Source organism: Actinacidiphila sp. bgisy160 (genome assembly GCF_057707815.1).
The window spans coordinates 1-112,467 of the sequence record NZ_JBYIQW010000020.1 but is presented as its reverse complement, the minus strand read 5'-3'; the positions used below and the strand labels follow the sequence as shown (position 1 = coordinate 112,467).

At 72.8% G+C, this 112,467-nt stretch carries 97 protein-coding genes and 4 pseudogenes (1 of these 101 only partly in view); 58 read left to right on the top strand and 43 right to left on the bottom strand.

Annotation, left to right across the window (positions count from 1 at the left end):
* The 3 genes and pseudogenes from AC3EUJ_RS18265 to AC3EUJ_RS18255 all read left to right on the top strand — a co-directional run.
* On the top strand, nt 1-216 hold the 3' portion of the coding sequence (locus AC3EUJ_RS18265; RefSeq protein WP_431962540.1) for a universal stress protein. It extends 708 nt beyond the left edge of the window; only the last 216 of its 924 coding nucleotides appear in the window; the start codon falls outside the window, past its left edge; the stop codon is at nt 214-216.
* A 170-nt stretch (nt 217-386) separates the two neighbouring features.
* Nucleotides 387-911 (top strand): annotated as a pseudogene (locus tag AC3EUJ_RS18260) (CBS domain-containing protein); the annotation flags it as partial.
* 121 nt (nt 912-1,032) lie between these two features.
* Entirely contained in the window at nt 1,033-2,004 is a 972-nt protein-coding gene (locus AC3EUJ_RS18255) for an Acg family FMN-binding oxidoreductase (protein ID WP_431962538.1), read from the top strand.
* Between the two features lie 44 nt (nt 2,005-2,048).
* Here the strand turns inward: AC3EUJ_RS18255 and AC3EUJ_RS18250 are convergent.
* The 4 genes and pseudogenes from AC3EUJ_RS18250 to AC3EUJ_RS18235 form a co-directional block, all read right to left on the bottom strand.
* A pseudogene (locus AC3EUJ_RS18250) lies at nt 2,049-2,231 on the bottom strand (zinc ribbon domain-containing protein); the annotation flags it as partial.
* 129 nt (nt 2,232-2,360) lie between these two features.
* Complete coding sequence (locus tag AC3EUJ_RS18245) at nt 2,361-2,594, bottom strand: ubiquitin-like protein (RefSeq protein ID WP_431962536.1); 234 nt, start codon at nt 2,592-2,594, stop codon at nt 2,361-2,363.
* Between the two features lie 150 nt (nt 2,595-2,744).
* Nucleotides 2,745-2,978 (bottom strand): hypothetical protein, encoded by a 234-nt coding sequence (locus tag AC3EUJ_RS18240; RefSeq protein ID WP_431962534.1) that lies wholly within the window; start codon nt 2,976-2,978, stop codon nt 2,745-2,747.
* Nucleotides 2,979-3,512: 534 nt separating this feature from the next.
* Nucleotides 3,513-3,698, bottom strand: a pseudogene (locus AC3EUJ_RS18235) (SAM-dependent methyltransferase); the annotation flags it as partial.
* Nucleotides 3,699-4,270: 572 nt separating this feature from the next.
* Here AC3EUJ_RS18235 and AC3EUJ_RS18230 point away from each other — a divergent pair.
* Nucleotides 4,271-7,900 carry a S8 family serine peptidase gene (locus AC3EUJ_RS18230; RefSeq protein ID WP_431962532.1) on the top strand — a complete coding sequence of 1,210 codons (3,630 nt, stop codon included), beginning with the start codon at nt 4,271-4,273 and terminating at the stop codon, nt 7,898-7,900.
* 454 nt (nt 7,901-8,354) lie between these two features.
* Nucleotides 8,355-11,780, top strand: coding sequence for a CARDB domain-containing protein (locus tag AC3EUJ_RS18225; protein ID WP_431962530.1), 3,426 nt, complete (start codon nt 8,355-8,357; stop codon nt 11,778-11,780).
* A 48-nt stretch (nt 11,781-11,828) separates the two neighbouring features.
* On the opposite strand, the gene AC3EUJ_RS18220 is transcribed toward AC3EUJ_RS18225, so the two are convergent.
* On the bottom strand, nt 11,829-12,551 hold the full coding sequence (locus tag AC3EUJ_RS18220) for a class I SAM-dependent methyltransferase (RefSeq protein WP_431962528.1): 723 nt from the start codon (nt 12,549-12,551) through the stop codon (nt 11,829-11,831).
* A gap of 218 nt (nt 12,552-12,769) precedes the next feature.
* Here AC3EUJ_RS18220 and AC3EUJ_RS18215 point away from each other — a divergent pair, with 218 nt between their 5' ends.
* Together AC3EUJ_RS18215 and AC3EUJ_RS18210 are read left to right on the top strand one after the other, a co-directional pair.
* Entirely contained in the window at nt 12,770-13,987 is a 1,218-nt protein-coding gene (locus AC3EUJ_RS18215; RefSeq protein ID WP_431962526.1) for a lycopene cyclase family protein, read from the top strand.
* Nucleotides 13,978-15,546: an FAD-dependent oxidoreductase gene (locus AC3EUJ_RS18210; protein ID WP_431962524.1), complete on the top strand. Its 1,569-nt coding sequence runs from the start codon at nt 13,978-13,980 to the stop codon at nt 15,544-15,546. Before AC3EUJ_RS18215 ends, AC3EUJ_RS18210 begins: the two co-directional genes overlap by 10 nt.
* Before the next feature lie 38 nt (nt 15,547-15,584).
* On the opposite strand, the gene AC3EUJ_RS18205 is transcribed toward AC3EUJ_RS18210, so the two are convergent.
* Genes AC3EUJ_RS18205 through AC3EUJ_RS18190 form a run of 4 tightly spaced genes read right to left on the bottom strand, consistent with a single transcriptional unit; the run spans nt 15,585 to nt 20,266 of the window.
* Nucleotides 15,585-16,601: a Rieske (2Fe-2S) protein gene (locus tag AC3EUJ_RS18205; RefSeq protein ID WP_431962522.1), complete on the bottom strand. Its 1,017-nt coding sequence runs from the start codon at nt 16,599-16,601 to the stop codon at nt 15,585-15,587.
* Complete coding sequence (locus tag AC3EUJ_RS18200; RefSeq protein ID WP_431962520.1) at nt 16,598-17,605, bottom strand: phytoene/squalene synthase family protein; 1,008 nt, start codon at nt 17,603-17,605, stop codon at nt 16,598-16,600. The genes AC3EUJ_RS18205 and AC3EUJ_RS18200 overlap by 4 nt, the downstream gene beginning before the upstream one ends.
* Nucleotides 17,602-19,119 carry a phytoene desaturase family protein gene (gene crtI / locus AC3EUJ_RS18195; protein WP_431962518.1) on the bottom strand — a complete coding sequence of 506 codons (1,518 nt, stop codon included), beginning with the start codon at nt 19,117-19,119 and terminating at the stop codon, nt 17,602-17,604. The genes AC3EUJ_RS18200 and crtI overlap by 4 nt, the downstream gene beginning before the upstream one ends.
* A gap of 46 nt (nt 19,120-19,165) precedes the next feature.
* Complete coding sequence (locus AC3EUJ_RS18190; RefSeq protein ID WP_431962516.1) at nt 19,166-20,266, bottom strand: polyprenyl synthetase family protein; 1,101 nt, start codon at nt 20,264-20,266, stop codon at nt 19,166-19,168.
* A 588-nt stretch (nt 20,267-20,854) separates the two neighbouring features.
* On the opposite strand from AC3EUJ_RS18190, the gene AC3EUJ_RS18185 reads away from it, so the two are divergent.
* The 3 genes from AC3EUJ_RS18185 (at nt 20,855) to AC3EUJ_RS18175 (ending at nt 24,003) form a co-directional block, all read left to right on the top strand.
* Nucleotides 20,855-21,325: a cation:proton antiporter regulatory subunit gene (locus AC3EUJ_RS18185; protein ID WP_431962514.1), complete on the top strand. Its 471-nt coding sequence runs from the start codon at nt 20,855-20,857 to the stop codon at nt 21,323-21,325.
* Nucleotides 21,326-21,327: 2 nt separating this feature from the next.
* Nucleotides 21,328-22,566, top strand: a complete 1,239-nt coding sequence (locus tag AC3EUJ_RS18180) for a cation:proton antiporter (RefSeq protein ID WP_431962554.1) — start codon at nt 21,328-21,330, stop codon at nt 22,564-22,566.
* Nucleotides 22,567-22,749: 183 nt separating this feature from the next.
* Nucleotides 22,750-24,003, top strand: coding sequence for an MFS transporter (locus AC3EUJ_RS18175; RefSeq protein ID WP_431962512.1), 1,254 nt, complete (start codon nt 22,750-22,752; stop codon nt 24,001-24,003).
* Nucleotides 24,004-24,092: 89 nt separating this feature from the next.
* Here AC3EUJ_RS18175 and AC3EUJ_RS18170 read toward each other — a convergent pair whose 3' ends face one another.
* Entirely contained in the window at nt 24,093-24,980 is an 888-nt protein-coding gene (locus tag AC3EUJ_RS18170) for a LysR family transcriptional regulator (RefSeq protein ID WP_431962510.1), read from the bottom strand.
* 301 nt (nt 24,981-25,281) lie between these two features.
* On the opposite strand from AC3EUJ_RS18170, the gene AC3EUJ_RS18165 reads away from it, so the two are divergent.
* From AC3EUJ_RS18165 to AC3EUJ_RS18140, 6 genes and pseudogenes are all read left to right on the top strand, one after another.
* The gene (locus tag AC3EUJ_RS18165) at nt 25,282-25,818 is read left to right on the top strand and encodes an NUDIX hydrolase family protein (protein WP_431962509.1); all 537 of its coding nucleotides are present in this window, start codon (nt 25,282-25,284) and stop codon (nt 25,816-25,818) included.
* Nucleotides 25,819-26,159: 341 nt separating this feature from the next.
* Nucleotides 26,160-27,248, top strand: a complete 1,089-nt coding sequence (locus AC3EUJ_RS18160; RefSeq protein ID WP_431962507.1) for a baeRF2 domain-containing protein — start codon at nt 26,160-26,162, stop codon at nt 27,246-27,248.
* A gap of 66 nt (nt 27,249-27,314) precedes the next feature.
* Nucleotides 27,315-27,944: an ATP-binding protein gene (locus AC3EUJ_RS18155; RefSeq protein ID WP_431962505.1), complete on the top strand. Its 630-nt coding sequence runs from the start codon at nt 27,315-27,317 to the stop codon at nt 27,942-27,944.
* Between the two features lie 87 nt (nt 27,945-28,031).
* Nucleotides 28,032-28,415: a hypothetical protein gene (locus AC3EUJ_RS18150; protein WP_431962503.1), complete on the top strand. Its 384-nt coding sequence runs from the start codon at nt 28,032-28,034 to the stop codon at nt 28,413-28,415.
* A gap of 178 nt (nt 28,416-28,593) precedes the next feature.
* Nucleotides 28,594-28,920, top strand: a pseudogene (locus AC3EUJ_RS18145) (DUF6766 family protein); the annotation flags it as partial.
* Nucleotides 28,863-29,075, top strand: a complete 213-nt coding sequence (locus AC3EUJ_RS18140) for a hypothetical protein (RefSeq protein ID WP_431962558.1) — start codon at nt 28,863-28,865, stop codon at nt 29,073-29,075. The pseudogene AC3EUJ_RS18145 and the gene AC3EUJ_RS18140, both read left to right, overlap by 58 nt.
* Before the next feature lie 149 nt (nt 29,076-29,224).
* Here the strand turns inward: AC3EUJ_RS18140 and AC3EUJ_RS18135 are convergent, their stop codons facing one another.
* From AC3EUJ_RS18135 to mmsA, 3 genes are all read right to left on the bottom strand, one after another.
* The gene (locus AC3EUJ_RS18135) at nt 29,225-30,337 is read right to left on the bottom strand and encodes a substrate-binding domain-containing protein (RefSeq protein WP_431962501.1); all 1,113 of its coding nucleotides are present in this window, start codon (nt 30,335-30,337) and stop codon (nt 29,225-29,227) included.
* Between the two features lie 79 nt (nt 30,338-30,416).
* Nucleotides 30,417-31,715 carry a multiple monosaccharide ABC transporter permease gene (gene mmsB, locus AC3EUJ_RS18130; protein ID WP_431962499.1) on the bottom strand — a complete coding sequence of 433 codons (1,299 nt, stop codon included), beginning with the start codon at nt 31,713-31,715 and terminating at the stop codon, nt 30,417-30,419.
* The gene (gene mmsA / locus AC3EUJ_RS18125; RefSeq protein ID WP_431962497.1) at nt 31,712-33,259 is read right to left on the bottom strand and encodes a multiple monosaccharide ABC transporter ATP-binding protein; all 1,548 of its coding nucleotides are present in this window, start codon (nt 33,257-33,259) and stop codon (nt 31,712-31,714) included. Before mmsA ends, mmsB begins: the two co-directional genes overlap by 4 nt.
* Nucleotides 33,260-33,524: 265 nt before the next feature.
* Between mmsA and AC3EUJ_RS18120 the strand changes: the two genes are divergently transcribed.
* Nucleotides 33,525-34,715 (top strand): ROK family transcriptional regulator, encoded by a 1,191-nt coding sequence (locus tag AC3EUJ_RS18120; RefSeq protein WP_431962495.1) that lies wholly within the window; start codon nt 33,525-33,527, stop codon nt 34,713-34,715.
* A gap of 163 nt (nt 34,716-34,878) precedes the next feature.
* Here AC3EUJ_RS18120 and AC3EUJ_RS18115 read toward each other — a convergent pair whose 3' ends face one another.
* Together AC3EUJ_RS18115 and AC3EUJ_RS18110 are read right to left on the bottom strand one after the other, a co-directional pair.
* Nucleotides 34,879-35,022, bottom strand: a complete 144-nt coding sequence (locus AC3EUJ_RS18115; protein WP_431962556.1) for a hypothetical protein — start codon at nt 35,020-35,022, stop codon at nt 34,879-34,881.
* Between the two features lie 86 nt (nt 35,023-35,108).
* Nucleotides 35,109-36,107, bottom strand: a complete 999-nt coding sequence (locus tag AC3EUJ_RS18110; RefSeq protein WP_431962493.1) for a LuxR family transcriptional regulator — start codon at nt 36,105-36,107, stop codon at nt 35,109-35,111.
* Nucleotides 36,108-36,350: 243 nt separating this feature from the next.
* Here AC3EUJ_RS18110 and AC3EUJ_RS18105 point away from each other — a divergent pair, with 243 nt between their 5' ends.
* Nucleotides 36,351-40,100 (top strand): S8 family serine peptidase, encoded by a 3,750-nt coding sequence (locus tag AC3EUJ_RS18105; protein ID WP_431962491.1) that lies wholly within the window; start codon nt 36,351-36,353, stop codon nt 40,098-40,100.
* Here AC3EUJ_RS18105 and AC3EUJ_RS18100 read toward each other — a convergent pair.
* Nucleotides 40,093-40,584: an ATP-binding cassette domain-containing protein gene (locus AC3EUJ_RS18100; protein WP_431962489.1), complete on the bottom strand. Its 492-nt coding sequence runs from the start codon at nt 40,582-40,584 to the stop codon at nt 40,093-40,095. The two genes, AC3EUJ_RS18105 and AC3EUJ_RS18100, sit on opposite strands and share 8 nt — an antisense overlap.
* 97 nt (nt 40,585-40,681) lie before the next feature.
* The gene (locus tag AC3EUJ_RS18095; protein ID WP_431962487.1) at nt 40,682-43,960 is read right to left on the bottom strand and encodes a GH92 family glycosyl hydrolase; all 3,279 of its coding nucleotides are present in this window, start codon (nt 43,958-43,960) and stop codon (nt 40,682-40,684) included.
* Nucleotides 43,961-44,816: 856 nt separating this feature from the next.
* Between AC3EUJ_RS18095 and AC3EUJ_RS18090 the strand changes: the two genes are divergently transcribed.
* The 5 genes from AC3EUJ_RS18090 to AC3EUJ_RS18070 all read left to right on the top strand — a co-directional run bounded on the left by AC3EUJ_RS18090 (nt 44,817) and on the right by AC3EUJ_RS18070 (nt 49,248).
* A complete protein-coding gene (locus tag AC3EUJ_RS18090; RefSeq protein WP_431962485.1) occupies nt 44,817-45,926 on the top strand; it encodes a hypothetical protein in 1,110 nt (369 codons plus the stop codon).
* Between the two features lie 149 nt (nt 45,927-46,075).
* Nucleotides 46,076-46,960, top strand: coding sequence for an SCO4651 family lipoprotein (locus tag AC3EUJ_RS18085; RefSeq protein ID WP_431962483.1), 885 nt, complete (start codon nt 46,076-46,078; stop codon nt 46,958-46,960).
* A gap of 253 nt (nt 46,961-47,213) precedes the next feature.
* A complete protein-coding gene (locus AC3EUJ_RS18080) occupies nt 47,214-47,564 on the top strand; it encodes an SMI1/KNR4 family protein (protein WP_431962481.1) in 351 nt (116 codons plus the stop codon).
* 38 nt (nt 47,565-47,602) lie between these two features.
* Entirely contained in the window at nt 47,603-48,754 is a 1,152-nt protein-coding gene (locus AC3EUJ_RS18075; RefSeq protein WP_431962479.1) for a methyltransferase, read from the top strand.
* 50 nt (nt 48,755-48,804) lie between these two features.
* A complete protein-coding gene (locus AC3EUJ_RS18070) occupies nt 48,805-49,248 on the top strand; it encodes an archease (RefSeq protein WP_431962477.1) in 444 nt (147 codons plus the stop codon).
* Nucleotides 49,249-49,281: 33 nt separating this feature from the next.
* Here AC3EUJ_RS18070 and AC3EUJ_RS18065 read toward each other — a convergent pair whose 3' ends face one another.
* Nucleotides 49,282-50,694, bottom strand: coding sequence for an RtcB family protein (locus AC3EUJ_RS18065; RefSeq protein WP_431962475.1), 1,413 nt, complete (start codon nt 50,692-50,694; stop codon nt 49,282-49,284).
* 217 nt (nt 50,695-50,911) lie between these two features.
* Here AC3EUJ_RS18065 and AC3EUJ_RS18060 point away from each other — a divergent pair, with 217 nt between their 5' ends.
* The 4 genes from AC3EUJ_RS18060 to AC3EUJ_RS18045 all read left to right on the top strand — a co-directional run bounded on the left by AC3EUJ_RS18060 (nt 50,912) and on the right by AC3EUJ_RS18045 (nt 54,895).
* Nucleotides 50,912-51,268, top strand: a complete 357-nt coding sequence (locus AC3EUJ_RS18060) for a PRC-barrel domain-containing protein (protein ID WP_431962473.1) — start codon at nt 50,912-50,914, stop codon at nt 51,266-51,268.
* A 40-nt stretch (nt 51,269-51,308) separates the two neighbouring features.
* The gene (locus tag AC3EUJ_RS18055; RefSeq protein WP_431962471.1) at nt 51,309-51,476 is read left to right on the top strand and encodes a hypothetical protein; all 168 of its coding nucleotides are present in this window, start codon (nt 51,309-51,311) and stop codon (nt 51,474-51,476) included.
* A gap of 124 nt (nt 51,477-51,600) precedes the next feature.
* Nucleotides 51,601-53,481: a transketolase gene (locus tag AC3EUJ_RS18050; protein ID WP_431962469.1), complete on the top strand. Its 1,881-nt coding sequence runs from the start codon at nt 51,601-51,603 to the stop codon at nt 53,479-53,481.
* 364 nt (nt 53,482-53,845) lie between these two features.
* Complete coding sequence (locus AC3EUJ_RS18045) at nt 53,846-54,895, top strand: hypothetical protein (protein ID WP_431962467.1); 1,050 nt, start codon at nt 53,846-53,848, stop codon at nt 54,893-54,895.
* A 379-nt stretch (nt 54,896-55,274) separates the two neighbouring features.
* On the opposite strand, the gene AC3EUJ_RS18040 is transcribed toward AC3EUJ_RS18045, so the two are convergent.
* A complete protein-coding gene (locus AC3EUJ_RS18040) occupies nt 55,275-55,493 on the bottom strand; it encodes a hypothetical protein (protein WP_431962465.1) in 219 nt (72 codons plus the stop codon).
* 463 nt (nt 55,494-55,956) lie between these two features.
* On the opposite strand from AC3EUJ_RS18040, the gene AC3EUJ_RS18035 reads away from it, so the two are divergent.
* Complete coding sequence (locus AC3EUJ_RS18035; protein ID WP_431962463.1) at nt 55,957-56,493, top strand: precorrin-3B C(17)-methyltransferase; 537 nt, start codon at nt 55,957-55,959, stop codon at nt 56,491-56,493.
* Nucleotides 56,494-56,517: 24 nt separating this feature from the next.
* Here AC3EUJ_RS18035 and AC3EUJ_RS18030 read toward each other — a convergent pair whose 3' ends face one another.
* The 4 genes from AC3EUJ_RS18030 to AC3EUJ_RS18015 form a co-directional block, all read right to left on the bottom strand.
* A complete protein-coding gene (locus AC3EUJ_RS18030) occupies nt 56,518-59,376 on the bottom strand; it encodes an FAD-binding and (Fe-S)-binding domain-containing protein (protein WP_431962461.1) in 2,859 nt (952 codons plus the stop codon).
* Between the two features lie 42 nt (nt 59,377-59,418).
* Nucleotides 59,419-60,597: an anhydro-N-acetylmuramic acid kinase gene (locus AC3EUJ_RS18025; protein ID WP_431962459.1), complete on the bottom strand. Its 1,179-nt coding sequence runs from the start codon at nt 60,595-60,597 to the stop codon at nt 59,419-59,421.
* Between the two features lie 85 nt (nt 60,598-60,682).
* Nucleotides 60,683-62,260: a sodium:solute symporter gene (locus AC3EUJ_RS18020; RefSeq protein ID WP_431962457.1), complete on the bottom strand. Its 1,578-nt coding sequence runs from the start codon at nt 62,258-62,260 to the stop codon at nt 60,683-60,685.
* Nucleotides 62,261-62,268: 8 nt separating this feature from the next.
* Nucleotides 62,269-63,270, bottom strand: coding sequence for an N-acetylglucosamine kinase (locus AC3EUJ_RS18015; RefSeq protein WP_431962455.1), 1,002 nt, complete (start codon nt 63,268-63,270; stop codon nt 62,269-62,271).
* 204 nt (nt 63,271-63,474) lie between these two features.
* On the opposite strand from AC3EUJ_RS18015, the gene AC3EUJ_RS18010 reads away from it, so the two are divergent.
* From AC3EUJ_RS18010 to AC3EUJ_RS18000, 3 genes are all read left to right on the top strand, one after another.
* Nucleotides 63,475-64,425 (top strand): MurR/RpiR family transcriptional regulator, encoded by a 951-nt coding sequence (locus AC3EUJ_RS18010; protein WP_431962453.1) that lies wholly within the window; start codon nt 63,475-63,477, stop codon nt 64,423-64,425.
* A 52-nt stretch (nt 64,426-64,477) separates the two neighbouring features.
* Nucleotides 64,478-65,374: an N-acetylmuramic acid 6-phosphate etherase gene (gene murQ / locus AC3EUJ_RS18005; protein WP_431962451.1), complete on the top strand. Its 897-nt coding sequence runs from the start codon at nt 64,478-64,480 to the stop codon at nt 65,372-65,374.
* A gap of 81 nt (nt 65,375-65,455) precedes the next feature.
* Nucleotides 65,456-65,836: a thioesterase family protein gene (locus tag AC3EUJ_RS18000; protein WP_431962449.1), complete on the top strand. Its 381-nt coding sequence runs from the start codon at nt 65,456-65,458 to the stop codon at nt 65,834-65,836.
* Between the two features lie 267 nt (nt 65,837-66,103).
* Here AC3EUJ_RS18000 and AC3EUJ_RS17995 read toward each other — a convergent pair whose 3' ends face one another.
* The 3 genes from AC3EUJ_RS17995 to AC3EUJ_RS17985 form a co-directional block, all read right to left on the bottom strand.
* Entirely contained in the window at nt 66,104-66,277 is a 174-nt protein-coding gene (locus AC3EUJ_RS17995; protein ID WP_431962447.1) for a hypothetical protein, read from the bottom strand.
* A gap of 107 nt (nt 66,278-66,384) precedes the next feature.
* Nucleotides 66,385-67,095: a hypothetical protein gene (locus AC3EUJ_RS17990; RefSeq protein ID WP_431962445.1), complete on the bottom strand. Its 711-nt coding sequence runs from the start codon at nt 67,093-67,095 to the stop codon at nt 66,385-66,387.
* The gene (locus AC3EUJ_RS17985; protein WP_431962443.1) at nt 67,092-67,451 is read right to left on the bottom strand and encodes a hypothetical protein; all 360 of its coding nucleotides are present in this window, start codon (nt 67,449-67,451) and stop codon (nt 67,092-67,094) included. The genes AC3EUJ_RS17990 and AC3EUJ_RS17985 overlap by 4 nt, the downstream gene beginning before the upstream one ends.
* A gap of 193 nt (nt 67,452-67,644) precedes the next feature.
* Between AC3EUJ_RS17985 and AC3EUJ_RS17980 the strand changes: the two genes are divergently transcribed.
* The 3 genes from AC3EUJ_RS17980 (at nt 67,645) to AC3EUJ_RS17970 (ending at nt 72,455) form a co-directional block, all read left to right on the top strand.
* Nucleotides 67,645-71,364 carry a S8 family serine peptidase gene (locus AC3EUJ_RS17980; protein WP_431962441.1) on the top strand — a complete coding sequence of 1,240 codons (3,720 nt, stop codon included), beginning with the start codon at nt 67,645-67,647 and terminating at the stop codon, nt 71,362-71,364.
* Between the two features lie 393 nt (nt 71,365-71,757).
* Entirely contained in the window at nt 71,758-72,003 is a 246-nt protein-coding gene (locus AC3EUJ_RS17975; RefSeq protein ID WP_431962439.1) for an aldehyde dehydrogenase family protein, read from the top strand.
* A 248-nt stretch (nt 72,004-72,251) separates the two neighbouring features.
* On the top strand, nt 72,252-72,455 hold the full coding sequence (locus AC3EUJ_RS17970; protein ID WP_431962437.1) for a hypothetical protein: 204 nt from the start codon (nt 72,252-72,254) through the stop codon (nt 72,453-72,455).
* On the opposite strand, the gene AC3EUJ_RS17965 is transcribed toward AC3EUJ_RS17970, so the two are convergent.
* Nucleotides 72,436-72,978, bottom strand: coding sequence for a DUF2238 domain-containing protein (locus tag AC3EUJ_RS17965; RefSeq protein ID WP_431962435.1), 543 nt, complete (start codon nt 72,976-72,978; stop codon nt 72,436-72,438). The genes AC3EUJ_RS17970 and AC3EUJ_RS17965 overlap by 20 nt on opposite strands.
* 495 nt (nt 72,979-73,473) lie before the next feature.
* On the opposite strand from AC3EUJ_RS17965, the gene AC3EUJ_RS17960 reads away from it, so the two are divergent.
* Both AC3EUJ_RS17960 and AC3EUJ_RS17955 read left to right on the top strand, forming a co-directional pair.
* A complete protein-coding gene (locus AC3EUJ_RS17960; RefSeq protein WP_431962433.1) occupies nt 73,474-73,947 on the top strand; it encodes a carboxymuconolactone decarboxylase family protein in 474 nt (157 codons plus the stop codon).
* Nucleotides 73,948-73,973: 26 nt separating this feature from the next.
* Complete coding sequence (locus tag AC3EUJ_RS17955; RefSeq protein WP_431962431.1) at nt 73,974-74,897, top strand: RNA polymerase sigma-70 factor; 924 nt, start codon at nt 73,974-73,976, stop codon at nt 74,895-74,897.
* Nucleotides 74,898-74,908: 11 nt separating this feature from the next.
* Here AC3EUJ_RS17955 and AC3EUJ_RS17950 read toward each other — a convergent pair whose 3' ends face one another.
* On the bottom strand, nt 74,909-75,328 hold the full coding sequence (locus AC3EUJ_RS17950; protein ID WP_431962429.1) for a hypothetical protein: 420 nt from the start codon (nt 75,326-75,328) through the stop codon (nt 74,909-74,911).
* Nucleotides 75,329-75,389: 61 nt separating this feature from the next.
* On the opposite strand from AC3EUJ_RS17950, the gene AC3EUJ_RS17945 reads away from it, so the two are divergent.
* Together AC3EUJ_RS17945 and AC3EUJ_RS17940 are read left to right on the top strand one after the other, a co-directional pair.
* The gene (locus AC3EUJ_RS17945) at nt 75,390-75,938 is read left to right on the top strand and encodes a GNAT family N-acetyltransferase (protein ID WP_431962427.1); all 549 of its coding nucleotides are present in this window, start codon (nt 75,390-75,392) and stop codon (nt 75,936-75,938) included.
* A gap of 174 nt (nt 75,939-76,112) precedes the next feature.
* A complete protein-coding gene (locus AC3EUJ_RS17940) occupies nt 76,113-76,496 on the top strand; it encodes a VOC family protein (protein WP_431962425.1) in 384 nt (127 codons plus the stop codon).
* A gap of 3 nt (nt 76,497-76,499) precedes the next feature.
* Here AC3EUJ_RS17940 and AC3EUJ_RS17935 read toward each other — a convergent pair whose 3' ends face one another.
* Nucleotides 76,500-77,603 (bottom strand): protein kinase family protein, encoded by a 1,104-nt coding sequence (locus AC3EUJ_RS17935; RefSeq protein WP_431962423.1) that lies wholly within the window; start codon nt 77,601-77,603, stop codon nt 76,500-76,502.
* Nucleotides 77,604-77,722: 119 nt separating this feature from the next.
* Between AC3EUJ_RS17935 and AC3EUJ_RS17930 the strand changes: the two genes are divergently transcribed.
* The 3 genes from AC3EUJ_RS17930 (at nt 77,723) to AC3EUJ_RS17920 (ending at nt 79,756) form a co-directional block, all read left to right on the top strand.
* Nucleotides 77,723-78,625 (top strand): EamA family transporter, encoded by a 903-nt coding sequence (locus AC3EUJ_RS17930; RefSeq protein ID WP_431962552.1) that lies wholly within the window; start codon nt 77,723-77,725, stop codon nt 78,623-78,625.
* A 109-nt stretch (nt 78,626-78,734) separates the two neighbouring features.
* Entirely contained in the window at nt 78,735-79,133 is a 399-nt protein-coding gene (locus AC3EUJ_RS17925; protein WP_431962421.1) for a hypothetical protein, read from the top strand.
* Between the two features lie 44 nt (nt 79,134-79,177).
* Nucleotides 79,178-79,756 (top strand): hypothetical protein, encoded by a 579-nt coding sequence (locus AC3EUJ_RS17920; RefSeq protein ID WP_431962419.1) that lies wholly within the window; start codon nt 79,178-79,180, stop codon nt 79,754-79,756.
* On the opposite strand, the gene AC3EUJ_RS17915 is transcribed toward AC3EUJ_RS17920, so the two are convergent.
* On the bottom strand, nt 79,644-80,138 hold the full coding sequence (locus tag AC3EUJ_RS17915) for a PaaI family thioesterase (protein WP_431962417.1): 495 nt from the start codon (nt 80,136-80,138) through the stop codon (nt 79,644-79,646). The two genes, AC3EUJ_RS17920 and AC3EUJ_RS17915, sit on opposite strands and share 113 nt — an antisense overlap.
* Nucleotides 80,139-80,232: 94 nt before the next feature.
* Here AC3EUJ_RS17915 and AC3EUJ_RS17910 point away from each other — a divergent pair, with 94 nt between their 5' ends.
* A complete protein-coding gene (locus tag AC3EUJ_RS17910; RefSeq protein WP_431962415.1) occupies nt 80,233-80,700 on the top strand; it encodes a winged helix-turn-helix transcriptional regulator in 468 nt (155 codons plus the stop codon).
* Here AC3EUJ_RS17910 and AC3EUJ_RS17905 read toward each other — a convergent pair.
* The 5 genes from AC3EUJ_RS17905 to AC3EUJ_RS17885 all read right to left on the bottom strand — a co-directional run bounded on the left by AC3EUJ_RS17905 (nt 80,661) and on the right by AC3EUJ_RS17885 (nt 90,718).
* Complete coding sequence (locus AC3EUJ_RS17905; RefSeq protein WP_431962413.1) at nt 80,661-85,493, bottom strand: DNA repair ATPase; 4,833 nt, start codon at nt 85,491-85,493, stop codon at nt 80,661-80,663. The genes AC3EUJ_RS17910 and AC3EUJ_RS17905 overlap by 40 nt on opposite strands.
* A 35-nt stretch (nt 85,494-85,528) precedes the next feature.
* Entirely contained in the window at nt 85,529-87,541 is a 2,013-nt protein-coding gene (locus AC3EUJ_RS17900; protein WP_431962411.1) for a flotillin family protein, read from the bottom strand.
* Nucleotides 87,542-87,598: 57 nt separating this feature from the next.
* Nucleotides 87,599-88,267, bottom strand: coding sequence for a hypothetical protein (locus tag AC3EUJ_RS17895; RefSeq protein ID WP_431962409.1), 669 nt, complete (start codon nt 88,265-88,267; stop codon nt 87,599-87,601).
* A 141-nt stretch (nt 88,268-88,408) separates the two neighbouring features.
* Nucleotides 88,409-89,509: a PucR family transcriptional regulator gene (locus AC3EUJ_RS17890; RefSeq protein ID WP_431962407.1), complete on the bottom strand. Its 1,101-nt coding sequence runs from the start codon at nt 89,507-89,509 to the stop codon at nt 88,409-88,411.
* A gap of 219 nt (nt 89,510-89,728) precedes the next feature.
* Nucleotides 89,729-90,718 (bottom strand): winged helix-turn-helix domain-containing protein, encoded by a 990-nt coding sequence (locus tag AC3EUJ_RS17885; protein WP_431962405.1) that lies wholly within the window; start codon nt 90,716-90,718, stop codon nt 89,729-89,731.
* A gap of 58 nt (nt 90,719-90,776) precedes the next feature.
* Between AC3EUJ_RS17885 and AC3EUJ_RS17880 the strand changes: the two genes are divergently transcribed.
* Nucleotides 90,777-92,039, top strand: a complete 1,263-nt coding sequence (locus AC3EUJ_RS17880) for an MFS transporter (RefSeq protein WP_431962403.1) — start codon at nt 90,777-90,779, stop codon at nt 92,037-92,039.
* Nucleotides 92,040-92,071: 32 nt separating this feature from the next.
* Here the strand turns inward: AC3EUJ_RS17880 and AC3EUJ_RS17875 are convergent, their stop codons facing one another.
* Nucleotides 92,072-93,694, bottom strand: coding sequence for an FAD-binding oxidoreductase (locus tag AC3EUJ_RS17875; protein ID WP_431962401.1), 1,623 nt, complete (start codon nt 93,692-93,694; stop codon nt 92,072-92,074).
* Between the two features lie 113 nt (nt 93,695-93,807).
* On the opposite strand from AC3EUJ_RS17875, the gene AC3EUJ_RS17870 reads away from it, so the two are divergent.
* The gene (locus AC3EUJ_RS17870; protein ID WP_431962399.1) at nt 93,808-94,419 is read left to right on the top strand and encodes a TetR/AcrR family transcriptional regulator; all 612 of its coding nucleotides are present in this window, start codon (nt 93,808-93,810) and stop codon (nt 94,417-94,419) included.
* Between the two features lie 38 nt (nt 94,420-94,457).
* On the opposite strand, the gene AC3EUJ_RS17865 is transcribed toward AC3EUJ_RS17870, so the two are convergent.
* A complete protein-coding gene (locus AC3EUJ_RS17865; protein ID WP_431962397.1) occupies nt 94,458-95,198 on the bottom strand; it encodes a TSUP family transporter in 741 nt (246 codons plus the stop codon).
* A 257-nt stretch (nt 95,199-95,455) separates the two neighbouring features.
* Between AC3EUJ_RS17865 and AC3EUJ_RS17860 the strand changes: the two genes are divergently transcribed.
* The 6 genes from AC3EUJ_RS17860 to AC3EUJ_RS17835 all read left to right on the top strand — a co-directional run bounded on the left by AC3EUJ_RS17860 (nt 95,456) and on the right by AC3EUJ_RS17835 (nt 100,884).
* Entirely contained in the window at nt 95,456-97,093 is a 1,638-nt protein-coding gene (locus tag AC3EUJ_RS17860; RefSeq protein ID WP_431962395.1) for a phosphodiester glycosidase family protein, read from the top strand.
* A gap of 130 nt (nt 97,094-97,223) precedes the next feature.
* The gene (locus tag AC3EUJ_RS17855; RefSeq protein WP_431962393.1) at nt 97,224-98,339 is read left to right on the top strand and encodes a PP2C family protein-serine/threonine phosphatase; all 1,116 of its coding nucleotides are present in this window, start codon (nt 97,224-97,226) and stop codon (nt 98,337-98,339) included.
* 42 nt (nt 98,340-98,381) lie between these two features.
* Nucleotides 98,382-98,603 carry a hypothetical protein gene (locus tag AC3EUJ_RS17850; RefSeq protein WP_431962391.1) on the top strand — a complete coding sequence of 74 codons (222 nt, stop codon included), beginning with the start codon at nt 98,382-98,384 and terminating at the stop codon, nt 98,601-98,603.
* 108 nt (nt 98,604-98,711) lie between these two features.
* Nucleotides 98,712-99,365 (top strand): TetR/AcrR family transcriptional regulator, encoded by a 654-nt coding sequence (locus AC3EUJ_RS17845; RefSeq protein WP_431962389.1) that lies wholly within the window; start codon nt 98,712-98,714, stop codon nt 99,363-99,365.
* A 40-nt stretch (nt 99,366-99,405) separates the two neighbouring features.
* Nucleotides 99,406-100,611 (top strand): cytochrome P450, encoded by a 1,206-nt coding sequence (locus AC3EUJ_RS17840; protein ID WP_431962387.1) that lies wholly within the window; start codon nt 99,406-99,408, stop codon nt 100,609-100,611.
* A 51-nt stretch (nt 100,612-100,662) separates the two neighbouring features.
* Nucleotides 100,663-100,884 (top strand): ferredoxin, encoded by a 222-nt coding sequence (locus AC3EUJ_RS17835; RefSeq protein ID WP_431962385.1) that lies wholly within the window; start codon nt 100,663-100,665, stop codon nt 100,882-100,884.
* Nucleotides 100,885-100,893: 9 nt separating this feature from the next.
* On the opposite strand, the gene AC3EUJ_RS17830 is transcribed toward AC3EUJ_RS17835, so the two are convergent.
* Nucleotides 100,894-101,841 (bottom strand): glycosylasparaginase, encoded by a 948-nt coding sequence (locus AC3EUJ_RS17830; RefSeq protein ID WP_431962383.1) that lies wholly within the window; start codon nt 101,839-101,841, stop codon nt 100,894-100,896.
* A gap of 532 nt (nt 101,842-102,373) precedes the next feature.
* Here AC3EUJ_RS17830 and AC3EUJ_RS17825 point away from each other — a divergent pair.
* Nucleotides 102,374-103,249 (top strand): DivIVA domain-containing protein, encoded by an 876-nt coding sequence (locus AC3EUJ_RS17825; protein ID WP_431962381.1) that lies wholly within the window; start codon nt 102,374-102,376, stop codon nt 103,247-103,249.
* A gap of 9 nt (nt 103,250-103,258) precedes the next feature.
* Here the strand turns inward: AC3EUJ_RS17825 and AC3EUJ_RS17820 are convergent, their stop codons facing one another.
* Nucleotides 103,259-104,005 (bottom strand): class I SAM-dependent methyltransferase, encoded by a 747-nt coding sequence (locus AC3EUJ_RS17820; RefSeq protein ID WP_431962379.1) that lies wholly within the window; start codon nt 104,003-104,005, stop codon nt 103,259-103,261.
* A gap of 145 nt (nt 104,006-104,150) precedes the next feature.
* Here AC3EUJ_RS17820 and glgA point away from each other — a divergent pair, with 145 nt between their 5' ends.
* Together glgA and glgC are read left to right on the top strand one after the other, a co-directional pair.
* Entirely contained in the window at nt 104,151-105,347 is a 1,197-nt protein-coding gene (gene glgA, locus AC3EUJ_RS17815; protein ID WP_431962377.1) for a glycogen synthase, read from the top strand.
* Between the two features lie 17 nt (nt 105,348-105,364).
* Nucleotides 105,365-106,582 carry a glucose-1-phosphate adenylyltransferase gene (glgC, locus tag AC3EUJ_RS17810; RefSeq protein WP_431962375.1) on the top strand — a complete coding sequence of 406 codons (1,218 nt, stop codon included), beginning with the start codon at nt 105,365-105,367 and terminating at the stop codon, nt 106,580-106,582.
* 208 nt (nt 106,583-106,790) lie between these two features.
* On the opposite strand, the gene AC3EUJ_RS17805 is transcribed toward glgC, so the two are convergent.
* Both AC3EUJ_RS17805 and AC3EUJ_RS17800 read right to left on the bottom strand, forming a co-directional pair.
* Nucleotides 106,791-107,210, bottom strand: coding sequence for a PPOX class F420-dependent oxidoreductase (locus AC3EUJ_RS17805; RefSeq protein WP_431962373.1), 420 nt, complete (start codon nt 107,208-107,210; stop codon nt 106,791-106,793).
* 173 nt (nt 107,211-107,383) lie between these two features.
* Nucleotides 107,384-107,689: a hypothetical protein gene (locus tag AC3EUJ_RS17800; protein ID WP_431962371.1), complete on the bottom strand. Its 306-nt coding sequence runs from the start codon at nt 107,687-107,689 to the stop codon at nt 107,384-107,386.
* A 162-nt stretch (nt 107,690-107,851) separates the two neighbouring features.
* On the opposite strand from AC3EUJ_RS17800, the gene AC3EUJ_RS17795 reads away from it, so the two are divergent.
* Nucleotides 107,852-108,859 carry a zinc-binding alcohol dehydrogenase family protein gene (locus AC3EUJ_RS17795; RefSeq protein ID WP_431962369.1) on the top strand — a complete coding sequence of 336 codons (1,008 nt, stop codon included), beginning with the start codon at nt 107,852-107,854 and terminating at the stop codon, nt 108,857-108,859.
* Nucleotides 108,860-108,948: 89 nt separating this feature from the next.
* On the opposite strand, the gene AC3EUJ_RS17790 is transcribed toward AC3EUJ_RS17795, so the two are convergent.
* Complete coding sequence (locus AC3EUJ_RS17790; RefSeq protein ID WP_431962367.1) at nt 108,949-109,410, bottom strand: group III truncated hemoglobin; 462 nt, start codon at nt 109,408-109,410, stop codon at nt 108,949-108,951.
* Nucleotides 109,407-109,841: a hypothetical protein gene (locus tag AC3EUJ_RS17785; RefSeq protein ID WP_431962365.1), complete on the bottom strand. Its 435-nt coding sequence runs from the start codon at nt 109,839-109,841 to the stop codon at nt 109,407-109,409. The genes AC3EUJ_RS17790 and AC3EUJ_RS17785 overlap by 4 nt, the downstream gene beginning before the upstream one ends.
* A gap of 175 nt (nt 109,842-110,016) precedes the next feature.
* Here AC3EUJ_RS17785 and AC3EUJ_RS17780 point away from each other — a divergent pair, with 175 nt between their 5' ends.
* The 4 genes from AC3EUJ_RS17780 to AC3EUJ_RS17765 all read left to right on the top strand — a co-directional run bounded on the left by AC3EUJ_RS17780 (nt 110,017) and on the right by AC3EUJ_RS17765 (nt 112,188).
* Entirely contained in the window at nt 110,017-110,313 is a 297-nt protein-coding gene (locus AC3EUJ_RS17780; RefSeq protein WP_431962363.1) for a hypothetical protein, read from the top strand.
* Nucleotides 110,314-110,784: 471 nt separating this feature from the next.
* Nucleotides 110,785-111,129 carry a hypothetical protein gene (locus AC3EUJ_RS17775; protein ID WP_431962361.1) on the top strand — a complete coding sequence of 115 codons (345 nt, stop codon included), beginning with the start codon at nt 110,785-110,787 and terminating at the stop codon, nt 111,127-111,129.
* Between the two features lie 158 nt (nt 111,130-111,287).
* On the top strand, nt 111,288-111,812 hold the full coding sequence (locus AC3EUJ_RS17770) for a helix-turn-helix domain-containing protein (RefSeq protein WP_431962359.1): 525 nt from the start codon (nt 111,288-111,290) through the stop codon (nt 111,810-111,812).
* 139 nt (nt 111,813-111,951) lie between these two features.
* The gene (locus AC3EUJ_RS17765; protein WP_431962357.1) at nt 111,952-112,188 is read left to right on the top strand and encodes a response regulator transcription factor; all 237 of its coding nucleotides are present in this window, start codon (nt 111,952-111,954) and stop codon (nt 112,186-112,188) included.
* Nucleotides 112,189-112,467 lie beyond the last annotated feature (279 nt).

Sequence of the window (112,467 nt, the reverse complement as noted above, 5' to 3'; positions counted from 1 at the left end):
AAACTCACCGACCGCTTCCCCGACATCGCCGTCCGGGTCGACACCACCGCCGGGCACGCCGCGGCAGCCCTGGTGGAAGCGAGCCGCGCCGCCGACGTCGTCGTGATCGGCGCCCACCGCCGGGAAGGCCGGCCACTCGGAATGCGTCTGGGACCAGTCACCCACGCGGTACTGCACCACGCGCACTGCCCCGTCGTCCTGATCCCCATCGGCTGACCGCCGGACCGCATGGCCGGTTCGCACCGCCGGTTCGGCCGTCACCGCGCCGACGGACGGCCGTCAGCGGACCGGCCGGACCGCACAAGGGCCGGGAGGCCCTGCGCACGGCGGGCCCGGCTACGGAGGCTGGAGGCGAGGACCGGGCCCCAGTCACGAGGAGGACCCACATGCACGGCAACCCGCACGTCGTCGGTGACGTGATGACGCGATCCGTCGGCGCGGTCGACGTCACGACGATGGAGCGGTGGAAGGTGAGCGCCCTGCCCGTTCTGGAGGGTGAGGGCCGCGTCGTCGGTGTGGTGTCCGAGGCGGACCTGCTGCCCAAGGAGGAGTACCGCGACAGTGCCCCTTCCCGCGGCGAGCAGATGCGGCGGCTGGCGGATCTGGGCAAGGCGGGCGCCACCACCGCCGACGAGCTGATGAGCGCGCCTGCCGTGTGCGTGCACGCCGACGCCACGTTGGCTCAGGCGGCACGGGCCATGGCCTTTCGGCACGTGAAACGGCTGCCGGTCATCGACGGGGAGGGGATGCTGTGCGGGATCGTCAGCCGGGGCGACCTGCTGAAGGTCTTCCTACGCCCGGACGAGGAGATCGCCGAGGAGGTCGGCCGCGAGATCGTCGCCTACCTGTTCCCCGGTGAGCCCCCGCCGGTGCGGGCCCGCGTCGAAGAAGGCGTCGTCCACTTCTCCGGCCCGCCGGGGGACCCGTTGAGACCGCGCCACACGGCCCCCGCCGCCGGGACGACCGGCCCCTCCCCCCACTGGCGCGGCGGGGCGGAATCTGGAGTCGGGTTCCGCCCGGGAGGAGAGCGCCATGATGCCCACGACCCTCGACGGGGCGACGCTGGAGAAGCTCATTTCCGCCGCCGTCGCCGCACCGTCCTTCCACAACAGCCAGCCGTGGCGTTTCCGGCTGGAGCCGGACACCGCCACGGTCCTGGTCCGCGCCGCGGGCGAGCGCGGGCTGCGCGAGGCCGACCCGCTGGGCCGGGCGCTGCACGTGTCCGTCGGTGCCGCGGTGTTCAACCTGCGGGTCGCGGTCGCCCACTTCGGCTGGGAGCCCGTCGTCCGGCTGCTGCCGGTCCCGGCACAGCCGGACCTGCTGGCCTCGGTGCGGCTGGCCGGGCGGCCCGGCGGCGGGAAGCACCGCGCGGACCTGTACGAGGCGTTGTGGCGCCGGCACAGCAGCCGCTCGCCGTTCTCGGCGCAGCGGCCTCCGGCGCCGGTCCTCGCCGAACTGGCCGATGCCGCCCGGGCGGAGGGGGCGACGCTCCTCCTGCCGGACGCCGGGGAGACGCAGCGGGTGCTACGGCTGACCGAGGAGGCGGAGCAACGTGGCGTCGTCGACCCCGCGCGCCGCGCCGAGAGCCGGCGCTGGGTACGCGACGGCGCCCCGGACGGCCTGGCGCCGACGGCCCTGGGCCCGCGGGACGCCTCCGGGCGGCTGCCCATGCGGGACTTCTCCGCACTCCGTCCGGAGAATCAGCTCCCCTCAGCGGTCTTCGAGCGGGAGCCCCTGATCGCGGTGCTGTCGACCGCCCACGACCGGCGTGCCGACTGGCTGCGGGCCGGCCAGGCGCTGGAGCACGTCCTGCTGGTCGCCACCACGCACCGGGTGCGGACGTCACTGCTGCACCAGGCGCTGGAGTGGCCGGACCTGCGCTGGGCGCTGCGCGGCACGGACCGCGGACCGGGGCACGTCCAGATGCTCATCCGGCTCGGGTACGGCCCTGCGGGGGCGGCGAGCCCGCGGATTTCGGCTTCGGAGGTCGTGGGACGGCGTTGACACCCTCTCCGCCCTGAGGGGGAGATCCCCGCCTACCGCGCCGCCTGCGCTCCACGGGCTGCCACGGCCAGTCCGGCCGCCCTGGCGACGCTGACCGGCCCGTTGACGTCCCGGTCCAGGACCGCCCCGCACGCCCCGCACATCCACCCGCGGACGTGCAGGGGCATCGGGCCGTCCTTGACGCCGCACTGCGAGACCACCTGAGACGTGGGCTCGAAGCGGCCGATGCTGCGGGGTCATACGGCCGCCACCGGCCCGGGGACCTCCGGTCCCCGGGCCGGCGCGCGATGTGCTCTGTCCTGGGCGCCGTCAGTTCTCCGGCTGCGGGGAACGGGCTCCCTGACGTCTGCGGCGCGTCAGGCGGGCACGACGTCGATGACGTCACCGTCCACAAGCCCCAGACTGGCCGGCGTCTCGGTGGAACTGCAGGGTGCGCCGTTGACGAGGAAGCCAAGTCCTCTGCGGGACCTTCCCGTCTTGGCGCAGTACGTGTCCATCAACTGCTTGAGAGAGGTGTGCGCGCGGATCTCGAAGCTCATCTCCCCGGTGTCGTCCTTGACTCGCAGTGTGATGTCACTTTCCTCGCCCATGACCGCGCCTCCGTCGACATGTGATCTCCGTATCGAGCCATCCGGCGGACTGACCGCGCGCCGGGCAGCCAGGTCGTGAGTCGGTGTTCGTCGTCGGTCGTACGCCCACCGAGGGACCACGCGCGGAGCGAGGACGACAGCCCGTGGGGCTCAGGCGTGGTCGACGAGTTCGGCGTGACCCTTCTGGCGTGCACAGTGGGCACAGCAGAAGAACCGGCCGTCGGACTGAAGGCCGTGTCCCAGGATCCGGCACTGGCAGTTCTCGCAGACCGGGGCGATCCGTTGCGCCGCGCACTCCAGGCTGTCGAAGACGTGCAGCGCGCCTGCCGCCCGCACCTCGAAGGCCATCTCGTAGTCGTTACCGCATACTTCGCATACCGGCATCGGATGACTCCTGACACTGTGTGTAGTGGACAGCCCGGACGATCCGTGGCTGGACCGGGCCCTGCTCCGGGGCAGGGCGACCGGCGGCGCGGGCGTTCACCAGGAACATGCCGCTGCTCCCGATGAGGTGGCCACCGATGGCCGCCGCACTCACCGGCCCCCACTTGGACCAGCCGGCGCGGCGATCCGCGTGGCCGAATGCCACATCCCGCCTTCGTCCCTCGCTGCGCCGTTCAAGCCCACGGCTCCCCTCACGGAACCGCAGAACCACCACGGGGCCAATCCCACATCACGCGGGCTCCGCAGCACGGTATTTCGTTCGGACATCAGTCGGCTCCTCGTAGGACGACGGAGGGCAGCCGGCGTCCTGCCCATGCCCTCCCACCGTCGCTCTGAGTGGCGGCGTACGCCACCGCGGCTGGTACGAACGGATCAGGAACGAAGCGCTGTCCGGGCCGGGAGCCGGTGTGTCGCCGAGCGGTCGTGGCGCCTGCCCGGTCGACTGCGGCTTCGGCCATGCGCGAAGGCCCGGGGTCACGGGACGCGGGCGACCCCGCCGTCGGTGCCGCTGTCCTCGGGCGACGGCGGCGGGCACTTCCTGAACCACTCCGCGGCCGTCACCAGGCCGGGGGCGACGAGGTCCAGGCCGTCGAAGAAGCGGGCGACCTGGGAGCGGGTGCGGAAGCCGAGGCGGATGCCGCCCTTGGCGTACCCGGCGGTGGTCGACGCCCCGCGCGGCGTCGGCGGGCACGGGCGGTTGGCGACCTGGCGTGTCGCCCACGCTTCGGCGTCACATATGGCGACATCTTCGGGCGCTCCCGAATTCGCGACAAATAGGCGGGACCAGCATTTTCATGCCCACCACCCGCTCGAAACTTTCGAGGAGAGCGGGACACCGAACCGCTGCCGGCGGAATTCCCCTGTTTCCAGTGAGTAAACTTTTCGGGCGCTCTTCCACGCACTGATCAGATCGATTTCCATTCGGCATATCAGCAGGTCAGCAGGGGCCTCTGAGGTCATGTCAGGACTCACCTCGGCAACCGGCGCCACCCGGCTGGGAAATGGAATACGCTACAGTCCGTCAGTGCGAAGTTCAAGTGCTTTACACGGCCTCTTCAGAGGTGATCAGATTCGTCCGATCGTCCACTCTGGAGGGCAATGTGAGACCCCGTTTCCCCCGGCGATACGCAGCGGCGACAGCCACAGCTCTGGTCGCCGCTCTCGTGAGCCCCGGAGCCGCGCACAGCGCTTCTCCGTCCGCACCGGCCGCGGCGGCAACCCCCGCGGCGGCCGTGGCGCAGCACCCGCCCGCAAAGGTCACGCTGGTCACCGGCGACAAGGTGACGGTGACTCAAGGACCCAAGGGCACGGCCCCCGCGGTGCAGGTCGAGCGCGCACCGGGGTCCACGGGCTCGGTGCGTGTCGCCACCGAGGGCGGCGACACCTACGTGTTCCCCGACGAGGCGGTGGCGTACATAGCGAAGGGGCTTCTCGACAAGGAACTCTTCAACGTCACCCAGTTGATGGCCCAGGGTTACGACGACGCGCACCTCAGCGCGCTCCCCCTGATCATCACGCGCACCGAGGGCTCCGCCCCCCTCAAGTCCCGCTCGGCGCTGCCCGGGGCGGAAACCACGCTCAGCCTTCCCTCCGTCCGCGGTGAGGCGGTCCGCACCCGGCGGTCGAAGGCCGCGGACTTCTGGTCGGCCCTCACCGGCACCGCGCAGGCTGACGCCGACGGGCCCAAGGCGGCACCGCGCTTCTCCGCCGGCGTCGACAAGGTGTGGCTCGACGGCAAGGCGAAGGCCACGCTCGCCGACACCACGGCGCAGGTCGGGGCGCCCGCCGCCTGGGCCGCGGGAGGTACGGGTGCGGGGGTGCGGGTGGCCGTCCTGGACAGCGGGGTGGACACCACCCACCCGGACCTCGTGGACCGCATCGTGGCGTCCCGCAGCTTCGTTCCCGGCGCGAGCGTCGTCGACCGCAACGGGCACGGCACCCATACGGCGTCCACCGTGGCCGGCACGGGTGCCGCCTCCGGCGGCAAGGAGCAAGGGGTCGCCCCCGGCGCCGACCTGCTGGTGGGCAAGGTCCTCGGCGACAACGGATCCGGGACGATATCCGGGATCATCGCCGGCATGGAGTGGGCGACGCGGACCGAGCACGCCAAGGTCGTCAGCATGAGCCTCGGCGTCAGCGGCTGGCACACCCAGGACGATCCGCTGAGCCAGGCCGTGAACCGGCTGAGCGCCGAGACCGGCGCGCTCTTCGTCATCGCCGCGGGCAACGACGGCCCCGGGGCCTACAGCCTTGCCGCGCCCGGGACGGCGGACTCCGCGCTCACCGTGGGGGCGGTGGACGCGTCCGACCACCTCTCCGAGTTCTCCAGCGCCGGACCGCGCATGGACGGCGACGCTCTCAAACCCGACATGACCGCCCCCGGAGTGGACGTCCTTGCGGCACGTTCGCAGTACATGGAGTGGGGCGAGGGCTTCTACCGCGTCGACAGCGGCACCTCCATGGCCACGCCCCACGTCGCGGGGGCGGCCGTGCTCCTGGCGCAGAAGCACCCGCGGTGGACGGGGCAGCAGATCAAGGACGCCCTGATGGGCACCAGCGAGCCGACCCCCGGCTACAGCCCCTACCAGGCGGGAACCGGCCGGCTGGACGTGGCCGCCGCCTACAACCAGGACCAGGTCATCGCGACCGGATCGGTCGACGCGGGGCTCGTACGGTGGTCGCCCGGTGCGCAGCGGCAGCCCGTCAAGCGGAAGATCACCTACACCAACACCACCGACCGCCCCATCACGTTGCGGCTCTCCGTCGACCGTGGCGACTTCCCGGCTCAGGCGTTCGCGCTGTCCGCCGACAGCGTCACGGTGCCGGCGAACGGCACCACCACCGCCGAGGTCGTGGTGAGCGCCGAGGGCCTCGCAGCGGGCCGGTACGCCGCCCGGGTCACGGCACACCACGCCGGCGGTGAGGTGCACACGGCCGTGGGGCTCTCCGTCGAGTCCGAGAAGTACGACCTCACCATCCGCCTGAAGGACCGCTCCGGCCGGCCCGTGAGCGGTGAGGTCGAGATCAGGGGCGCGGACGGCGCTTCCACCTTCATGTGGGTTCCCGACGGGTCCGTCACCAGCCGCTGGGCCCCGGGTTCCTACATGGTGACGTCGCTGATGGACGTCGAGGGCCTGGCCGGACGCCACTCCCTCGGGCTTGCGATGCTGGCCGCCCCCGAGATCGGGCTCACCGCCGACCGAACCGTGGAACTCGACGCCTCCCGCGCCCGCGAGGTGAAGGTGGCGACCCCCCGGCCGACCAGCGTGGTGAGCAGCAGGATCGACCTGTACCGCTCCTTCACCTCCAGCACTCCCACCCCCGGCGACGGGAACGCCCTGCGCGAGAGGATCTGGCCCTCGGCCGCCTACGACAGCCTGTGGGCGCTGCCGACCAAGGACAAGGTGCGCAAGGGCAGCTTCGCCTTCACCACCAGGATCCGCGCCGAGCAGCGGCCCCTGCAGATCACCTACCGGGGCCACCGCCTCGACGACGCCCTCGTGCAGCCCGGTTCCCGGCCGATGCGGGACGGCACCTCGCACCTGGACGCCGTCTTCGCCGGTACCGGCACACAGGCCGAGTACGCCGGCGTGTCCGCACGCGGCCGGGCCGTGGTGGTCCGCGGCAGCGACGCCGTGCCCCCCGCCGATCAGGCGGCCGCGGCACATGCCGCCGGCGTGGCGCTGCTCGTGGTGGTCAACGACCGCGAGGGCCGCAAGAGCGACTGGTACGGCGACCCCGACAACGTCACGACCGGACAGGTCCCGGTCGCCTCGCTGACCCTGGACGAAGGGGAGGCGCTGATCAAGGCGATCGCCGGTGCGGGCGGGAAGGGGGTACGGCTGGCGGTCGAGGCGCATCCCGCGCCGAAGTACCTGTACGACCTGGTCGACCAGCACCTCGGCGGAGTGCCCGCGGATCCCTCGGCGAAGACGGAGCCCCGCGACCTCGCCCGCGTCGACGTCGACTTCACTCCGCCTCCCGGGCGGCAGGTCCTCGAATCGCGGCTGGACTTCCCGTCGTACGACTATCCGCCGTACAAGGGGTTCTCTCCCAACGCGCTTCCCGCCGAGGTGGTCGCGCCCGGCCGCCGCACCGACTGGGTCACCGCCGGAGTCCAGTGGCAGCAGAACGCCGCCCTCGACGGCTGGGGCAGTTCGCAGACCGACCTGATGACCTACCGGCCGGGCAGCGTGCAGAAGGACCGCTGGTACGGGCCCATCACCCGGCCCCGCATGATCACCTCCGATCTCCCCTACCGCGGCGAGAACGCGATGAGCGCCTACATCCAGGGATTCGGCGACGCGGGATCGGCGCACAGCGGCGGATCGGGCATGTACCAGGCGATCTCGTTCTACCAGGGCGACCGGGAACTGTCCCGGATGGAGGGCTACCCCTGGTTCGGGGCCGGTGACCTGGCGCCGGAGAAGCTCCCGTACCGGCTGGTCGTCGACACCAAGGGCGACACCCGGCTCAGCCCCTACTCCACCACCACCCGCACCGAGTGGCGCTTCACCTCCGGCGCCCCCGAGAGCGTCCAGGCCGTCCCGCTGGTGCAGTTGGACTACGGCACCGACCTGGACGCGGAGGGCCGGGCGCGGCGCAGCACGGAACTCGCCGTCACCCCGGTGGTGCTCGGCAGCTCCGCCGCCGCGGACGCGGTCTCCTCGGTCCGGCTGGAGGTCTCCTACGACGACGGGGCCACCTGGCTGCGGCAGGGGCTCAAGGAGAGGAAGGGCACCTGGCAGGCGGCACTGAACGCGCCGAACCGGGCCGGCTACGTGTCGATCCGCGTCACCGCCGAGCAGCGCAACGGCGGCGGAGTCACCCAGACCGTCACCCGGGCCTTCGGCCTGAAGTGACAGCGTGAGGGGCCGGTGCCCGGGCATGATCGTGTGCCCGGGCACCGGCCCTTTGACGTCCGTGACGCCGTTGATCTTGCGCAGAGTTACTCAATAAATTGCGCTGCATTCGATCATTCGTTGCGACGGCACCGGCTCACCCGACGACCTTTCGATAGGACCTGCCAGGCCTTTCACCGGCACGGCACGCGGCCCGGCACACGCAAGCGCTCCGCAAGTGACGCAAACACAGCTCGACGGCAACTGGCTGTGGATTACGTGCCGTTGACAAACCAGAGACGTCCGAGAAACCTAATGACGCGCTTTCCGCAAGAAGTTGACTGCATGACTCAATTGGCGTGCATGGCCGGCTCCCATGTCGGGACGGTCCCGTTCGGTCCCTGCTTCCCCTGCTCCCCCTGGTTCCTCCTCGCCCGCCTGCCGCGCGCCCCGCCCCCCACGGAATGAGGACCCCATGCGTTGGAGACCCCTCGGCCGGCGGTCGCTGTCCGCCGCCGTACTGTCCGGGCTCATGACCCTCGCGCTGTCACCGATGTCCGCCACCGCCCAGGCGGCCCCCACGGCCAACGCCGCCGCCGACGTCAACCTCGCGCTCGGCCGGCCCGCCACCGCGGGCGGCTCCCACGGCGAGTACCCGGCCGGGAACACCACCGACGGCACCCAGGCCTCCTACTGGGAGGGCCCGGCCGGCTCCTTCCCCCAGTGGGTGCAGGTCGACCTCGGCGCGACCCGCAGCGTCGACCGCGTCGTGCTCAAGCTGCCCTCCGGGTGGGAGACCCGGACGCAGACGCTCTCCCTGCAGGGCAGCACCAACGGCTCCTCGTTCGGCGCGCTGGCCGCCTCTGCCGGACGGGTGTTCAACCCTGCGCAGGCCAACACCGTCACCGTGGACCTGACCTCGCCCGCCGACGCCCGCTACGTCCGTGTCAACGTCACCGGCAATACCGGCTGGAACGCCGCGCAGTTGTCCGAGCTGGAGGTGTACGGCGAGGAGGGCGGCGGGAACGAGCCGCCGCCCACCGGAACCAACCTGGCGCGCAACAAGCCGGTCGAGGCCACCTCGTCGGTGCATACCTATGTGGCCGCCAACGCCACCGACGACTCCACTTCCACCTACTGGGAGGCGGCCGGTCACCCCGCCGACCTCACCGTCGAACTCGGCTCGGCCGCCGACGTCACCGGTGTCGTGGTCAAGCTCAACCCCGACCCGGTGTGGGCCGCCCGTACCCAGGCCATCCAGGTGCTGGGGCGTGCGCCGTCCACGACCAGCTTCACCTCGCTGCGCGACCGCGACGACTACTCCTTCAGCCCGGGCACGGGCAACTCGGTGACCATTCCGGTCAGCGGACGCTGGGAGGACGTACGGCTGCGGTTCTTCGCCAACTCCGGCGCGCCCGGCGGTCAGGTGGCGGAGTTCCAGGTCGTCGGCACCGCCGCTCCCGCCCCCGACCTCACCGTCACGGGCCTGGGCTGGTCCCCGGCCGCCCCCTCCGAGCGGGACGCGGTCACCGTGAACGCCGGGGTCCGCAACGGCGGCACCGCACGCTCCGCGGCGACGACCGTGGACGTGAGCGTCGAGGGCACGGTCGCCGGGTCCGCCCCGGTGCCCGCCCTCGAACCGGGCGAGTCGGCCACCGTCGCCGTCTCCACCGGGACCCGCGCGGCGGGCAGTTACGCCGTCTCCGCGGTCGTCGACCCGCGCGACGCCGTGGCCGAGCTGGACGACAGCAACAACAGCCGCAACGCCGCGGACCGGCTGGTCGTCAGCCAGGCTCCCGGGCCCGACCTGGAGGTCACCGGCATCACCCCCAGCCCGGCGAACCCCGCGGTGGGCGCGCCGGTCTCCTTCACCGTCGCCGTGCACAACCGCGGCACGACGGCCGCGGCCGCGGGTTCGGTGACCCGGCTGCAGGCCGGCTCCACCACGCTGAGCGGCACCACCGGCCAGGTCGCGGCCGACGCGACGGTGAACGTCGCGATCAGCGGCACCTGGACGGCGACCGCGGGCGGCGCCACCCTCACGGCCACCGCGGACGCCACCGGAGTCGTCTCCGAGACCGACGAGAACAACAACGTGCTCGCCAAGTCCCTGGTCGTCGGACGCGGCGCGGCCGTGCCGTACACCGAGTACGAGGCCGAGAACGGCCGCTACCAGGGCACCCTGCTCACAGCCGACGCCAAGCGGACCTTCGGGCACACGAACTTCGCGACCGAGTCCTCCGGCCGCAAGTCCGTCCGGCTGGACTCCGGCGGCCAGTACGTCGAGTTCACCTCCACCACGTCCACCAACTCCATCGTGGTACGCAACTCCATCCCCGACGCCCCGGGCGGCGGCGGAGCCGACGCCACGATCAGCCTCTACGCCGACGGCACGTTCGTGCAGAAGCTGAACCTCTCGTCCAAGCACAGCTGGCTGTACGGCAGCACCGACGACCCGGAAGGCCTGACCAACCGGCCCGGCGGCGACGCGCGGCGGCTGTTCGACGAGTCGCACGCGCTGCTGTCGCGCACCTACCCGCAGGGCACGACGTTCCGTCTGCAGCGCGACGCGGGCGACTCGGCGGCCTACTACGTCATCGACCTGATCGACCTGGAGCAGGTCGCGCCCGCGGCGGACAAGCCGGCCAACTGCACCTCGATCACCGAGTACGGGGCCGTCCCCGGCGACGGACTCGACGACACCGACGCCATCCAGCGGGCGGTCACGGCCGACCAGAACGGGCAGATCTCCTGCGTGTGGATCCCGGCCGGGCAGTGGCGGCAGGAGCAGAAGATCCTCACCGACGACCCTCTCAACCGCGGCCAGTACAACCAGGTCGGCATCCGGGACGTCACCATCCGCGGCGCGGGCATGTGGCACTCCCAGCTCTACACCCTGACCCCGCCGCAGAACGCGGGGGGCATCAACCACCCCCACGAGGGCAACTTCGGCTTCGACATCGACCACAACACCCAGATCTCCGACATCGCCATCTTCGGCTCGGGCACCATCCGCGGCGGCGACGGCAACGCCGAGGGCGGCGTCGGCCTCAACGGGCGCTTCGGCAAGGACACGAAGATCACCAACGTGTGGATCGAGCACGCCAACGTCGGCGTCTGGGCCGGCCGCGACTACTCCAACATCCCCGAGCTGTGGGGCCCCGGCGACGGGCTGGAGTTCTCGGGGGTGCGGATCCGCAACACCTACGCCGACGGCATCAACTTCGCCAACGGCACCCGCAACTCCACCGTCCACAACTCCTCGTTCCGCAACACCGGCGACGACGCGCTGGCGGTCTGGGCCAGCAAGTACGTCAAGGACACCTCCGTCGACGTCGGCCACGACAACCACTTCCGGAACAACACCGTCCAGCTGCCCTGGCGCGCCAACGGCATCGCGGTCTACGGCGGCTACGGCAACACCATCGAGAACAACATCGTCTCCGACACGATGAACTACCCGGGCATCATGCTCGCCACCGACCACGACCCGATCCCCTTCTCCGGTCGGACCACCATCTCGGGCAACGCCCTGTACCGCACGGGCGGCGCGTTCTGGGGCGAGGCGCAGGAGTTCGGCGCCATCACGCTCTTCGCCCAGGGCACGGACATCCCGGGCGTGACCATCCGGGACACCGAGATCCACGACTCGACCTATGACGGCGTCCAGTTCAAGACGGGCGGCGGCTCCATGCCCGGCGTCATGGTCACCGACGTCCGCATCGACAACTGCGTGAACGGCTCCGGCATCCTGGCGATGAGCGGCGCCCGCGGCAGTGCCACCCTGACCGACGTCACGATCACGAACTCGGCCCAGGGCGACGTACTGATCGAGCCCGGCTCCCAGTTCACCATCACCGGCTCACCGAACGGCGCGTCCGCGGCACGCAGGTCCGTCTGAAACCGGCGGGGTCCCCGGCTCACCGTGAGCCGGGGACCCCGCACGGCGTCACTTCAGCCCGGTGGCCGGCGCGCGCGCCACGAAGGTGTGCGCGACGCCGGTCTGCCAGCCGGGCAGGGGCAGGACCCGGACCTGTGTGAATCCCACCCGCCGCATCCGTGCGGCGAAGGCGTCGGCGGTGTCGAACTCGAGGACGCTGCGCCACAGATGCTCGTACAGGGAGCGGTCCCCGGTCAGGCACGCGACAGGCAGCAGCAAGCCCCGGCACACGGCCGTCCACACCGCGCGATGGCGAGGCAGCCCGCTCAGGGTGTACTCGTGGATCGCGACGCGGCCGCCCCGGGCCATCGAGTCCCGTACCCCGGCGAGGACCAGATCGGGGTCGGCCACGTTGCGGAAGAGGTAGGCGGCGAACACCGCGTCGTAGGGCCCGGCCACCCCCGCTTCCGCGAGCCGCTCGGCCGGGCAGTGCACGAACCTGACTCCGCGGCCCCATCGCTTGCGGGCCGCCACCTCGAGCATGCCCGCGGAGGAGTCGACCGCGGTGATACGGGCGCGTGGGGCCGCGGTGAGCAGGGCGGCGGTGGACGCACCGGTGCCGCACCCCACATCCAGCAGCCGCATCCCCGACCCGCCGGCGCGAAGCCCCAGCCGCCGGGCCGATCGCCGCAGATGGGCGTGATAGCCAGGATTGACGGCGACCATCCGGTCGTACAGCGCGGCGGCGTGATCGAACGCGGACGCGAGTTCGGCACCGTGCATCACGGGCATGACGTGCTCCTCGGCTGCCGCGGGAGGGAGTGGGACGAGCGCACCACGTGCGGCCTGTGCCCATTCCACCCCCGCCGCCGTCCGGGCGCACCTCACACAGGCGCATACCCACGGACGGCCCAAGAACCGCGTGTCAGGCCCGGCCGTGGTCCCTTCCGGCCACGGGAGCGGCGATCATCGCCTCAAGGTCCGCACCCAATCACCGTCCGGGAGGATCCTTGACCGAGGCCGACGCCCGGAGTGCCGTCGACATCCTGATCGTCGGCGCGGGCGCCGCCGGGCTGTCACTGGCGCACCGTCTGGCGGCCTCGCCGGGCCCGGACGGCCTCCCCGTCTCGATCGTGCTCGTCGAGCCCCCGACGGGTTCCCCCGTGCGCTCTCCCGCACGCACCTGGTGCTTCTGGGGGGACGAGGGGGACGCATTCGACAGCCTGGTCACCGCCCGCTGGCACCGGCTGCGGATCACCGCCAGGGACGGCCACCGCGTCTGCTTCACGTCCCCGCGCGCGTACCGGATGATCCGTTCGGCCGACTTCCTGCACGAAGTCGGTGGTGCGCTCGCCCGCCGGCCCGGTGTGCGGAGGGTGGAGGCGACCGTGGACGTGGTGCGTGACGTGCCGGGAGGTGCCGAGGCCACCGGCCACGACGCGGCAGGCCGTCCGGTCCGGTTGTCCGCGCGCTGGGCCTTCGACTCGCGGCCCCCGAGCGAGCTGCCGCCCGCCCGCACCACGCTGCTGCAGCACTTCAGGGGCTGGTTCCTCACCACACGTGCCGACCACTTCGAACCCGGCGTCGCCGATCTGATGGACTTCCGCACCCGCCAGCCCGCACTGGGGCTGTCCTTCGCGTACGTGCTGCCTTTCTCTCCCCGCGAGGCGCTGGTCGAGTACACGGAATTCTCCGCCGCGCCGCTGACGGAGTCCGCCTACGACGCGGCACTGGAGGACTACGTCCTGCGCACGTGGCGGGCGGCCGCCTACGAGGTCACCGCCGCCGAACAGGGGGTCATCCCCATGACGGACGGGCGCTTCCCCCGGCGTGCGGGACGGAGCGTGTTCCCGATCGGCGTGGCCGGTGGTGCCACCCGCCCCTCCACGGGGTACGCCTTCGCCGCGATCCAGCGGCAGTCGGCCGCGGTCGCCGCGTCCTGGCACGCCGGACTGACCCCGCAACCCCCGATGCCGTACGCGGCCCGCCACCGCCTCATGGACGCCGTCATGCTGCGCGCCCTGGCGACCGGCCGGGCCGGTGGGGCCGCCTTCTTCGAAACCCTTTTCCGGCGCAATCCCCCGGAGCGGGTCCTGCGCTTCCTCGACGGCACCTCAGGCCTGCGGGACGAATGGGCCATCGGCCTGGGCACGCCGGTGCCGGCCATGCTGCGCGCGCTCTTGGAACTCCCGCTGGTACCACGGCGAAAGGCGACCGCATGCTCCTGAACCCTCCGTTCGGGGCGGTGCGTCCCGGCCGCGACCGCAGGGCGGTCCTGTGGCCGGCACGGGACGGCACCGCCCGGGTGGCACAGCCCGCCCCCAGCACGGCCGTGGTGGGCGGAGGCATCGCCGGGGTGGCGGCGGCCGTCGCGCTCGCCGAGCGCGGCGTACGTGTCGACCTGCTGGAGAGGGAGGACGTGCTCGGCGGCAGGGCCGCCGGATGGCCGACCGCCCTGGCCGACGGACGGCGGGTCACGATGAGCCGCGGCTTCCACGCGTTCTTCCGTCAGTACTACAACCTCCGCGCGTTGCTCCGCCGGGTGGACCCGGGTCTCGCCCGTCTGCGACCGCTGGCGGACTACCCGCTGCAGCGCGCCACCGGTGCCCACGACAGCTTTCGCAACGTGCCGCGCACTCCGCCGTGGAGCGTGCTGGGTTTCGTCGCCCTCAGCCCCGCCTTCGGCTGGTCGAGCCTGGCCCGCATGCACCCGCGGGCCGCCCTGCCCCTGCTGGACGTGCGCGTCCCGGACGTGTACGAGCGGCTCGACCAGGTCAGCGCCGGCGCCTTCCTGGACGACATCCGCTTCCCGGACGACGCCCGGGACCTGGCGTTCGAGGTGTTCTCCCGCAGCTTCTTCGCCGATCCGAAGGAGCTGTCCGCCGCGGAGCTGGCCCTGATGTTCCACATCTATTTCCTGGGATCCTCCGAGGGACTGCTGTTCGACGTGCCCCGCGAGCCGTACCCGCAGGCGCTCTGGGACCCGCTCACCGGTTACCTGTCCGGTCTGGGGGCCACCGTCCGCACCGGCTGCACCGTCCAGGCACTGCGCCCCGACGCCGACGGCTTCCGGCTGGCGGTCACCGCCCCCGGAGCGTCACGGACACCGGAGGAACACAGGTACGACGCGGTCGTGCTCGCCGTGGACACGGCCGGCCTGCAGGCCGTGGTCGCGGCGTCGCCCAACGTGGGAAGCGGCGGTTGGCGTGCAGGCGTCGGACGCCTCCGGCATGCGCCGCCCTTCTTGGTCTCGCGCTACTGGATGGACCGACCCGTGCGGCCCGACCGGCCTGGATTCCTGGGCACCAGCGGTTTCGGCCCGGTGGACAATGTCAGCGTCCTCAGCCACTGGGAAGGAGAGGCTGCCCGGTGGGCGAAGGCGACCGGCGGCTCGGTCGTGGAACTCCACGCCTACGCCGTGGGCCCGGCAGCCGACCGCAGCGCCCTGCAGGACACGATGCTGCGAGAACTGTCCCGGATCTACCCCGAGTGCGCCGGGGCGGCCGTCGTCGACGCCCGCCACGTGTGGCGGCAGGACTGCCCCCTGTTCCCGGTCGGCGGCTACCGGGACCGGCCCACCGTACGCACGGTCCACCCCCGCCTGGTGCTCGCCGGCGACCAGGTGCGCACAGCGCTCCCGGTCGCTCTGATGGAACGCGCGGCCACCACGGGAACACAGGCGGCGAACGCCCTCCTGGCCACCTGGGGAGTGCGCGGCCACCCGCTGTGGTCGGTTCCGCCACATGGGCGGAACGCCGTCATGCGGGCCCTGGCACGCCGGGGTTGAGCCGGTCGGTGGCGTGCCCGCCGCGCGGCGGCGGGGCCTCAGCCGGGGAACCGGCCCTGGCTGCGCAGGGCGTAGCGGCGCTCGGCGTAGGCGAGGTCGTCGCGCCACAGGCGGGCGGCGCCGCGTCGCATCAACGGCCGCAGCAGCGGGCCGGCCCGGCGGGCGACGGTGAAGCCGGGGCGAGGTGAGTGGGCGACGACGGCCTCGGTCACGGCGGTCCGCGGCCGTCCGTCGCCGCCCGGGCCGAGCGGTGTCGCGTGGGTTTCGACGACGCTGGTGGCCCCCTCGCCGGAGACGATGCGCATCACGACGGCCCGCGGCCCGGGCGCGGTGAACTCGGCCCGCACCGGAACGCCGAGGCGTCCGCGCAACCGGAAGGAGACATCGACCAGGAAGCGGTCCGCGCCAGGGCCGGAGGCATCCGTATCGTGGGCGGCAGGTGTCTCCACGACGCTGAGGTCGGCGAAGGAGTACGGGTGGAACCAGGCTCCGTGCCACGGGTCCAGCCGGTTGGCGACCACGTCCTCGGGTTCGCACTGCCCGGTGACCGTCATGACGGCCGCCAGTGACGCTCCGGGGGCGGGCCGTGCCGGAACCGCCGGCGCCGGTGTGGGTTCCTCACCACCGACGGCGTCCAGCCGCACCCACACCAGGAGGCCGTCGTCGTGGGCCGGGTAGGGGTCCCATCCCGGGTGCCCCGAGGGCTTCAGCGCGAGGCCGTGCCAGTGGCAGACGATCGTGCCGTCCCGCACGGGGCTTTCGCACAGCGGAGCGCCCAGGTGCGGGCAGGCGCCCGGGGCGGCTCGGACCCGTCCCCGCCGGTCGCGCCACAGCACCACTTCGAGGCCGGCCACTTCCTTCCCCGTGACGCGGCGCCCGACGACCTCGGTGCTTGCGGCCACGACGTACCAGTTGCCGGACGGGCGCGCCTGGGCACGTTTCAGTGCGGACGCGATGAGGGCGGGCCTGGCATCCCGCCAGGTGGGTCGCTGATCCTCCCACCTGCCGCCGGCGAGCAGGGCCAGCGGATGGAACGGACGGCCGGAGCGGCTCATGCGGTCGACTCCTCGGTCGTGTCGGACGCGGCATCGCACGACATACGCCAAGGGCGCGCGCGGTGGGAGACGCGGCTCGAGACGACGCCGGCGAGTCCGCGGGCGGCTTCGTGGACGCGGCGGCGCCGGGGCACGGCCACGCGGCGGTGGAGCACCGGGTAGCCGGCGGCCTCGATCTCGTCGAGGATGCCGCGGTAGAGCACCAGGGCCGTTCGGACGCAGGGGCGTGAGACGGGCGCGAGCATGGGGATGCCCTGGGCGGCCCGCCGGTAGATCTCGCGGGTGAGGGCGGCGGTCTCGCGCAGGGCGCCGCGGACCCGCGGGTCGGTGGTGCCGCGCCTGCGACACCAGGTCAGCAGGGCGCGATCGGCCCCGTGGGCGGCCAGGAGGTCCCCCGGGATGTAGACACGGCCGCGGTCGAGGTCCTCCCCGACGTCGCGCAGAAAGTTGGTGAGCTGGAAGGCGACCCCCAGGGCCGCGGCCGCGGGCTCGGCCTCCTCCCTGGGGGTGACCGTGCCCAGCACCGGCAGCACCTGCAGGCCGATCACCGCGGCCGAGCCGTGCATGTAGCCGGCCAGGTCGGCGTACGTGGGATACGCGGTGACCGTCAGATCCATCCGCATGGAGGCCATGAAGTCGGTGAACAGCGCGTGGTCGAGCCGGTGCCGGCGGACGGTGTCGGAGAGCGCGGTGACCACCGGATGGTCCGCCCGGCCCCTGCGAAGGCCGTCCAGCAGTACCGTCTCCAGGTCCGCCAGTGCCCGCTTCCGGGTCGCGGGCGCGGCACCGGCGGGGCCGGTGCCGGTGCCGGCGTCGACGATGTCGTCCGCCCACCGGGCGAAGCCGTAGAGGGCGTGGACGAAGGGGCGGCGGTCCGGGGTGAGCAGCCGGGTGGCCAGGAAGTAGGTCTTGCCGTGTCGTGCGTTCAACGCCCGGCAGCGCGTGTAGGCGGCGCGCGTCGAGGCCTCGGTGATCCCGGCGGCGTCGAGTTCGCGGGCGGTCACAGGACGCTCCTTCGTGATCGCCGTCGTGCCACCGCGCGGTCCCCCGCGACCCGGGCGGCGGCGAGCTTCCCGGAGATCAGTACGGTGGGCACTCCGACGCCGGGAACGGTGCCGCAGCCGGCGAGGACGACGTTCTCGGCGCCGCGGACCAGGTTGCGGGAGCGGAAGGGGCCGGTCTGCGCGAAGGTGTGGGCGGCCGAGAAGGGCGTTCCGGCTGCGTGCCCTGCCGCGGCCCAGTCGGCGGGCGACATGGTGCGCAGGGTCTCGACGGATGCCTCGAACCCCTCGAGTCCGCGTTTCTCGAGGTCGCGCATCAGGCGGTCCCGGTAGGCGGGGGCCGCCTGGCTCCAGTCGACGCGACCGGTGGCCAGATTGGGGCACGGGGCGAGGACGTAGTGCAGGTGCCGGCCCTCGGGCGCGAGGCAGGGGTCGGTGGTGGTGGGACGGGTGATGAGGAGGGAGGGGTCGCTCATGAGGCGTCCCAGTCGGGTCAGTTCGTCGAAGGTGCTCCCCCAGGCATCGCCGAAGGAGAGAGTGTGGTGCGCCAGCTGCGGCCAGGTGCGCCGGGTTCCGGCGTGCAGGACGAAGGCGGAGGGGGACCAGGACAGGCCCACCGGGCGGCGGGGGACGCGTCCCAGGAGCCGGTACACCACCGGCAGGTCGGGCGTGAGGACCACGGCGTCACAGGGGATCCGTTCGCCCTCGCCGGTGAGCACGGCCGTCACCCGGCCGCCGGGACCGCGTTCCAGGGCCGCGACCTCGCTCCCGTAGCGGAGCGCTGCTCCCGCGTCGGTGGCCTCGGCCGCGAGCCCGCGGGCGACGGCGTGCATGCCGCCGCGCGGGAAGTACACCCCGCCGACGGTGTCCATGTAGGCGATGACGGCGTAGGCGGCCAGGGCCCGGGCGGGTGCCACCCCGGCGTACAGGGCCTGGAAGGTGAACACGCGCTGCAGGCGCTCGTCCGTGACGAAGCGCGCGATGCGGGACTGGAGTCTGCCGAATCCGCCGAGCGCCGCCAGCCGGGCCAGGTCGGGGGTGAGAAGGGACAGGGGCGAGTCGAAGTTGACGTCGATGAAGCTGCGCATCTGAATTCGGTACAACTCACCGAGCCAGGACCTCAGCCGCCGGTACCCCAGTGCCTCCCGGCCGCCCGCGAACCGGGCGACCTCGGCCTCCATCGCCTCCGGGTCGGTGTGGACGTCGAGGGCGGAGCCGTCGGCGAACCCGGCACGGTAGGCGGGGTGCAGCGCCCGCAGTTCCACCCGTGAGGCGAGGGAGCCGCCGGTGGCTGCGAACGCCTCCTCCAGCAGGTCGGGCATGGTCAGTACCGTAGGGCCGGTGTCGATGCGGTAGCCCTGGAGCTCGAGCAGACCGGCGCGCCCCCCGGGTCCGCCGGAGCGTTCCATAACGGTCACCCTGCGGCCCGCTCCCAGCAGGTGCAGGGCGGCGGCCAGTCCGGAAAGGCCCGCGCCCACGACGACCACATGGTCTGTGCGCCCCTGAACGGTCCTCATCGGCGGCTGCCCTCACGTACGGGGGTCCGATGGACCGTGGTGGGGATCATGCGACGGCCGCCGCGCCGATGCGGCGGGCCAGCCCGGCCAGAGGGCGGACGCCCTGCGGCGCGAGGCGCCCGGTCGTGAGGAGAGCGGCGGCCTCGTCGGTCAGCGCCGCGATCCGCGCCTCCACCGCCTGCACCGCGCCCAGGTCCCTCAACAGCCCGCGAAAGGCCTTCAGCTCAGTCTCGTCCGCAAGGGGGTTGCCGAGCGTGGCGCGGACACGAGCCTCGCCCCCGGGCGAACCGGACCGCCGCGCCAGTTGCACCGCCAGGGCGGTCAGGTAGGTGAGCTTTCCCGAGCGGATGTCGTCGCCCGACGGCTTGCCCATCTCCACTGGATCCCCGTAGACGCCCATCAGGTCGTCGCGGAGCTGGAAGGCCAGGCCGGTCCGGCGGCCGAACTCGTGCAGAACCTCGATGGTGCGGTCGTCCGCGCCGGCGGACACGGCGCCCACGGCCAGTGGACGGGCGACGCTGTAAAGGGCGGACTTCAGTTCGGCGGTGCGCAGCGCCGCCTGCGGGTCGTCGGAGCGCTCCGCCTGCAGGCGGAGGTCGAGGTGCTGGCCCGCCACCATCTCCGCACGCATGGACTGCCACAGTCCTTCGACCCGCCGCCGCACGGCGGTGTCCATCGGAACCGTTCTGAGCAGGTCCTCGGCCCACACCAGGGCCAGGTCCCCGGCGAGCACGGCTTGCGCGAAACCGTAGGCCGCCGCGTCTCCGGACCAGCCCGCCCGGCGGTGCGCCTCGGTGAAGTGGGCGTGCACAGCGGGGCCGCCGCGGCGTGTCTCCGAACGGTCCATCACGTCGTCGTGGATCAGCGCGCAGGCCTGCAGCAGTTCCAGCGCCGCGCCCAGCCGGACCGGCAGCCGGGCGGCGTCCCCGGAAGTGGGCCCGCCTGCGGCGAGCCACCCCCACCACACGCACCGTGCACGCAGCCGGGCCCCGCCCCGCGAGACGAACTCGGTCAGGACACCGGCCAGAGCGGCGTCCGCGGGCAGGGCATCCGATGCGGTGAGGCCCCGCTCCGCCATGTAGGCGGACAGTTCGGCCTCGACCGCTTCCACCACCTCGGTGTCTGCTCCCGCATCCGAGCTTTCCACGTCGGCCTCTCGGTCGATGTCCCTGACGGCCGCGCTCCGCACGCGGAGGCGGCTCCCGCTGGCGACCGTTGCTGGCCTTGACAGCCTCGAAGGCCCGCGCCCGATCGGAGAACGTCCCCACGGCAGCGGAAGGACAGCCCTTCGGGGATCCACGGTCGCTCCCGACTCTGACACCGGCCCCGTCACAGCGCATCCGCAAGCCGACCGCACGGGCGGCCCCTCGTCGGGCGCCGGGGCCGGAAGGAGTACCCGCAGGGCGGCGAAGTGTGCGACCGGGCCGACGCGCTCATGGGTGCAGGAACTGCGGCGCCGCGGCGTCACCTGGACCCGGATCGGCGCATCCCTCGGGATCACCCGCCAGTCCGCCTGGGAACGGTTCTCCGGCGAGGAGTGACCGGATCCCGCAGGCCCGCCCGGCCGCCGCATCCGTCCCGGCAACGGCCCGCCCCGCTCGCCGACCGGAATAGAACCGTCCGGTTGAACGTAATACGCACGTAAAAGTCGCAGGCCGAGGGCGCCCCGCCGGCAGTGATGGCGGTCGGCGGCCCTGGCCGGCGTGGGAGATGCGGACTTGTCTGGGAGACAGCAGTGCCCATACGCCGGACGACCCTTCCGGGCATCGGGACGCAGTACGACGTGACCACGCGCACCGGGCGGAACCTGTCGGTGGTGGTCCACCAGGACGGGCGGAGGTTCCTGGGTTTCTACGAGGCCGACGATCCCGACGCGTGCGGGATGTCGGTACCGTTGGAGGCCGACGAGGCCGCCGGGCTTGCGCGGTTGCTCGACCCGACGCCGCTCGAGGCGGTGCGCACGGAGGGCATCGGGCTGGTCACCGAGCAGATCCCGGTGGGCTCGAGGTCGCCGTACGCGGGTCGGCCGCTGGGTGACACCCGGGCCCGAACGCTGACGGGGGCCTCCGTCGTGGCGGTGATGCGGCGGACGAGTGCGCACCCCTCCCCCGGGCCGGAGTTCCGGCTGGCGATCGGGGACACGCTCGTGGTGGTCGGCACCCGTGAGGGCGTGGACGCGCTGGCCGCGATCGTGGCGGGGCAGTGACGATGCACGACACCACCGCGCTGCTCATCGAGCTCGGCGCCGTCATCCTCGGGCTGGGCCTCATCGGGCGTTTCGCGGGCCGGATCGGGCTCTCGCCCGTCCCGCTCTACCTGCTGGCCGGTCTGGCCTTCGGGCACGGCGGCGTCGTGCCGCTGTCGGCGAGCGAGGACTTCATCTCCGTGGGGGCCGAGATCGGGGTGATCCTGCTGCTCCTGCTGCTCGGGCTGGAGTACAGCGCCTCGGAACTGGTCACGAATCTGCGCGCCCAATACCCGTCGGGGGCCGTGGACTTCGTCCTCAACGCGGTGCCCGGTGCGGTGGCGGCGCTGTTGCTGGGGTGGGGGCCGGTGGCCGCCGTCGCGCTGGCCGGGGTCACCTGGGTCTCCTCCTCGGGTGTCATCGCGAAGGTGCTCACGGACCTCGGCCGGCTCGGCAACCGCGAGACGCCCGTGGTGCTGGGCGTCCTCGTCATCGAGGACCTGGCCATGGCGGTCTACCTGCCGCTGCTGACGACCTTGCTGGCGGGCCTGGGCCTGGCGGCCGGCGGCGTGACACTGGCGATCGCCCTCGGCACCGTGGGCACGGTGCTGTACCTGGCGTTGCGCCACGGACGGCTGCTCAGCAAGGCCGTGTCGTCGGACAACCCCGAGATGCTGCTGCTGGTCGTGCTCGGGCTGGCGCTGGTGGTGGCGGGCATCACCCAGAAGCTGCAGGTGTCGGCTGCCGTCGGGGCCTTCCTGGTGGGCATCGCCCTGTCGGGTGAGGTCGCGGAGGGCGCGGGGCGTCTGCTGACGCCGCTGCGCGATCTGTTCGCGGCCGTCTTCTTCGTGTTCTTCGGACTGTCCACCGATCCGGCGGCCATTCCGCCCGTGCTACTCCCGGCGCTGGCCCTGGCGCTGGTCACCACCGGAACCAAGATCGTCACCGGTTGGTACGCCGCCCGGCGGGCGGGTATCCATCCGCGGGGCCGGCTGCGGGCGGGTGGCGCGCTCGTCGCGCGCGGGGAGTTCTCGATCGTCATAGCGGGCCTGGCCGTCGCCACGCAGCCTCGCATCGGGCCCCTCGCCACGGCGTACGTCCTGATCCTGGTCGTCGTCGGGCCCCTGGCGGCCCGCTACACCGAACCCGTGGTCACCACGCTCCGCCGGCTGCTGCGGCCTGACGCCTTCGCCGATCAGGTGCCGGAGGCCGTCGAGGTCCTCGAGGTCACACCGCACGAGGACTCCCCCGCCCGGCGGTGAACGCCGTCATCTCTGCAGTCATCTCTCATCGAGATGGCAGCCATCCGGATTCATCTCCATCACGGGGGAAGCAATCGTCTGGTGCGGGCGCTGCAGCATGCGACAGGGCAGCGCGAGGAGTTGCTCCGTCACCACTGTGCCCACCCGAACCGCACCGCCGGTTCCCTCCACGAGAAGGACCTCGTGCCCACTCTCCGCATGACCCGGTCCCCGCGGCGCCCGGCACCCCTAGGGGCCGCCCACGGCGTTCCCGGATGGCTGGTCGGGCTGCTGGCCGTCGCCTCCGGGATGACCGTCGCCAACCTCTACTACGCCCAGCCGCTGCTGTCGTCTCTGAGCCGGGCCTTCCACCTCGGCCCGGCGGAGGCCGGCGCGCTGATCACGCTCACCCAGATCGGCTACGTGGCCGGCATGATCTTCCTCGTCCCGCTCGGCGACCGGCTGGAGAAGCGCCGGCTGGTCACCGCGTTGCTCGCCGTCACCACGGTCGCCCTGGCGGTGGCGGGCCTCGCCACGAGCTTCCCGGTGCTGCTCGTCGCGTCCCTGGTCAGCGGCGCCACCTCCGTCGTCGCGCAGATCCTGGTGCCGTTCGCGGCGGGCCTGGCGCCCGACCACGCCCGCGGCCGCATCGTCGGCCGGGTGATGAGCGGACTGCTCGCCGGGATCCTGCTGTCCCGCACCGTCAGCAGCCTGGTCTCCGACGTCGCGGGCTGGCGTTACGTCTACCTCGGCTCCGCGGTCCTGATGGCCCTCCTGGCCCTGGCACTGCGGGCCGCCCTGCCGCAGCACGCCCCGACGACCTCCCTGCCCTACTCCCAGGTCCTGCGCTCGACGGCGCGACTGGTGCGGACGCATCCGGCGTTGCGGCGCCGGGGTCTGTACCAGGCGGCCCTGTTCGGTGCCTTCAGCGCCTTCTGGACCACCGTGTCCTTCCTGCTCACCGGCCCCTTCCACTACTCGCAGATCGGCGTCGCGGTCTTCGCGCTCGTGGGCGCCGCGGGTGCCGCGGTGGCTCCGCTGGCCGGCCGCTGGGCGGACCGCGGCCTCACACGCCCGTTCACGGGGATCGCCTTCGGCGTGGCGGCCGCGGCCTTCGCCGTGGCGGGCTTCGGGCAGCACAGCATCATCCTCGTCGCCATCGCCGCGATCCTGATCGACATGGCCGTGCAGACCACGCTCATCCTCGGGCAGCACACCGTGTACCAACTCGACGCCGCCGCGCGGTCGCGGCTGAACAGCGCCTTCATCGCCATCTTCTTCGTGGGCGGCGCGCTCGGGTCGCAGCTCGGGTCGCTGGCCTACCACGCGGCCGGCTGGACGGCGCTCAGCGTCCTGGGCGCCGCCCTGCCCCTGATCGGGCTCGCCTACTGGGCGACGGAGCGGCGCGCCTCCCGCGGGGGCGTGGACACCCCGGCCGCGCAGGCCCCGCCCCGCTGACCGCGCTCACCGACACCGCCCGCCGTGCCCGGGGCCTTCCGGCAGGCACGGCGGGCGGTCCCGCGTCCGACGAGACCGGAGCCGCCGGCTCACCCGCCTCCCGCGCCCGCCGTGCGGGGGGTGATGTGCCGCAGCAGCGCCTCGACGGCGGGGGCCGCGTCGCCGCCGGGCCTCACCACCATGACCTTCCAGGAAGGCGCGTGGCGCTCGAACCGGCGGACGGCGAGGTCCGGGAAGCGGGCGGCGATCGAGGCGGGCATGACGCAGACGCCCAGGTCGTGCCGGACCAGTTCGGCGGCGGCGACGATGTCGTTCACCTCGAACACCGAGGCCCGTTCGACGGAAGCGGCCCGGGAGGCCCGGTCCACCTCGGAGCGGATGGCCCAGCCGGGCGGGAAGTCCACGAAGGGCAGGCGGGAGACCTCCTCGAAGGTCACCACGTCGTCCTCGGCGAAGCCGCGTCCCGGCGCGGAGACGAGGAGCATCTGCTCGCGCGACAGCAGACGGGTCACCAGCCCTCGTTGCTGCTGCCGGTCGAGTGCCACCACGGCGAGGTCGACCGTGCCCTCCCGCAGCGCCTGCCGGATGTCGGCCACCGCCGCCTGCCGCAGGCGGACGGTCACCCCGGGGTGCTCCGCACGCAGCCCGCCCAGGGCCCGGTGCAGGCCGGCCCAGACCCCCTGCATGGTGCCGACCGTCACCTGCCCCCGCAGCTCACCCCGTACGGCGTCGACCGCCACGCGCGCCTCCTCTGCGGCGCGTAGCGCCGCGCGGGCCGCGGGCACGAACGCCTCCCCCGCCGCGGTGAGCGACACGCGGTGCGTGGTCCGCTCGAAGAGCGCGCTGCCCAGTTCCCTCTCCAGCGCCCGCACCGTGCCGGACACGGCGGACTGCACGACGTGCAGCCGGCGGGCGGCCGCGGTGAACCCGCCCTCCTCGGCGACCGCGACGACCACTTCCATCTGCCGCAGATCCATGCGTACCCAGTGCCTTTCCGTCGACCGGCCGGAGCCGTTCATCTCCGCGGGCGATGATCCACCGCCTCCAGCATCGCACCGGCAGCGGGAAGGGCGGCCGACCCGCGCGGCACGGGTCCGGCGGCACCACATGTGACGGCTCATCACATCCGCCCTGCCCCGGCTCCCTTGCCCGGTCCGCCCGCCGTGGCCGCGGCCCTCGGGGGGACGGGGAACGGCCCTGGCCGCACGCGTCGAACAGGTTCGCGGCGCACGCCGGTGATCGCCCCCACGTGGCGGGCTCTCCGCGTACGATCACTCGATGGCCGACATGACCGAAACCACGCCCGGCTGGCTGTCTCCGGACGACCTGGAGCTCACCCGCGCACGCATGCCGATCCTGTACGTGGACGCCGTACCCGTACGGGTCGACGACAGCGGGGAGGTGACACACATCGGTCTCCTCCTGCGCATCGGACCGGACGGGAGCGTCAGCCGGGCCCTCGTCTCGGGACGGGTGCTGCACCACGAGCGGGTCCGCGAGGCGCTCGTCCGCCACCTGGAGAAGGACCTCGGGCCCATGGCGCTGCCCCGCATCCCGGTCTCCCCTCAGCCCTTCACGATCGCCGAGTACTTCCCGACGCAGGGCGTGACCCCGTTCCACGACCCCCGGCAGCACGCGGTGTCCCTGGCCTACGTCGTCCCAGTGGCGGGCGACTGCCATCCCCGGCAGGACGCCCTCGACCTGGTGTGGTTCACCCCGCAGGAGGCGTCGTCGCCGCAGCTGCAGCAGGAGATGCCGGGCGGGCAGGGCGTTCTGCTCCGGCAGGCCCTCGCGCACGTCGGCTGCCTCACCTGAGGTCCGTGGCGGCCCGGGCGGCCCGCGAGGTGGCGGGAACCGCCCGGGCACGGCGGCTCGCCGCCCCTCTGCCGGTGTCCTCCCGGACCGGCGTGTGCCAGAGGGCCCCGGCAGGGGCCGTGTGGACCGGCATGACCTCGCTGAGCCCGGCGACGCACCCGCACCAGCAGGGCCGGCGCTCTTCCGGCTCGGCTGCGTGCGCACTCACGCCGCGACGCATGAGGATCGGCCGTGCGGGTAAGGACACGCTCATGAGGGACCGGCACCGGCTGCCGGCACACCGACCACCGCGGGCCCCGGTCGCCGGGCGGCCACAGGAGCCCGGTCTGTGAGGCGCCCTGATGAAGCTGTCGTTCCTGCAACCGCTGTACAACCGGCCGGGCCCGTGGGCGAGCACCTACCTGGACACCTCCCGGGACATCGAGGAACCCGACAGGGCCATCGCACTGCGCTGGCGCCATCTGCGTGACGACCTCACGGCCCACGGCGCCGACCGCGCCACCGTCCATGCCCTGCACGCCGCGGTGGGCATGGACGACGATCTGCCCGGGCGGCACGGACAGGCCCTGTTCGCATCTCATGGTGAGCTCGTACTGGCCGAGGAGCTGCCCGCGCCGCCCGCACGCGACACGGCCCACGTCGACGAGCTGCCCGACGCCCTGCCGCTGGTGCTGCAGCGCGCCCCGGACCTTCCCTATCTGGCCCTGTTCGTCGGCCGCACAGAGGACGGCGACAGCATCCGTGTCGCCGCCCAGGGCGAGCGATGGCCGGCCGGCCGCATCGACGCGGACCTGGCCGTGAGGCAGACCGTACCGGTGGAGGAATGGCAGCGAACCGCGCCCCAGCTCGCGGCGGATCTGGCCGACCTCGCCGAGCGCGGCGGCGCCGAGGTACTGGTGCTGGCCCGGGACCCGAGTGACCCCTGGACACCTGGTGTTCTGGTCAACCGCATGCCGGAACAATTGAGGAAGAGCCTCGTCACGGTCGACACCACCGACCCCGGGGGCACACCCGACCGGGCCCTGCTGGAGGAGCAGCTCGCCCGCGAACTCGGAACCCGGCTCAACGCCGCGGACCAGGCCCGGCTGGAGGCCTATCTCGCGCAGCGCGCCAGGGACCGTGCCGCGAGCGAGGGAACCGCCGCAGTCGTCACGGCACTGCAGCGCGCGCAGGCGGCTGCCGTCCTGATCAACGATACCGCCCCGCTCCCCGACCGCTTGTGGGCGGGCCCCGAGCCGTGCCACATCGCCGTTTCGGCGCCTGAGCTGCAGGCTTTCGGTGTGTCGTCCGCCCGAGAGGAACCCGCCGGAGCCGCTCTGGTCCGCGCGGCGGCGGGCACCGGTGCCGAGCTGGTGGTCGTGCCCCGCAGCACTCTCGCCCTGGACGACGGAATAGGCGTCCTGCTGCGCTACCGCGACCGGGGCACGTAGCCCGCGCCCCCGGAATCCGCGGGCTTCCTGAACCGTTGTACCCATAGGTACAACGAAGGGGACAGGATGGAACCCGTCGACGCGGGGGAGCAGCCGGGCCGGCGATCCCCGTCGGCCGAGGAAGAACGCTGGACGCTGGCCCACCGGCCCGCGGCGCCCGCAGAAGCGCGCAGGCTCACCAGGGAAGCTCTCCAGCGCTGGAAGGTGCCCGCAGAGACAGCCGACGAAGTCCTGCTGGTCGTCTCGGAACTCGTCACCAACGCCGTGGAGCACGCCCGGCCACCCATCGTGCTGCATGTCGACCGGGACTCCCCCGGCGGCCAGGTCCGCGTGGAGGTCACAGACGGCGGGCCCGCCGCGTCCAAGGGCGAATGGGCCGCCAGTTGCAGCGACAGCGAACACGGCCGGGGCCTGTCCATCGTGCACCAGGTGGCCTCGGCCCACGGTGAACCGGAAGGAGACCGGCCACGCGACGCACTGGGCCGAACTCGCGGCCTGAAACCCCGCTGCGTCCGGGGGGTCCGCGCGTCGTTCTGGAGGGCAGCCCGTCACGGTCGGGTGACCATCAGGCAACCATGTGCTTCGCCAGAGCCGGCCGGCCGGTCGGCGCGGCGGGCCGACTCGTCCTGTCGGAGGAAGGGGCACGCCGGAGGGGCTCGACCGGATGCCAGGGATGGAGATCGCGCTGCCGGGTAGCCGACGAGAGGAGTCGGACGGGGCAGGATCCGGTCCTGCCGAACCTGTACGGAGGCGGGATGCCTCGATCGAAGGCGCTACCGGACGATGACGGCAATCACGCTGGTCGCCGTGGTGAGCGCCTGCGGCACCCTGGCTGAGCGGCGGGACGATGCGTCAACGGCTGTGGTCCGCTTCGAGCAGGCTCTTGGTGCCCAGCGGCCCGGAAAAGGGTGCGCCGCCCTGGCTCCCGCCACTCGTGACGAACTGGAGCAGGCAGCCGGACAGCCGTGTCACGACGCGATCTCCCAGGAGAAGCTGCCCAGGGCAGGTGCGGTACGGCACGTCGACGTCTACGGCGGGCAGGCGCGCGTAATCCTGGAGCACGACACCGTCTTCCTCGCTCACTTCCCCACCGGCTGGAAGATCAGCGCCGCCGGGTGCACGCCGGTGCCGCGACAGCCCTACCAGTGCGAGATCAAGGGCAGGTGAGACCCATGCGGACGATGTTCGTCGGCACCCTTGTGCTGATCGCGGTCGGCTTGGCGTACTTCATGGCTCTGGGGCTGATGCGCCGATGAGCGGCCCCACCCGCACCGGCGGCAAAGGCGTCCCCGCGCACCTGCGCGCGTGGCGCTTCGTGCGCGACAACAGCCTCGGCCTCGCCTTCATGTCGGCCTTTCTGCTTGCCCTGGCAGGACAAGCGATAGCCGGCCACGCCGAGTTCAACAACCAGCTCGTCACCGACGGCTTGGCACCCGTCACCCTGGGCGCCTACCTGACGTCCTCCGACTTCGCCGTCGACGTGACAGAGAACTGGCAGTCGGAGTACCTGCAATTCTTCCTCTACATCTTCGCCACCGTCTGGCTGCTGCAACGCGGTTCCTCGGAATCGAAGGAGCTCGGCAAGGCGGGAGCCGAAAGTGGCTGGCGGGGTTCATGGTCCGCACCCGCGGACCCACGGCCACGTGGCTCTACTACGTGGTGGATCAGGCGAACGACGCCATGGACGCGAAGGAGACGGCCATCTCCATGGCCGGTGACGAGATCGACGCCCCGTGCCTGCGGGGGCCCGGCGGCGCCGGGAGGATGGAGATCCGGCTCATCCACGACGACGGCATCGGCGCTCGCCGTCTTCTGCGCTGCCCCTGACCGGACGCCCGGTGGCCGAGGCGCCCGCCACCTGCGGCCCGCGGCACATCGCACGGTGCGACATGCCGCGGGCGCCGGAACGCGGCTGCCGCCGGTGGCCCGGGCGAGGCCCGGGGCACCGGTGGCAGCGGTGGCAGCGGTGTGCGCGACTACTTCGTGAGCGGGGAGAGCTTCGGGTCGTTGGCGTAGGCCTCGGCCGCGTTCTCCTTGGTCACGATGACCGGCGGGAGCAGGTACGACGGGACGACCTTGTTGCCGTTGTTGTACGACTTGGTGTCGTTGATCGTCGGCTTGCCGCCCTTCTGCAGGGCCTGGACCATCTTGATGGTCTCGGCGACCAGCTTGCGGGTGTCCTTGTTGATGGTGGAGTACTGCTCACCCGCCATGATCGACTTCACCGACTCGACCTCTGAGTCCTGGCCGGTGACGACCGGGACCGGCTTGCCGGCGCCCTTCACCGAGGTGATGATCGCGCGGGCGAGGGTGTCGTTCGGCGAGAGCACGCCGTCGAGCTTCTTCTTGCCGTTGTAGGTGGAGTTCAGCAGCGAGTCCATCCGGCTCTGGGCGTTCTCCGCCTTCCAGCCCTGGGTCGCGGTCTGCTTGATGTCGGTCTGACCGGAACCGACAACGATGTCGCCCTTGTCGATGGCGGGCTTGAGCACCTCCATCGCACCATCGAAGAAGACCTTCGAGTTGTTGTCGTCCGGCGAACCGGAGAACAGCTCGATGGTGTAGGGGCCCTTGGCCTTCTTCGCCTTCATGCCGTCCAGCAGCGCCTGGCCCTGCAGCTGACCGACCTTGAAGTTGTCGAACGCGATGTAGTAGTCGACGTCCGGCGTGTTGGTGATGAGGCGGTCGTAGGCGATGATCGTCGCACCGGCCTGCTTGGCCTGCGCCACCTGGGTGGACAGCTGCGAGGCGTCGGTCGCGCCGATGACGATGACCTTGGCGCCCTTGGTGACCATGGAGGAGATCTGCGCCTGCTGGTCCGCGACGGTGGTCGAGGCACCCGCGTACTGGACGTCGGCCTTGAAGCCGGCCTCCTTGAGGCCGTTGGTGAACAGGTCACCGGCCAGCACCCAGTTCTCCGAGGTCTTCGCCGGCAGCGCGACACCGACCAGGGCGTCCTGCGCGAAGCCGCCCTTGGCGTCGCTGGTGTCCTTGCCGGTGGAGCCCTCGCGTTCGTTGGAGCACGCCGTGCCCAGGGCGAGCAGCGCGGCGGCGCCGATCACGGCGATGCCTCTGGTGATGGTTCTGCGCATGTGGGTTGTGCCCTTTCCTGGTGATGCCGGGTGGGACGAGCGCCGCCTGGCGCGGCACCCTGGGGGTACTGCCGGTCGGTCAGCCCGCGACCGGAGCCTTGTCGGGGTCGGAGGCCGGGTTCGGCGGGTCGACCGGTGTGGACGTCTCGTTCTGGCGGAACGGACGCATCAGGGTGCCGATGATCGAGAAGCGCCCCTGGCTCTTGCTGTAGACGTCGAACGCGACGGCGAGGAGGAGGACCAGGCCCTTGATGATCTGGACCATGTCCGAGCCCACGCCCTCCAGTTGGAGACCGTTGTTGAGCAGCGCCATGACGAGACCGCCGACGATGGAGCCGCTGATGGTGCCCAGACCGCCGGAGACGGCGGCACCACCGATGAAGACGGCGGCGATGGCATCGAGTTCCCAGCTCAGACCGTCCTGCGGGCCGGATGCCGCGGAACGGGCCACGAAGATCATCCCGGCGAGGGCGGCCAGCACGGACATGTTCATCATGACCAGGAAGTTGACCCGCCGGAGCTTCACGCCGGACAGCTCGGCCGCGCGGGAGTTGCCCCCGACGGCGTAGATGTGGCGGCCTCCGATGGTGTTGCGGGTGTAGTACGAGTACGCGAGCACCAGGGCGATCAGGATGATGCCCGAGATCGGGAAGCTGGTGCCGATGCGGCCACCGGCGAAGCGCAGCGTCGCGAAGACGATGACACCCACCATCACGACCAGGCGGATTCCCGTCACCCACACCGGCGCGGCGTCGGCGTGCATGACGCGCCGGGTCTGCCGGGCCCGCCACTCGCGCCAGACCACACCCGCGCAGGCGACCAGGCCGAGCAGCAGAGTCAGGTTGTTGTAACCGGTGTCCGGGCCCACCTCGGGCAGGAAGCCGGCGCCGATGTCACGGAACCCGACGGGGACCGGCACGGTGTCGGCGTTGCCGATGTACTGGTTGCCACCGCGGAACAGGAGCATGCCGGCCAGGGTGACGATGAACGCAGGCACCCCCACGTACGCCACCCAGAAGCCCTGCCAGGCACCGATCGCCGCGCCGACGAGCAGGCCGAGCAGGATGCCCAGGGGCCAGGGGAGCGAGTGCTCCTGCATCGTCTTGGCGACCACGATCCCGGTGAAGGCGGCCACCGAGCCGACCGAGAGGTCGATGTGCCCGGCGACGATCACCATCAGCATGCCGATGGCCAGGATCAGGATGTAGGAGTACTGGCTGACCACGGCGATGAGGTTGCCGGAGGTCAGGGTCAGGCCCCCCGTCCAGATCTGGAACAGGAGCACGATCGCGACGAGTGTGGCGATCATGCCGAACTGGCGGGCGTTGGAGGTCGTGCCCCCGAAGAGGTTCTTCTGCAGATCTGAGATGCGGCTCATGGGCTCGGTGTCTTCTTCATAGAGGTCATCTGTTTCATGAGGAGTTCCGGGTTCGCGTCGCGGCGCGTCACCTCACCGGTGATGGCACCTTCGAACACCGTGTAGATGCGGTCGCACAGGCCGATGAGCTCGGGCAGTTCCGAGGAGATGACGACGACGCCCTTGCCCTGCCGCACGAGCCGCTGGATGATCCCGTAGATCTCGTACTTGGCGCCCACGTCGATGCCGCGGGTGGGCTCGTCGAGGATGAGCAGGTCGGGGTCGGTGAACATCCACTTGGCGACGACGACCTTTTGCTGGTTGCCGCCGGAGAGCTTGACGACCTCCTCGTCCACGCTGGGAGTCTTGATCCTCAGGTTCTGCCGGTACTCCTCGGCGATCCGGTGCTCGCGCACCGGGTCGATGACCTGGTGGCGGGAGATCTTCGACAGTTTGGCGGCGACCATCGAGGTCTTGATGTCGTCCAGCAGGTTGAGGCCGATCGACTTGCGGTCCTCGCTGACGTAGGCGAGGCCGTGCCGGATGGCCTCCGACACCGTCTTGAGGTGGATCTCCTCGCCATTCTTGAAGACCCGTCCCGACAGGAACGTGCCGTAGGAGCGGCCGAACAGGCTCATGGCGAGTTCGGTGCGCCCGGCGCCCATGAGCCCGGCGAAGCCGACGATCTCACCGCGCCGCACCGTGAAGCTGGACCCCTTGCAGACGAGCCGTTCCTCGGAGGCGGGGTGCCGCACGGTCCAGTCGCGGACCTCGAAGAACACCTCCCCGATGTCGGGCGTGTGGTCGGGGAACCGGCTGTCGAGTTCGCGGCCGACCATGCCGCGCACGATGCGGTCCTCGTTCACGCCGTCGGCCTCGACGTCGAGACTCTCGATCGTCCGGCCGTCGCGCAGGATCGTGATGGTGTCGGCGACCGCCTCGATCTCGTTCAGCTTGTGGGAGATCATGATCGAGGTGATGCCGCGGTCGCGGAAGCCGCGCAGCAGGTCGAGCAGGTGCTGCGAGTCGGACTCGTTCAGGGCCGCGGTCGGCTCGTCGAGGATCAGCAGCTTCACGTCCTTGGCGAACGCCTTGGCGATCTCGACGAGTTGCTGCTTGCCGACGCCGATGTCCTTGACGAGCGTGTCCGGGTCCTCCTTGAGCCCGACCTGCTCCATCAGCTCCAGCGCACGGTGCTGTGCCGTCTTCCAGTCGATCCCGCCGCGTTTGCGCGGCTCGTTGCCGAGGAAGATGTTCTCCGTGATCGACATGCCGGGGATCAGCGCCAGTTCCTGGTGGATGATGACGATGCCGGCCTGCTCGCTGGCACGGATGTCATGGAACCGGACGGTGTCGCCCCGGTAGACGATCTCACCGGTGTAACTGCCGTGCGGGTGGACGCCGCTCAGCACCTTCATGAGGGTGGACTTTCCTGCGCCGTTCTCGCCGCAGATCGCGTGGATCTCCCCCTCCTTCACCAACAGGTTGACGTCCGCGAGCGCGGTCACGCCCGGGAACGTCTTGGTGATGGACCGCATCTCCAGCAGCATCGGGGCGCGGCTCATGCGCGGAGCTCCACGCTGCGGACGCCGCGACGATCACGCGGACCCGCCTGCCCTGGGATGCGACATTTCGTGGACATCAACTCGCCTCCGATGACACTGCGCCGTGCCTCCATGCCGGACCTGTTGCGGCTTGGGCACCGGACTTTAAATCCATTTGTTTTACTAAGTCAACGCCCTTGAGCGGTATCGTCGTTGCGGCAAGAGAGGAACGCGCGTGCGGCAGGCAGGAACAAACCTCCCCAAAGTCGGGCGGTACAATCGGGCGGTGGTCCTGGACCAGATCCAACTCGCCGACGGGATCAGCCGGGTCGAGATCGCCCAGAAGACGGGACTGACCCCGCAGACCGTCTCGGGGATCGTGCGCCGTCTGCTGGACGAGGGGATCGTGCGGGAGGACGGGGCCAGTCGTGGCGCGGGCGGCGGCAAGCCCCGCACCACCTTGCGGGTCAACGCGGACGCCGGCAACGCGGTCGGCCTCGTCTTCGACCCGGTCGAACTCACCTGTTGCGTGGTCGACCTGCTCGGCCGGCCCCTGGTCGTCAGACGGCACCCCACTCCCCCCGGCACCGATCCCACGCACGTGGTGGCCGCCATGGCCGACCTGGTCGCCGAGGTGCTCGCCGAGGCGGACGTGCCGCGCGGCAATGTCCTCGGGCTGGGCCTCGCCACCCCGGGACCCATCGACCAGCGAAACGGCATGATCGTCGCCCCGCCCCAGCTCGCGCACTGGACGCGGGTGCCGCTGCAGCAGATGCTCAGTGACGCGACGGGCCTGCCGGTGACGCTCGACAACGACGCCACCGCCGCCGCGGTCGGCGAGCGCTGGTCCGGCGCGGGCCGGGGCGTGGCGAACTTCGCCTATCTGTTCTTCGGCACCGGCATCGGTGGCGGCCTGGTCCTCAACCACCAGGTCTACCGGGGTGGTTCGCTCAACGCCGGCGAGTTCGGCCACTCCACGGTGCTGTCGGACGGGCCGGAGTGCTACTGCGGCAACCGGGGCTGCCTGGAAGGACTGGCGAACCCGTCCGCGATCGTCGCCGAGACCCACCGCCGCCTCACCGACAAGCCCGGCGTCAGTGTGCTGTCACCCGCGTTCGACCGGGACCCGGCCTCCGTCGACCATGCCGCGGTCCAGCTCGCGGCGGGAGCCGGCGACCCGATCGCGACCGGGGTCATCGACGACGCCGCGCGCCACGTCGCCACGGTCGCGGTGTCCATCGCCAACTTCGTCGACGTGGACCTCATCATCCTCGGCGGTCACGGCATCCAGCACGTGGCGTCCCGGTACGTGGAAGCCGTCGCCTCCGCGCTGTCCTCGAGACCCCTGGCCCGGCACATCCGCGTCGTCCAGGTCGCGGCCTCCCCCCTCGGCGCTGACGCGGCCGTCGTGGGCAGCGCCGCGCTGGTCCTGCACGCCACCTACTCGCCGCAGCTGTCGTCGCTGGTCCTGGACTGACGGAGGTGTCCGGCAGAGCCGGCGGTCACCCCATCGTGAGTCTGACGCGCAGCAGCGCCCGCCCTGGGGAGCGGCACCGGCGAAGCGGTCGAAGACGCGTTCGCGGTCGGCTGCCGGGATGCCCGGGCCGCCGTCGGCCACCTCCAGCACGGCCCATCGGCCGTCACGGGCAACGCTCGTCCCACCAGCCGTCCAGGACGGACAGGTTGAGGCAGCCGTTCAGCGCGGCCTTCATACCGAGCCGGTCGCGTGCCGCCGGCGTTGTCCAGGAGGTTGTCCAGGACGCGTTCGAGCCGCTTCCGGGCACCACTGATGACGGTCACTCGGACGGCGCGGCACACCGCCGCGCGCTCCTCCCACCGCCCCCAGCGGCACATCGGCCCGGCTGCGTGCTCACACCCAGTCGCGCCGGGCCGCCGCGACGCCGGCGCCGAACCGGTTGGTGGTACCCAGTTCCGTGTAGAGGTCCTGGATCCGCCGGCGCAGGGTGCGTGTCGAGACGCCGAACTGGCGGGCGATGGCGTCGTCCTTGACCCCGGCGGCGAACAGGGCGAGCAGGTTCCGCTCCTCGTCGGTGGGTTTGCGCACCCCTTCGCCCGGGGTGGACGGCTCCGGTGCCGGCGGCGGTGTGCCGGGCCCGCTCAGTGAGGCCGCGCCCGCCCAGTAGCGCTCGAAGAGCTCGGTCAGTGCCTCCAGCAAGGGGGGCGCCTCGGTGTAGAGGCAGTCGGTGCTGTCGGCGCCCAGACTCAGTGACACCATCGCCGCCGAACGGTCCGCCATCGCCAGCTTGATCGGCAGCGCGGACACGACCCTGGCCTCCTCGCCGCGCGACACGAGGCTGCCCAACTCCTGCCAGCCGCCGTCCTCGTCGAAGCTGGCGGCAGCGTAGACGACCCGCACCCGCACCCCGCGCCGGACGGCGGCCTCGTCGAGCGGTCCGTTGGGGGCCAGCAGGAACGGTGGGCGGTCCAGGGCGCAGATCTCGTACCGGGCGGCCTGCTTCAGGCGGTAGTAGCAGTCCCCCACCTCCTCCGGGCCGCTGATCGTCCGCGTTGCGGGTTCGATGCCGCTGGACCGCCTGGCCTCGTCGAATATCGCGCCGAGCGGCCCGGTGGCCTCGCGCACCGCGGCCAGTTGACGTTCACGTGCCTCCACCAGTGCGCGCAGCGCGTGACGCGGGTCGACGGTCAGGTACTCGCCGGAGGAGCGGCGGCTGAGCAGTCCGGAGTGGTGAAGGCGTTCCAGCAGCGCCAGCGCCTGTCCGGTGCCCATCCCGAACCCCGCCGTGACGTCGTCGACGGTCCCGCCGCCGCGTGCCAGCAGATCGCGGTAGACGGCCTCCGCCCCCGCGTCGAGTCCTACCAGCCCCAACGGCGCGTCGGTCTCCGTCATCGCTCCCCACCTCCGGCCCGTGTACGCGTGAGTGAGCTGACGCAACGTCACATTCGTGTGCCGCGGGGCGCCGACCGCTCACACCGTGCAGTGTGTCTCGCTTGCCGATCATTGCGGCACTTTGCGCCGTGTCCACTTGGTGACATGGCACACAAGCGCCAAAGGGCCGCCTTTACAGGGATGCGAACGAATGGCTGACTGCGATCATCCCCAGCTCATCTAGTCCATGAGGTTCCCTTGCGCATGCCTCCGTCCCGCAGACGCGGGCTGACAGCCGCCGTCGCCGCCCTGGTGGTGCTGACGGCCACGGGTCCGGCCGCGGCCGACCCGACGACGCCGTCCCCCTCCCCCAGCGCGGCAGGCGCCGCATCCGCGGCCGAGCGCACCGTCACGCTGATCACCGGTGACAGGGTCACCGTGACCGGCGACGGACCTGCCCAGGCCGTCACGTCGGTCACCGGCCCGAACGGCCGGGCCGTCGGCGCCCACGTGATGTCGGTGGGCTCCGACACCTACGTGTATCCCGAGGCCGCGGTGCCCTACATCGCGTCAGGGGCTTTGGACGAAGGGCTCTTCAACGTCACCGCGCTGCTGAAGGACGGTTACGACGACGCGCGCAGCGACCGGCTGCCGCTCATCGTCACGTACACCGACGCGGCCGCGCGCTCCCGCAGTGCGAAGACCCCGGAGGGCGCCCGCAGGACGCTGACCCTCAGCAGCATCCAGGGCGCGGCGATCTCCGCCGAGCACGAGCGGGCCGCGGACCTCTGGTCATCCCTGACCGGATCCGAGGCCAAGGCCACCGCGGCCTCGTCGACGGCCTCCGGCGGACGACTGGCCGGCGGCATCGCCAAGGTGTGGCTGGACGGCAAGGTCGAGGCCACACTGTCCGACACCACCGCGCAGATCGGCGCCCCGGAGGTCTGGGACGGCGGGGACACCGGGCAGGGCGTGGACGTCGCGGTCCTGGACACTGGCATCGACGCCGCGCACCCGGACTTCGCCGGCCGCATAGCGGCGACCGAGAGCTTCGTGCCCGGCGCGGACGTCACCGACCGGCACGGTCACGGCACCCATGTCGCCTCCACCGTGGCCGGGACCGGCGCCGCCTCCGGTGGCACCGAGAAGGGCGTCGCTCCGGGCGCGTCCCTGCACATCGGCAAGGTCCTGGACGATTCCGGCAGCGGCCAGGACTCCTGGATCCTGGCCGGCATGGAATGGGCCGCCCGAGACCAGCACGCCAAGGTCATCAGCATGAGCCTGGGCGGTGGCGCGACCGACGGCACCGACCCGCTGAGCGAGGCCGTGAACCGGCTCAGCGCGGAGACCGGGGCACTGTTCGTCATCGCGGCGGGCAACTCCGGCCCGGGGCCCTACACCGTGAGCGCCCCCGGTGCCGCCGACGCCGCGCTGACGGTGGGCGCGGTCAACGGCCCCGGCAAGGGCGTGGACCAGCTGGCGTCGTTCTCCAGCCGCGGCCCCCGCGTGGGTGACAACGCCGTCAAGCCCGACCTGACCGGCCCCGGGGTGGACGTGCTGGCTGCACGTTCGCAGTACGCCCCTGAGGGCGAGGGCGCGTACCAGACGATGAGCGGCACCTCCATGGCGACGCCCCACGTGGCGGGCGCCGCGGCCCTGCTGGCCGCCAAGCACCCGGACTGGACGGGGCAGCAGCTCAAGGCCGCCCTGACCAGCACCACCGCGAGCACCCAGCGGTTCAGCCCCTTCGAGGCGGGCAGCGGGCGCGTGGACGCCGCCGCCGCCGTGAAGGCCACGCTGGTCGCCTCCGGCGACGCCTACGCGCAGACGCACTACCCGTACACGCCGGGCCAGACGGTCCGCAGGGACGTCACCTACACCAACTCCGGCGCCGAACCGGTCACCGTGGACCTGTCCCTGAACCCGGGCCAGCTGCCCGAGGGCCTGTTCACGCTGACCGACTCGCGGCTGACCGTGCCCGCGCACGGCACCGCCTCCGTCGGCGTGATCACCCACCTCGACGCGGCCGAGGACAACGGCGCGTACGCCACCCGCCTCGTCGCCACCGGCGCCGACGGCACGGCCCTGGCCCGCACGACGGTCGGGGTGAACAAGGAGGGCCGCCGGGTCAACCTGACGGTCACCGCCAAGGACCGGCACGGCACGGCCCTGCCCGGCACCCTGATCCTGAAGGACGTGGAGCGCAACACCACGCCCAAGGCGTTCACCGTCGACGCCTCAGGCCGCATCGACCTGCGCCTGTCCCCGAGCACCTACTCGGCGTGGCTGAACGCCGACGTGCCCGGCGTCGACGGCACGCACACGCTGGGCTTCGCGATGTTCTCGGCGCCGCAGATCGACCTCGACGCCGACCGCACCGTCCGGTTCGACGCCGCGAGCCTGCGCAAGGCGGCCGCCGTCACGCCGCAGCCGACCGCCAACCAGTTCATGCGGGTGGACCAGTACCGCACCAACGGCGACCTGTTCCCGTTCCTGGACAGCTACATGCCCGAGTACTGGCGCTACGACAGCCTCTGGGTGACCCCCACACCGAAGGTGACGACGGGCTCGTACCACTTCGCGACCCGCTGGCGGCAGATCCAGCCACCGCTGACGTTCTCCTCCGGCTCGCAGAGCTACGACGACGTCACCGTCCAGAGCATGTCGCCCAAGCTGCCCGACGGCACGGGCAGCTACCGCGCGGTCCTGGCGGGCGAGGGCTCGGCCGCGGACTTCCGCAAGGTCACGGTGCGCGGCCAGGTGGCCGTCGTGCGCCGAAGCGACACCCTGTCCGCACCGGACCAGGCCGCCGCGGCGGCGAAGGCCGGCGCACGGCAGCTGCTGATCCTGAACGACGGCTACGGCAAGTACGACCCCTGGGCCGACCTGCCCGACGCCGCGCCGCTGCCGGTGGCCTCGCTCGGCGCCGACGACAGCGCACGGCTGCTGAGCCGGCTCCGCAGGCCGGGCGCGGCGACGCTGAAGGTGGTCTCGCACCCGCGTCCGCGCTACGCGTACGACCTGATCCGCCACCACGACGGGGCGGTCCCGAAGGACCCGTCCTACCGTCCCGGTCCCCGCGACCTGGCCCGCATCGACGAGTCGTTCCGCAACAGCACCCAGGCCGAGGCCGTGGTGTACCGCGAGGACGTGTCGCTCGTCTTCAACCGCCCCATGCTCGTCCAGTCGACGCCGGTCGCGGCCCAGGGCACCCTCACCTCGTGGGTCTCGGCGGGCGACGACGCCCGCTGGATCTCCACCGCCGCCATGCACGACCTCGGCCAGCGGGGCGTGACGCGCACGTACAAGGCGCGCAGCACGAGCTCCGAGACGTGGTTCTCGGCGATCCAGCACCCGCGGCTGCTCAACGACGGCATCAGCTGGACGGCCCCCTTCCGGGTGGGCGACATCATCAGCACGTCCACCCTGCCGGCCTGGGGCGACTCGGGCGGTCACGCGGGCGTCGCCTGGGTGGACGGCAACACGTCGAAGGTCTCGCTGTACCAGGGCGACCAACTGCTCGGTGAGGACTACAACGAGCGGATCGTCATCGCCGAGGGGCTGTCGCCCGATCCTCAGCCCTACCGGATCGTGCTGGAGGGCCGGCGCAACGTGGCGGACCGCCCCTACTCGACCCGCACCCGCACCGAGTGGGGCTTCACCTCGAGCACCACGGACTACGCGAGCCTCACGCCCCTGCCGCTGCTGCAGCTCGACTACGCGGTGGCCACCGACCTGTCGGGCAGGGCGGGCCACCGGACCGGGCTGACGGTCACCGCCTCGCACCTGAAGGGCGCGGCGGGTGCCGGGGCGATCCGCTCGGCGACCCTCGAGGTGTCGTACGACGACGGCGCCACCTGGCGCAAGACGACGCTGCGTCAGTCCGGCACTGGCTGGAAGGCGCAGCTCGACGCGCCGTCGCGGGCCCGCTTCGCAAGCCTGCGGACGACGGCCCTGGACACGAAGGGGAACAGCGTCAGCCAGACCCTGATCCGAGCGTTCGGTCTCAAGTAGCCGACGGCGTCACGGGCGAAGGGCCCTTGTCCCCGGTGTGGTACCGCGGACAAGGGCCCTTTTCGGGATGTCGGCCCTGGTCGGGGATGCCCACCAGGTCCGCTGGTTCAAGGGCCCGTTGGCGAGCCTGCGCGGCGGTGAGGTCCTGGTGGATCCGCAGGGCCTCACCGGCTGTGCCGACGCAGAAGTCGCAGGTGAGCGCGGAGAGCGGGTCCTGGAAGACCATGCCGATGGCGCGGCCGCGGATGCCGGGCATCCGGCGGTCGGACAGCCCGAGCAGTTCGCGGTCCCCGCGCCGTACCGAGCCGGTGACCTCGGCGTCTTCCGGGAGCAGTCCGAGCACGGCGGTGGCGGTGACGGACTTGCCGGAACCGGACTCGCCGACGACGGCGAGGTTCTCGCCGGCGCGGAGCGTGCGGTCCACGCCGCGGGCGGCGTGCACCTGTCCGGCCTCGCCGCGAAAGGACACCCGCAGGTCGCGCACGGTCAGGACCGGGCAGCGTTTGTCCGGCGCGCCGCTGCGGGCAGCGCGAAGGGCGGGCGCGGAGTCTCCTCCGCGCCCACCCCTGGGATTGTCCTCGTCAGTCCACCGCGAGAGTGAAGACGTGGAGGTCCGTGTTGTCCGGGAGCTTCACGCTCGTGATGGTCTTGCCGTCCGGTGCCGTGAACGGCTTGGTGGCGAAGACGTACGTGGCCACCGGGTCCTTGTCCGCGCCGGCCACGTTCCGGTACGCGGTCTTGGCGACGACCTCGTTGCCGAACCGCACGCTGCCGCCGCCTCCTCCGACCGTCCAGTCGGTGAAGGACAGGTCGACGGCGCCGCTGCTTCCGTCGGCGTAGGTGACCGTCGCCGTGGTCTGCTGGTCGCCGTTGACGGCGCTGCCGACGAACGACAGCCGCGAGGCCGGGGTGGGCAGTTCGATGGTCTGGCCGGTCGCGGAGGCGTTGTCGGGACGGCCGGCCGGGGACTGCGGCCAGGTGAACGCGAGGCCTCCGGGGACCGTGCCCCGCGTGCCACCGGTGAGGCCGGCCGCGGCCAGGGCCTGACGGGAGTAGCTCCAGCCGCCGCCGTCGTAGTCCGCCTCGTCGTGGTCGCCGGAGTCGTCCGAGATGCCGGTGCTGTTGTACGCCGCGATCAGGGAGCCGGGAGCGGCCACCGTCAGCGCCACCGGCTGCTCGTACGAGGTGTCCCCGTAGCTCACCGCGACCTTGGCGTCGTAGAAGCCCTGCTTGACGTCCCCGGCCGTGGACAGGGTGATCTCCTGGGAGCCGTCGGTGAACGTCCCCTCCGCGGGGGACGCCGTGACGCCGTCGGGCACCTCGACGCGGAAGCGCACCTGTGGTGCCTGACCGCCGCGCAACGACAGGGCGCGGATCCCCACCTTGGTGCCGCCGCCCGGGGCGATCGTGGCCGTGGTCGGTCCCACGCCGACCTGGTACGGCTGCTCGCCCTCCCGGAACGAGGGCGGCGCGTCGGCCGCGTCCGCGCCCCAGGCGCGGTCGGCCGTGCCCGACAGCGTGTAGTCGAGCCTGCCGCCGTCCTGGACGAAGGAGGCGGGCAGCCACGGGCGGTCACTGGCGCGGCCGTTGACCTTCAGTGATCGCACGTACGGAGCGTCGGCCGCCGCGCCCGCCGCGCGGATGGAGATGTCGTTCCCGGCGGGGCGCTCGATCTCGATCCGCGGGAACAGCGGGGAGCCGAGGACGAGTTCGGCACGGGAGGGCACCTGCGGGTACATGCCGAGGGCCGAGAAGACGTACCAGGACGACATCGCGCCGAGATCGTCGTTGCCGGGGATGCCGCCCGGCTGCGTGGACCACAGGGCGCCCATGGCGGCCCGCACCGTCTCCTGCGTCTTGTAGGGCGCGCCCGCGTAGGCGTAGAGGTAGGGCACGTTGATCGACGGCTCGTTGTCCATCTCCGACTTCTCGCCGCCGCTGCCGGTGAAGGCCCACTTGCCGTCCGCCGTGTGGAAGAACGCGTCCAGCCGGTCGAGGGCCTTGTCGCGGCCGCCCATCGCGGCGAACAGCCCGGCCGGGTCGTGCTGCACCATCCAGGTGTACTGGGCGGCCGTGCCCTCGACGAAGCCGTTGCCGGTGGCCGGGGTGAACCCGGTGACCCAGCTGCCGTCGGCCGCCCGGTTGGCGATGTAGCCGCCGCTCGGATCGGCCGCGAGGTTGAAGTTGTTCTGCCACCACTGGGAGCGCCGGGCGAAGTCGGCGGCGGTGCGCTTGTCCCCCGCGGCCGAGGCGAGCTGTGAGAGGGCGAAGTCGGCGCCCGACATCTCCAGCGTCTCGGCGGCGCCGCCCCAGGCGTTGGAGACGGACGGCATGTAGTGCAGCTTCAGGTACTTGTCCAGGGACGGGCGCTGACCCACGGACAGGATGGGCTTGCCCGCCGCCGAGAGGTCCCGTTCCGTCGGCACGGTCGCCGCCTTCACCAGGGAGTCCAGCGCGCCGCGCAGGTCGAAGTCCGTGCCGCCGAAGGCCCGGATCCCGGCGAGGGCGGCGGGCGACGGGTCACCGTTCATGACGTGCGTGCCGGCGGCGCCGTGCAGCCAGCGGTCCCAGACGCCGCCGTTCTGCCGCGCGAGCTCGTACAGCGACTGGGCGATGTCCGAGCCGGTGCGCGGGCTCAGCAGGGTGAGCAGCTGGACCTGCGAGCGGTAGACGTCCCAGCCGGAGAAGGTGCCGTACTGCGCCTGGTGGCCGCGGGCCACTTTGTGGACCTCGCCGTCGCTGCCGCGGTATCTGCGGTCGGCGTCGCTGATGACGTTGGGATGGATCAGCGCGTGGTAGAGCGCGGTGTAGAAGGTGGTGCGCTCGGCGTCCGTGCCGCCGCCGACCTTGATCGCGCCCAGCCGCTCGCGCCACGCGCGGCGGGCCGCGTCCCGTACGGCGTCGAAGGAGCGGTGCCGCGGGTTCTCCGCGGCGAGGTTGGCCTCGGCGCCGGCCTGGCTCACGTAGGAGATGCCGACCTTGACGTTCACCGGTCCGTCACCGGGCGCGAACTCGACCCAGCCGCCCGCCCCCTTGCCGGCGACCGGGTTCCCGCCGCCTGAGAAGCCTCCGGTGCCGCCGGCGGCGTTGGTGGACCCGGGGGTCACCTTGTCGTCCTGCCAGGTGCCGGTCGCCTTGAAGGCCCGGTCGAAGCGGGCGGTGAAGTACAGGGTGTAGTAGGAGCGGCGGCCCTCCGGGTCGAGGTAGCCGCAGAAGTTTCCCGAGGTGACCGAGCCGGAGACGGTGCGGGTCCGCGGGTCGATGGTCACGGTCGAGTCCGTCGAACCGACCTCGGAGTTGGCGGTGCGGATCAGCATGGTGGCGGGCTTGTCCGCGGGGTAGGTGAAGCGGCCGGAGCCGGTGCGCGCGGTGGCGGTCAGGTCGGCCGTCACGCCGGAGGACAGGCCCACCTTGTAGCGGCCGGGCTCGGCGGTCTCGTCGGCGTGCTTGAAGTCCGCGGCGTACACCGCGTCCTTGGTGTCGGCGGCCGGCGAGGTGGTGACCTCGCCGGCGTACGGGAGGAACGGGATGTCGCCGCTGCCGCCCGCGCAGCCGGTGCCCGACATGTGGGTGAGGCTGAAGCCCCGGACGCGGGTGGCGTCGTAGTGGTAACCACCCGGGGCCGTGGTGCGCGTGGCGTCGCCACGGGTGGTCTCGGGGCTCCAGGACAGCATGCCGAGGGGCACGACGGCGCCGGGGAAGACGTTGCCGCCGTTCCTGGTGCCGATCAGGGGGTCGACGTAGGAGGTGGGGTCCTGCACGAGATCCGGTGGCGGCGCGGAGGGCGACGCCAGGGCGGGAGCGGCGCCGCCGACCGCCAGGACGGCGGACAGCAGCACGGACGTCGGAGGCAAACGCATGACGCGACCCTTCTTCCGGACGGGTCGCGCACCACGGGTCACACAAGCCGCGGGGACAGTAGCGCGCCCCGCCGGTGTGCGGGAAGACCGCCTCGGGTGCACGTCAACTCCCTTGACAACGTTGCCTCTCGGGCCGGTATAGTCATCCGCAGCTCAAGTGACAACGTTGTCGCGCACCACGGTTCCGCCACAAGCCCCCCTGCACGCACGGCACTCCGTCCCCACCCACCCGGTCCCGACTTCACGGCTGCACAGTGGGGCTACCGGCCCCCGGGGCCGGCAACCGGCCGTCCTCGCGCCGCCGTGGACTCGCCACCCTGGCCCCGGCCCGGATGCTCGACGAGGCGCGTGGCCCGGGGCCGGCGCGGGTGCTGATGTCTGCGAAGCCGCCAACACCGCTTCCGCGCGGACGATCGAGCGCAACGGCGGCGTCCTCGAACCCGACGGTGACCAGGAAACCGGGTCGGGCGCCGTGCGGCGTCACTGGGTCACCGTCGCCTGAACAGACGCGACTTCAGGGTGAAGCGCCCGCGCAGTGCCTCGACGGCCAACGTGCGGGCGACCGGTTTCCCCACCTTGGTAGGGTCCTTGGTGCCTCAACCCACCACCTGGCAAGGGACGTATGCCCATTGTGCCGTGGTCAACCCGCCACGCTGTCCACCGCCGGCCGGCCGGCGCACTTCGTGCAGCAGCCGCCGGACGTGCCGGCCGGGTGCCTGCGGGGCTGCGTGCCGCAGCGGCGGCGCTGGGCCTGGCCTTGCTGGCGGCAGGTTGCGACAGCGCCCCGGACCCGTCGGGCCTGCCGGTCAGGCCGGAAGGTGATGGGGGCGCGTGGCAGATCGACTACCGCAGCCCAGTGCCGGATTCCGGCCTCAACAGCCTGGTCACCGTCTCTGCCGACGAAGCGTGGGCCGTCGGCAGCATGGGCAAGCCCGACCACCGGCGCGGCAGTCTGCTGCATTATGCCGCCGGCCGTTGGAGCCCCGCGCAACTGCCCGTCGAGCTCCGCGGCGACCCCGAACTGAAGGCTGCGGCGTCGGGCCCGCATGACTTATGGATCTACCGTCGGGAGTCCATGCCGTATCCACCGTTCGAAGTGGAGGCGCGCCGACGGTATCCGCCGCCCTCGGAAGGCCCGGAGCAGCCGGACGGCGGGCGGCCCCGTCCGGCGATGCGCTGGGACGGCAAGCGCTGGCACCGGATACCCGTCCCTTTCCGCATCGCCACCCTGCGCGTGCTGTCCTCGCGCGACGCCTGGGCTGTCGACTGCCTGGGCGTCCTGTGGCACTGGGACGGCCGCCGCTGGCAACGAACCGAACTGCCGGTCCGGGTCCGTGATCTCGACGCCTCGTCTCCGGACAACGTCTGGGCCGTGGGCATGCGGATGGCCCTCACTCCCCCGTACCAGGTCATGGCGATGCACTACGACGGACACAGCTGGGAGCGGACGGGACTGCCGGAGCACCGCTTCACCCGGAACGGGGCGCTGCCCGGAGAGACCAGCACCCTCGGCTATGTCCGTGTCCTCGCTGCAGATGACGTGTGGGCGCTGGGGGCACACACCTGGGAGCCGGAGGACGAGGCGCCGACCGACCCGCCCTTCGAGCACTTTCTCATGCACTGGGACGGCCATCGGTGGAAGAGCTCCGCCTACCCGCCCAGAGCCGCCCACGACGCCGTGATACAGCCGGTGGCACCCGACGGCTCCGGGGGCCTGGTGCTGGGCGCCTGGCTGCGCCACACGCCCACCGGCCGGTATCTGGGCATCGACGCCCCGCCACGGGTCGAGGGCTGGACGAACACAGGGGTGGAGCCCTCGAAACGCCAATGGCTCTCGGTGTCGGACCTGGCGGCAGCACCCGGCACGCACACGCTGTTCGGGGCAGGCACCCTGCTCTCCCCCGAAGGGACGGCGAACAGCGGTAGCCGGGCGGTCATCGTCCGGTACCGGGCAGGGGCCGCGTGAGTTTGCGGCGAGTCCGTACCTGACCGGGCCTCGACCAGTCACGCCCTGAGCATGCTACGCGACCTGCGCGTTTAGGTGTCCGACGACTGTTGTATGGTTCGGATCCATTGATCGTTGCACAACTTTTCACCTCCCAGGGGGGAACTTTCATGCGCATTCGCCGCCTTGTGGCGATCACGGCTGCGGCCGGCACGCTCGTGCTCGGTCTCGCGGCCTGTGGTGACTCCACGAAGGACACGCCGAAGGCCGAGTCGACGCAGAGCTCCGCCAAGCCGGCGGAGAAGGAGATCTCCCCGGCTGAGGCCCTGCGGAACGCCGCCAAGGCGGTGGAGCAGCAGGCCTCCGCGAAGGTCGCCGTCGACACCGTCGACCCGGCCGACGGCAACGTCAAGGCCGAGGGCACCCTGAGCTGGAAGAAGGGCGCCGAGGGGGCCGAGCTGAGCATGGACCCCGGCTCCGACGCCGACATGCGGGACATGGCCGGCCCGGACGGCAAGGTCCACATGACGTTGGCGGACGGCAGCGTGTACCTCCCGGTCGAGGGGGAGATGGCCGCGGCCGCGGGCGGCAAGAAGTGGCTGAAGCTGGACGGCGCCTCCGCGGAGGACAACCCGGCCGACGACCTGCCGCACGGCCCCGCCGCGAGCCTTGCCGCCCTGTCCACCGCCACTGACCTCGCCAAGGCCGGCGAGGAGCAGGTGGCCGGTGCCGCGGCGACCCACTACACGGGCACGGTGGACATCAAGAAGCTGGCCGCGGACACCGCCGTCCTGGAGGTCATCACCAAGGACGAGCGCGACGCCTACGTCAAGGAACTGCACGCCACCGGCCTCAAGGGCACCGTCGAGATCGAGGTGTGGATCGGCGCCGACGACCTCGCTGTGAAGACCGTGGAGTCCGGTACGACCGCCAAGGGCCCGTCCAAGGTGACGATCGTGTACTCCGGCTACGGCCAGACCTCCGCCGTCAAGGCGCCCGCGGCCAAGGACGTCACCACGCTCGCCGAGATGATGCAGAACGCTTCCCAGGGCTGATGTCCCCACGTCGGTGGGTGCGCGGCGACCGCGCGCCCACCGGCCGAGCGGGCGCCATGGCAGGCCCCGGCGTCATGGATGAGCGCGCGCTGACGCCGGACTGGCTCTCGTCGTGGGCCGGCAGGGTCTCGCAGGCCCTGGCCCGGATGACGCAGCACTTCGAGCACACGCACGGGTATCCCCGGGGACGAACGCGGTCCGCCCGGCCGGGCGGGACGATCACGAGGCGGCGCGTGCCCTGGCCCGGGAGCGCTTGGCGCCCACTGACCTGATCACCCTCTACGGCAGCGTCGGCGAGGTCGTGTGGGCCGATGCCGGCAATGGATACTTCATCCGATCGCCGGACGACGTCCGGCGGTTCCTCGCGGAGTACGGGGCCGTCCGGGTCGGAGACGAGCCCGAGCCGTCCGGACCGGTGATCGCCTCGGACGGTGGCAGGCGCAGCTGCCCCACCGACCGCGAAGGCGCCGTGTGGCGGACCCGGACGGCGACACTGGGCGAACCCGGGACCGACCGGGTGGCGCGGGATCTGCGCGACTTCCTCGAGCTGCCGGAACGCTCGCTGATCCGCTTCGTCGCGACCGGCGACCCCGGGAGCCTGTAGCCGGGGGCGACGCGGGCAGCCCGTACCCTGAGGGGGCGATGAACCTCTTCAGCACGCCGTGGGGCGCACTCGAACTGACCCGATTCCCCGCGCAGCCGCGGGAGACGCTGCGGGCATGGGACGCCGCGGACGACTACCTGCTGCGGCACCTCGCGGAGACCGGCACGGACCTGACGGGCACCACCGTCGTCCTGGGCGACCGCTGGGGGGCACTGGCGACGGCGCTGGCCGCGCACCGGCCCACCCAGATCACGGACTCCCACCTCGGGCAGCAGGCCACGCGGGCGAACCTGCGGCGCAACGTCCCGGACGCCGAGGTGCGGATGCTGACCACGCGCGACGAGCCGCCCGCGCGCGTCGACGTGCTGCTCGTCCGGGTACCCAAGAGCCTCGCGCTGCTCGAGGACCAGCTGCACCGGCTGGCGCCCGCGCTGCACCCCGGCACCGTCGTCCTGGGCACCGGCATGGTCACCGAGATCCACACCTCCACGCTGCGCCTCTTCGAGCGGATCGTCGGGCCGACCCGCACCTCGCCGGCGGTGCGCAAGGCGCGGCTGATCTTCAGCACCCCCGATCCCTCGGTGGCCCGCGGGGCGAACCCGTGGCCCCTGCGGTACGCGCTGCCCGACGACATCGGCCCGTTGTCGGGCCGCACCGTCACCAACCACGCGGGCGTGTTCTGCGCGGACCACCTCGACATCGGCACGCGCTTCCTGCTCGCGCACCTGCCGGACCGCAAGGGCCCGGACCGTGTGATCGACCTGGGCTGCGGCAACGGTGTGGTCGGCACCGCGGTGGCACTGGCCAACCCGGACAGCGACGTGCTGTTCGTGGACGAGTCGCACCAGGCGGTGGCCTCCGCCGAGGAGACCTTCCGCGACATCGTCGGCCCCGGGGGCAAGGCCCGGTTCCTCGTCGGGGACGCCGCCGACGCCGCGGCCGCCGTCCGGCCCGGCGGGGCCGACCTCGTCGTCAACAACCCGCCGTTCCACTCCCACCAGGCGGTCACCGCCGCGACCGCCCAGCGCATGTTCGTCACCGCCCGGTCCGCGTTGCGGCCCGGGGGTGAGCTGCTGGTCATCGGGAACCGGCATCTGGGCTACCACGTGCGCCTGCGGCGGCTCTTCGGGAACTGCGAGGTCGTCGCGTCGAACCCGAAGTTCGTGATCCTGCGCGCCGTCAGGCGCTGACGCCGCCCCGCGGGAGACTTGAGGTCGCCTGGACCGGGCAGGCGCCCCCCATGGAGGACGAGACGTACGGCGGCGGACCGCAGGCGGGCGGGCACCGTGCGGTGCCGCACACCGCCGATGTGCGGATCGAGGCGTGGGGGCCGACCCGGGAGCAGTGCCTGGTGGAGGCCGTGCTGGGGCTGGTCGAGTGCTTCGCGGACGTCGCCGGGGTGCGGCCCGCGTGCGTGCGGCGGATACCGGTGGCGGAGGCCGCCGACGACGATCTGCTGGCTGATCTGCTCGACGAGGTCATCTTCCGCCTCGAGGTGCACGGGGAGGTACCCGTCGACGTCGAGGCGTCGGCGGACGACGGCGGGCTGGACGTACGAATGGCGGTGGCCGACGTGAGGTCGGTCGAGATGATCGGCGCGGTGCCGAAGGGGGTCTCCCTGGGCGAGCTCCACCTGGCGCCCGGCCCGTACGGGTGGACCTGCGCGGCGACGGTCGACGTCTGACCGCACGGTCCGCTGCCGGGCCGGCCCGCAGGGCTATCCCTTCACCACGCCCAGGGGCACCAGGCGGACGACCTTCCGGCACAGTCCGGCGCCCTCGCTCGCCTCCACCACCGCCGAGACGTCCTTGTACGCCTCGGGCGTCTCCTCGGCGAGGCCGCGCAAGGACGAGGCGCGGACCGCGATCCCCCGGGCCTCCAGCCGGGCCCGCAACTCCCTGCCGCTCACCCCGCGCGCGGCCTGGTGCCGGCTCTGCTCGCGGCCGGCCCCGTGGCAGGTCGAGTGGAAGGCGTCGCCTCGGGGAACCCCGGTCAGGACGTACGAGCAGGTGCCCATGGTGCCGGGGATGAGCACCGGCTGACCGACGCCGCGCAGGTCGGCGGGCAGGTCCGGGTGGCCGGGCGGCAGCGCCCGGGTGGCGCCCTTGCGGTGGACGCACAGGGTGCGCGGCGCGCCCTCCACCTCGTGCTCCTCGATCTTCGCCAGGTTGTGGGACACGTCGTAGACGAGGGCCAGACGCACGCCCGCCTCGCGGCGGAAGACCCGGCGGGACAGCTCTCCGAGGAGCTGGCGGTTGGCCCGGGCGTAGTTGGCGGCGGCCGCCATCGCGCCGAGGTAGGCGCGGCCTTCGGGCGAGTCGACAGGGACGCAGGCGAGCTGCCGGTCGGGGACCTCGATGCCGTACCGCCGCATGATCCGGTCCATCGCACGTACATGGTCGGAGCAGATCTGGTGCCCCAGCCCCCGTGAACCGCAGTGGATCATCACGCAGACCTGGCCGAGCGCGAGGCCGAAGGCGCCCGCGACCGGCTCGTCGTAGACCTCGGCGACCTCCTGCACCTCGAGGAAGTGATTGCCCGAGCCGAGGCTGCCGACCTGCCCGAGGCCCCGTTCGCGGGCGCGGGCGCTCACCTGGGCGGCGTCCGCGCCGGCCACGGTGCCGTCGTCCTCGCACCGCCGCAGGTCGCCCTCCTCGCCGTGGCCCTCCTCCACGGCGTAGCGCGACCCGCCCACCAGCACGCGTTCCAGCCGGCGGTCGCTCCCCAGATGCCAGACGGCTCCGGTGCCCGCGCCGCGGGGCGTGTCCTGGCCCAGACCGTCCATGATCGCGGGCAGGGCGGGCCGGAGCGTCCTGCGGTCGCAGTCGGCGGCCAGCAACCGGACGCCGCAGGAGATGTCGAAGCCCACCCCGCCCGGGGAGACCACGCCGCCCTCGGCGACGTCGGTCGCGGCCACCCCTCCGATGGGGAAGCCGTAGCCCCAGTGCACGTCCGGCATGGCGTACGAGGCTCCGACGATGCCCGGCAGCGCCGCCACGTTGACGACCTGCTCCAGGGCCTTCTCGGCATGGCTCAGCAGGGCGCGCGAGGCGAACACGACGCCGGGAACGCGCATCCGCGCGCTCGGGCCGATGCGGAAACGGTAGGATTCCTCTTCCACGACATCCATCACGGCCTCCGGGGCCGGTCGGCAGGCGAACGCCCCCCAGGTGTCGGGTTGCCACGCCTGACGGCGGTAAACGACGTGCCCCGGCCGGATGCCGGTTCCGGACGTAGCATGAGAAATGGGCCGGTGCGCTGTCACAAGCGACGACCTGCAAGGGCGGTCCTGATGCGTCCGCGTCGGGGCACGGTGCCGAATCGGCGCTCCACCGAGGGGCAGCGCAATGATCCATTCAGCCGATATCCGCGAGTGGCGCGACCGCGACGTCATCGACCCGAAAGGGCACAAGATCGGCGCACTGGAGGCGATCTACGTCGACACCTCCACCGACGAACCGGCGATGGCGACGGTGCGAACCGGCCTGCCCACGCGGCAGCGACTGGTCTTCGTCCCCCTCGACGAGGCGGTCGTCGGGCCCGGCTACGTCAAGGTCACCCAGTCCAAGGGGCTGGTGAAGAAGGCCCCGTCCATCGGGACGGACGACGTCCTGCCCGCCGAGCAGGAAGGGGAGATCTTCCAGTACTACGACATGGCCTACCACCCGGGCGCCGGTGGCGAACGGAAGCTCGCCCGCCGCTGATCGCCTCGCGCCCCACCGGGCCAAGGAGGTGTTTCCGGCCATGGCGCTCTTCCTGTTCCTGCTCCTGGTGGCCGTGGTCCTCGGGCTCATCGGCGTGGTCGCCGAGGGTCTGCTCTATCTGCTGGTCATCGGCATCGTCGTGCTCGTGCTCGACCTGGTGTACGTCGTCGTCAGATGGCGGCGTTCACGTGGTGGGCCGCTGCGCTGAGACCGGGCCGGAGGCGCCGGGAGGGTGCGTGCGGCCGGAACCGGCGGGCGAGGCGCACCTTCGCGCCCGGGAGGGGTAGCAGGCATCAGGTAAGCAGAGTCCCCGCGCGAAGAGGGAGTCCGTCATGACGGACCAGAAAGCCGCCGCCCACCCGATCGGGCCCGACAGCGACCTGGAACAGGTCTTCGAACTCGCCCAGCAGCTCCGTGTGGACTCCGTGCGGGCCAGCACCGCGGCCGGCTCGGGCCACCCAACCTCCAGCCTGTCCGCCGCCGATCTGATGGCGGTGCTGATGGCGCGTCACCTGCGCTACGACTGGCAGCAGCCCGAGAACCCGGCCAACGACCACCTCATCTTCTCCAAGGGACACGCCTCTCCCCTGCTCTACGCGATGTTCCACGCCGCGGGCGCCGTCGACGAGCAGGAGCTCATGACGACCTACCGCACCTTCGGAGCCCGCCTCCAGGGCCACCCCACCCCCGTCCTGCCCTGGGTGGACGTGGCGACCGGGTCGCTTGGCCAGGGCATCGCCTACGGCGTGGGCATCGCCCTGGCGGGACGGGACCTGGAGCACGAGCCGTACCGGGTATGGGTGTTGTGCGGCGACAGCGAGATGGCCGAGGGATCGGTCTGGGAGGCCCTGGACAAGGCCGGTCAGCGGCAGCTGCCCAACTTCGTCGCGATCGTCGACGTCAACCGGCTCGGCCAGCGCGGCCCGACGGAACTCCAGTGGGACACCGCGGCGTACGCCCGCCGCATCGAGGCGTTCGGCTGCCGCGCTCTGGTCGTCGACGGGCACGACCTCGAGTCCGTCGACCGGGCGCTGACCACCGCGGCCGACGGTCAGGTGCCCACCGTGATCGTGGCGAGGACGGTCAAGGGACAGGGCGTCCCGGAGGTCGCCGACCACGAGGGCTGGCACGGCAAGCCGCTGCCGCCCGACCTCGCGGAGCACGCCATCGAGGAACTGGGCGGCCTGCGCCACCTGACCGTCCGTGGTCCGCGGCCGCCCGAGGCCGCGCCGCGCCCGCCGGTGACCGCGACGACGCCCATGGACCTGCCGCGCTTCCAGCGGGGGGACGAGGTCGCCACCCGGGTCGCCTTCGGCAAGGCGCTGGTGGCCGTGGGTGCCCGCCCCGACGTCGTGGTCCTGGACGCCGAGGTCGGCAACTCCACGCACGCGGAGGACTTCGGCAAGGCCTATCCCGAGCGGTACTTCGAGACGTACATCGCCGAGCAGCAGATGATCGCCTCGGCCGTGGGCATGGCCGTGCGCGGCTACCGTCCGTACGCCGCGACGTTCGCGGCGTTCCTCACCCGGGCCCACGACTTCATCCGCATGGCGGCCATCTCGCAGATCTCCATGGCTCTTTCCGGCAGCCACTGCGGCGTGGAGATCGGTGCCGACGGCCCCTCCCAGATGGGCGTGGAGGACCTGTCGATGATGCGCGCGGTCCACGGGTCCACCGTGCTCTACCCCAGCGACGCCACCTCCGCCGCCGCGCTGACGGCCGCCCAGGCCGACCTCGACGGCATCTCCTACCTGCGCACCACGCGCGGCGCGTATCCCGTGCTGTACGGGCCCGAGGAGAGCTTCCCCGTCGGCGGTTCCAAGACGCTTAGGCAGTCGGGCGAGGACCAGGTCACCCTCGTCGGCGCCGGGGTCACCCTGCACGAGTGCCTGGCCGCGGCCGACGCGCTGGCCGCCGAGGGCATCACGGCCCGGGTGATCGACCTGTACTCCGTCAAGCCCGTGGACGCCGACGCCCTCGTGCGCGCCGCCGGCGACACCGGTGCCCTCGTCGTCGCCGAGGACCACCACCCCGAAGGCGGCCTCGGTGAGGCCGTCCTGTCCGCCCTCGCCGCGCGCCGCCAGGGCCCGGCCTTCGCCCACCTGGCCGTCCGTGACCTGCCCGGCTCCGGCACCGCGGAGGAACTCCTGGACGCCGCCGGCATCTCCCGTACGCACATCGCCGAGGCCGCGCGACGCCTGGCCTCGGGCTGAGCCACGGCGCGTCCGGTACGAGCACCGGCGGCCGTCGTCCCCGGACGGCGGCCGCCGTGCACGTGCACGCGCACGCGCCGTCGGGAACACCCAGCCCCCCAGGCCCTCGAACCCGGCCCGCCACGCACGCGGTGGCATGGGGCCGTCACCTGTACGGGCTAACCGGGCCGCCGGCCGGGGCGCCCCTCGGCAGTCCGCAGGGACCGGCGCCGGGCGCCGGCGCGGGCCCCGGCCCCGCGTCCCCTCGCCGGGCGATCTTCATCCGCTTCGCCCACGCTGGTGCCGGTGCCCGCCCCACCCGGCGGCGCCGCCGCACGCCACGGCGGCCTTCACGGCCGCCACGACACCCCACAAGGGAGCAGGCATGACATTGACGACGGATGCGCTCATACCAGCGCTCGAGGATGTGCGGGAGGCACACGCCGCGGTGGTCGACCGGTTCCGGGCCGACATGGCCGTCACCCCCGTCGGTCCCCATCGGCAGACCCTGGAACGTCATGCCGCCCAGACCGAGCACCACATCGCCCGCATCGACACCCACGTCCGCGACATGCGGCCGCGCCATCTGCTGCGGGACACCGGCGACATGGTCCGGACCGCGTCGGCGGGCGCGCTCCGCACGGCCATGGCGCCCCTGCACGTCGGCGCCCGCATGGTCCGCGGCGTCCTGCCGGGACGGGCACGGGCCGACGAGCACCAGTTGCTGAAGAACACCGAGGACGAGTACACCGCCACCGCGCGGGCCCTCGCGGCCTGCCGTGCGGGCGAGAGCATCGCCACCCTCGCGCAGGACGACCGTGCCACCGCGCTGCTGACCACGCTGCGCCGCCAGGACGAACAGCTCCTGCGCGAACTGGAGTCCAGCGTCGAGGAACAGGCGCTGGCCGTGGCCACCACGGCGGCCGGCAACGGTCACCACGCCCACGGCGCGGCCGGCCTGGCCGACGCGGCCGTCCGCACGCTGCGCACCACGGCCCAGCGGCTCCAGGCCGTCTGGACGGGCACGCAGCCGGCGCCCCGTCCCGCCGCCGACGCATCCCGGCCCGCCGGGAAGGCCCCGAAGGCCCACCCGCCCATGGCCCGGCACGTGGACCTCCCGCTGGCGGACTACGACCGGCTCCCCGTCGCCGAGATCATCCAGCGGCTGCGGATGTTCTCGCAGGCGGACCTCTCCGTCATCGAGGACTACGAACGCGAGCACGGCGACCGGGTCGGCATCCTGAACGCCATCGAGAACCTGCGCGGCAACCAGCCCTGGCCCGGCTACGACACCATGAGCCCGGATCAGATCACCGCTCGGCTGCGCGGCGCCGAACCGCTGGTGGCCCGGCAGGCCATGGACTACGAGCGGCAGCACCGCCGGCGCCCCGACGTCATCAGCGCCGCCAAGCAGCGCACCCGCGCCGCCGTCTGAACCGGGTTCACGAGGTCCCCGCCGTGGCACCACGGCGGGGACCCACGCGTGGACGCGGCCGGCACCGCGCACCATGCCGCGTTGTGCGCCGCGTCTCACATGGAGGGGGTGTGGGCTGCGAGAGGGTCGCCCGGACCGACACACTCCCGACGGGCGGGTCCGGGACGCCGACCGGTGTCCGGGACTGCGCCGTACGCCGGAGCCGCCATGCGTCACCACGGCCGGGGTACGCGTAGACCATGGGCAGCAGAAGGGAGCACTCCCATGGCCGACTCATCACTGAAGGCCGTCGGCTGTGGCGCGGCCGGTCTGCAGCGGCCCCGGGTTGTGCCGGCCGTCGGGCTGACGGTGTTGCTGCGGGCGGGGGTGTGACGGTCGGTCAGGGTCGGAAGACGTCCGGCGAGTGGGTCAGCGGGGCGTTGTGCACGGACGCCGAGTTGTACGTCCAACGGTCATCATGGGCCTGCCGGCGGCGGGACTGCTCGATGAGCAGGCCGTCGGCGTTCTCCGTGGGGCGGTTGCCGCGGCGCAGGAGCTTGACGACCAGGTACGTCACGAAGGACGTGAGCAGGAGCAGAAAGATCCCGAGTTCCACCACAGCGGCTCTCCCCCGTCTGTCACCACGTGACGTGCATCATAGCCGCAGGGCGATGGCTTGTCCGTCCTGTTGAGCCCCATTTGAGCTTGGGGGAATCCCGGTCGGCGCCGGGGGTGCAGAGCCAGGAGACGGTGTTCTCCGCCGCGGGAGTGTGGCCGCTGCCGGCGCTGTTGACGGCCGGATCCGGCGGGTCCGCCCGGGACGAGCTCGAGCGCGCGGCGGGGATCGGGGCCGGTGAGGCAGCCGAGGCCGCAAGGCCGCTGCTCTCGCGTCTGGACGCGCTCCCCGGCGTGGCATCCGCGACCGGGCCGTGGAGCAAGGCTTCGGTGCCGGAGCCCGGGTGGGCCGGCACGTTGCCGCCGGCCTCGCACGGGGTGCCGAGCGGTGACGTCCCGGCTGACCGCGGGGCGTTGGACGCGGCGCCGCCCGCCACCGCGTCCACGACACATGGCATGATCGCGCCATGGCACACGCACGCCGCCGCTTCGCCGGCACACTGGCGCTGGTCCTGCTCGCGGCCCTCGCGGGATGCGCCGATCCGGCCGCCGACCCACGGGCCGGGGGCCCGGATCCCGTGGGAAAGGGCTTCTGCCCGCCGCCGGAGGCGCCGCAGGCGGAACCCTCGCCGTGCATCACCTTCGACTGGAACCAGCGGGTCGCGGAGAACCACGCCTATCGCAGTCCCCTGCCGATCACCGAGGAGCAACGCCGACAGGCGGCGCCGAAGGCGGAAGCACTGGCGGCGGCCCTGACTCGGCTGGCGGCCTCGGGGACCTCGCAGGACGCGCTGCGCGCGGCGGCAGCGCGAGCCCTGTCGTTGACACCGTCTCAGATCGAAGTGAGGGGTGCCCACTTCGACCCCCCGCGCGATGTGCTGGTCGGCGGTGGCGAGGGGCGCGTGTGCGTCAACGGCACCGTGGACGGCGGGGGGAAGGCGCACGCCGAGGTGGTCGGGCGCACCGCGGACGGGACGTGCCTGCCGGGGCTGGGCGGACACTGAGCCCGCCGGTCGTCTGTCGCCCCGTCAGGCGGTCGCCTCGTCCAGCAGCTCCAGGACATGCCGGTAGGGGCGGCCGGTGGCACGGCTCATGCCCATCTCGCAGGTGCGGTTGCACGAGGCGTACGCGTCGAACGTGCCCGCGGTGATCTCCGCCGTCTGGGCGGCCGTCGCGGACCGCGTGACCTCCGGGTGGAGCAGACCGCGGTCCCCGGCGAAGGCGCAGCAGCCCCAGTTGTCGGGGACGGTGACCTGTTCGCTGACCGCGGCCGCGACCTGGCGCAGGGCGTCGTCGACGCCCAGGTGGACGGTGGAGCAGGTGGGGTGCAGGGCCATGCTGCCCATGCGGCGCGGGGCGGGCAGGGCGGGCAGCAGGTGCTCGGCGGTGAAGGCGACACTGTCGACGAAGCGCAGGGCTTGGAACCGGGCGCGGTCGGACTCCGGCAGCATGTCGGCCAGTTGTTGCAGCCCGTGGGTGCAGGAGGACGCGTCGCACACGACCGGCAGCCGTCCGCCGTCGCCGGCCTCCCACAGCGCTTCCAGCGTCCGGCCGGCCATGGTGCGGTGCCCGTCGGTGTAGCCCTTGGACTGCCACGGCGTGCCGCAGCACAGGCCGGTCAGACCCTCCGGGACGATGACCTGGACGCCGGCGCGTTCGCACAGCCGCAGGAAGGCGGCGGCCGCTCCGCCGCCTTCTCCCTCGGGGGCGAAGACACTGCCGATGCAGGCGGCGAAGAACACCGCTCGCGCCCCTTCGGGGTGCCGTGGGGCCGGGCGGGCCGGGCCGCCGCGCGGGACGTCACCGGACCAGCTGGGCACCAGTTCCGTCGCCCCGAGCTTGCGGACCGCGCCGGTGGCCGCCCGGGTGACCGGGGCGGGCAGCGCGTGAGCGGTGTTGAGCGCCGCGCGCACCCCGTTGACGGCGCTCCCCCAGTGCCGGGCGGTGGCGTTGCCCAGGCGCTGGGCGGTGGGACTGTGGCGCCGCGCGCGCAGGCGCTTCATGACAGCGCCGGTGTCGATGGTGACCGGGCAGGCGGTGACGCAGAGGCTGTCGGCCGCACAGCTGTCGACGGCCGCGTACGCGTAGTCCGCCTCCAGGGCGCGGCGGCGCTCCTCGTCGCCCGCGGCGGTGGCCAGGGCGATCTCACGCTGCAGGGCGATGCGTTGCCGGGGCGTGGTGGTCACGTCGGCGGTGGGGCAGACCGGTTCGCAGTAGCCGCACTCGACGCACGCGTCGACGGCCGGGTCGACCGGGGGCACGCTCTTGAGGTCGCGCAGGTGCGCGGCCGGGTCGCCGGTCAGCAGGACGCCGGGGTTGAGGACGTCGTGCGGGTCGCAGAGCCGCTTCAGCTCGCGCATGACGTCGTACAGCTCGTCGCCGTACTGGCGCTGGACGAAGGGGGCCATGGCGCGGCCGGTGCCGTGCTCGGCCTTGAGGGTGCCCCCGGCGTCCAGGACGAGGTCGACCATCGCGTCGGTGAAACGGGCGTAGCGCTCGGTCTCGGCGCGGGTGTCGAAGTCCTGGGTGAGCATGAAGTGCAGGTTGCCGTCGCGGGCGTGGCCGAAGATGACCGCGTCCTGGTAGCCGTACCGGTCGAAAAGGCCGATGAGGCCCTCGCAGGCGCCGGTCAGGCGCTCCATGGGCACCGCGATGTCCTCCAGCAGCGCGGTCGTCCCGGCGGGCCGGGCCCCGGCTACGGCCGTGTACAGGCCCTTGCGCTGGTGCCAGAGCCGGCCGCGCACGGCCGCCTCGCGGGTGAGCGCGGACCCGGTGACCGCGGGCAGCCGGTCCAGGACCGGCCGGGCGGCGGCCACGGTGGCGTCGAGTGCCTCGGCGCTGTCCTCGGCGAACTCCACCAGCAGGGCGGCGTGGCCTTCCACCCGCAGCCCGCGCAGTTCCTCGACGGGGTCGGCGGCCTGCTGCGCGACGCGCAGGGAGGCGGCGTCGAGGAGCTCGGCGGTGCGGGCACCGGCGGCCAGCAGCGCGGGCAGGGCGTCGGTCGCCTCGGCGAGGCCCGGCAGGATCAGCAGACCGGTGGCCGTGTGCGGCAGCACGGGGACGGTGCGGAAGACGGCCTCGCCGACGAAGCCGAGGGTGCCCTCGCTGCCGATCATCAGGTGGGCGAGGATCTCGGCGGGCTCGGTGTGGTCGAGGAACGAGTTGAGCCCGTAGCCCATGGTGTTCTTCATCGCGAACAGCCGCTCGATGGTGGCGCGTGAGGCGGCCGAGCCGCGGACCCGGTCGCGCAGCCGGAGCAGTCCGGCGTGGAGGTCGGGCTCGTGGGCGCGCAGCGCGGCGTCCGCGTCGCGGGCGGCGGTGTCGACGACGGTGCCCGAGGGCAGCACGAACTGCAACGACTCCATGGTGCGGTAGGCGTTGTCCTGGGTGCCGCAGTTCATGCCGCTGGAGTTGTTGGCGACGAGCCCGCCGATGGTGCAGGCGCTCTCGCTGGCCGGGTCGGGGCCGAGGCGGCGGCCGTGGCGGGCGAGGCGTGCGTTGGCCTGGCGCACCGTGAGTCCCGGTTGGAGCCGGATGCGCCTGCCTTCGTCGAGGACTTCGGCGGAGCGCCAGTGCGTGCGGACGTCGACCAGGATCCCGTCGCCGCCGGCCTGCCCCGCCAGGCTGGTGCCGCCGGAGCGCAGCGTCAGCGGCACGCCGGCCCGGCGCGCCCCGGCCATGAGCGCGCCGATCTCGGCGGCGGAGGCGGCGCGCACCACGGCCTGCGGCGTGAAGAGGTACGGCGAGGCGTCGTGGGCGGCCGCGACCCTGCGGGGCACGTCGGTGGAGACCCGTGAGGCGTCGGCCACACATGCCGTCAGCCACCCGGCCGGTCCGGGGTCGTCGGTGCGGGACGTGGTGGCGGGAGTGGCGGCGGCAGTGCTCATGGCTCCTCGGGTACGACGGTACGACGCGACGGCGGCCGACGGTCAGCGGGCGGGGTCGGTGATCCGCAGCAGGCGGGGCGGCCGTGCGGCAGGTTCGGGCAGCCGCAGCGGGGCCAGGCCGGGGGTGATGCTGCCCAACAGCGTGGCGCGGCGGGCGCCGGTGCCCGAAGGGAGGGTGCCGGGCAGACCGTTGACGGTGAGGAAGCCGAGCACGGCGAAGGCGAGCGCCTCCTTGGCGTCGGAGGGCAGGCCCAAATCGTCGCTGGGGCGCAGCGTCACGCCGGGCAGTTCCTCGCCGATCATGCGCATCAGCACCGGGTTGCGGGCGCCTCCGCCGGAGACGACCAGGCTGGTGACCCCGTGCGCCCGGCAGGCGTCGGCGACGGTGACGGCGGTGAGCCTGGTCAGGGTGGCGAGGACGTCGTCGGTTCCTGGTGTGGGCACGGCGGCCAGGGCCCGCTGCAGATAGGGCAGGTGGAAGAGTTCCTTGCCTGTGCTCTTCGGTGCGGGCCTGCGGTAGTAGGGGTCGTCGAGGAGGACCTCGAGCAGGTCGGGGTCGGTGCGTCCGGCGGCGGCGCGGCGGCCGTCCTCATCGAAGGCGGCGGCGCCGCCGGTGAAGTGGCGTACGGCCGCGTCCAGCAGGGCGTTGGCGGGGCCGGTGTCGAACGCCAGGGGCTCGGCGGCGGGGGCGACGACGGTGATGTTCGCGATGCCGCCGAGGTTGAGGGCCGCGGGCACTCCGGGCAGCCCGCGCAGCAGCAGGGTGTCGGTCATCCCGACGAGCGGGGCGCCCTGGCCGCCCGCGGCGACGTCCCTGCCGCGCAGGTCGGACACCACCGGCAGTCCGGTGGCCTCGGCGACCCAGGCCGGCTGGCCCAGTTGCAGGGTGCCGCGGACGACGCCGTCCTCGACCCAGTGGTGCATCGTCTGGCCGTGGGACACGACCAGGTCGGCGGCGCCCCCGCACAGCTCTTCGAGCGCGCGTGCCGCGGCCCCGGCGAAGGCCTGGCCGACACCGGTGTCCAGTGCGCACACGGCCTCGGTGGTCGTCGTCGCGGGCGGCAGCGTCGCACCGATGAGGTCCCGCAGGTCGTCGGCGTAGGGCACGGAAAGGTGGCCGAGCGGCCGCATGAGCAGGGTCTCGCCGTCCAGGGTGAGGTCGGCGGCGGCCGCCTCGATGGCGTCGTACGAGGTGCCCGACATCAGGCCGATCACGCGCATGGCTTCTCCCAACTGTCCGGTCCGGTGCGGTCGTGCGGTCCCGGGGTGGAGGCCGCCCGTCGGCGGCCCCCACCCCGGGGAGTCCTCACTCGACGCCGGCACCCGCCGCGACACGACCCGAGCCGGAGCCGGACTCCGGGCCGCCGTCGGCCATCCCGGCCGTACGCACCTCGGGGGCCTTGTGGAACAGGCTCATCACACCGCCGATCACCAGGGTGATCACGACACCGAGCGGCACCAGCCACTGGGCGGCGATCGTGGTCGGCACCGTCGCGCCCGCCACGGTGACGTCGATCTTCACCGAGCGCACGACGTAGGTCATCACGCCGACGGTGACCAGGAACGCGACGATCGAGTCGGTCTCGTTGGCACGCCTGACGATCCTGCCGAGCAGGAAGGCGCCGAGCAACGCGCCGTAGGTGTAGCCCGCGATGGTCAGACCGGTCAGGTAGACATTGCCCGTGCTGGTGCTGAAGGCGCAGGCGAAGACGGCCATCAGCACGGCCCACACCAGCGTCATCACCCGGGCGAGCTTCAGCAGCGACTCCTCCGACGGGGTGCTGCGGAAGAAGCTGTGGATGATGTCGGCGACCGTCGAGTTGGACATGGAGTTCAGCGCGGAGGACAGGGAGCCCATCGCGGCGCCGAGGATGCCGGCCACGAGGAGGCCGGAGATCACCACGGGCAGCCCGTGCAGGATGAAGTTCGGGTAGAGGTTGTCGGAGCTGGTCAGGCCCAGGTCCGAGAAGCTCTTGCCCTTGTTGTACGACCACAGCAGCGCGCCGACGAGCGAGAAGGCGGCGAACTGGAGGGTGACGAAGACACCGGAGGCGATCATGGCCTTCTGGCCGTCGCGCAGGGAGCGGGTGGCCAGCACGCGCTGGACGATCAGCTGATCGGAGCCGTGGCTGGCCATCGCGAAGATGGCGCCGCCGATGATCGCGGTCGGCAGGGCGAACGGGCTGGTGAGGACGTGCGCCAGGTCGAAGTTGGTGTCGAACAGCTTGAAATGGCCCGAGTGCAGGGCGTCGGAGAAGCCGCTGCCGCCGACGTGGCCGGAGAGCACGGCGATGGCGAGGATGGCGCCGCCCAGGTACAGGCCCATCTGGATGGCGTCGGTCCAGATGACCGCCTTGATGCCGCCGAGGTAGGTGTAGACGACGGTGATCACCGTGAGGACGATGATGATCAGGCGGTAACCGGCGTGCACGCCGAACTCGTCGAGCAGCAGCTTGATCGGGATCGCGGAGGCGAACAGGCGGACGCCCTCGGCGAGGAGGCGGGTGAAGACGAAGGTCACCGAGGCGAGCCCTTGCAGCTTCAACCCGAATCTGTCGCCCAGGTACTGGTAGGCGCTGACGAACCCGCCGCGCTTGTACAGGGGGATCAGCACGGTGGCGACGACGACGCGGCCGATGACGTAGCCGAGGGCGAGTTCGACGTTGCCGAAGCCCTGCCCGCTGTAGGCGCCGCCGGGCACGCTGATGACGGTCAGCACGCTGGTCTCGGTGGCCACCACGGAGAAGGAGACGGTCCACCAGGGCATGTGCCCTTCGCCGACGAAGTAGTCCTTCGCCGTTTTCTGCCGTCCGGCCAGTCGCAGTCCGATCCACGCGATGGCGATCAGATACACGACGACCACGACGAGGTCGAGTTGGCGCACGCTCGCTCCTAAGCAACAGCCGGCGGGGTCACCGGCGTGATGGGGACAGATGGTGGGGGCGTCGTCCGGCGGACTCGGACGACATGGGATTCGTGCGGCACGGTGGCGTCCCGTGCCAGCAGGCGCGCGCCGTCCAGCGGGTCCCCGAGCGGGGGCCGCGGGCTCAGCGGTCGCGCGGAGCCCTCGAGCGCCGCGCGCAGCGGCGCCATGAGCGGTTCGCCGAGGCCGGTCAGCCCGCCGGTGACGGTGACGGGCAGGACCTCACCGGTGATCCGGGCGGCGGCCGCGAGCACGGCCTCGCCCAGTGCGGTGGCGGCGTCCCCGACGATGATCCCGGCGACCCGGTCTCCGGCCGCCGCGGCGTGGGCCACGTCCGGGGCGAAGGAGGCCGCGGTGCGGGCGGGGTTGCCACCGGCGGCCAGTGCCGCGGGCAGCGTGTCCGGGTCCCCGAAGCGCCGTGTGGCGGCGGCCAGCAGGGCGGTGTCCGGTCCGCGTCCGTCGTGGGCGCGCAGTGCGGCCCGCAGGCCGGTCACGCCGATCCACGCGCCGCTGCCCTCGTCGCCGAGCCAGGGGCCCCAGCCGTCGACGCGGGCGTACGAGCCGTCCTCGCCGATGCCGATGGCGACCGAGCCGGTGCCGATGGCCAGCACCACGCCCGTACGGCCGCCCAGGGCGCCCGCGTGGGCGGTGACGGCGTCGCTGGTGACGGCGACCTCGTCCGCGGGCAGGTCCCGGAGGAGCAGTTCCGCGAGGGTGCGGGCGGCCTCGGGTGCCGCGGCCGCTCCGGCGGCGCCGACGCAGACGGCGGCGAGCCGGCCCTGGGCGTGGTGCTCCCGGATCAGCGGCAGGACGGCGGCGCGTACGGCGGCACGCGCCGCCTCGACACCGCCCTCGGCAGCGAGCCCGGGAGACCCCGGGACCTCGTGGACGGGGCCGGCGGTGCCGTCCGTGCCGATGAGCACGGCACGGCAGCCCGTCTTCCCCAGGTCCACGGCCACTGCTGCTGTCATGCGGCAACCCTCGTGTCGTACGGGATCCGGCACGTCGGGTGGTCACGGTCGGCGGTGACCGGCGCGGATCGCGGTGCAGCGAGTATCGGAAGGCAGAGCTCCGGATGTCAATAAGTAACTTCACGAAATGCATCACGTAAATTTTTGACGTGACCGACGGGGCGTGGTTACGCTGACGCCACCCACTCAGGAGGGAACCCGCCCATGGCCTCCCAGGACCCGACCCGCACCTTCGCGCAGCCCGCGCAGGAGTCCGCCTCCGGCGGCGACATCCTGACCCGCGTCCGCGCGGCCCTGCCCGGCCTGGCCCCCTCCGAGCGGCGCGTGGCCGAGAGCGTCCTGGCCGATCCGGCACAGGCGGCGGAACTGTCCATCAGCGCCCTCGCCGAACGGGCCGCCACCTCGGTCGCCACCGTCATGCGCTTCTGCCGGACGATGAAGCTGGGCAACTACCCCCAGCTGCGGCTCGCGCTGGCCGCGGCCGCCGCCCGCGAGCACGCGCTCGGCGGCGAGCGCCCGGCCCCGGGCACCGACATCAGCGCCACCGACACCCTCGAACAGATCGTCCACAAGATCGTCTACAACGAGGTCCGCGCCCTGGAGGACTCCGGGGCCGGACTCGACCTCGAGGCGCTCGGCCGCGCCGTCGACGCCGTCGCGGGCGCCCGGCGGGTGGACATCTTCGGCGTCGGCGCCAGCGCCTTCGTCGGCCAGGACCTGCACCAGAAGCTGCACCGCATCGGCCACATGGCGTTCATCTGGACCGACCGCCACGCGGCGCTGACCGCCGCCGCCCTCCTCGGCCCCGGCGACGTGGCCGTGGCCATCTCCCACTCCGGGGAGACCGAGGACACCGTCGAGCCCCTCCAGGCGGCGGCCGAGCGCGGCGCGACCACCATCGCCCTGACCAACGTGCCGGGCTCCACGCTCGCCGACAGCGCCGACCTGGTGCTCGCGACCTTCGCCCGGGAGACCCCCTTCCGGTCCGGCGCCACCGTCAGCCGGATCGCCCAGCTGGCCGTGATCGACTGCCTGTTCGTCGGGGTCGCCCAGCGCTCCTACGACGCCACGACCGCGGCCCTGCAGAAGACCTACGGGGCCGTGCAGCGCCGCAGGCGCCCGCAGGCCCAGCGCCGTACCCCGGCCGACGACTGACCGCCGCCGGCCCCGCACCACACCCCAGCACCACCGAAAGGACGACCGCGCCGTGGACCTCAGCACACTCGGCACCGAGACCCGCAACGAGCGGACCGCCGAACTGGACCGCATGCCGGTCTCCGAGCTCCTCACCGTGATGAACGCCGAGGACCAGACCGTCGCCCTCGCCGTCCGTGAGGCGCTCCCCGACATCGGCACCGCCGTCGAGGCCATCACCGAGTCCCTGCGCCGCGGCGGCCGCCTCGTCTACCTCGGCGCCGGCACCAGCGGCCGCATCGGCCTGCTCGACGCCGTCGAGTGCCCGCCGACCTTCGGCACCGCTCCCGAGCAGGTCGTCGGCCTGCTCTCCGGCGGCCCCGGCGCGTTCATCGTGGCCGTCGAGGGTGCCGAGGACGAGCCCGCCAGGGCGATCGCCGACCTCGACGAAATCGGCATCGGCGACCGGGACACCGTCGTCGGCCTCGCCGCCAGCGGCCGCACCCCCTACGTCATCGGCGGCCTCAAGCACGCCGCGACGCGGGGCGCCGTCACCATCTCCGTGGCCTGCAACCGCGACGCCCTCGTCAGCCGCTACGCCGACATCCCGATCGAGGTGCCCACCGGCCCGGAGATCCTCACCGGCTCGACCCGGCTCAAGGGCGGCACCGCCGAGAAGATGGTCTGCAACATGCTCTCCACCGCCTCGATGGTCCGCCTCGGCAAGGTCTACGGGAACCTCATGGTCGACGTGCGCGCCACCAACAACAAGCTCGTCGACCGCGCACGGCGCATGGTCGTCCAGGCCACCGGCGCCGACCCCGACGTCGCCGCCGAGGCCCTGAGCGCCGCGGGCGGCCACGCCAAGACCGCCATCGTGATGCTGCTCACCGGCACCACCGCCGAGGAGGCCGCCCGGCGCATCGAGCAGGCCCACGGCGACACCCGCACCGCCGCGGGCCAGGCCTGACCCGGCCCCGGGCGCCACGACCGGGACAGCGGGCAACGGCGCCGATCCGTGCAGGCGTGAACGGCGCGCTAGCGTGGTGCCATGCGCCACGAAGTGACCGATGCCGACACCGCGACGGCGGCGGGCAGCGGCGACGTTCCCGTACTGTCCACGCCCCGCCTCATCGCCTGGATGGAGGCGGAGACGGTGCACGCCGCGGCAGCCTTCACCGCGGCGGGGCAGACGACGGTGGGGACGGCGCTGCGTATCGAGCACGTCCACGCCACGCCGGTCGGGGGTAAGGTCGACGTCTTCGCCGAGCCGCCGCCCTCCCCCAGGGGACGGCGCCTCACCTTCCGGGTAGGGGCCCTCGACGACGCGGGCCGGCTGGTCGCGACGGGCGAGATCGACCGTGCCGTCGTCGACCGGGAGCGTTTCCTGGCGGCGGCGCTCGATCCGGGACAGCCCGGCGAGCCGCACTGACCAGACGTCCCCGCCGCGGCGGGTGCGCTCAGACCACGCTGGGAGCCGATGCCGCCGACGGTGCCGTCGGGCTCCGCCGCGAAGTGGAACCTGAGGCGGTGCCGCCTTCGTCGGTGGTCCGCGCATGGTGGCGAGCAGGCTCTCGGCCAGGTGTGGCCGTCCGGTCGTGCGGTTCGAGGAACACCGCCGGCGACCGTCGTGTTCGCCCGCATCACCCTCCCAGCCTGGCCGGCGCCACGACCGGGCTGCTCCGGTACCGGAGGGGAGTCAGTGCTTGAAGACGTCCTTGGTCTTCTCCTTCGCGCCCCGCATCCTGCCGCGCGATTCGAGGGCGGCGCCCTTCGCGGCGAGCTTCTCCTTGTGCATCGCGTGCGCTGTCTTCCGCACGCTCTTCCCGACGACCTGCTCCATCTTCGCCTTGCATTTCTCTGCGGCGCTCATCACGGCACCTCCGCGACCTCTCACCCGGCGCGTGCCCGCGGGGCGGAGGTCGAAACCCGCGGCTGTCCCCGCGGCACTCCGGGCGCGGTCGGTCAGGGGGCTCGTCATCAGTGGACGTCCGCCACTTGCGCGGCGACGGGGAACTCGGCACCGCATTCACCGCAGGTGCCCGTGCCGAAGAGGTGGGTGAGGCCGACGGCGACCGGATCCATGCGCGCGGCGACAGCGGAGTCGTACAGCACCCGTGCCGGCCCGGACAACTCGGCCGGAGCGGCGGGGCGCAGGGGCGTCGCGCCGGGGTCGCCAGGCTCGTGGTCACCCACGGCGGAGAAGTGGCCCGCCTCGCCGATGGAGACGAACACGCCCATGTCGCACGCGGGGCAGAAGACCTCGTACACCTCGTCGATCAAGCCCTCCAGCGCGTACGACCAGACGCGATCCCCGTCGAAGGCCATGAGTGCCTGCAGGAGGTTGACGTAGAGCGCGGGCTCGGCCGGCCGGCGGACCCGGTCGCCCGCGAGGGCCCGGAGGCGCTCGACGCTGCCCGCGTGGTCGCGGCGTTCCCCCTCGTCCGCCGCCGCGACGATCGCCCCGGCCAGGACGAGGGCGTTGTCCCCGTCCTCGTCCTTCCTGCCGCCGAGGTCGGCCAGTTCGGGAAGCGCGGCGAAGCTCGCCGGATAGACGCTGCCCTGGTGGCACAGACGCGACCACAGGTCTCCCCAGACCTCCTCCTCCGGCCCGGTGCCCACCCGCGCGAGAAGGACCGGGACGTCCTCCGCGGTACCGTACGCGTGCCTCAGCCGCGACCAATCCGTCATCCGGGCATCCAACCATGTCGCTGGAGGGGTCGGAGCAGCGAGGTGGTGACCGCGGCGAGGCGTGTGCGGTACTGCGGGTCGTAGCCCTCGGTGGCCGCCCGGGCTTCCTTCTCGTCCTCGAAGTACCGCCCTGCGACGCCCCCCAGTTGGGGCGGGTCGACCCGGCGCCGCGTGGCCGCGGCCCCTGCTCCAGGCAGTCGACGACGTCCATTCCCGACCGGCGGGACATGGCGGGCGCCCGGCACGTGCACGTCCGGAAGCGCCCCCATCAGGTCGGGGCCGAAGAGGTCTTGGACGTCGTCCCACAGCAGATCCGGCCCGGCACCATGCTGCCCGCGGGCACGTCCCGGCCGCACCGTGGTTCGCCCGCCGTGTACCCGAACTCCCGGTCATAGCGGGTCTTGTCGGCACACGACGACGTTCGGGCGGCCCCGCGGTGACACAACTGTGCCATGGCACAAGAGCGACCCCTGGCACCCCTTGAGCGGGGACATGGACCGCCTCGAAGATCAATGGCCGTCCACTCTTCACATGGCTTGAGGAGTTCCCTTGCCCACGGTTCACATCCCCCGGCCCAGGTCCGGGGCGATCGCGCTCGGCGTGGTCGCCGTCCTGGCACTCGGGGTCATACCGGCCACGGCCGCCGTATCCGCGGACGCCGCCGGTCGCGGGCCCGCCGCCGGCGCCGCACTACGGTCACCCGGCAACGGCGGCACGCACACCGTCACCCTGATCACCGGCGACAAGGTCACGATCGGCACCGCACCCGACGGGACGGTCATCCGGTCCTTCGAGGGCGCGGACGGGACCACCACCGGTTTCCACCGCGCCGTCGTCGACGGCGCCACCTACGTCTATCCCGACGCGGTCCTGCCGTACGTCAGCGCGGGGAAGCTGGACGAGCAGCTGTTCAACGTGACCCGGCTGATCGCCGACGGTTACGACGACGCGCACTCCTCCCGGCTGCCGCTCATCGTGAGCTACACCGACGCCGCGGCCAAGTCCCGGACGCTGCCGAAGATGGCGGGCGCCACGGACGTCCACCGGCTGGAGAGCATCCAGGGCGCGGCCCTCGCGCAGAACCGCAAGCAGGCCCCGGCGTTCTGGTCGGCACTGACCGGGGGCGCCGGCGCGGCGGCCCGGTCGGCGAAGCCGACGTTCGCGGCCGGTGTCGCCAAGGTCTGGCTCGACGGCAAGGTGAAGGCCGACCTGGCCGACTCGACCGCGCAGATCGGCGCGGACAAGGTCTGGGCGGAGGGCAACACCGGCGAGGGCGTCAAGGTCGCGGTGCTCGACACCGGAGTCGACGCCGAGCACCCCGACCTCGCCGACCGGATCGCCGACAGCGCCAGCTTCGTCCCCGACGAGCCGGACACCCTCGACTACCAGGGCCACGGCACCCACGTCGCCTCGACGATCGCGGGCACCGGCAGCGCCTCCGACGGCAAGGAGCGGGGCGTCGCCCCCGGTGTCCGCCTGGACGTCGGCAAGGTGCTCAACAGCGAGGGCAGCGGCCAGGAGTCCTGGATCATCGCGGGCATGGAATGGGCTGCCCGGGACCAGAAGGCCAGGGTCATCAGCATGAGCCTGGGCGGCGGTGGTGACCACACCGACCCCATGAGCCAGGCGGTCGACCGGCTCAGCAGCGAGACCGGGGCTCTGTTCGTCATCGCGGCGGGCAACGGCGGTCCGCACAGCATCGGCAGCCCCGGTGCCGCGGACTCCGCGCTGACTGTGGGTGCCGTGGACTCCGCGGACCGGCTCGCCGAGTTCTCCAGCACCGGCCCGCGTGACGGCGACGCCGGGCTGAAGCCGGAGATCACGGCGCCCGGCGTCGACATCCTGGCGGCCCGCTCCCACTACAAGCGGGGCTCGGGCTACTACACCAGCATGAGCGGCACCTCGATGGCGACCCCGCACGTCGCCGGAGCCGCCGCGCTGCTGGCCGCCGCCCACCCGGACTGGACCGGCCCGCAGTTGAAGGAGGCGCTGGTCAGCAGCGCCAAGGCCACCCCCGCGTACTCCCCGTACGAGGCGGGCGCCGGGCGACTGGACGCCCCGGCGGCGGTCCACACCTCGGTCTTCGCGACCGTCAGTGCCTTCTCCGGTTTCCACGCCTGGCCCCAGACGCCAGGAGAGACCGACGTCCAGAAGGTGACGTACACCAACACCGGCGACGCGGCGGTCGGCCTGAACCTGGCCATCGACTCGAAGGCCCCGGCAGGGCTGTTCACTCTCTCCGAGGACAGGGTCACCGTCCCGGCGCACGGCACGGCCTCGGTCTCCCTGACCGCGGACCTGGACCGGCTGCCGCTCGACCAGTCGGTCAGCGGCTTGATCACCGGCACGGACGGCACCGGAACGGTCCGGGCCAAGACCCTGATCGGTGCCGCCAAGGAGGGGCAGCGGCAGACCCTGACCGTCACCGCCAAGGACCGCTCGGGCAAGCCGCTGGCCGGCCGCGTCATGCTCACCGCCGAGGGCCTCTTCACGACGATCGACCTCGACGAGTCCGGCACCGGCACGGCGCGGCTGCCCGTCGGCACCTACAGCGGCTGGCTCACCGCGGACGTGCAGGGCGCCAACGGCCCGCACTCGCTCGGCATGGCGCTGCTCGCCTTCAACGACGTGCGGCTGGACCAGGACCGGTCCGTCACCCTCGACGGCCGCAAGATGCGTCAGATCCTGGCGCGTGCCCCGCAGCAGACCACCCCCGTCGCACCGCGGCTGGACGTCCACCGGTCCTTCGGCAACAGCCTGGTCGAGTCGTCCATGCTGCCCAACGAGACCTACGACAGCATCTGGGCGCTCCCGACCGGCAAGAAGGTCACCGACGGCACGTTCGAGTTCGGTGCCCGCTTCCGGCTGGAGCAGCCCGCGCTGACCGTGAGCACGGCCTCCAGGACCTACGCCGACCCGTTGGTCAAGCGCGGCTCCAAGCCGCTGCCCGCCGGCACCCGGACGCTCACGGCGGTCTACGCCGGTGCGGGCACGGCCGCGGAACTGGCCCGCACGAACGTACGCGGCAAGGCCGTGGTGGTGCGGGGCGGCAGCGCGTCCGGAATCCAGGCGCAGGCGGAGGCCGCCGCGGCGGCGGGCGCGCAGGTGCTCGTCGTCGTCAACGACGGCATCGGCCGGCTCCAGCCCTGGGACGAGGTCCCGTGGAGCCCGCAGAGCCCGGCGCCGCTGACGGTGGCGACCCTCAACGCCGACCAGGGCGCCGACCTGATCGGCGCACTCGGGCACGGCACGGTCAGGCTGAAGGTCACCTCGAACCCCACGACCGACTACGTCTACGACGTGGTGCGCCACTGGTCCGGCGCGGTACCGACGGACCCGACCTGGCGCGTCGCACAGCGCGACCTGGGCAAGGTGAACGTCTCGTTCCGCAACCACCGCCAGGGCAAGGCGATGGAGTTCCGCCCCGACGTCTGGCAGGGCTGGGTGGTCGGCAACCAGCTCACCGCTCCCGCTCAGGGCGACCGGACCGACTGGGTCACCGCCGACGCCGGTTGGCTGGACGACGCCTACATCGCGGGCGAGACCGGGCAGCACGCGATGGACGTCCTGCGCTACCCGGCCGGGAAGACGGCCGAGGTCAGCTGGTTCGGGCCGATCCAGCGCCCCCGGATGGGCCCCATCGGCTACCAGCCGGTCCGCTACCTCGACGGCGTCTACATCCCCGCCCCCGGCTGGGGCGACTCCGGCTCCGGCCACGTCGGCGAGGCCTACGGCAACTACGACGTGAAGGACTGGATGTCGCTCTACCAGGGCGACCGGCAGCTCAACTGGGGCAACTCCGAGTACCTGCCGATCACCGGGCTCGCCCCCGAACGGCTGCCCTACCGGCTGGTCGTCGACAACGACCGGGCGGCCTGGACCCACCCGTACTCGACGCACACCCTGACCGAGTGGAACTTCACCTCCGAGGCCACCGGCCCCGAGGCGGCGGTGTCCCTGCCATTGATCCAGCTCGACTACGGCGTGGCCACCGACAAGGCCGGCCAGGCCGACCGGCACGCCAAGCTGACCGTGACCGCCTCGCACCTGCCCGGCACGACCGCCGCCATCGGGAAGCCCTCGCTCGAGGTCTCCTACGACGACGGGAAGACCTGGCAGCGAGCCGGCCTGGACCGCAGCGGCAGCGGCTGGCAGACGGGGCTGCGCGCCCCGAAGTCCGCGGGCTTCGCCACGCTCCGGGTCACCGCCCGGGACGACGCGGGCAACACCGTGTCGCAGACGATCACCCGGGCCTTCGGCCTGCGCTGACGCCCCGGCACATCACCCGGCGGGCGGCACCGCGACCAGCGGTCCCGCCCGTCGGCGTTTCCGGCCGCCCAGGGCCTCGGCGAAGCGCATCCCCGTGGCCCGCGGCCGTTCCTGCGCGACGTCGCCGCGACATTCCGCACGGCGCCGGCGTGGGCGACACGCTGGACCGCGCCACACAGATCGGCCGTTCGTCAGCGCGAGGCAGCGCGCCCGCGTGGAGGGCCGCATCGCCAGGGGCCTGCACGAGGGCCCCCGGCTGACGACGGGCGGCACCGGCCGGTCGCTCTCGACCGGGGCTGGTCCGTCGGCCGACCGTCTTGGCCGCGTGGACAACGCCTCGGCCGGCGCACATGAGGAGATCTGCGGGCCCGTGCGTCGATCACGCCGTACGACGTGCACGAGGCCGTCAGGCTCGCCGACGACTCCGCCCGCGACCTCGCGGGAACGGCCTGGACCGCCGATCCCGAGCCCGGCACGCGCGTGGCCCGGCGCATCCGCAGCGGCACGGCCTGGACCAACGGCTACGTGCCGGACATCGCCTCCCCGTACGGGGACGTGCAGGCCGGTGGCCCCGGTCGGGAGCCGGCCGCGGAGGTGCTCCAGGCGTCCCAGCAGTCGCGGTCGGTCCACCAGCGGTGACGCCGGCGCCATGGTGCGGCGGCCGTCACAGGCTCGGCAATCGTCACCACCTTGACAGGTGATGCAGCCTGTGCGACGGTCGCATCAGCCGCGGTGGTATCCGACTCCGCCGATCCCCCACCGGAGGATTCCCGTGAAAGTGCTCAGCGTCATGAAAGTGGCCACGGTGGCCGTGGCCATCGTCACCGTCGCCTGCGGGTGTTTCCTCCAGGTCTTCTGAGGACGGCACAGCGAGAGAGAGGAGCGGCATGCCCAGCACGCAGCAGGCCGTCAAGGTCGTGAAGGTGGTCAGGACCGCGGACACCGGCGCGGTGGCGCGCCGGACCCGCTTCGGCACCCTGCCCGAACGCGTCCGGCCCGAGGACACCACGGAGGTGGTCCCCGTCGTGGAGCGGTACCCCTCACAGGACCTCTACGACCACGAGAAGTGGCTCACCTGCAGGTGGGTGTAGCCGCGGGCGCCGCGCCCCCGGGCGGACCCCGGTCCGTTGGGGGCGCGGCCCCTCGTGACGTGCGGAGTTCGAAGAACGCGCTGAACGCCATGCAGGCGCAGACGACGAGCGGCGCGAGCCGGCGACCGCCGCGCAGCGGGGAGGCGCGCACGAGGATCTCACGGACGAGCACGGCGGGCACGAAGCCCTGCATGAGGTGACCGATCCGGTCGTACGGGTTGCGCGACAGGCTCGGGGTGTCGCGCAGCCAGTCCCCGAAGGCGAGCTGGGCACAGGTGTGGTGACCGTCCACCGGCAGCACCAGGGCGTGCGGGGCCGGCAGCGCGCACAGCAGCCCGGTCAGCCGGAACCGGCGCCGCGGGGCGACCGCGAGCGGCAACCCGAGCATGATCCAGAAGGTCCCCGGCGCCCATGTGCCGCGGTCGCGCGGATGGACCCCGTACACCACGAGTGCGGCGAGCGCGAAGCCGGCGGCTAGCACGGGCAGTGCGGCGCGCGGGACGGGGACGGTGAGGTCTGTCATGCCCCGTAGGGTCGTGGGGTGCGGCACGCGGGCGCATGGGTACGGCTGCGCACGCTTTCGCTCGCGCGGGACCGCCCCGCGGCTCGCGGCTCGCGGCTCGCGGCTGTGGGGCGACACGTACCGCCCTTGCGTAGGTGCCCCCCTCATTGATCGCGGGCGTTCCTCGGCCCCGCTTGCGCTCAGAAGGGCTGACGACGGATGAGGCACCCCGCGCGGTGGCCGTGGCGGCGCCTGCGAGGCCGAGTCCGGTGAGGGCTGCCATGAGACGCCCTGATGTGGCCGAGCCACCCCGTACCCCCTGGCTCATCAGGACCGCCCACCGCACGGCATGAGATCGCCGGCCGCCAGGTCGGCGAGAGAGTCCATCAGCCGGGAGACGCAGCTCACATCGGGCGATGTCACTGGGATGCGGGCTGCCTCGTCCCAAGGGGTGAAGCCGTGGGGCCGACGACGGACGGCCACGGACGACCCCGTACGACACCCGAGGAGCACACCATGGACGCTCGACTGGACTACCTCGCCAGCCCGACCGCGAGCAGGGCCTTCAAGCACTTCATGTCGGTGGGCAAGGCGTTCAAGGAGTCGCCGCTGCCGGCCGCGACGCAGGAGCTCGTGGCGCTGCGGGTCAGCCAGATCAACGGCTGCGGCGCCTGCATCGACATGCACACCAAGGAGGCCGCCGCCGCGGGCGAGACCCCGGTGCGGCTGCATCTGGTCGCGGCGTGGCGGGAGGCCACGGTCTTCACCGAGGCCGAACGTGCCGCGCTGGAGCTGGCGGAGGAGGGCACCCGCGTCGCGGACGCCGGCACCGGGGTCAGCGACGAGGTGTGGGCCCGCGCCGCCCGGCACTTCGACGGCGAGCAGCTCACCGCGCTGGTGCTCCTGGTCTCCTTCATGAACGCGGTGAACCGGCTTAACATCATCGCCCGTCAGCCGGCCGGTGACTACGAGCCCGGGCGGTTCCACTGACCGGGAGCAGGGGAAGGGGATCGGGCGTGGGCAAGGTGGAGGAATTCGAGGAGCTGCGGCCGCTGCTGTTCTCGATCGCGTACCGGATCCTGGGCAGCGTGGGCGAGGCCGAGGATGCGGTGCAGGAGACATGGCTGCGCTTCGACGCCTCCTCCACCCGGCCCGTTTCGACGAAGGCGTTCCTGTCGGCGGCGGTGACGCGCGTCTCGATCGACGTGCTGCGCTCGGCGCGGGCGCGGCGGGAGCAGTACGTCGGGCCGTGGTTCCCCGAGCCGCTGCTGAGTGATCCGTACCAGGATCCGGCGCGGTCGGCCGAGCTCGCCGACTCTCTGTCGATGGCCGCCCTCCTGCTGCTGGAGCGGCTCAGCCCGCTCGAACGGTCGGTGTTCGTGCTGCGGGAGGTGTTCGGCTTCGGCTTCGGCGAGGTCGCCCAGGCGGTCGGGCGGTCGGAGGCGGCGTGCCGTCAGCTGCTGGTGCGGGCGCGGCGGCACATGGAGGCCGGGCGGCCGCGGTTCTCGGCGGACCGCGGGGCGCGGCAGGAGCTGGCGCAGCGGTTCTTCGACGCGCTGAAGGACGGCGACGTGGACGCGCTGCGCGAACTGCTCGCCGCCGACGTACAACTGGTCGGGGACGGCGGCGGCAGGGCCCCGCAGCTGGCACGGGCCGTCTTCGGCGCGGACAACGTGGCCCGGGTGCTGGGCACGGCCTTCCCCTGGCTGCTCCGGATCGACGTGACGTTCGAGCCGCGCGAGGTCAACGGCCAGCCCGGGGCGATCTTCCGCGACCGGGACGGCAGGGTCCTGCACACCCTGGTCCTCGACGTGCTCGACGGGCGGATCCAGGCCGTCCGCACGGTGCTCAACCCCGACAAGCTCGGCCACCTCGGCCCGGTCGCCGACGCCTGGGCCGTCCACCGGGAGGTGAAGCGGGCGCGCCGGCGGGGGAACTGACCCGGGGGCCGTCAGCGCCGGCGCGGACCGGTGAGGGCGGCCTCCAGGGCCTCACCCGTCATCTCGACGACGACGGCGGCGTCCCGCATGCCCGCCGGAAGGTGCGCGTACTCCTCCGCCCGGCACACGACACCGACCCCACCCGGGTCGAGGACGACCGCGCCGAGCCGGGAGACCAGTTCCGCGACGATCCCGAACACCTCGCCGGCATGCGGGCGCGAGACCATGATGTCGCGCTCGCCGACGAAGATCTCCGCCTCGCCGCCATCGGCGGCCCGCACGAAGAACTGCAGCCCGCCGTCCTCCCTCGCGGTGAGCCGCGGGTCGCCGACATCGTGCGGTTCCAGGACGGCCCGCACCAGCGCCAAATCCACGGGCACGGGCACGGCCGCCCCGTCGACGAAAGTGAAGATCAACGGGCTCCACCCCACGACAACTCCTCCCCGCCCAAAACCGTGTGCGCCGACCGGGACAGGAACCTACCCTCCGGTCATGGACCTTCGCGAAGAGCTCCCGGGCGACCACGAGTCCGTGCGGGACGTCCACCTGCGGGCGTTCGGCGACCACGGCCGAGTGGTGGCCGATCTGGCCGACACCCTGCGCGGGAGCATCACGCCCGCGGACGGTCTCTCACTGGTCGCCGAAGACGACGGCCGGGTCGTCGGGCACGTGATGTTCACCCGCGGCCTGCTCGACGCCCCGCGGCGACTGGTCGAGGTACAGGTGCTCAGCCCGCTGGCCGTCCTGCCCGGACACCAAGGGACCGGCGTCGGCACGCATCTGGTCCGGCACGGCCTGCGCACCCTCGCCGAGCGGGCGGTCCCCGTCGTCTTCGTCGAGGGCGATCCGGCCTACTACTCGCGCCTCGGTTTCCTGCCCGGCGGCGACCACGGCTTCCGCAGGCCGTCCCTGCGCATCCCGGACGCGGCCTTCCAGGCGATGACGCTCCCCGCGTACGAGCCCTGGATGACCGGCACCTTCGTCTACGCCGACCCCTTCTGGCGCCACGACGCGGTGGGCCTGCGTGATCCCCACGCATGAAACGTGTCCGGTCGGTCAAGCGGTTGCCGCTCGAGCCCGGTCGACCGCTCGTCCGGTGACGCAGTGAACGGCGTCCTGGCTGAGGACGACCGAGGCGATCGACTTCGTCGGTGCACGCGAGGGCTCGGCGCAATCCGGTGGCGTCCGGAGGGGAAGTCGGGAAGGCTCGCGCCCATGGTTTCAGTAGTGCAGAACATCGCGATCGACTGTGCGGATGCCTACGAGCTGGCCCGGTTCTGGAGCGCGGTGACCGGCCGCCCGCTGCATCCGGAGGACGGACCGGGTGACCGGGAGACCCAGGTGACGCTCGCGGACGGACCGGCGCTGTACTTCAACCAGGTGCCCGAGCCCAAGACCGTCAAGAACCGGCTCCATCTGTGTCTGCGCCCCGAGACCTCGCGCGACCAGGAGGTGGAACGGCTGCTGGGCCTCGGTGCCACCTTTGTCGCCGATCACCGCAATCCCGACGGCTCCGGCTGGGCGGTCCTCGCCGACCCCGAGGGCAACGAATTCTGCGTCCTCCGCAGCGAGTCCGACCGTGCCGCGATGAGTTCCTGACGCTCACGCCCCGCCCCGGGCGGGGCGCCCGTCAGCGAACGGGAAGGCGTGTCCCCCGTCCAGCCGGTGGATCTCGTCCAGCGGGTAGGGGGTCCGCCTGCTCCGGCGCTGGAACGAGAGGTTGAAGTCGGAGATCACCGCGGCCATCGGCGCGTGCCGGGCGATGATCGCCGCGGCCTCCTCGGGGATTCCTGCGGGGCGCCTGCCCCCGGCGTAGGCGCGCACCAGCGCGGCGCGGCCGTCCCGGTCCTCCCTCCGGTATCCGTACAACGCGGTGACCAGCCAGTTCACCAGATAGGTGGCGGTGTAACAGCGGTCGTAGGCCTGATGCCGGTCGAAGAAGACGGCCTCGTCCTGCGACAGCTCGAACCCGGAGGAGAGAGCGAGACCGTAGTCCGCGAAATAGAGACGCCGGCCGTCGGTGAGGATGTTCTCGAAGTGCGCGTCGAAGTGGAGGAGTCCGCGGCTGTTCATGAACGAGGTGCCGGCCGCCAGCTCCCGCTCCACCATGGCGCAGGCCCGGTCGGCGGACTCGTCCCCGGCTTCGACCTGGGTGCCCAGCCACTGGTGCAGGTTCTGCGGGATGTACTCCAGGAAGAGCGCGACGCTCGCCGAGGACTGCCGGATGGCCTCGATCCGGCGGCGCACCTGCGATCCGCCGCCCCAGTAGGCAACGGCCCTTTCCACGTCGGCCAGTTCGTCGGGCAGGGGAGTCGAGTCCGGCAGCACCCGCCAGTGGTACATCAGCGGGAAGCCGTCGTGTTCCGCGGTGAGCACCCAGTTCGTCGTCATGGTGTGCGCGGCCAGTTCTCGCCAGGCTCCGAAGCCCGGCCCGCCGATGGTGCCGACGCCGTAGTGACAGAAGTCGGGCAGCTCGAACACATTCGCCGTGGACCGGAGGTTCTCGGGTCGCCGCTCCACGTCGGTGAGGGGGACCCGCTTGACGAAGACCGGGCTTCCGGCGACCTCCAGCAGGGCCGACGTCCCGCCGATGCCGGATCCCAGGGGCACGGCCACCTCGACGAGTTCGCGCAGGGCGCGATCACCGTACGAGGCCAGGGACGACGAGACGGCGCTGTGGGCGGACAGCCGCGCATCGCGCGACATGTCAGGGCACTTCACTGTGGCCTCCACCTGGGGGACTACCCCGGTTCAGCTGTGGCCGCGCCGCCGGAAAATCACATGACGCGCGGCGCCCGGTCGTCGACAATCCTCGCGTGGCCACCATGAACGTCGACCGGACTCTACACGGCCCGTCCCCCCGGTCCTCCCTGACCGCGCTCGCCGGACGCACCTATGGCGCGATCCCGCCCACCGCGCTGGTGCTGCTCGGGATCGTGAGCGTCCAGGTGGGCTCGGCCCTGGCCAAGCACCTGTTCGGCGCGGTGGGCAGCTTCGGGACGGTCGCGTTGCGGCTGTTCTTCGCTGCGGCGGTGCTGATGCTGTTCTGGCGGCCGTCCCCCCGCATGAACCGTCGCGCGTGGACGGTGGTGCTCGGCTACGGCGTGACGCTCGGCCTGATGAACCTGTGCTTCTACCTGTCGCTGGCCCGGATCCCGCTGGGGATCGCGGTGACGGTCGAGTTCCTCGGGCCGCTGACGGTGGCGCTGGCCGGGTCGAGGCGATGGCTGGACGCCTTCTGGGCCCTGCTCGCGGCGGGCGGTGTGGTCCTGCTGATGGAGCAACGCGGCGAACTCCACGTGTCCGGTCTTCTGTTCGCCCTCGCCGCGGGAACGTGCTGGGGCCTGTACATCCTGGTCGGCGCGGCGCTGGGCCGCCACACCACGGAAGGCAGCGGCCTGGCCCTGGGAATGGCCGTCGCGGCACTGGTGACCGTGCCGTTCGGCGTGGCCGACGGCGGGACGGCGCTGGTCCAGCCGTGGGTCCTGCTCGCCGGGCTCGGCGTGGCGCTGCTGTCGTCGGTGATCCCGTACTCACTGGACCTGGAGGCACTGCGCAGGATCCCCCCGCGCGTCTTCGGCATCCTGATGAGCCTCGAACCGGCGATGGCGGCCCTGATCGGCCTCGTCGTGCTCCACGAGTCGCTGCACTGGTCGCAGTGGATCGCGGTGCTGTGCGTGGTGGCCGCGTCGGCGGGCGCCGCACGCGAGACCCGTCCGGACGCCTGACCGCCCCCGACGCCAGACCCCGGCATGGTGCCGGCACAGCATCACGGCTGTGTCGGACGGCCTTTGTAGGATCACGGCGTCAGGGCACAGGGTCTGAGGGGACACGGCGTTGGCAAGACCGCGGATACGTCTCGGCGACGACACTTCGTGGCTGGAACTGGTGCACACCGGCGGGGAGGACTCGCGGGTCACAGCGGACTGGTGCTCGTCGCTGACCGCCGATTTCGAGGCCTGTCTCACCTTCGGGGAGGTCGCGGACTTCGCCGCGCGCATGCTCTCCCGGCTGTCCGCCCCCGACGGCCACGCCTTCTCCGAGGACGTGACGGCCGGCCGCAACAACCCGCTGCGGCTGACGGGCGATCCCGTTGAGGACGGCTACGCCCTCTACGTGACCCTGACGCCCAACGGGGACGACAACGTGTGTCTGCTGCGGATGGACATGGATCCGGTCGACGCCGGCGAGCTGCGTGATCTGTTCGGCGCGTTGCGCGCGTCGTTGGCGCGCTGACCGCGTGGGTCGCGCGAACCGCTACGGACGGGCATCATCCCCCGGTGAGCATCGTGGTGGAGTTCTTCGCGGCGCCGGACGACACCGCGGCGGCCTCGGTCCTGCGGACCGGGACGGTGCGCGGGTTCGCCTCGTTCACCGTCGGGAACCTCGACCCCGAAGAGGCCCTGGTCGCGTGGGAATGCCTGCTCACCGGCGGCGGCTTCGAGGACCCCGTCGGCGCGGGCGAGCCCCGTGTCGTCGCCGAGGCGGATCACGGCGAGCACGTCGTCCTCGCGCTCTCGCCGCGGCTGGCGGCGGCGCTCACCGGGACCGAGCACTCACGGCTGTGCGAGGTCGCCGTGGCGTGGGCGGGACAGCGCGCGGCGGAGGGCGCGATCATCGACGCGGACGTCGCCCGGGCGATCGTGGGTGATCCGGCCGTCCTCGTCGCCGGCGCGGAACGCCGTGACGAGGGCGTCTACTGCCGGGCCGGGTCAGGGGACACCCGGCGCACGGGCGCCGTAGCGGTCAGCGCGCGGGAACGGGGAAGATCATGCAGCTGCTCGTGGCGTGGGCGAGCAGGCGGTCCGCGGCGTCGAACAGCTCGGCCTGGGCGAGGGCGGTGCGGCGGCCCTGGTTGAGGACGGTGCCGACGGCGCGGACCTTCCCGGTGTCGACGGTGATCGGGCGGAGGAACTTCAGGTTGAGGTCGAGCGAGGTGTAGCCCATGCCTTCCGGGAGGACGGACTGCACGGCGCAGCCCGCGGCGGAGTCGAGGAGGGTGGCGTAGACGCCGCCGTGGACGCTGCCGATGGGGTTGTAGTGCTCCTCCCCCGGTTCCATGACGAAGACCGCGCGGCCCGCCTCGACCTCCTCCAGGGTGAATCCGAGGGTCGATGCGATGGGCGGTGCGGGAAGGCGCCCGGCCAGCACGTCGCGGAGGAACTCCAGACCGCTCGTACGGCCGACCGCGGCCGCGGAGACCTTGGGGTCCCCCCATTCGAACGTGCGTGACCTCGTCATGGGGCGTTCCCTCCCTGACCGACTGACTTCGACATCCGAAGTTAGCCAGGGGGACATCTGGATGTCAATGCCGAAGCCAGCCTACGATGACCGCATGACCTGGCTGGACACCAGTACCGAGAACTGCACGGTACAGCGCACCCTCGACCTCGTCGGCGAGAAGTGGTCGCTGCTGGTGCTGCGCGACGCCATGAACGGCGTACGCCGCTTCGACGACTTCCGCCGGCACATGGGGCTGTCCGAGGCAGTGCTGGCGGACCGGCTGCGCAAGCTGGTCGCCGCGGGGATCCTGGACACCGTCCCGTACCGCGAGCCGGGCAGCCGTACCCGCAACGAGTACCGGCTCACGCCCAAGGGCTGGGACCTGTGGCCCGCGATGATCGCCCTCAAGCAGTGGGGCGACCGGTACACCGCCGACCCGGAGGGTCCGCCCCTGGAGGTCCGCCACCGCGACTGCGGCGAGCCCGTCGAGGCGGTCGTCGTCTGCGCCGGCGGCCACGACGCGCTCGCCCCCCGGCAGGCCTACACCCGGCCCGGCGCCTCCGCCCGCAGGCCGGGCTGACCCGCCGCGCGGCCCCGGCGGTGCGCGGCCTTGACCTCCTCCCAGCGCGCCGCCTGACCGGCGGTCAGCGTGCCGCGCAGCTCCGCGAGCTTGAGGAGGTTGGCCTCGGCTGCCGAAGTGAGGGTCTGGGCCTCGGCGCGGTAGTGGTCGTCGACGAGGGCGTCGAGTTCGGCGTCGTTCATCACCGGGGAGATGCGCTCGGCGAGCTGGTTCATGTTGCGGTAGGAGCCCTGCAGCCGGAAGGCCGGTTCGGTGCGCGCCTCGTCGGACTGCGCGGCGGATGCCACGTAGGCGCGGTTGACGGCCAGTACGGTGCGCTGCGCGCGCAACAGCAGGCGGAGGACGGCGACGACGCGGTCCCGTTCGGCCGGCGGGTAGGGGTGCGCGAGCCGCTCGGCGTGCGCGGTGCCGTCGCCCCGGGCCAGGCGCAGCAGGATCTCCAGGTCCGCGACGTCGCGACCGGCGAGCGGGGCCAGCACGGGGTTCGAGGTGAGGGCGTTCTCGGTGAAACTGAGGGCGAAGAGCTCCTCGCGCCCGGTGAGGACGTCGCCGAGGTTCCACACGTCGGCACGGTTGGCGAGCATGTCGGGGACGCGGAAGCGGGCCCCGGACTCGGTGTGGGGGTTGCCGGACATGACGACGGCGAAGCGCTTGCCCCTCAGGTCGTACGTGCCGAGGCGGCGTTGGCCGTCGCAGAGCGGGATGAACCGCTGCAGCAGTTCCGGTGACACGTGCTGAACGTCGTCGAGGTAGAGCAGCACGTTGTTCGCGGCCGCGAGGGCGAAGTGGATCTTGCGGATCTCCGGGTGGTCGTCGTCGAGTGAGGTGACCGAGGAGCCGAGCGCGGGGCCGCTGACGGTGACCAGCAGCATGCCCAGACGCTCGGCGACGTACTCCACGAGACTGGTCTTGCCGTAGCCGGGGGGTGAGATCAGCAGCAGTAGACCGGAGTTGTCGGTGCGACGGATCTCCCCCGCGGCACCGATCTGGCGGGCGAGGTTGTCGCCGACGAGCGGGAGGTAGACCTCGTTCAGCAGCCGGTTGCGGACGAAGGTCGTCAAGGGTGAGGGCCGGAGGTCGTCCAGGCGCAGCCGGGCGCGCTCCCGCGCGAGGAGATCGCCGCGCAGGCGACGGTAGGCCTGGAAGGCGGGCACGCGCTCGGCACGGAAGGCGGCGGTGCGGGCCAGGAACTCGTCCAGGCGGAGGCTGAGGGTGCCGTGCCGGACGAGAGGGTGGCGGCCACGCAGGCCGTCGACGCGGGCGGTGAGTTCTGCCGCGCTGTCGCGACGGGGCAGCCGGTCCCGGTCCAGCAGTTGGAGGGTGATGGCCTCGGCCAGGTCGCCGGGCCTCACGTCCTCGCCGCTGGAGGTGAGGAACGAACCCAGCCAGGCCTCGACGAGTTGACGGCGCGCGGGCAGCGAGGGGAGGTCGTCCGGGAGCGCGGCCAAGGCGGCGCCGGGCCCGCGGCCGTCAGTGCCGGTCCGGAACTTCTCCAGCAGGCCGCGCGCGGTGGCGGCGGTGACGAAGGAGACCCCGTCCCGGCCCTGCTCGTCCGTCCCGGTGTCCCCAGCGCGGGCGATTTCTTCGAAGAGGTACTCGCCCGCGAGCTCGGTGCCCCGCGGGTCGAGACCGGCGGCGTCGGTGAAAGCGGTGATCGACCCGGCCAGTTCGCGGCCCAGCGCGCCGACGGCCGGAGCGGGGCCGAACGTGGCGCGTGCTTGACCCAGCGAGGCCGCCCGGGCGGCCCAGGCGGTGCGGGCCGTGTCGTCGCAGCCGTACACCCAGAACATCTGGGCGGCGGCACGGGCCGCGGCCGGGTAGCGGAGCAGCCCGGCCTCCGCCCGGAGCCGCAGCAGCGCCTCGAGGACGGCGGTGGCGTCGTGGTCGTGGACGCCGCGCTCGTAACCTTCGTCGAAGCGGGACTCGGCGGCCTCGCGCACAACGTCGAGGAGCCGGCCCGAGGCCGCCGCCTCGTCCAGGACGTCCGGCGGATCGGTCTCCGCCAGGAGGGTCGCGGCGAGGTACTCGGCGCGGTAGACCTCGGCGGTCTCGGAGACCAGGTGCTGGTCCCAGTAGGGGCGTGTGGCGGCGAACCCGGGGTCCAGGACGGGGGCCCGGTAGTCGGTGCCGGTGAGGGCGTAGGCCAGGGCGCCCTCGTGCGGCACGAGCGTCAGCGACGTACGCCCGTCGGCGACCGCGAAGCGGTGGCGCCCGAGGCGGACGGTGGTGCCGCCGTCGCCCGCGTCGAGCAGGTCGGCGCGGTCGCGCAGCATCCGGCCCGCCTGCCGGCGGGCCCCCTGGAGGCGCCCTTCCCATTCCCCGGCCCGTACGGGGTCGCCGAGCGCGCGCAGTTCGTCGCAGATACGGCGCAGCCTGCCGATCATGGGGTCGGAGGCGAAGTAGGTGTTCACCTCGTCCAGGGAGGCCGGCGCGGCCAGGCGCCGGTGGACGCCGTCGAGGATGCGGGCGGCGGAGGCGGCCAGGTGCTCGCCGCGGCGGGCGCGTTCGTCGAGGAGGGACTGCCGGCGTGCCGAGAACGCCTCCTGGAGCTCCGCGCGCCGCTCGTCCAGGGTCTCGGAGAAGTCCGCGGACTCGCCGAAGCGGGCCTGGAGGGTCTCGATCCTCAGCAGCAACCGGGCCAGTTGCTCCTCGCACTCCTCCGGGGAGCCGGCGGCGGACAGCCCCGCGGTGACGGCCTGCGCGAGCAGGGCCGACTCGGCGGCGAACTCGGCGCGTCCCTCGCGTCCGAGGAGTTCCTCGCGCCGGTTGTCGAGAGCGGCCCTGACCCGGTTGGCGTCGGCGAGGACCGCGCCGATCCGCTCCAGGACAAAGGTGCGCAGCAGCGGGTCGGCGATGTCCAGGTCGGCCACCACGTCCCCGACCGTCCGCAGGTCCTCGGTCTGCCGGGCGAGCCGTTCGGCGAGCGGCGCCGCGTCCGCGGTGGTGGCGACGGCGGCCACCTCGTCCGCCAGCGCCGTGACGTCCTGGTGGTGGCGGACGAAGGCGTCCTCGCGGCCCAGGAAGGCCACCGCCCGGCGGGCCGCCTCGGCGAGGTCGTCCGCGAGTCCGGCGCCCAGCCGGTCGATGCGTGCGCTGTCGGCGTGGCGCATCTCGCGCACCGACTCCAGCCGGCCCTGCGCGCGGCGCAGTCCGGTGAGGTGCAGCACCCAGTCGCCGGCGTTCTCCGGTTCCCGGTCGCGGCCGCGCCGTACGAGGGCGGCGATCTCCGCGGCGGTCTCGTCGAGGACCCCGGCCGCCCGCGCGGTCAGTGCCGTGACCGCCTCGAACTCCTCCAGCGCCTGCAGCGCGGTGGCGCGCACCGCCTCCAGCGGCTCGTGCAGGGTGCCGAGGCCGGTCCCGGTGAGCCAGGGGTGCCGGTCGGCGATCCGCTCGCAGGCGGCGGCGATCGCCTCGTACACGGCGGCGGCCGGGTTCGCCCCCTCGGCCGTCCGGACGACGGCGAGGCAGTCGGCGATGCCCGCGACCAGGTCGGCGTTGCCCACGCGGCCGAGCGGGCCGGCGTCCGCCGGCCCGGCCGCGTGGCTGTCGGAGGTGAACGGGGTCTGCCAGACCTGCAGCGGATGCCTGCGGGACGGCTCGCCCGGCTCGTCGCGCAGCAGCACCAGGGTGCCGTCGTCGAGCAGGGTCCAGCCGCGGCAGGACAGGGGGTGGGTGACCTCGCCGTGGATCGCGTTGTAGGGCAGCAGCAGGGTGCGTCCCTCGGCGCGGGAGTGGAAGACGTAGAGCACGTCCTCGCCGTTGGGCGCGCGGACGACGCGTTCGGATTCCAGGCCGCCGGTGGGGACGTCGAAGGTCCTTACGGCACCGGTGGCCAGGCAGTAGCCGCCGGGGAAGACGATGCCCTGTTCGCCGGGCAGGGTGAGGCAGGCCTGGCCGACGGCGTCGAGCCGGGTGGCCTCGCGGGTGCGGGTGTTGACGACCAGATGCCGCGCCCGGGTCTCGTTGTACGGCCGCACCCGCAGCAGGATCAGCGCCCCGGCGCGGGCGTGGGCGATCGCCGCGTCGGCGAGGGACTGCAGCGGCTCGTCCACCGGCTCGCGGTGGATGCCGTCCGGGGTGCCGGTGTCGTTCTCGGCCTTGACGGTCAGGCTGCCGCCGACGGTGGACACGAAGACCTCGCCCTCGACGGACACGTGCGGGTGGCGGCCCAGGACGTGGTCGTCGCGGGTGGCCTCCCGCCAGGTCATGTCGTACGCGGGCGGCGTGACGAGGTCGCGTTCGCCGCGGGCGTCGAGGTAGCGGACGGTACCGTCGGCGCCGAGTCGCCAGCGCAGCGCCCGGACGTCGGTGAGGGCGGGGCCGGTACGGAAGACCGCCAGCAGGGTGCCGTCCACGACGCGCAGCCGGTCGAGTCGGGCATCGCGGTAGTAGCGGTGCAGTTCGGTGAAGTCCTGCCGGAAGACGGGGTCGTCCAGCAGTCCGGGGACGGCGTCGGCGGCGGCCGGCGCGAAGCCGGGGACCTCGTGGAGCGAGAAGACGTCCTCGGGCGTGCCGGCGCCGTCCGGCACCCGCAGTCCGAGCAGCAGCCGGCCGCCGACGGCGACGACGTCGGCCGGCGCGCCCCGCCGGGCGGTACGCGCGTGGCCGCCGTGCACCGGCCGCAGCTCGCCGCCGCCGAACGCCTCGACGCGACGGGCGTTCAGCTCCCGTGCCCGTGCGCCGAGTTCCCGTGCGGCCGCGGTCAGGCGGCCGCGCAGCACCTCGTGGGTACCGGCCTCCAGTGCCGCCTCCGGCTGCCGCTCGGGGTGGTGCTGCCGCTGCTCGTCTGACATCGTGTGCGCGCTCCTTGGCTCTGTCCGGCCGGCCGTCAGACGTGCGCCGTGCCGTTGAGGCCGGCGACCGGGGTCTGGTCGAGGCCGAGTTCCCGTGCCGTGTCGAGCAGTCGCCGGAGCTGGCCGGTCCGGTCACCTCCCGCGCTGATCAGACGCATGAGCAGGGCGGAGAGCGTCAGATCGCGGACACCTGCGGCGTCCACCGAACCCAGCACGCGCGCCAGGTCGTCGGCGACGTTCGACTCGCCGTCCAGCCACGGACGGGCCAGCGCCTGGACGGTGTCGGAGTGTCCGACGAACGCGTCCACGCTCCTGCCGTACGAGACGGACTTCACCAGCCGGTCGAAGAACACGCTGTCCCCGCCGACGATGTCGATCTTGGCGTTCTCCAGACCCGCGCCGACCAGCGCCGCCTGCGCCTCGGCGATCTGCCGCTGGACGTCCAGGCCCGCCAGGCGGATGTCCTTCTCCGCCGCCAGCCGCAGCCGGTACTCCTCGTGCCCGCGCGACGCCTCGTCCAGGGCGGCCATGGCGGCCGCCTTCTCGGTGAGGCCGGCGGCCTCGGCCTTCAGCCTCTCGCCGATCTCGGTCGCGGCGGCGTGGGCCTTCTCGACGGCGACGGCGGCCTCGGCCCGTCCGGTCTTCTCGATCGCCTCGGCGTCCTTCTCGCGCACCTGCACCGCTGCCAGGCCCTCCGCGGCGGCCTCCGCCTGCACGCCCTCGGCGAGCCGGACCTTGGCCTGGGCGTCGAGTTCGGCCGCCTGCCTGCGGGCCTCGGCCAGCGTCAGCGTCTCGCGGGCCTTGTGGTGGGCCGCCGCCTCGGCCGCCTCCGCCGCCTTGATGTCCTTGACCAGCTTCTCCTGGGCCTCGGCCTCGGCGTGGATGACGACGGACTGGCGGGCGCGCTCGGCCTCCTCGACCGTGCGCAGCCGCTTGATGCTCTCCTCCTGCTCGGCGACGGTGCGGTCGACGGCCACGCGCTCGCGGATGACCTCGGCGATCTCCCGCTTCTCCCCCTCGACCTCCTTGTCCTTGGCGATGCGGGTCAGCTCGGTCTCGCGTTCGCGCGCGATGACCTCCAGCAGCCGGTCCTTCTCGATCCGCTCGTTCTCCACGGCGATGACCCGCTCGCGGTTCTTCTGGGCGACGGCGACCTCGCGGGCCTGGTTCTCGCGCTGGATGCCCAGTTGCTCCTCGGTGCGCAGGAAGGCGGCCTGGGCGTTGAGCCGCTGCTCCTCCTGGACCTGGGCGGTGGTGGCCTCCTCCTTGGCGCGCAGGGTCTCGACCTCGCGCCGCTGCCGGATCTCGGCCTCGGCCTGGCGGCGTTCCAGCTCCAGGATGGTCTCGCGGGCGTCGACGTTCTGCCGCGTGATCTCCTTCTCCTCCGTGCGCTGGTACTCGTTGGTCCGCACGTGCTCGATCGCCGTCAGCTCGGTGATCTTCCGAATGCCCTGGGCGTCCAGGATGTTGGCGGCGTCCAGCTGGGTCATCGGGGTCTGCTCGAGGAAGTCGATGGCCGCGTCGTCGAGGTGGTAGCCGTTGAGGTCGGTGCCGATGACCGAGATGATCCGGTCCCGGAACTCCTCGCGCTTGGTGTAGAGGTCGACGAAGTCCAGTTGCTTGCCGACCGTCTTCAGCGCCTCGGAGAACTTGGCGGCGAAGAACTGCTGGATCGTCTCCTGGCTGCTGGCCCGTTCCGTGCCGATGGACTGGGCCACCTTGATGACGTCCTCGACGGTCTTGTTGACCCGTACGAAGAAGTTGATGTGGATGTCGGCGCGGATGTTGTCCCGGCAGATCAGGCCCTCGCGGCCGGTGCGGCGGATCTCGACGGTCTTCACCGAGATGTCCATGACCTCGGCCTTGTGCAGCACGGGCAGCACCACGGCACCGGTGAAGGTGACGTCGACCTTCTTGGCCTTGGAGATGATCAGGGCCTTGCCCTGCTCGACCTTGCGGAAGAGCCGGCTGACGATCAGGAGCATGCCCAGGGCGATGAGCAGGACGACGGCGACGAGCACGCCGATCCCGATGGTGATGGCGTCCATCAGCGATCCTCGGGTGGGAAGAGGTGGAAGAGCGGAAGACGGGGTGGGACGGCGGGCTCAGCCGGCCGGAGGGCGATCCGGATCGAGCGCGGCGTCGTACGGCGCGACCAGGAAGCACTCCCGGGCGGCGTCGTAGTCGAAGATCAGGGCGGTGCTGCCGCCCACCAGGCCCTCGTCCGGCCCGGCCGTGCGCACCTGGAGGACGGCGGTCGATCCGTCGTCGGCGGTGACCTCGGCCTGCCCGAACCCGGCGCTGACGCGGCCGGTGCGGACGACACAGACCTTGCCGACGAAGTCGGTGCGCGAGGGCGCGCGTTCTCGGGGCACCAGCCGGCGCAGCGGCAGGAGCAGCACGCGCGTGCCGGTCCAGGAGCACACCAGCGCCGCGGCCAGGACGGCGGTGCCGGTCAGCGGCCCGCCGCCGGTCAGGACCCGGCCTGCCAGCGAGGCGAACCACGCGATGCTGATCAGCAACGACAGCGTGACGGTGACCGGGACCCCGCCCAGTCCGAGACCGGCGAGGAAGCCGTCGAAGCCCCCCGTGTGCTCGTGTCCGTCGTGGTGGACGTCGACGCCCTCTCCCCCGTGTCCCCCCTGCCCCCCGCCGAGGGCGTCGACGTCAAAGCCACCGAGCAGGACACTCCCCCAGTACCCGATGACCACCACGAGCGCGAAGCTGAACAGGGCGGTGGGGTAACCGAGCGCGGCTTCGGCGAAATCGCGCATCCCCCTGCCCACCCCCGCTTCGTGCAGTGGCTCCGTTGTCGGTGCCATGACGATGGTGGCAGGGCGGGTGGCCGGTGCACATTGCCGGTTCCCGGCAATTTTGACGCCTTGTTGACGGCCTGTTGACGGCGGGCCCGCGGGCTAGAGAGGCTGTTCGGGCCAGCCGAGCAGCCGGGCGCCCATCGCCGCGGTCTCCAGGGTGTAGCGGTTCAGCGGGTCGGCCGGGTCGTAGCCGGTCAGCACCTTGATCCGCTCCAGGCGGTAGGTGAACGTCCGGACCCCGAGGCCGAGTCGACGCGCTGCCTCCGCGTTGACGTGCCCGGCCTCGGCGTGCGCGGTGATGGTCTCCAGCAGCGGACCGGCCCCGCCCCGCGCCTGCTCCAAAGGCCCCAGCACGGTACGGACGAGGTCGGCCATGGCGGCCCGGTCCCGCATCAGCACGGGGAAGACCAGCAGTTCCTCGGCACGCAGCACGGGAGGATGCAGACGCAGCCGGTCGGCGACGTCCAGGGCCCCGAGGGCCTCCTCGTAGCTGCGGACGATGCCGCTCGTGCCGGAGTGGGTACGGCCGACCGCCACCCGCCGGGCCGCCCCGTACCCGGGGCCGGGGCGCAGCGCCGTGTCGGCGAACGCCTCGAAGACCGCACGCTCGTTGCCGGGGGCGATGCACACGAGCCGGCCGTCCTTGCCGACGACCAGGACGTCCCGGTCGCCGAAGCGGCCCGACAGTTCCCGCTCGATGCGCCGCACCACGGGCTGGCTGTCCTCGTACGCGTCCAGGCCGCGCGCCACGGCCACCGCGTGCCCGCCGCCCAGGCGCAGCCCGAACCGTTCGGCGCGCTCGGCGAGCCGCCCCGGGTCGCTGCGCCCGTACAGCAGGTCGTCGGCGAACTCCCTGCGGGCGGCCTCCTCCTGGCGGGCCAGGAGCCGCTGGGCACGTTCGTGGCCCTCACCGAGCGCGACCATCGCGGCGTCGAGGGCGGTCAGCACCGCCTCGCCGGCCCGCTGCACCTCAATGGCGGTGCCGGCGCCCGCCACGCCCCGCAGCGTGCCCCACGCCTCGCGGGTCGCCGTCAGGTAGGCGCCGACGACGTCGCGCAGCCCGTATCCCCCGCCGCCCGCGCGTTCGCCGGACCGGCGGAGCGCGTCCAGTTCGTCCCGTCGCGGCCGCCGGCCCGTCCCCGAGACCTCGCCCAGCATGCGCGCGTACGCCTCGAGCTCCTCCTCCGGCACGCTCCCCATGGCCCCGTCTCCCCTCCAGGCACACCTCATTGCCGTCCCCCGGCAACCTGGACCGTATCAACCCTGCCGGGACCGGTGATCACCGCCCCTATGGCGGACGATGTACCGGAGCCGGGCCAACCTCCCTTCTCCGCTGTCGGCTTGACGTACGGCCGTTCGAGGGACGATGATCTCCGCACGCTCCCCAGGTCTCCCCCCGTGGCCTGGGGAGTGCCGCGTTCAGACGCCCGCGTCCACGTCCGCGGCGAGGAGGTCGCCGGAGGCGGTGCGCCGGTAGACCACGCGGCGGTCGACACGGGTACCGGTGACCAGTCCGGCGTCGCGCAGTACGGCCAGGTGGCCGCCGACGGTTCCGAGGGACAGTCCGAGCTGGGCGGAGAGCTCGCTGGTGGTCGCGGGGCGCTCCAGTTCGTGGAGGATCGCCGCGCGGCCGGTGCCGATCAGCCGGGCCAGGGCTCGCCGGGGTTCCATGCGCGGCGCGGTCGCGGCGCTGCCCCGGGCCGGGTAGACCAGCGCGTACGACGCCGGCGGTGCCTCGCACAACCAAGTGCCCCTGGACACGGCGGCGACCGGTACGAACAGCATGCCCTCCTCGCCGACGACCCTGTCCGGGGAACCCCAGTGGCTGAAGCGGATCGCGTCCGCGCCGACCCAGGCGCTGTGCCGGCTCATCTGCTCCAGGGCGCGGGGCCAGCCATAGGCGGCGAGCAGCCCGGCCCGGTAGGTGACGTCCCGCTCCAGCAGGGCCCGGCGGCGGGGCCAGTCCGGGGCGACGTGGGCGGTCCAGGCGCGCCGGAAGACCTCGGCGGTCCTGGCGGCAAGGTCGCGTCCGGTGAGCCAGCGAAGGTCGTGCTCCTTCCAGCTGTGCGCCACCGACTTCTCCAGTTCGGCGCGCACCTGCGCGTCGGGCACGCGGGCCACCGCTGCCAGTTCGCTGTCGATCGTGGTCTGCATACCACCGGCCGGCGGCAGGACGATGTGCGCCGGCATCCACTTCGTGGAGGCCAGCAGCCGCAGCAGGCCCTTGGCGAAGGGGTCGGCGTCGACCGCGGCGCTGAACGCCCCTCGGTGGCGGTCGTACCAGGAGGCCAGCCACGGGTCGCAGTACCCGGCGCCCAGCACCCACAGTGACGCGAGGGTCTCGGCCAGCGGCGACAGGGCGAACCGGGACCGCGACAGGGCCAGGGAACTCAGCCTCAACAAGGTCATCTTTCGCCTCCCGCCGAAACGATAGTGCCCCGCGCGGCGCCTCCAGCAGACTCCGCCCGTGCTCCCACCCCCTCCACCACGCCGTGACTTCCGCTGGTTCCTCACCGCCCAGACCGTGTCGCTGCTCGGCAGCGCGATGGCGCCCGTCGCGCTGGCGTTCGCGGTCCTCGACTCCTCGGACGCCCTCGGCGACCTCGGCGTGGTCCTCACCGCGTACATGGTGCCGCTGCTGGTGTTCCTGCTCGTCGGGGGCGCCACGGCCGACCGGCTGCCGCGCCGGACGGTGCTGGTGGCGGCGAACCTCGGTTCGGCCGTCACCCAGGGCTCCGTCGCCGCGCTGCTGCTCACCGGGCGGTACGCCCTGTGGCCGGTCGCGGCGCTGGGATTCCTCAACGGCGTGCTCGCCGCCTTCACCACGCCGGCGCTGCGCGGCATCGTGCCCGAACTCGTTGCCGGGGACCGGATCCGGCAGGCGAACGCGTTGCTGGGCTCGGTGCGCAATGGCGCGAAGATCCTCGGGCCGAGTCTTTCCGGCGTCCTGGCGGCGTCCGTCGGCGGCGGTCCGGCCATCGCCTTCGACGCGCTGACCTACCTCCTCGCCGCCGGCTGCCTCACGCGCCTGTCGTCCCTCACCACCCCTGCCGCGGCAGGTCGCCGCCCGGGGCTGTTCGCCGACATCCGTGAGGGCTGGGCCGCGTACCGCCGGATCCGCTGGGTCTGGACGGTGTCGCTGTGCTTCTGCGTGGTCAATCTGGTGCAGGTCGGCAGCTGGCAGATCCTGGGCCCCGTGCTCACCCGGCAGATCGCCGACGAGGCCGCCTGGGGCTTCGTGCTCAGCGCGCGCGGCGTCGGACTGCTGGTGATGAGCGCGTTGATGTACCGGCTGGCGGCCCGTCATCTGCTGCGGCTGAGTGTGCTGGCGGGCGTGCTCGGCGCACTGCCCCTGCTCACGCTCGGCACGCACCTGGGCGCCCCGTGGCTGATCGCCGCCGCCTTCACCGCCGGGCTGGGCTCGTCGGTCGCGGCTGTCGGCTGGGACACCTCCCTCCAGGAACACGTGCCGCCCGACGCCCTGTCCCGTGTGTCGTCCTTCGACGACCTGCTGTCCTACATCGCCATCCCGGTCGGCCAGCTCAGTGTGGGGCCGCTCGCCGACCACGTCGGCGGGTACCGGGTGGCCGCGGCCGCCGGGGTCGTCCACGCCGTCGCGGCCCTGGCCCCGATGGCCTCGGCGGCCGTACGCCGCCTGCCCCACGGCCGTCCCGCCGCCGCGCACGCCGAGGGGGCGTCCGCCGCGCCGCCCGAGCCGATCGGCCGTTGAGCACGGCGGCCGGCGGAGCGAGCAGGCGAGGCTCAGCCCGCGGGCAGCAGCACGCCCGGGTTGAGGATGCCCGCGGGGTCCAGGGCGGACTTCGCGGCGGTGAGGGCGGCGGCGAAGGGGCCGGGGCGCTGGGTGTCGTACCAGGGACGGTGGTCGCGGCCGACGGCGTGGTGGTGGGTGATCGTGCCGCCATGGTCGGCGATGGCCTGGGAGACGGCGGCCTTGATGTCGTCCCACTGGTCCACCGTGCTGCCCCAGCGGCCCGCGGCGTAGATCCCGAAGTAGGGGGCGGGCCCGTCGGGGTGGACGTGGCTGAACCGGCAGGTGACGACTCCTGTGCCGCAGACGGTGCGGATCGCCTCGTTCGCGGCCTGGGTGACCGCCGCGTGGAGCTCCTCGAAGCGGTCCCAGGTACAGGCGGTCTCGAAGGTCTCCACGACCAGGGACTGCTGGGCCAGGGCGTCGCGCTGATAGGGCATGCGCAGGAAGGACGAACGCCAGGAACGGTCCGCCCCGGCTCCCCTATCCCCGGACGCGCCGTCCGCGCCCGTGTCCGTGTGACGGGCCGGCTCGGGGACGTGGCCGCCGTGGTCGCGGCACAGCTCCAGGGCTCGGTCCATCCAGGGTTCCAACGGGTGGTCGGCTGACTCGAAGGCCAGGATCAGGACGCTGTCGCCGGTGGTGACGCCCGCGTTGACGAGCGCCTCGGCGGGGTCCAGCAGACGGCAGTTCGACGGGTGGAGCCCGGACTGGGCCAGGGCACGGGTGGCGGTGACGGCCGCCGTGAACCCGGCGAAGTGGACGGAGGCGTTCGCCCGCCACCGGGGGCGTCGCTGCAGGCGCATCCAGGCCTCCGTGATGACCCCGAGGGTGCCCTCGGAGCCGAGGAACATCCGGTCGGGCGACGGCCCCGCGCCCGAGGCGGGCAGCCGCCGCGACTCGCCGGTGCCCGACGGCGTCACGACGCGCAGGGCCTGCGTCAGATCGTCGATGTGGGTCCAGAGGGTGGCGTAGTGGCCGCCCGCACGAGTGGCCAGCCAGCCGCCGAGGGTGGAGTACTCGAAGGACTGCAGGAAGTGACGCAGCGTCAGTCCTGAGGGCCGCAGTTGCTCCTCCAGGTGCGGGCCGAGCACGCCGGCCTGGATCCGGGCCGACCGGCTCACCGGATCGATCTCCAGGACGCGGTCGAGGTGCCCCATGTCGAGGGTCACCGCGCGGCGGCCGTCGGCGAGGCGGGGTTCCACGCCGCCGACGACGGAACTGCCTCCGCCGAAGGGGATGACGGCGATCCGCTCGCGGGTGCACCAGTCGAGGAGGTCGACGACGTCCCGCTCGGTGCGGGGGCGGGCGACGAGGTCGGGGGCGTGGCGCAGGTCGCCGCGCAGGTTGCGGACGACGTCCCGGAAGGCCTTGCCGTGGGTGTGCGCGGCCCGGTCGTACGGGGTGCCGGAGCACAGGTGGGCCAGCGGCGGCGGCGCCGTGACCCGTACGGGCGGCAGGGCGAGGGAAGCGACGTCCGGGGGAAGGTGGACGGTGAGGTCGGCACCCGGGAGCAGTCCGGCCACCCGGTCGGTGAGCGCGGTGCGTTCGGCGCCCCGCACCGCGTGCTCGACGATGCCCCATCCCCACCACGACCGTGTGCCCGCGCGCGTCATGCGTGTCCGCCCTTCACCGGCTCGATATGACCAGAAGGTAAATTACCACTCAGTCACATCGGCCGGGAGGGTGAACTGACCTCGAGGTCAGTTCACTGCCTACAATCACGGACGTGGCGAGCGCGAGAACCCGTACCGCGGGCACCAAGGGCGTGCCCCGCGCCGAGCGCGAGGAGCAGCTGCTCACCGCGGCCGTCGAGGAGTTCGGCCGCCGCGGCTACGGCGGTGCGTCGATGGCCGCCATCGCCGAGCGGGTCGGCGTCACCAAGCCGCTGCTGTACCAGTACTTCGGATCCAAGGACGCGCTGTACGCCGCCGCCTTGGAGCGCGTCGCCGGCTCGCTGACGCGCGCGCTCACCGACGCGCTGGTCCCGGGGGTCACCTCGCCGGGCACGCCGTTGTCCGTACTGCGCGCGGTCTTCACCACGCTGGAGGGCCGGCGCCACGCCTGGTTCGTGCTGTACGACCGGACGTTGCCCGCCACGGGTCCGCCGCGCGAGGCGGCCGAACGCCACCGTGCCGTCATCGACGGGCTGGCGGCCGCGGGCAGCGCGGAGTTCCTCGCCGCCCGCGGGATCGAGGACCCGCTGGACCGCGACGCGCTCGAGCAGCTGTGGACCGGCACGGTCAGCACCCTGGTCACCTGGTGGATCCACCATCCCGGCGAGTCCGCGCAGGACATGGCGGAGCGCTGCCGGCGGCTGATCACCGCGATCGTCAGCTGAGCCCGCACGTGCCGCCGCTCGCGGCACACCCGGGCCGCTCAGAGGGTGACGAGGCGTATCGCGGCGAGGAGGGTCAGGGCGACCGTGACGCGCTCGAAGACCTTCGGGCTGATGCGGCTGATCGTCGCGCGGCCGGCGGCGGCCCCCGCCAGCACGGCCGGGGCGGCCGTCGCGCCGAAGGCCAGCGTGCCGGGTGTGATCAGCCCCAGGCCGACGCTGAAGGGCACCTTGAAGGCGTTGAGCAGCAGGAAGAACCAGGCGCTGGTGCCGAGGAAGCCCAGCATCGGCAGCCCCACGGCCAGGAAGTACAGCGACATGATCGGGCCCGCCGCATTGGCCGTCATCGTGGCGAAGCCCGCCAGGATCCCGGCGCCGGCGGCGACGGCCCTGTGCTTCGCCACCGGGTCGTCCGGGCCCCGGCGCCGGCTCCACCAGTGGACGGCGAGCATCGACAGCAGCAGCGCGCCGATGAGTTCGCGCATGCGCGTGTCGTCGACCCGGTCGACGACCACCGCGCCCAGCAGCACCCCGGCCACGACCCACGGGAAGAGCCGCACCAGCCGGCCCCAGTCGGCGTGCCGGCGGTAGACGGCCACGGCCACGACGTCGCCGACGAGGAGCAGGGGCAGCAGCACGCCGGTGGACAGCTTGGCCGGCAGCACCAGCGCGAACAGTGCTACCCCCACCGTCCCGGCCCCGGTCACGCCGGTCTTGGAGTAGCCGACGAGGAAGAGGGCGAGCAGCGCGACGGCCCACTGCGCCGGGTCGAGCGAGGGCATCAGGGCCGCCGGGGGACGGAGAGTGCGAAGGTCACGGCACGTTCTTACCGGGCCCCCGGACCGGCGCCGCGACCGGGGTGGGCCCGGTGGCGCGACCGCGGACAACTCCGCCCTCGTCGCCCCCGGTTTGTCATCGAGGGTTCCCCCGGGGTCCGTCGCCTGGTGGGTTGCCCGTCCCGGTGCGGGTCTGGGATGGCGGATCAAGGCCCGGGCCGCGCCACTGCACCGCCCGGTGGAACCGAACGTCAGGAGTGGGTATGTCCGTCACAGCCGCCGAACCGCGCGACGGGGCGCGCCGGGTGGGGCAGGCCGCACGGAGGGGGGCGGTGTTCGCCGCCGCCCTCACGCTGGTCGCCGTCGTCCCGCCGGCCGTCGCGGGGGCGCAGTCGCCCACCGCCTCCGGCACGCGGGGGATCGCGTGGACGACGCGGCAGGTGGCACCCGGCCTGGAGGTCCGCAGCGGCGTGCGGCGTGACCCCTCGGCCGGCGGGGTGTGGACGGTGACCGTGCAGGCCCCCGCCGTCAACCGGCTGACGGGCGCCGCGACGTGGGCTCCGCTGGGGGACCGCGCCTGGGCCGACGCGACCGCCGGGCGGCTGCGGGAGGCCGGGTTCGAGCCGCGGCTGGAGGCGGTGGAGTGGGACACCTACGCCGACACGCCGCGCGGCGTGATGGGCTGGCAGGTCAGGGTCGGCCGGTACACCACGCAGGCCGAGGCGGGCCCGGCGAACGCCGCGGTCGTGGCCGCCGGTTTCCGTACGGCGACGGAGTGGACCGGTTACGACGGACGGCAGGCCGCCGACGGCGAGCGCGTCCACGTGGCCGTGGTGGACCCGGCGCGGCTGCGCGGGTCGGTCGAGGTCAGCGACGGCGGCAACGTCGCCGACCGGGAGAAGACCTCGGCGGTCGCCGGCCGGCTGGGGTCGCTGCTCGGCGTGAACGGCGGCTTCTTCATCACCTCGGACGCCGACGGCGTCCAGGGCACCGTCGCGGGTCTGTCCGCGGTGGACGGCAAGCTGGAGTCGATGGCGGCCGGTTCGCGTGCGGCACTCATCCTCGGCGACGGCGGGCGGCGGCCGCGGATCGCGGACCTGTCCACCACGGTCACCGTGCGGGCCGGTTCCGCCCGGTACGCCGTGCAGGGCATCAACCGCCTGCCGGGCAAGGTGCGCAACTGCGGCCGTCCCGGCGGCGTCCCGACCGAACGGCCGCGCCACGACACGACCTGCACCCTGGCGGACGACCTGGTGGAGTTCACCCCCGCCTTCCGGGCGGCGCTACCCACCGGCGGCGGTGTGCAGGTGGTGCTCGACGCGCACGGGACCGTGCTCTCCACCGGCGCCCGCGGCGGCTCCGTGCCCGAGCGCGGCACGGTGCTGCAGGGCACCGGCGCCGCGGCGACGTGGCTCACGGAGCACGCCCGGACCGGCGGGCGACTGGTCGTACGGCAGGTCGTCCGGGACGCCGCGGGGCGTCAGGTCCGTCTCGGCCCCGGCGACAGCATCGTGAGCGCGGCGCCCACCTTGGTGGAGGACGGCCGCGTGCACATCGACGCCGCCGGCGAGGGCACCTTGGACCCGCTGGACCTGTCGTTCGGTTTCGCGTGGTCCAACGTGCGCCAGCCGCGGACGATGGCCGGCATCGACCGGCGGGGCCGGCTGCTGCTGGTCACGGTGGACGGGCGGCGGCCCGGGGTGAGCGAGGGCTTCACCCTCGGCGAGGCGGCCCGGTTCATGCGGTCGCTGGGCGCGGTACAGGCCCTCAACCTCGACGGCGGCGGCTCGTCGGTGATGGTGGTCGACGGCGTACTGGCCAACGTTCCCTCCGACGCGACCGGTGAGCGCGCCGTCGGCGACACGATCCAGGTCCTGCCGGGTCACCGCGGCGAGAACTGACGCGGGCCGGCGCCGTCCACCCGGCTCGCCCGCACTCCGACCACCCCGGGCCGGGCCCCGGGGTGGTCGCGGGTCCGTCCGGCCGGACGGGCACCTCGCACCCCCCTTCTGCCCCGGTATGATGCGCTTCGTGATCATGTCCGGATGGCTGCGGCACCGAAGTGCCCGCCTGGACGGCCGCCGGAAGGCCGGCTGGCTCGCCCCGGTGATCCTGACCGTGCTCATCGCCTCGCTGGCGTTCTCCACCCCGCGCGAGATCGCGATCAGCCGCCTGCTGCCCGTCGCGCCCGCCCTGGCCGCCGCGATGTGGCCGGTGCTGGCGACCGTACTGCTGGGCGCGTTCTGCCTGCTGGTCATGGTGGGCCTGAGCTTCGCCTACACCGACCTGGGCACCCCGTACACCGGGGCCGCCATCGTCGCGGTCACCCTGGCGGCGGCGTACGCCAGCCACGTACGGATCCAGCGCGAGGAGGCGCTCTTCCACGCCCGGATGGTCGCCGACGCGGCGCAGGCCGTACTGCTGCGGCCGCTGCCGCGGCACGTCCAGGGCATGGAGATCGAGTCGCTGTACCTGGCCGCACAGGTGCAGGCACGCATCGGCGGCGACTTCTACGAGGTGGCCGACACGCCCTACGGGGTGCGGCTGCTCATCGGCGACGTACGCGGCAAGGGGCTGTCCGCCGTGGGCGCGGCCTCGGCGCTGATCAGCTGCTTCCGGGAGGCGGCGCACGACGAGCCGGACCTGCGGGGGATCATCCACCGCCTGGAGACCAGCATCAAGCGCCACAGCTCCGGCTACCCCGGCCAGGACCTGCCGGAGCGCTTCGCCACCGCCGTGATCGCCGAGATCCCGCACGGCGGCGGCCGCCTGCGGCTGCTCAACTGCGGGCATCCCCCGCCGGTCCTCCTGCGCACCGGCCGCATCCAGGTGCTGGAGCCGACCGCCGCCTCCCCGCCGCTGAACCTCGCCGACCTCATCGGTGAAAACTACTTCGTGGACACCCACACCTTCGCCCCCGGCGACCAGTTGCTGCTCTACACCGACGGCGTCACCGAGACCCGCGACCACACAGGGGCGTTCTTCCCGCTGCCGGACTGGCTGCGGCGGCAGAGCCCGGCGGCGCCCCGCGAACTGCTGGACGGGCTGCACCGGGAACTGGTGCGCTACAGCGGCGGGCGGCTGGAGGACGACATCGCCGCCCTGGCCGTGCGCTCGCCGCACGTCGTGTCCCGCGACGTCCCGTAAATCGCTGTCGCACGGACCCGGCCCGCCCCTACGCTCGCCACCATGCCCCGGCCTCACGGATTCTCCTACCGCCGGCGCGGCGACGGTACCGTGGTCGTCACCCACGGCGCGCGCACCGCCGCCCTCCTGCGCGGGGAGCGCGCCGAGCGGTTCCTGGAGGAAGTGGAGCGCGGCGACGCCCAGCTGGTGATGGCCCGCTGGACCGGCGACTACAAGCGGGGCAACGAGCGCACCGCCCGCGACCACCCCCGCAACCACGGCTGACCGGCCGTCGCGGACCCCCGCCACCCGTACACAAAATGTACAGTTTGATAGCGTTTTGTAAGCTTTTTCCATGGAACGTCGTCGGCCGGTGCCGGATCCGCGACCGCGATGGGCGCTTCGCGGGTGAGCCTGCGCGCCGAACAGCGGGACCTGACCCGCAACCGGATCCTGGACGGGGCGGTCGAGGTCTTCGCCGCCAAGTCCTTCGTCACCGCCACCATGGAGGACATCGCCCGCGCGGCCGGGGTCACCCGGGCCACGGTGTACGCGCACTTCCGCGGCAAGGCGGAGGTCATCGCCGCCCTGACGAACCGGGTGTACCAGGTCACCGACGACCTGTACGCCGAGCTTGCCTCCGTCCCCGAGTGGACCCGCGCCGGCGTCCGCGACTGGCTGGAGCACGCCGCGTCGGGCTGGCGGGCCCTCGCGCCGACGATCCGCGTACTGCTGGCCGCCACCCCCTCGGCGGCCGGTGACGACGGCAGTGCCCGCGACCGCTATCTGGCCGCCCACGAACGCTACGTGGCCCTGCTGACCGCCGGGCCCCGGCGGTGGCGGGGCGTGACCCCCGCGCAGGCACGGCAGCGGGCCCTGATGGCGGTGCTCCAGACCGGGTCGTTCCTCACCGCCTGGATCGCCGGCGGCCGGCCGGTCGACACCGACGACCCGCTGGAGATCCTCGCCGACGACCTGTGCCACCTGCTGCGGCCCGCCCTCGGCGGCCGCGCCGCCGCACCTCGCGATCCCCGCGGGCCGTCGTGAGGACCGCGCCGACACCCCGAGCTCATGGGAGGCGTGCGCCATGGCCACGACCGAGCCCCGGAACTACCCCCTCACCGAAACCGACCGCCTGACCGTCGACCCTGCCTTCGCCCAACTGCGCAAGGACGAGCCGCTGTGCCGGGTCCGGTTCCCCTACGGGGAGGCCGCCTGGCTGGTCACCCGGTACGAGGACGTCAGGACCGTCCTCGGTGACCCCCGGTTCAGCCGGGCCGAGGCGGTCCGCCGTGATGAGCCGCGCCTGCGGCCGCACCGGGGCCTCAAGGGCAGCATCCTGGACCTCGACCCCCCGGACCACACCCGGCTGCGGCGGATCGTGGCCAAGGCCTTCACCGCCCGGCGCATCGAGCGCCTGCGACCCCGCACCGAACAGATCGCGGCCGAACTGGCCGACGGCATGGCCGCCCGCGGCGCCCCCGCCGATCTCGTGGCCGACTTCGCCCTGCCGCTGCCCGTCACCGTCATCTGCGAACTGCTCGGCGTCCCTCTGACCGACCGCGCCGACTTCCGCACCTGGTCCGACGCGCTGCTGTCCACCTCGAAGTACACCCCGCGGGAGATCCAGGACTGCACCGACGCGCTGATGGCGTACATGGCCGCCCTGATCGCCGAACGCCGCGCCGCGCCGCACGACGACCTGCTCGGCACCCTGGTCGACGCCCGCGACAACGACGAGCGCCTGTCGGAACGGGAACTGCAGGTCCTGGCGATCTCGCTGCTCGTCGCGGGCCACGAGACCACCGCCACGCAGATCCCCAACTTCGTCTACGCGCTGCTCACCCACCCCGAGCAACTCGCGGCACTGCGCGCCGACCCCGGTCTCGTCCCCGCCGCCGTCGAGGAACTCATGCGCTACGTCCCCCTGGGCAACGGCGCCGGCATGCCCCGCTACGCGCTGGACGACGTCGAACTCAGCGGCGGCACCGTACGCGCCGGCGAGGCGGTGGTGGTCTGCCCCGTGTCGGCCAACCGCGACGAAACGGTCTACACCGACCCGGACCGGCTCGACCTGCTCCGCCAGGAGGCCTCGCACGTCGGGTTCGGGCACGGACCGCACCACTGCCTGGGCGCCCAACTGGCCCGCATGGAGCTACAGGTGGCCCTGCGCACCCTGCTCGACCGACTGCCCGGACTGCGCCTCGCCGGGCCGGAGGAGAGCGTCGCGTGGAAGTCCGGCCTTCTCCTGCGCGGACCCGAGCGGATGCCGCTCACCTGGGACCGGGCCTGACAACACCTGGCGACAGCCGGCAACACCCGACGAGACCGAAGGACACCGATCATGACCTGGCAGATCGAGGTGGACCGGAACACCTGCATCGGCACCGGCTCCTGCGCCGGCATCGCACCCGGGCATTTCGAGCTACGCGACCGCAAGTCGTGCCCCAGGCACCCGACGGCCGAACCGGACGAGCGCCTGGTCGACGCCGCGGAGTCCTGCCCCGTGGAGGCCATTACCATCCGGGACGCGACCAGCGGGGAACTGATCGCGCCCCAGCCCTGAGGCCTGTCGTCAGACCAGCGTGCGCGGGCGGAGTTCCGGCTCGGTGGAGGCGTCGGTCATCACGGCGTAGACGCTGCCCTCCTGGCCGGCCGCGCCACCGTGCCGCCCGTCCGGGGTGAGCGCCAGCGCCCTCAGCTCGGACCGGTACTCGTCGGGCAGGCCGGCCGCCTCCTCCAGGGCGACGCGGCACGCGTCGGCGGGCTCCTTGCCCAGCGCCAGCAGGTCGACCACCGTACGCGCCGTCCCGCCGCGCAGGCTCAGCTCGCCGCGGCCGGTGCAGGCCGCCCCGCCACCGCGCAGATCGCACCAGTTGCCCGCCCCCGGGACGGCGGAGTCCCCCACCCGTCCCGGGTACTTGAAGGGGTATCCGGAGGTCGAGACGCCCACGCACATCTCGCCCTGCGCGTCCAGGGCGATGATGTTGATCGTCCCCCACGGCCCCTCGTGCGGCGCCATCCGCCGCACCAGCTCCAGCGCCGCCCGCCGGTAGCGGCGGTCGCCGTCCACGGCCGGGGTGTTCTCCCCCTCCACCGCCTCGGCGGCGGTCAGCAGCTGCTCGCGCCACATGGCCCGGGACTCCTCGGTCAGCAGCTCGGCGGCCTCGAACCCGTTCTCCCGCGCGAACAGGGCGGCGCCCTCCCCCACCAGCAGGCAGTGCTGCGGCAGCCGCTCCATCACCGCGCGCGCCACCGAGATCGGGTTCGGGAACCCGCGCAGCGCGCCCACCGCGCCGAACCTGCGGTCCGAACCCGTCATCACCGACGCGTCCAGCTCGACGACGCCCTGCGCGTTGGGCAGCCCGCCGGTGCCGACGTAGTGGTCGGTGAGGTTGTCCTCGCAACGGCGCATCGCCGCCTCCACGGCGTCCAGTGCCGTGCCGCCCCGTCGCAGGACGTCCATCCCGGCCGGCAGACCGACCTCGCTGCGCTCGCTTCCGATGACGACGTGCTGCGTCATGAGTTCCCCTTCTCTGGTGGGTCGGGTCGTACGGGCGCCCCGCGGCCCCCGGCACCCCGCCCCGGCACCGGCGACGAGCTGGTAGGACGTCGCGGCGAGCCCGACGCCGGGCCCGGAAGGGCCGGTCGCCGCCCGGGCTCTGCCGCGAGGACGCGCGCTTCCTCGTGGGTCCGGCTCACGTCGGCGTGCCGGCCGGTTGAGGCCCCGTCGGGCAGCCCACGTGTGCCGTCCGGAAGGTGTCCGTACCCAGCCTCCGGGGGCCTGTATTCACCCGTCCGGCCCTTTCGCCGGACGCGGAAGGAAATCCACGCTGTCTGCGGGCGCGGTGACAGCGCGGATGATCACAGTTGCCACTGCGCCGCCCGCAGTTGCGCCATCCACGCCGCTCGCCCGGGTCCCACGATCGGCGCTGGTGACACCGCCCGCACCGCCCCCGCGCGGTGTTCCCGGGCTGCCCAGGCCCGGTCCGCCGCCCAAGCTGGAGTTGACGGATGCGGTCAGGACTTGTCGACGAACACCTCGAGGTGAGCAGATGGCACAGACGCCGATTACCCCCGAGAACGTGCGCAGGAAGCAGTTCACCACCGTCCGCCTCCGCGAGGCCTACGACGAGCGCGAGGTCGACGACTTCCTGGACGACGTGCAGGCCGAGCTGACCCGGCTGCTGCGGATCAACCAGGACCTGCGCGCCGCGATCTCCTCCGCCGAGGCAGCCGCCCGGCAGCCCGAGGAGCCCGAGCTCGAGGTGGCGTCCGGACCGGAACCCGAACCCGAGCCCGAAGCGGCGCCGGAGCCGAAGCCCGTCCCCGGCCCGGCCGCCGAGGTGACGGAGCCCGAGGCGCCCGAGGCAGCCGAGGAGTCCGCGGAACCGCAGCCCGGGTTCGCCGCCGACAGCACGGCCCGGCTGCTCGCCCTGGCCGAGCGCACCGCCGAGCAGGCCGTCACCGAGGCCCGCGCCGAGGCCCACAAGATCGTCGGCGAGGCCCTCGGCCAGGCCGAGAGCCTGCGCCGCGACGCCCGCGACCGGGCCCAGGCCCTCGAACACGAGGCCCAGGACAAGCACCGCCAGGCGATGGTCTCGCTGGTCACCGCCCGCACCGTGCTGCAGCGCAAGGTCGAGGACCTCCGCACCTTCGAGAACGCCTACCGCACCCGTCTGACCGCCCACATGCGGTCCCAGCTCCGCCGCCTCGACCGCGACCTCGCCCGTTCCCTCGCGCCGCCTCCCGCTCCCCCGACGGTCTCCCTCACCCGCACCACCGCGAAGCGCACCGCGGAACCCCATCCCGTTTCCCCGGCCCCCACCCCGGCCATGGCCACCGCCCCCGACCCGACCGCCCCACCGGCCCCCGCCCAGGACACCACCGCCCTCACCTCCGCGGGCTCCCTGAGCGGGGAGGAGGACTGAGGCGGCCCGTCAGCTCTCCGGAGTGCGGAGCCGGTACACGGAGACGTGGGAGCGGGATTCGGCGGTGAACTCTGCGCCGAGCCAGTCGGCGTGGCGGGACTCCAGGACGAAGCCGGCGAGCTGGGCCATGAGGTCCAGCTCGGAGGGCCAGATGTAGCGGTGCGGGCTGCGGTAAAGCCGGGTCCGCTCGCCGTCGGCGAAGCGGAAGTGGTGCGAGACGACCTGCTGCCGCAGGACGTCGTAGGTGTCCACGCCCATGTACCCGGATTCGGAAGTCCAGACCACCGCCTGCTGACCGGGCGGCAGTTTGCGCAGCTCGGGAACCCACAATTCGATCACGAAGCGCCCGCCCGGTGCGAGATGGCGGGCGGCGTTGCGGAAGCAGGCGACCTGTTCGGCCTGCGTCAGCAGGTTGGAGATGGTGTTGTAGACGAGGTAGACGAGCCGGAAGATGCCCGGGGCGCGGGCGGTGGCCATGTCACCGACGACGACCGGGACGGTCGCGGCGTCCGCCTTGGTGCGCAGTTGGTCGATCATCGGCTGGGACAGCTCGATGCCGCTGACCGGTACGCCCTGGCGAGCCAGTGGTACGGCGACACGGCCGGTGCCGATGGCGAACTCGAGCGCCCGTCCGCCGTCGGCGAGTTCGGCGAGACGGTCCACCGCCGGTCCGAGTACGTCGGGGGCGAACATGCCGGTGCCGGGGGTGTCGTAGGCGCGGGCGGTCTCCGCGCCCCAGATGTCGTCCTGTCGCATACGCCCGACGATCCACGAAGCGCGCGGCGAAGTCGAAGGAATTTGGCGCGGGACATCACGCGCTGAATGGCGGGGAACACGGATCGAACACCGTTCCGCGGGGCATGGATGTCCCCACACGGCGACGGGACCCCGGGAGGCGCCCGTGAAGGTGGCACTGCTCACGCGGGAGTACCCGCCGTACGTCTACGGCGGGGCGGGCGTCCATGTGGAGTTCCTGGCCCACGAGCTAAGGACGCTGACGGACCTTCAGGTCCACTGCTGGGCCGGGGCGGACGGCGCGGACGCAGCCGACGACGCGCACGGCACCGGCGTCACCCGCCATGCCGCCGCCGGGGAGCTCGCGGGCGCGAACGAGGCACTGCGCAGCCTGTCGGTCGACCTGTCGATGGCCGCCGCGCTCGCCGGACAGGACCTTGTGCACTCGCACACCTGGTACGCCAACCTCGCCGGCCATCTGGCCAAACTGCTGTACGGCGTGCCGCATGTGATGACCGCCCACTCCCTCGAACCGCTGCGTCCCTGGAAGGCCGAGCAGCTCGGCGGCGGGTACGCGCTGTCCAGCTGGGCGGAGCGGACGGCGGTCGAGGCCGCGGACGGCGTCATCGCCGTCTCTCACGGGATGCGCGCGGACATCCTGCGGAGCTACCCGTCGCTCGACCCGGCGCGTGTGCACGTCGTCCACAACGGCATCGACACCCGCCTCTACCGGCCGGACGAGGCCACCGGGGCGCTGGCCGCGCACGGCGTCGACCCGGGCCGCCCGTACGCGCTGTTCGTCGGCCGGATCACCCGCCAGAAGGGGGTCCCGCACCTGCTGCGGGCCGCGCGGCGGATCGATCCGGAGCTGCAGATCGTGCTGTGCGCCGGGGCGCCCGACACCCCGGCGATCGACTGGGAGTTCCGCGAGCTGGTGGAGGAACTGCGCGCGGTGCGCGGCGGGGTGATCTGGATCCCGCAGATGCTGCCCCGGCCCGAGGTGGTGCAACTGCTCACACACGCCGCGGTGTTCGTCTGCCCGTCGGTGTACGAGCCGCTGGGCATCGTGAACCTGGAGGCGATGGCCTGCGGCACCCCGGTGGTCGCGTCCGCGGTGGGCGGGATCCCGGAGGTGGTGGAGGACGGCGTGACCGGACACCTGGTGCCGTACGAGGAGAAGGACCCGGAGGCGTTCGAGGCGGGGCTCGCCGCGGCCGTCGGCGCGCTGGCCGGCGATCCCACGGCGGCGGCACGGATGGGGGCGGCGGGACGCGAGCGTGCGGTGGCGGAGTTCGGGTGGGACGCGGTGGCCCGCCGCACCGTGGACGTGTACGAGGAGATCTGCAGGTCGCAAGGGCGGTAGCGGCAAAGGGGGCAGGGATGCGCGGCGGACCATCGGTACTGGGAATCGTGCTCGCGGGCGGCGAGGGCAAGCGGCTGATGCCGCTGACCGCCGACCGCGCCAAACCGGCGGTGCCGTTCGGCGGCGCCTACCGGCTGGTGGACTTCGTGCTGTCCAACCTCGTCAACGGCGACATCATGCGCATCTGCGTGCTGACGCAGTACAAGTCGCACTCCCTGGACCGGCACATCACCACCACCTGGCGGATGTCCAACCTGCTGGGCAACTACGTCACCCCCGTCCCGGCGCAGCAGCGGCTGGGCCCACGGTGGTTCCTGGGCAGCGCGGACGCCATCTACCAGTCGCTGAACCTGGTGTACGACGAGCAGCCCGACTACATCGTCGTGTTCGGCGCCGACCACGTGTACCGCATGGACCCGCGGCAGATGCTGCGCCGGCACATCGAGGCGGGCGCGGGGGCCACGGTGGCCGGCATCCGCGTCCCGCGCGACCAGGCCTCCTCGTTCGGGATCATCACCCCGGCGCCGGGCGGGTCGCGGGTGGAGCGGTTCCTGGAGAAGCCCGTTGATCCGCCCGGTCTGCCAGGGGACCCCGACCGGGTGTACGCCTCGATGGGCAACTACGTGTTCACCACCAAGGTGCTGCTGGACGCACTGGCCCAGGACGCCGAGGACGATGCGTCGGTGCACGACATGGGTGGCAGCATCATCCCGCTGCTGACCGCCAAGGGGCAGGTGCAGGTCTACGACTTCGACGACAACCACGTCCCCGGCGAGACCGCTCGCGACCACGGCTACTGGCGGGACGTGGGCACCCTGGACGCGTACTACGACTCTCACCAGGACCTGATCTCGGTCAACCCGGTCTTCAACCTCTACAACGACCAGTGGCCGCTCTACACGCACTCGCTGCGGCTGCCCCCGGCGAAGTTCGTGGCCGGCGGGATCGCGAGCGAGTCGATGGTCAGCCCGGGCTGCATCATCTCGGGGCAGGTCACGCAGTCCGTGCTGTCGCCTGGGGTGGTCGTGGAGGAGGGAGCGGTGGTGCAGGGGTCGGTGCTGCACGACAACGTCCGCATCGGGCGGGGCGCTGTCGTGCGCCGCGCGATCCTCGACAAGAACGTCGTCGTGCCCGCGGGCGCCACGGTCGGCGTCAACCCGGAGCGGGACCGCGAGCTCTACCACGCCTCCGGCAACGGCGTCATCGCGCTGGGCAAGGGGCAGCGCGTCCTGTGAGCGGAGCGGTGGAGCTACCCGGTGACGCGGCGGCCGCGGGACCGGCCGCCGCGGGCATCCCCAGGGCGGCCGGGACGCGGTGAGCGGCCCGTCGGCGGCCGCCGGCGTAGGGCAGCCGGACGGCCGGCTGGAGGTGACCGGGACCCGCATCCCGCGTGGGACCCGGTCGACGGCGCAGCCGTACGGGGGCTGACGGGCCGCCGGCCGGTCAGCCCGGCTGGCTGCTGTCCTTGAGCGTGCCCCAGCCGTGCCACCGCTCGATCTCGATCAGGCCGCTGACGCGCTCGCGGTCGCGCTGCGGGTAGGGGCGGCCCAGGTACTGCTGGGCCAGCCGGTCGATGTCGGCGAGACCGGTGTCCTCGCGCAGTTCGGCGACGCGCCCGATCAGGGTGAGGTGGGTGTACCAGTTCCCGTCGTCCAGGACCGTGAGGCTGACCCGCGGGTCGTTGCGGATGTGGTCCAGGCGCTTGCGGCCGCCGTCCATGTTGACCAGGACCCGGCCGTCGTCCCACAGGTACCAGGTGGCCGTGGACACCGGCTGACCGTCGGCCCTCAGCGTCGCGATCACGGCCGGGTTGGGCTTCTTCAGCATCTCGATCGCGGCCGGGGTAAGCGGGGGCATGGACACGGGCACTCCTTCTCGGTGATCTTCGGCGCTGCGCGCTCACCGTGCCACATCCCGTACGGCCGCGCGGCGGCCCGGACCCGGCGCGCCCTGCGGTGTCCGCCGAAGGGGCGCCCCCGGCCCCGTGCGTCAGCAGAACCAGCCGAGGCGCCCGGCGGAGCGGGCGACGGCAGTTCTCAGATTCGCTTCACCACCGCGCTGAAGCCCGATGCACTGCGAATAGACCCGGTAGCCGGCGGGCGGCGGCTTCGGTCACGGCTTCGCGGCGGGTTCCTCACGTCCGCGCCGGGGCCGGCGGCCGGCCCGCGCCATTCGATGAGGTCCGGGTCGGCCAGGTCGATGGCGTCGGGACCGGCGCCGGCGCACCGCAGGAAGTCCTGGAAGTCGCGAAGGTGGTACGCGATCCCCAGGATCTCGCCGCCCACGCGGACGCGCCGGCCGCCGCTCATCGATGACGGCTTCACGATGACGCGACGCTGCATGGCGTCAGGATGACGCCCCTTCTTTCCGGCCCTGCCCCGCATCCCCGGCCGCCGGGCGGCGCCCTGGTGGCGGCACCCGGATGGCCCGGCTGTCACTGCCCGGGGCCCGAGGGCGTGCCAGGCTGGCCGAAACCCGTCAGCGCAGTGAGGGAGCCTCCGGCCATGACCGAACGGACCATGCGGGCTGTCGCCTCCTACCGGGGACTGCCCGTGGAGGATCCCGAGAGCCTCGTGGACGTCGAGGTGCCGGTGCCGGATCCCGAGCCCCGAGACGTGCTGGTGCGGGTGCAGGCGGTGTCGGTCAACCCCGTCGACATCAAGGTCCGCCCCGGTCTGCCCGCCTCCGACCGGCCCCGCGTCCTCGGCTTCGACGCCGCGGGCGTCGTCGAGGCGGTGGGTGCGGAGGTGGCCACCCTCCAAGTTGGGGACGAGGTCTGGTACGCCGGGGACCTCACCCGTGCCGGCAGCAACGCCGAGTTCCAGATCGTCGACGAGCGCCTCGTGGCCCGCAAGCCGCGCAGCCTCGGATTCGCGGAGGCCGCCGCCCTGCCACTGACCGGCATCACCGCCTGGGAGACCCTCTTCGACCGGTTCGCCCTGGACGCCAGGTCCACCGGGACCCTGCTGGCGCTGGGCGGCGCGGGCGGTGTGGGCTCGATCCTCATCCAGCTGGCGAAACAGCTGACCCGCCTGCGGGTGCTGGCCTCGGCCGGCCGCCCCGAGACCGCGCAGTGGGTCACCGGGCTGGGGGCCGACGCCGTGGTCGACCACCACGACCTCGCCGCGACCGCCGCGGCGGCGGCCCCGGACGGCATCGACTACCTGCTGTCCCCGCACTCCGCCGGCAACGTCGAGACCTACGCCCGGATCATGCGCCCGGGCGGTCACATCACGGCGATCGACGAGCCCGAGGGACTGGACCTGCTGCCGCTCAAGGCCAAGAGCATCGCGTGGCACTGGGAGTTGATGTTCACCCGGCCGATGTTCCGGACCCCCGACATGATCGAGCACAAGAACCTGCTGCAGGAGATCGCGGCCTTGGTCGACGACGGCCGCGTCCGCAGCACCGTCACCACCACCATCGAGGACTTCTCGGCCGCCGGGCTGCGCCGCGCCCACACGATGGTGGAATCCGGCCGGACCATCGGCAAGGTCGTCGTCACACGCTGAGGAGCGGGGGCGACGGCCACGGGACGGCCAGGCTCGCCTGCCCTGGCCGGCGGCGACAGCCCCGTGCGGGGCGGCCGCCGCCGGGGACCTCAGAGCGCTTCGCCGCCCTCACGGCGGCGAATGCTGACGTACTCGCTCGCGTCGCGGCCGGCCAGGCGGCGCTGGAGGGATCCGGCGATGCGCTCGGCCTGCCGCTTGGCGAGTTCGGCCTTGTCGCCGCGGAAGAGCCCGTCCACCGTCAGGGTCCACAGTGCCAGCCAGCGGCCGAAGTGCTCGGCGCCCAGGGGGGCCATACGGTGCAGGGCGAGATGCGGGGCCAGCGCGTTGCGCCGGTACCGGCCCGCGGCGAAGAGCACCGTTTCCCAGAAGTCGCACATGATCGGCATGTGCGCGTCGAGGTCCATGCGGGCCACCTCGGTGAAGACCGGCCCGATCAGGGGATCGGCGAAGGCCCGCCGGTAGAAGGCGGTCACCAGCACCTCGACGTCCGCGCGGTCCGCGAGGTCACGACCCGTGCCGCCCCGCACGGCCACGGGCCCGGACGCGTTCACAGCCGCTCCAGGACGAGCGCGGCGCCGCATCCGGCCAGGCACAGCGCCTTGACCGCCTCGAGCGCGACGTACCGCAGATGGGCTCGGCTTCGCGGGCCGGTCTCCCCGGCGAGCACGGCGGCGGTGCGGCGGTTCAACGCGGGCCGGACCACGAACAGTTGCGCCAGGAGCATGGCGACGGCCCCCGCGCCGAGACCCAGCGCGACCGGCCCCGGCACCTCCCACGCCAGCGCCACGGCGGCGATCGCCGCGAGCACCGCCTCGACGCGGTTCAGCGCGCGGAAGACGATCCGCCCGATGCTCAGGCCCAGGGGCACGGTGATCCCCTCGGCGCGGAACTTGAGGGGGGCTTCCAGGAACGAGATCCCGAGCACCATCCCCAGCCACACGAAGACCGCGGCCACCTGCGCCAGCACGGCGCCGGCGTTCACCGGGCGCTCCGCTCGGGGCGGCGCCGGACAGTGCGCACGGGATGACGTCGGATGCGGTGAAGGTCCATGCCTCCACCCTAGCGTAAATGCGCATATGAAATGCAAATTAGAGTCGCCCGTCACAATCCCCCCAACGGGGTTGGGGCGCAAGTCGATCGGCCTCGAGAATGGCCCGATGACCTCGCCCGTTCTGCTGCCCGACCACCGCCTCGAAAGCACCGCCGTCGTCGCCGGCAACACCACGACCCGTGAGCGGGGTCTGACCGGCGCCAACAGCTACGCCCGCGAACCCGGCTTCGACCCGGTCGGCCATCTGCTGTCCCACGCTCCCGAGCCGCGCCGGCTCGACCTGTGCGGCGGGCAGGGGCCGGCCCTGCGGGAGGCCTCCGGGCGTCTGCCGGCCACCGCGCGACTGACCGGTGTCGACCTGGTGGGGCCCCTGGCACCGACGCCCCTGCCGCCCTCGGTGTAACTGGTCACCGCGTCGGTGACGGCCTGGGAGCCGACCGCGCCGTACGACCTGATCACCTGCGTCCACGGCCTCCACTACGTCGGGGGCCTGCTCGTCGCCCACTTCGACCCGGCCCCGATCCGCTGGGCCGACGGCGGTCCCGCCGGGGGTTCGTCCTGGCCGCCCTTCGGGCCGAGGGCTTCGCCTGCAGAGCGCGTCACCACCGCCTCACGCTCGACGGCCCGCGCGCCCTCCACCTGCCCCTGCGCTACGTCGGCGCCGACCCGGACGCCGGCCCCAACGACACCGGCCGGCCCGCCGTCGCCGCCCACTACCGCCGCGACGGCTGAGTCGCGGGAGGAACTGCGGACGGCCGGATCAAACCGGTGACGGTTCCTGTCAAGTACCGAAATCCAGCGACATGACGCGTGGGCGGCCGCACGGCTTACTGGAGACATCGCGAACTCCTCCGGCTCACGAAAGAGAGCTCCCATGAAGCGCACCTCCGGTATCCGACGCCTCGTCACGCTGACCGCCGTGACGACCCTGGCAGCAGGAGGCACACTGCTCCCCGCCACCGCGTTCGCCGCGACGCCCGGCCAGGCGCCGGCGCACCCCGTCACCGCCAAGGCGACTGGGCACGGCGGCTGGGGCGGCGGCCACGGAGGCGACTGGGGCGGCCGGGGCCATGGCGACGGCTGGGGTGGTGGGAGCGACTGGAACCACGACAAGGGTCCCGGTGGCAACGGCAACGGCGGCATCATCATCGTCGTCGGCGACAACAATTCCACCAACGTCAACAACGGGACCATCAACAACGGCGTCATCGCCGACTGACGACTCCCCGGGCCCGGTCACGTCACCCCCGACCAGGCCTGCCGGAGGCGCGGGCAGCCACGGCCCGCCGTGGAAGGGCGGAGGTCCTCACGCCCTCCTCGGACCTCCGCCCTTCCACGACACCTCTCCCCCAGCACCCCCGGAACGGAGCACCTGCCATGTCCAGGCACGCCCTGCGGCGTCCCGTCGCCACGGTGATGGCCGCCCTGGCGGTAGCCGGCGCCACCGCGGGCGCCGCGCAACTGACCCACACCACCGCCGCCGACCGCCCCGCCCCATGCTCCCGGTACGACGGCCGCGGGGGCGACGGCGCTGTCACGGGCCGGGACGGCCTGCCCGGCCTGCCCGTCGCGGCGGCCGCGTCCGGATGCGCCCTGCCCGGCGCCCTGCCGGACAAGCCGGAGGACCGGCTCTCCGTCGTGGACAAGGCCCGGATCGTGGTGCTCATGGCGGACGGCGAGGCCCGCGATTCCGAGGTGGCCGCGCAGTACCGGGTCTCCGAGGACCAGGTCGCCGCCTGGAAGCGGCAGCTGCTCCTCGGCGACTGGTTCGGACTCCTGCGCCCGGATCAGCACCAACCGCGGCCACGTCAACGGCTGGAGGGGTACGACCGGGTCTTCGGCATCTTCACCGCGGCCGACGGCGTCCCCCGCCCTCGCGCGGCCGGCACACCCGCCTCGTGACACGTCTGTGACAGTCGGCGGACGATGTGATGACGTCGGCGCGCGAGGGTGGTCCATAGAGGGCAAAACGCCCTAATCGGACATCCATCTCCTGCTTCCGAGGGCGTGAGCAGGGACGACAGCCGCCGAAGGACACCCGATGAGCTCCGCACCCACCACGCCCCAGTCCGGCACCGGGACCGAGGTCCCCGAACTCGCCCCCCGCGAACGCGAGACCCTCCGCCACATCGCCGCGGGCCGCACCTACCTCCAGACCGCCCGCCACATGGGACTGTCCAAGCACACCGTCGACGCCTACCTGCGCCGCATCCGCGCGAAACTCGGCGTCTACAGCACCGCCGAACTCACCCGCACCGCCATCGCACTCGGCCTGTGAGCCCGGCCGCACGGAGGGTGGCAACCGCCGGCCTTCCGAGGGGGAGCCACGCCGGCAGCACGGGTCCCACGACGCGCCAGGCCTCCTCGGCCTCGTCAGCGCGGATGGACAGCAAGCACTTGCCGAGGTCTTCTCGGGCACAGCGGGCGCGGGCCCGGCAGCAGTAGCGCGCGTTGAGGTTTCCGGTCGCCCCGAGGACGGCGAACCTCTCGCGGACCGCGAACTCCTCCGTCGAGGGGCCGATCTGTCGCGACGTCACCCGGGGAGGGGGTCAGGAGC

Coding starts and splice junctions, on each gene's coding strand:
- AC3EUJ_RS18255 (WP_431962538.1), top strand. CDS start 1,033: ATGATGCCCACGACCCTCGACGGGGCGACGCTGGAGAAGCTCATTTCC.
- AC3EUJ_RS18245 (WP_431962536.1), bottom strand. CDS start 2,594: ATGGGCGAGGAAAGTGACATCACACTGCGAGTCAAGGACGACACCGGG.
- AC3EUJ_RS18240 (WP_431962534.1), bottom strand. CDS start 2,978: ATGCCGGTATGCGAAGTATGCGGTAACGACTACGAGATGGCCTTCGAG.
- AC3EUJ_RS18225 (WP_431962530.1), top strand. CDS start 8,355: ATGCGTTGGAGACCCCTCGGCCGGCGGTCGCTGTCCGCCGCCGTACTG.
- AC3EUJ_RS18220 (WP_431962528.1), bottom strand. CDS start 12,551: ATGCCCGTGATGCACGGTGCCGAACTCGCGTCCGCGTTCGATCACGCC.
- AC3EUJ_RS18210 (WP_431962524.1), top strand. CDS start 13,978: ATGCTCCTGAACCCTCCGTTCGGGGCGGTGCGTCCCGGCCGCGACCGC.
- AC3EUJ_RS18205 (WP_431962522.1), bottom strand. CDS start 16,601: ATGAGCCGCTCCGGCCGTCCGTTCCATCCGCTGGCCCTGCTCGCCGGC.
- crtI (WP_431962518.1), bottom strand. CDS start 19,119: ATGAGGACCGTTCAGGGGCGCACAGACCATGTGGTCGTCGTGGGCGCG.
- AC3EUJ_RS18180 (WP_431962554.1), top strand. CDS start 21,328: ATGCACGACACCACCGCGCTGCTCATCGAGCTCGGCGCCGTCATCCTC.
- AC3EUJ_RS18170 (WP_431962510.1), bottom strand. CDS start 24,980: ATGGATCTGCGGCAGATGGAAGTGGTCGTCGCGGTCGCCGAGGAGGGC.
- AC3EUJ_RS18165 (WP_431962509.1), top strand. CDS start 25,282: ATGGCCGACATGACCGAAACCACGCCCGGCTGGCTGTCTCCGGACGAC.
- AC3EUJ_RS18160 (WP_431962507.1), top strand. CDS start 26,160: ATGAAGCTGTCGTTCCTGCAACCGCTGTACAACCGGCCGGGCCCGTGG.
- AC3EUJ_RS18155 (WP_431962505.1), top strand. CDS start 27,315: ATGGAACCCGTCGACGCGGGGGAGCAGCCGGGCCGGCGATCCCCGTCG.
- AC3EUJ_RS18150 (WP_431962503.1), top strand. CDS start 28,032: ATGACGGCAATCACGCTGGTCGCCGTGGTGAGCGCCTGCGGCACCCTG.
- AC3EUJ_RS18140 (WP_431962558.1), top strand. CDS start 28,863: ATGGTCCGCACCCGCGGACCCACGGCCACGTGGCTCTACTACGTGGTG.
- AC3EUJ_RS18135 (WP_431962501.1), bottom strand. CDS start 30,337: ATGCGCAGAACCATCACCAGAGGCATCGCCGTGATCGGCGCCGCCGCG.
- mmsB (WP_431962499.1), bottom strand. CDS start 31,715: ATGAGCCGCATCTCAGATCTGCAGAAGAACCTCTTCGGGGGCACGACC.
- mmsA (WP_431962497.1), bottom strand. CDS start 33,259: ATGAGCCGCGCCCCGATGCTGCTGGAGATGCGGTCCATCACCAAGACG.
- AC3EUJ_RS18110 (WP_431962493.1), bottom strand. CDS start 36,107: ATGACGGAGACCGACGCGCCGTTGGGGCTGGTAGGACTCGACGCGGGG.
- AC3EUJ_RS18105 (WP_431962491.1), top strand. CDS start 36,351: ATGCCTCCGTCCCGCAGACGCGGGCTGACAGCCGCCGTCGCCGCCCTG.
- AC3EUJ_RS18095 (WP_431962487.1), bottom strand. CDS start 43,960: ATGCGTTTGCCTCCGACGTCCGTGCTGCTGTCCGCCGTCCTGGCGGTC.
- AC3EUJ_RS18085 (WP_431962483.1), top strand. CDS start 46,076: ATGCGCATTCGCCGCCTTGTGGCGATCACGGCTGCGGCCGGCACGCTC.
- AC3EUJ_RS18075 (WP_431962479.1), top strand. CDS start 47,603: ATGAACCTCTTCAGCACGCCGTGGGGCGCACTCGAACTGACCCGATTC.
- AC3EUJ_RS18070 (WP_431962477.1), top strand. CDS start 48,805: ATGGAGGACGAGACGTACGGCGGCGGACCGCAGGCGGGCGGGCACCGT.
- AC3EUJ_RS18065 (WP_431962475.1), bottom strand. CDS start 50,694: ATGGATGTCGTGGAAGAGGAATCCTACCGTTTCCGCATCGGCCCGAGC.
- AC3EUJ_RS18060 (WP_431962473.1), top strand. CDS start 50,912: ATGATCCATTCAGCCGATATCCGCGAGTGGCGCGACCGCGACGTCATC.
- AC3EUJ_RS18055 (WP_431962471.1), top strand. CDS start 51,309: ATGGCGCTCTTCCTGTTCCTGCTCCTGGTGGCCGTGGTCCTCGGGCTC.
- AC3EUJ_RS18050 (WP_431962469.1), top strand. CDS start 51,601: ATGACGGACCAGAAAGCCGCCGCCCACCCGATCGGGCCCGACAGCGAC.
- AC3EUJ_RS18045 (WP_431962467.1), top strand. CDS start 53,846: ATGACATTGACGACGGATGCGCTCATACCAGCGCTCGAGGATGTGCGG.
- AC3EUJ_RS18035 (WP_431962463.1), top strand. CDS start 55,957: ATGGCACACGCACGCCGCCGCTTCGCCGGCACACTGGCGCTGGTCCTG.
- AC3EUJ_RS18030 (WP_431962461.1), bottom strand. CDS start 59,376: ATGAGCACTGCCGCCGCCACTCCCGCCACCACGTCCCGCACCGACGAC.
- AC3EUJ_RS18025 (WP_431962459.1), bottom strand. CDS start 60,597: ATGCGCGTGATCGGCCTGATGTCGGGCACCTCGTACGACGCCATCGAG.
- AC3EUJ_RS18015 (WP_431962455.1), bottom strand. CDS start 63,270: ATGACAGCAGCAGTGGCCGTGGACCTGGGGAAGACGGGCTGCCGTGCC.
- AC3EUJ_RS18010 (WP_431962453.1), top strand. CDS start 63,475: ATGGCCTCCCAGGACCCGACCCGCACCTTCGCGCAGCCCGCGCAGGAG.
- AC3EUJ_RS18000 (WP_431962449.1), top strand. CDS start 65,456: ATGCGCCACGAAGTGACCGATGCCGACACCGCGACGGCGGCGGGCAGC.
- AC3EUJ_RS17995 (WP_431962447.1), bottom strand. CDS start 66,277: ATGAGCGCCGCAGAGAAATGCAAGGCGAAGATGGAGCAGGTCGTCGGG.
- AC3EUJ_RS17990 (WP_431962445.1), bottom strand. CDS start 67,095: ATGACGGATTGGTCGCGGCTGAGGCACGCGTACGGTACCGCGGAGGAC.
- AC3EUJ_RS17970 (WP_431962437.1), top strand. CDS start 72,252: ATGCCCAGCACGCAGCAGGCCGTCAAGGTCGTGAAGGTGGTCAGGACC.
- AC3EUJ_RS17965 (WP_431962435.1), bottom strand. CDS start 72,978: ATGACAGACCTCACCGTCCCCGTCCCGCGCGCCGCACTGCCCGTGCTA.
- AC3EUJ_RS17960 (WP_431962433.1), top strand. CDS start 73,474: ATGGACGCTCGACTGGACTACCTCGCCAGCCCGACCGCGAGCAGGGCC.
- AC3EUJ_RS17945 (WP_431962427.1), top strand. CDS start 75,390: ATGGACCTTCGCGAAGAGCTCCCGGGCGACCACGAGTCCGTGCGGGAC.
- AC3EUJ_RS17940 (WP_431962425.1), top strand. CDS start 76,113: ATGGTTTCAGTAGTGCAGAACATCGCGATCGACTGTGCGGATGCCTAC.
- AC3EUJ_RS17935 (WP_431962423.1), bottom strand. CDS start 77,603: ATGTCGCGCGATGCGCGGCTGTCCGCCCACAGCGCCGTCTCGTCGTCC.
- AC3EUJ_RS17930 (WP_431962552.1), top strand. CDS start 77,723: ATGAACGTCGACCGGACTCTACACGGCCCGTCCCCCCGGTCCTCCCTG.
- AC3EUJ_RS17915 (WP_431962417.1), bottom strand. CDS start 80,138: ATGACGAGGTCACGCACGTTCGAATGGGGGGACCCCAAGGTCTCCGCG.
- AC3EUJ_RS17910 (WP_431962415.1), top strand. CDS start 80,233: ATGACCTGGCTGGACACCAGTACCGAGAACTGCACGGTACAGCGCACC.
- AC3EUJ_RS17905 (WP_431962413.1), bottom strand. CDS start 85,493: ATGTCAGACGAGCAGCGGCAGCACCACCCCGAGCGGCAGCCGGAGGCG.
- AC3EUJ_RS17900 (WP_431962411.1), bottom strand. CDS start 87,541: ATGGACGCCATCACCATCGGGATCGGCGTGCTCGTCGCCGTCGTCCTG.
- AC3EUJ_RS17895 (WP_431962409.1), bottom strand. CDS start 88,267: ATGCGCGATTTCGCCGAAGCCGCGCTCGGTTACCCCACCGCCCTGTTC.
- AC3EUJ_RS17890 (WP_431962407.1), bottom strand. CDS start 89,509: ATGGGGAGCGTGCCGGAGGAGGAGCTCGAGGCGTACGCGCGCATGCTG.
- AC3EUJ_RS17885 (WP_431962405.1), bottom strand. CDS start 90,718: ATGACCTTGTTGAGGCTGAGTTCCCTGGCCCTGTCGCGGTCCCGGTTC.
- AC3EUJ_RS17875 (WP_431962401.1), bottom strand. CDS start 93,694: ATGACGCGCGCGGGCACACGGTCGTGGTGGGGATGGGGCATCGTCGAG.
- AC3EUJ_RS17865 (WP_431962397.1), bottom strand. CDS start 95,198: ATGCCCTCGCTCGACCCGGCGCAGTGGGCCGTCGCGCTGCTCGCCCTC.
- AC3EUJ_RS17860 (WP_431962395.1), top strand. CDS start 95,456: ATGTCCGTCACAGCCGCCGAACCGCGCGACGGGGCGCGCCGGGTGGGG.
- AC3EUJ_RS17850 (WP_431962391.1), top strand. CDS start 98,382: ATGCCCCGGCCTCACGGATTCTCCTACCGCCGGCGCGGCGACGGTACC.
- AC3EUJ_RS17845 (WP_431962389.1), top strand. CDS start 98,712: ATGGGCGCTTCGCGGGTGAGCCTGCGCGCCGAACAGCGGGACCTGACC.
- AC3EUJ_RS17840 (WP_431962387.1), top strand. CDS start 99,406: ATGGCCACGACCGAGCCCCGGAACTACCCCCTCACCGAAACCGACCGC.
- AC3EUJ_RS17835 (WP_431962385.1), top strand. CDS start 100,663: ATGACCTGGCAGATCGAGGTGGACCGGAACACCTGCATCGGCACCGGC.
- AC3EUJ_RS17830 (WP_431962383.1), bottom strand. CDS start 101,841: ATGACGCAGCACGTCGTCATCGGAAGCGAGCGCAGCGAGGTCGGTCTG.
- AC3EUJ_RS17825 (WP_431962381.1), top strand. CDS start 102,374: ATGGCACAGACGCCGATTACCCCCGAGAACGTGCGCAGGAAGCAGTTC.
- AC3EUJ_RS17820 (WP_431962379.1), bottom strand. CDS start 104,005: ATGCGACAGGACGACATCTGGGGCGCGGAGACCGCCCGCGCCTACGAC.
- glgC (WP_431962375.1), top strand. CDS start 105,365: ATGCGCGGCGGACCATCGGTACTGGGAATCGTGCTCGCGGGCGGCGAG.
- AC3EUJ_RS17800 (WP_431962371.1), bottom strand. CDS start 107,689: ATGCAGCGTCGCGTCATCGTGAAGCCGTCATCGATGAGCGGCGGCCGG.
- AC3EUJ_RS17795 (WP_431962369.1), top strand. CDS start 107,852: ATGACCGAACGGACCATGCGGGCTGTCGCCTCCTACCGGGGACTGCCC.
- AC3EUJ_RS17780 (WP_431962363.1), top strand. CDS start 110,017: ATGACCTCGCCCGTTCTGCTGCCCGACCACCGCCTCGAAAGCACCGCC.
- AC3EUJ_RS17775 (WP_431962361.1), top strand. CDS start 110,785: ATGAAGCGCACCTCCGGTATCCGACGCCTCGTCACGCTGACCGCCGTG.
- AC3EUJ_RS17770 (WP_431962359.1), top strand. CDS start 111,288: ATGTCCAGGCACGCCCTGCGGCGTCCCGTCGCCACGGTGATGGCCGCC.
- AC3EUJ_RS17765 (WP_431962357.1), top strand. CDS start 111,952: ATGAGCTCCGCACCCACCACGCCCCAGTCCGGCACCGGGACCGAGGTC.